At 58.1% G+C, this 110,104-nt stretch carries 94 protein-coding genes, 1 tRNA gene and 1 other RNA gene (1 of these 96 only partly in view); 47 read left to right on the top strand and 49 right to left on the bottom strand.

The window, feature by feature from the left end:
* Positions 1-166: 166 nt before the first annotated feature.
* The 3 genes from EPD60_RS01390 to EPD60_RS01380 form a co-directional block, all read right to left on the bottom strand.
* Positions 167-1,855: an OstA-like protein gene (locus tag EPD60_RS01390; RefSeq protein WP_131446088.1), complete on the bottom strand. Its 1,689-nt coding sequence runs from the start codon at positions 1,853-1,855 to the stop codon at positions 167-169.
* Positions 1,852-2,865, bottom strand: a complete 1,014-nt coding sequence (locus EPD60_RS01385; RefSeq protein WP_131446086.1) for an MlaD family protein — start codon at positions 2,863-2,865, stop codon at positions 1,852-1,854. Before EPD60_RS01385 ends, EPD60_RS01390 begins: the two co-directional genes overlap by 4 nt.
* 214 nt (positions 2,866-3,079) lie before the next feature.
* Positions 3,080-4,081 (bottom strand): N-acetylmuramoyl-L-alanine amidase family protein, encoded by a 1,002-nt coding sequence (locus EPD60_RS01380; protein ID WP_131446084.1) that lies wholly within the window; start codon positions 4,079-4,081, stop codon positions 3,080-3,082.
* Positions 4,082-4,346: 265 nt separating this feature from the next.
* Between EPD60_RS01380 and EPD60_RS01375 the strand changes: the two genes are divergently transcribed.
* Complete coding sequence (locus EPD60_RS01375; protein ID WP_131446082.1) at positions 4,347-6,929, top strand: putative LPS assembly protein LptD; 2,583 nt, start codon at positions 4,347-4,349, stop codon at positions 6,927-6,929.
* Positions 6,930-7,031: 102 nt separating this feature from the next.
* Here EPD60_RS01375 and EPD60_RS01370 read toward each other — a convergent pair whose 3' ends face one another.
* From EPD60_RS01370 to EPD60_RS16770, 3 genes are all read right to left on the bottom strand, one after another.
* Positions 7,032-7,772: a lysophospholipid acyltransferase family protein gene (locus EPD60_RS01370; protein WP_131446080.1), complete on the bottom strand. Its 741-nt coding sequence runs from the start codon at positions 7,770-7,772 to the stop codon at positions 7,032-7,034.
* A 34-nt stretch (positions 7,773-7,806) separates the two neighbouring features.
* Positions 7,807-8,478 (bottom strand): uracil-DNA glycosylase, encoded by a 672-nt coding sequence (gene ung, locus EPD60_RS01365; RefSeq protein ID WP_131446078.1) that lies wholly within the window; start codon positions 8,476-8,478, stop codon positions 7,807-7,809.
* Between the two features lie 172 nt (positions 8,479-8,650).
* The gene (locus tag EPD60_RS16770; protein ID WP_165871362.1) at positions 8,651-12,592 is read right to left on the bottom strand and encodes a reprolysin-like metallopeptidase; all 3,942 of its coding nucleotides are present in this window, start codon (positions 12,590-12,592) and stop codon (positions 8,651-8,653) included.
* A gap of 383 nt (positions 12,593-12,975) precedes the next feature.
* Here EPD60_RS16770 and EPD60_RS01355 point away from each other — a divergent pair, with 383 nt between their 5' ends.
* Entirely contained in the window at positions 12,976-14,229 is a 1,254-nt protein-coding gene (locus EPD60_RS01355) for a glycosyltransferase family 87 protein (RefSeq protein WP_165871361.1), read from the top strand.
* An 83-nt stretch (positions 14,230-14,312) separates the two neighbouring features.
* A complete protein-coding gene (locus EPD60_RS01350) occupies positions 14,313-14,546 on the top strand; it encodes a hypothetical protein (protein WP_131446074.1) in 234 nt (77 codons plus the stop codon).
* 25 nt (positions 14,547-14,571) lie between these two features.
* Here the strand turns inward: EPD60_RS01350 and EPD60_RS01345 are convergent, their stop codons facing one another.
* The 8 genes from EPD60_RS01345 to EPD60_RS01315 all read right to left on the bottom strand — a co-directional run bounded on the left by EPD60_RS01345 (position 14,572) and on the right by EPD60_RS01315 (position 23,479).
* Positions 14,572-15,228, bottom strand: coding sequence for a hypothetical protein (locus tag EPD60_RS01345; RefSeq protein ID WP_131446072.1), 657 nt, complete (start codon positions 15,226-15,228; stop codon positions 14,572-14,574).
* Between the two features lie 84 nt (positions 15,229-15,312).
* Positions 15,313-17,877, bottom strand: a complete 2,565-nt coding sequence (locus EPD60_RS01340) for a cation-translocating P-type ATPase (protein ID WP_131446070.1) — start codon at positions 17,875-17,877, stop codon at positions 15,313-15,315.
* Positions 17,878-17,955: 78 nt separating this feature from the next.
* Complete coding sequence (locus EPD60_RS01335) at positions 17,956-18,789, bottom strand: universal stress protein (RefSeq protein ID WP_131446068.1); 834 nt, start codon at positions 18,787-18,789, stop codon at positions 17,956-17,958.
* Positions 18,790-18,834: 45 nt separating this feature from the next.
* Positions 18,835-18,990 (bottom strand): hypothetical protein, encoded by a 156-nt coding sequence (locus EPD60_RS17105; protein ID WP_207896514.1) that lies wholly within the window; start codon positions 18,988-18,990, stop codon positions 18,835-18,837.
* 103 nt (positions 18,991-19,093) lie between these two features.
* A complete protein-coding gene (locus tag EPD60_RS01330; protein WP_131446066.1) occupies positions 19,094-19,504 on the bottom strand; it encodes a hypothetical protein in 411 nt (136 codons plus the stop codon).
* Between the two features lie 14 nt (positions 19,505-19,518).
* Positions 19,519-19,992 carry a pyridoxamine 5'-phosphate oxidase family protein gene (locus EPD60_RS01325; RefSeq protein WP_131446064.1) on the bottom strand — a complete coding sequence of 158 codons (474 nt, stop codon included), beginning with the start codon at positions 19,990-19,992 and terminating at the stop codon, positions 19,519-19,521.
* Between the two features lie 136 nt (positions 19,993-20,128).
* Positions 20,129-22,624, bottom strand: a complete 2,496-nt coding sequence (gene glgP / locus EPD60_RS01320) for an alpha-glucan family phosphorylase (RefSeq protein WP_131446062.1) — start codon at positions 22,622-22,624, stop codon at positions 20,129-20,131.
* Positions 22,625-22,663: 39 nt separating this feature from the next.
* Positions 22,664-23,479 carry a universal stress protein gene (locus EPD60_RS01315; protein ID WP_165871360.1) on the bottom strand — a complete coding sequence of 272 codons (816 nt, stop codon included), beginning with the start codon at positions 23,477-23,479 and terminating at the stop codon, positions 22,664-22,666.
* A 190-nt stretch (positions 23,480-23,669) separates the two neighbouring features.
* Here EPD60_RS01315 and EPD60_RS01310 point away from each other — a divergent pair, with 190 nt between their 5' ends.
* Positions 23,670-24,788 (top strand): DUF998 domain-containing protein, encoded by a 1,119-nt coding sequence (locus EPD60_RS01310; RefSeq protein ID WP_131446058.1) that lies wholly within the window; start codon positions 23,670-23,672, stop codon positions 24,786-24,788.
* On the opposite strand, the gene EPD60_RS01305 is transcribed toward EPD60_RS01310, so the two are convergent.
* On the bottom strand, positions 24,772-25,599 hold the full coding sequence (locus EPD60_RS01305; protein ID WP_131446056.1) for a universal stress protein: 828 nt from the start codon (positions 25,597-25,599) through the stop codon (positions 24,772-24,774). The genes EPD60_RS01310 and EPD60_RS01305 overlap by 17 nt on opposite strands.
* A 217-nt stretch (positions 25,600-25,816) precedes the next feature.
* Here EPD60_RS01305 and EPD60_RS01300 point away from each other — a divergent pair, with 217 nt between their 5' ends.
* Positions 25,817-26,191: a hypothetical protein gene (locus EPD60_RS01300; protein WP_131446054.1), complete on the top strand. Its 375-nt coding sequence runs from the start codon at positions 25,817-25,819 to the stop codon at positions 26,189-26,191.
* 25 nt (positions 26,192-26,216) lie between these two features.
* On the opposite strand, the gene EPD60_RS01295 is transcribed toward EPD60_RS01300, so the two are convergent.
* The 9 genes from EPD60_RS01295 to EPD60_RS01255 all read right to left on the bottom strand — a co-directional run bounded on the left by EPD60_RS01295 (position 26,217) and on the right by EPD60_RS01255 (position 35,853).
* Positions 26,217-26,894, bottom strand: coding sequence for a BON domain-containing protein (locus EPD60_RS01295; protein WP_131446052.1), 678 nt, complete (start codon positions 26,892-26,894; stop codon positions 26,217-26,219).
* A 161-nt stretch (positions 26,895-27,055) separates the two neighbouring features.
* On the bottom strand, positions 27,056-27,616 hold the full coding sequence (locus EPD60_RS01290) for a DUF1003 domain-containing protein (protein WP_207896513.1): 561 nt from the start codon (positions 27,614-27,616) through the stop codon (positions 27,056-27,058).
* A 16-nt stretch (positions 27,617-27,632) separates the two neighbouring features.
* Positions 27,633-28,460 (bottom strand): universal stress protein, encoded by an 828-nt coding sequence (locus tag EPD60_RS01285; protein ID WP_131446048.1) that lies wholly within the window; start codon positions 28,458-28,460, stop codon positions 27,633-27,635.
* Positions 28,461-28,558: 98 nt separating this feature from the next.
* Positions 28,559-29,614, bottom strand: a complete 1,056-nt coding sequence (locus tag EPD60_RS01280) for a response regulator (protein WP_131446046.1) — start codon at positions 29,612-29,614, stop codon at positions 28,559-28,561.
* Positions 29,615-29,814: 200 nt separating this feature from the next.
* Positions 29,815-30,186, bottom strand: a complete 372-nt coding sequence (locus tag EPD60_RS01275) for a response regulator (protein WP_131446044.1) — start codon at positions 30,184-30,186, stop codon at positions 29,815-29,817.
* Between the two features lie 73 nt (positions 30,187-30,259).
* Positions 30,260-31,837 (bottom strand): sensor histidine kinase, encoded by a 1,578-nt coding sequence (locus tag EPD60_RS01270; protein WP_131446042.1) that lies wholly within the window; start codon positions 31,835-31,837, stop codon positions 30,260-30,262.
* Between the two features lie 106 nt (positions 31,838-31,943).
* Entirely contained in the window at positions 31,944-34,385 is a 2,442-nt protein-coding gene (gene ppsA, locus EPD60_RS01265) for a phosphoenolpyruvate synthase (RefSeq protein WP_131446040.1), read from the bottom strand.
* A gap of 19 nt (positions 34,386-34,404) precedes the next feature.
* Positions 34,405-35,247, bottom strand: a complete 843-nt coding sequence (locus EPD60_RS01260) for a universal stress protein (protein WP_131446038.1) — start codon at positions 35,245-35,247, stop codon at positions 34,405-34,407.
* A 165-nt stretch (positions 35,248-35,412) separates the two neighbouring features.
* Positions 35,413-35,853 (bottom strand): Hsp20/alpha crystallin family protein, encoded by a 441-nt coding sequence (locus EPD60_RS01255; RefSeq protein WP_131446036.1) that lies wholly within the window; start codon positions 35,851-35,853, stop codon positions 35,413-35,415.
* A 332-nt stretch (positions 35,854-36,185) separates the two neighbouring features.
* Between EPD60_RS01255 and EPD60_RS01250 the strand changes: the two genes are divergently transcribed.
* Positions 36,186-38,774, top strand: a complete 2,589-nt coding sequence (locus tag EPD60_RS01250; RefSeq protein ID WP_131446034.1) for a cation-translocating P-type ATPase — start codon at positions 36,186-36,188, stop codon at positions 38,772-38,774.
* Positions 38,775-38,834: 60 nt separating this feature from the next.
* Here EPD60_RS01250 and EPD60_RS01245 read toward each other — a convergent pair.
* Both EPD60_RS01245 and EPD60_RS01240 read right to left on the bottom strand, forming a co-directional pair.
* A tRNA-Arg gene (locus EPD60_RS01245) sits at positions 38,835-38,906 on the bottom strand.
* Positions 38,907-38,967: 61 nt separating this feature from the next.
* Positions 38,968-39,492, bottom strand: coding sequence for a hypothetical protein (locus tag EPD60_RS01240; RefSeq protein ID WP_131446032.1), 525 nt, complete (start codon positions 39,490-39,492; stop codon positions 38,968-38,970).
* Between the two features lie 63 nt (positions 39,493-39,555).
* Here EPD60_RS01240 and hutH point away from each other — a divergent pair, with 63 nt between their 5' ends.
* The 4 genes from hutH to EPD60_RS01220 all read left to right on the top strand — a co-directional run bounded on the left by hutH (position 39,556) and on the right by EPD60_RS01220 (position 45,723).
* The gene (gene hutH / locus EPD60_RS01235; RefSeq protein WP_131446030.1) at positions 39,556-41,121 is read left to right on the top strand and encodes a histidine ammonia-lyase; all 1,566 of its coding nucleotides are present in this window, start codon (positions 39,556-39,558) and stop codon (positions 41,119-41,121) included.
* Between the two features lie 132 nt (positions 41,122-41,253).
* A complete protein-coding gene (hutU, locus tag EPD60_RS01230) occupies positions 41,254-42,939 on the top strand; it encodes a urocanate hydratase (RefSeq protein ID WP_131446028.1) in 1,686 nt (561 codons plus the stop codon).
* Positions 42,936-43,415: a DUF1648 domain-containing protein gene (locus EPD60_RS01225; protein WP_131446026.1), complete on the top strand. Its 480-nt coding sequence runs from the start codon at positions 42,936-42,938 to the stop codon at positions 43,413-43,415. The genes hutU and EPD60_RS01225 overlap by 4 nt, the downstream gene beginning before the upstream one ends.
* Positions 43,416-43,506: 91 nt before the next feature.
* Positions 43,507-45,723, top strand: coding sequence for a bifunctional alpha,alpha-trehalose-phosphate synthase (UDP-forming)/trehalose-phosphatase (locus EPD60_RS01220; protein WP_131446024.1), 2,217 nt, complete (start codon positions 43,507-43,509; stop codon positions 45,721-45,723).
* 232 nt (positions 45,724-45,955) lie between these two features.
* Here the strand turns inward: EPD60_RS01220 and treS are convergent, their stop codons facing one another.
* On the bottom strand, positions 45,956-49,279 hold the full coding sequence (gene treS, locus EPD60_RS01215) for a maltose alpha-D-glucosyltransferase (RefSeq protein WP_131446022.1): 3,324 nt from the start codon (positions 49,277-49,279) through the stop codon (positions 45,956-45,958).
* An 813-nt stretch (positions 49,280-50,092) separates the two neighbouring features.
* Between treS and hutI the strand changes: the two genes are divergently transcribed.
* Genes hutI through EPD60_RS01200 form a run of 3 tightly spaced genes read left to right on the top strand, consistent with a single transcriptional unit; the run spans position 50,093 to position 52,678 of the window.
* The gene (gene hutI / locus EPD60_RS01210; RefSeq protein WP_131446020.1) at positions 50,093-51,331 is read left to right on the top strand and encodes an imidazolonepropionase; all 1,239 of its coding nucleotides are present in this window, start codon (positions 50,093-50,095) and stop codon (positions 51,329-51,331) included.
* 17 nt (positions 51,332-51,348) lie between these two features.
* Entirely contained in the window at positions 51,349-52,440 is a 1,092-nt protein-coding gene (locus EPD60_RS01205) for a formimidoylglutamase (RefSeq protein WP_243647736.1), read from the top strand.
* A 10-nt stretch (positions 52,441-52,450) separates the two neighbouring features.
* Positions 52,451-52,678: a hypothetical protein gene (locus EPD60_RS01200; protein WP_131446018.1), complete on the top strand. Its 228-nt coding sequence runs from the start codon at positions 52,451-52,453 to the stop codon at positions 52,676-52,678.
* A 42-nt stretch (positions 52,679-52,720) separates the two neighbouring features.
* On the opposite strand, the gene EPD60_RS01195 is transcribed toward EPD60_RS01200, so the two are convergent.
* The 3 genes from EPD60_RS01195 to EPD60_RS01185 all read right to left on the bottom strand — a co-directional run bounded on the left by EPD60_RS01195 (position 52,721) and on the right by EPD60_RS01185 (position 55,637).
* Positions 52,721-53,143, bottom strand: a complete 423-nt coding sequence (locus EPD60_RS01195) for an SH3 domain-containing protein (RefSeq protein ID WP_131446016.1) — start codon at positions 53,141-53,143, stop codon at positions 52,721-52,723.
* A gap of 7 nt (positions 53,144-53,150) precedes the next feature.
* On the bottom strand, positions 53,151-53,480 hold the full coding sequence (locus EPD60_RS01190) for a hypothetical protein (protein ID WP_131446014.1): 330 nt from the start codon (positions 53,478-53,480) through the stop codon (positions 53,151-53,153).
* Between the two features lie 168 nt (positions 53,481-53,648).
* Positions 53,649-55,637 (bottom strand): ABC-F family ATP-binding cassette domain-containing protein, encoded by a 1,989-nt coding sequence (locus tag EPD60_RS01185; protein ID WP_131446012.1) that lies wholly within the window; start codon positions 55,635-55,637, stop codon positions 53,649-53,651.
* A 185-nt stretch (positions 55,638-55,822) separates the two neighbouring features.
* Here EPD60_RS01185 and EPD60_RS01180 point away from each other — a divergent pair, with 185 nt between their 5' ends.
* The 3 genes from EPD60_RS01180 (at position 55,823) to EPD60_RS01170 (ending at position 59,391) form a co-directional block, all read left to right on the top strand.
* Positions 55,823-56,278 carry a hypothetical protein gene (locus tag EPD60_RS01180; RefSeq protein WP_131446010.1) on the top strand — a complete coding sequence of 152 codons (456 nt, stop codon included), beginning with the start codon at positions 55,823-55,825 and terminating at the stop codon, positions 56,276-56,278.
* 134 nt (positions 56,279-56,412) lie between these two features.
* On the top strand, positions 56,413-57,036 hold the full coding sequence (locus EPD60_RS01175; protein WP_131446008.1) for a DUF3347 domain-containing protein: 624 nt from the start codon (positions 56,413-56,415) through the stop codon (positions 57,034-57,036).
* A 3-nt stretch (positions 57,037-57,039) separates the two neighbouring features.
* Entirely contained in the window at positions 57,040-59,391 is a 2,352-nt protein-coding gene (locus tag EPD60_RS01170) for a TonB-dependent receptor (protein ID WP_131446006.1), read from the top strand.
* A gap of 129 nt (positions 59,392-59,520) precedes the next feature.
* On the opposite strand, the gene EPD60_RS01165 is transcribed toward EPD60_RS01170, so the two are convergent.
* Together EPD60_RS01165 and EPD60_RS01160 are read right to left on the bottom strand one after the other, a co-directional pair.
* On the bottom strand, positions 59,521-60,324 hold the full coding sequence (locus tag EPD60_RS01165) for a hypothetical protein (RefSeq protein WP_131446004.1): 804 nt from the start codon (positions 60,322-60,324) through the stop codon (positions 59,521-59,523).
* Positions 60,325-60,376: 52 nt separating this feature from the next.
* Complete coding sequence (locus EPD60_RS01160) at positions 60,377-61,621, bottom strand: hypothetical protein (protein ID WP_131446002.1); 1,245 nt, start codon at positions 61,619-61,621, stop codon at positions 60,377-60,379.
* Positions 61,622-61,698: 77 nt separating this feature from the next.
* On the opposite strand from EPD60_RS01160, the gene thrS reads away from it, so the two are divergent.
* The 8 genes from thrS to EPD60_RS01120 all read left to right on the top strand — a co-directional run bounded on the left by thrS (position 61,699) and on the right by EPD60_RS01120 (position 67,996).
* The gene (gene thrS, locus EPD60_RS01155; RefSeq protein ID WP_131446000.1) at positions 61,699-63,642 is read left to right on the top strand and encodes a threonine--tRNA ligase; all 1,944 of its coding nucleotides are present in this window, start codon (positions 61,699-61,701) and stop codon (positions 63,640-63,642) included.
* A gap of 92 nt (positions 63,643-63,734) precedes the next feature.
* Positions 63,735-64,439, top strand: coding sequence for a translation initiation factor IF-3 (gene infC / locus EPD60_RS01150; RefSeq protein ID WP_131445998.1), 705 nt, complete (start codon positions 63,735-63,737; stop codon positions 64,437-64,439).
* A 117-nt stretch (positions 64,440-64,556) separates the two neighbouring features.
* Positions 64,557-64,904, top strand: a complete 348-nt coding sequence (locus EPD60_RS01145) for an MmcQ/YjbR family DNA-binding protein (protein ID WP_131445996.1) — start codon at positions 64,557-64,559, stop codon at positions 64,902-64,904.
* Positions 64,901-65,374: a VanZ family protein gene (locus EPD60_RS01140; protein WP_131445994.1), complete on the top strand. Its 474-nt coding sequence runs from the start codon at positions 64,901-64,903 to the stop codon at positions 65,372-65,374. The genes EPD60_RS01145 and EPD60_RS01140 overlap by 4 nt, the downstream gene beginning before the upstream one ends.
* 170 nt (positions 65,375-65,544) lie before the next feature.
* Positions 65,545-65,742: a 50S ribosomal protein L35 gene (rpmI, locus tag EPD60_RS01135; protein ID WP_131445992.1), complete on the top strand. Its 198-nt coding sequence runs from the start codon at positions 65,545-65,547 to the stop codon at positions 65,740-65,742.
* Between the two features lie 52 nt (positions 65,743-65,794).
* Positions 65,795-66,139 (top strand): 50S ribosomal protein L20, encoded by a 345-nt coding sequence (rplT, locus tag EPD60_RS01130; RefSeq protein WP_131445988.1) that lies wholly within the window; start codon positions 65,795-65,797, stop codon positions 66,137-66,139.
* A gap of 126 nt (positions 66,140-66,265) precedes the next feature.
* Positions 66,266-66,460 (top strand): hypothetical protein, encoded by a 195-nt coding sequence (locus EPD60_RS01125; RefSeq protein ID WP_131445986.1) that lies wholly within the window; start codon positions 66,266-66,268, stop codon positions 66,458-66,460.
* Positions 66,461-66,598: 138 nt separating this feature from the next.
* On the top strand, positions 66,599-67,996 hold the full coding sequence (locus EPD60_RS01120) for a type III PLP-dependent enzyme domain-containing protein (protein ID WP_131445984.1): 1,398 nt from the start codon (positions 66,599-66,601) through the stop codon (positions 67,994-67,996).
* A 170-nt stretch (positions 67,997-68,166) separates the two neighbouring features.
* Here EPD60_RS01120 and EPD60_RS01115 read toward each other — a convergent pair whose 3' ends face one another.
* Positions 68,167-68,607 (bottom strand): hypothetical protein, encoded by a 441-nt coding sequence (locus EPD60_RS01115; RefSeq protein WP_131445982.1) that lies wholly within the window; start codon positions 68,605-68,607, stop codon positions 68,167-68,169.
* 61 nt (positions 68,608-68,668) lie between these two features.
* On the opposite strand from EPD60_RS01115, the gene EPD60_RS01110 reads away from it, so the two are divergent.
* Positions 68,669-69,115, top strand: coding sequence for a nuclear transport factor 2 family protein (locus tag EPD60_RS01110; protein WP_131445980.1), 447 nt, complete (start codon positions 68,669-68,671; stop codon positions 69,113-69,115).
* A 137-nt stretch (positions 69,116-69,252) separates the two neighbouring features.
* Here the strand turns inward: EPD60_RS01110 and EPD60_RS01105 are convergent, their stop codons facing one another.
* Positions 69,253-70,503: a hypothetical protein gene (locus EPD60_RS01105; RefSeq protein ID WP_131445978.1), complete on the bottom strand. Its 1,251-nt coding sequence runs from the start codon at positions 70,501-70,503 to the stop codon at positions 69,253-69,255.
* A gap of 140 nt (positions 70,504-70,643) precedes the next feature.
* On the opposite strand from EPD60_RS01105, the gene EPD60_RS01100 reads away from it, so the two are divergent.
* A complete protein-coding gene (locus EPD60_RS01100) occupies positions 70,644-71,474 on the top strand; it encodes an alpha/beta hydrolase (RefSeq protein WP_131446655.1) in 831 nt (276 codons plus the stop codon).
* Positions 71,475-71,557: 83 nt separating this feature from the next.
* On the opposite strand, the gene EPD60_RS01095 is transcribed toward EPD60_RS01100, so the two are convergent.
* Positions 71,558-72,001 (bottom strand): Hsp20/alpha crystallin family protein, encoded by a 444-nt coding sequence (locus EPD60_RS01095; protein WP_131445976.1) that lies wholly within the window; start codon positions 71,999-72,001, stop codon positions 71,558-71,560.
* A 182-nt stretch (positions 72,002-72,183) separates the two neighbouring features.
* Here EPD60_RS01095 and EPD60_RS01090 point away from each other — a divergent pair, with 182 nt between their 5' ends.
* The 7 genes from EPD60_RS01090 to EPD60_RS01060 all read left to right on the top strand — a co-directional run bounded on the left by EPD60_RS01090 (position 72,184) and on the right by EPD60_RS01060 (position 78,484).
* Entirely contained in the window at positions 72,184-72,600 is a 417-nt protein-coding gene (locus EPD60_RS01090) for a BrxA/BrxB family bacilliredoxin (protein ID WP_131445974.1), read from the top strand.
* 138 nt (positions 72,601-72,738) lie between these two features.
* The gene (locus tag EPD60_RS01085; protein WP_131445972.1) at positions 72,739-74,028 is read left to right on the top strand and encodes a prolipoprotein diacylglyceryl transferase; all 1,290 of its coding nucleotides are present in this window, start codon (positions 72,739-72,741) and stop codon (positions 74,026-74,028) included.
* A 242-nt stretch (positions 74,029-74,270) separates the two neighbouring features.
* On the top strand, positions 74,271-75,128 hold the full coding sequence (locus EPD60_RS01080; RefSeq protein ID WP_131445970.1) for a sigma-70 family RNA polymerase sigma factor: 858 nt from the start codon (positions 74,271-74,273) through the stop codon (positions 75,126-75,128).
* 178 nt (positions 75,129-75,306) lie between these two features.
* Positions 75,307-76,188 (top strand): DUF4249 domain-containing protein, encoded by an 882-nt coding sequence (locus tag EPD60_RS01075; protein ID WP_131445967.1) that lies wholly within the window; start codon positions 75,307-75,309, stop codon positions 76,186-76,188.
* Between the two features lie 98 nt (positions 76,189-76,286).
* Positions 76,287-77,234, top strand: coding sequence for a thioredoxin-disulfide reductase (gene trxB, locus EPD60_RS01070; RefSeq protein ID WP_131445965.1), 948 nt, complete (start codon positions 76,287-76,289; stop codon positions 77,232-77,234).
* 126 nt (positions 77,235-77,360) lie between these two features.
* Complete coding sequence (gene folB / locus EPD60_RS01065; protein WP_131445963.1) at positions 77,361-77,726, top strand: dihydroneopterin aldolase; 366 nt, start codon at positions 77,361-77,363, stop codon at positions 77,724-77,726.
* The gene (locus tag EPD60_RS01060; RefSeq protein WP_131445961.1) at positions 77,723-78,484 is read left to right on the top strand and encodes a tetratricopeptide repeat protein; all 762 of its coding nucleotides are present in this window, start codon (positions 77,723-77,725) and stop codon (positions 78,482-78,484) included. The genes folB and EPD60_RS01060 overlap by 4 nt, the downstream gene beginning before the upstream one ends.
* Before the next feature lie 160 nt (positions 78,485-78,644).
* Here the strand turns inward: EPD60_RS01060 and EPD60_RS01055 are convergent, their stop codons facing one another.
* On the bottom strand, positions 78,645-79,988 hold the full coding sequence (locus tag EPD60_RS01055; RefSeq protein ID WP_131445959.1) for an MATE family efflux transporter: 1,344 nt from the start codon (positions 79,986-79,988) through the stop codon (positions 78,645-78,647).
* Between the two features lie 65 nt (positions 79,989-80,053).
* Between EPD60_RS01055 and EPD60_RS01050 the strand changes: the two genes are divergently transcribed.
* The 6 genes from EPD60_RS01050 to EPD60_RS01025 all read left to right on the top strand — a co-directional run bounded on the left by EPD60_RS01050 (position 80,054) and on the right by EPD60_RS01025 (position 86,221).
* On the top strand, positions 80,054-80,848 hold the full coding sequence (locus EPD60_RS01050) for a DUF3822 family protein (protein WP_131445957.1): 795 nt from the start codon (positions 80,054-80,056) through the stop codon (positions 80,846-80,848).
* Positions 80,836-81,384, top strand: a complete 549-nt coding sequence (locus EPD60_RS01045) for an RsmD family RNA methyltransferase (RefSeq protein WP_131445955.1) — start codon at positions 80,836-80,838, stop codon at positions 81,382-81,384. Before EPD60_RS01050 ends, EPD60_RS01045 begins: the two co-directional genes overlap by 13 nt.
* The gene (locus tag EPD60_RS01040) at positions 81,381-81,950 is read left to right on the top strand and encodes a 5-formyltetrahydrofolate cyclo-ligase (protein ID WP_165871359.1); all 570 of its coding nucleotides are present in this window, start codon (positions 81,381-81,383) and stop codon (positions 81,948-81,950) included. Before EPD60_RS01045 ends, EPD60_RS01040 begins: the two co-directional genes overlap by 4 nt.
* Entirely contained in the window at positions 81,940-83,004 is a 1,065-nt protein-coding gene (gene lpxK, locus EPD60_RS01035; RefSeq protein WP_131445951.1) for a tetraacyldisaccharide 4'-kinase, read from the top strand. The genes EPD60_RS01040 and lpxK overlap by 11 nt, the downstream gene beginning before the upstream one ends.
* Before the next feature lie 8 nt (positions 83,005-83,012).
* Complete coding sequence (gene rnr / locus EPD60_RS01030; protein WP_131445948.1) at positions 83,013-85,106, top strand: ribonuclease R; 2,094 nt, start codon at positions 83,013-83,015, stop codon at positions 85,104-85,106.
* A 149-nt stretch (positions 85,107-85,255) separates the two neighbouring features.
* The gene (locus EPD60_RS01025; RefSeq protein WP_131445945.1) at positions 85,256-86,221 is read left to right on the top strand and encodes a polyprenyl synthetase family protein; all 966 of its coding nucleotides are present in this window, start codon (positions 85,256-85,258) and stop codon (positions 86,219-86,221) included.
* A 221-nt stretch (positions 86,222-86,442) separates the two neighbouring features.
* Here the strand turns inward: EPD60_RS01025 and EPD60_RS01020 are convergent, their stop codons facing one another.
* Positions 86,443-86,808, bottom strand: a complete 366-nt coding sequence (locus EPD60_RS01020; protein WP_131445941.1) for a hypothetical protein — start codon at positions 86,806-86,808, stop codon at positions 86,443-86,445.
* A 238-nt stretch (positions 86,809-87,046) separates the two neighbouring features.
* Here EPD60_RS01020 and EPD60_RS01015 point away from each other — a divergent pair, with 238 nt between their 5' ends.
* The 4 genes from EPD60_RS01015 (at position 87,047) to EPD60_RS01000 (ending at position 91,277) form a co-directional block, all read left to right on the top strand.
* Complete coding sequence (locus tag EPD60_RS01015) at positions 87,047-88,726, top strand: amino acid permease (RefSeq protein WP_243647735.1); 1,680 nt, start codon at positions 87,047-87,049, stop codon at positions 88,724-88,726.
* Positions 88,727-88,899: 173 nt separating this feature from the next.
* Positions 88,900-89,922, top strand: coding sequence for a Smr/MutS family protein (locus tag EPD60_RS01010; protein WP_131445935.1), 1,023 nt, complete (start codon positions 88,900-88,902; stop codon positions 89,920-89,922).
* Between the two features lie 154 nt (positions 89,923-90,076).
* Positions 90,077-90,508: RNase P RNA component class A (gene rnpB / locus EPD60_RS01005), an RNA gene on the top strand.
* A gap of 79 nt (positions 90,509-90,587) precedes the next feature.
* Positions 90,588-91,277: an SIR2 family NAD-dependent protein deacylase gene (locus EPD60_RS01000; RefSeq protein ID WP_131445932.1), complete on the top strand. Its 690-nt coding sequence runs from the start codon at positions 90,588-90,590 to the stop codon at positions 91,275-91,277.
* 203 nt (positions 91,278-91,480) lie between these two features.
* Here the strand turns inward: EPD60_RS01000 and EPD60_RS00995 are convergent, their stop codons facing one another.
* The 3 genes from EPD60_RS00995 to EPD60_RS00985 all read right to left on the bottom strand — a co-directional run bounded on the left by EPD60_RS00995 (position 91,481) and on the right by EPD60_RS00985 (position 94,279).
* A complete protein-coding gene (locus EPD60_RS00995; protein WP_131445929.1) occupies positions 91,481-91,807 on the bottom strand; it encodes a cupin domain-containing protein in 327 nt (108 codons plus the stop codon).
* On the bottom strand, positions 91,804-93,318 hold the full coding sequence (locus EPD60_RS00990; protein ID WP_131445926.1) for a saccharopine dehydrogenase C-terminal domain-containing protein: 1,515 nt from the start codon (positions 93,316-93,318) through the stop codon (positions 91,804-91,806). Before EPD60_RS00990 ends, EPD60_RS00995 begins: the two co-directional genes overlap by 4 nt.
* 109 nt (positions 93,319-93,427) lie before the next feature.
* Positions 93,428-94,279, bottom strand: coding sequence for a DUF4339 domain-containing protein (locus EPD60_RS00985; protein ID WP_131445923.1), 852 nt, complete (start codon positions 94,277-94,279; stop codon positions 93,428-93,430).
* A 216-nt stretch (positions 94,280-94,495) separates the two neighbouring features.
* Between EPD60_RS00985 and gyrA the strand changes: the two genes are divergently transcribed.
* Both gyrA and EPD60_RS00975 read left to right on the top strand, forming a co-directional pair.
* Entirely contained in the window at positions 94,496-97,120 is a 2,625-nt protein-coding gene (gene gyrA / locus EPD60_RS00980) for a DNA gyrase subunit A (protein ID WP_131445920.1), read from the top strand.
* Between the two features lie 36 nt (positions 97,121-97,156).
* Positions 97,157-98,395 (top strand): hypothetical protein, encoded by a 1,239-nt coding sequence (locus tag EPD60_RS00975; RefSeq protein WP_131445917.1) that lies wholly within the window; start codon positions 97,157-97,159, stop codon positions 98,393-98,395.
* Between the two features lie 129 nt (positions 98,396-98,524).
* Here EPD60_RS00975 and EPD60_RS00970 read toward each other — a convergent pair whose 3' ends face one another.
* The 6 genes from EPD60_RS00970 to serA form a co-directional block, all read right to left on the bottom strand.
* Entirely contained in the window at positions 98,525-98,821 is a 297-nt protein-coding gene (locus tag EPD60_RS00970) for a hypothetical protein (protein WP_131445915.1), read from the bottom strand.
* Positions 98,822-99,078: 257 nt separating this feature from the next.
* On the bottom strand, positions 99,079-100,002 hold the full coding sequence (locus tag EPD60_RS00965) for a TIGR01777 family oxidoreductase (protein ID WP_131445913.1): 924 nt from the start codon (positions 100,000-100,002) through the stop codon (positions 99,079-99,081).
* A 13-nt stretch (positions 100,003-100,015) separates the two neighbouring features.
* A complete protein-coding gene (locus tag EPD60_RS00960) occupies positions 100,016-100,831 on the bottom strand; it encodes a DCC1-like thiol-disulfide oxidoreductase family protein (RefSeq protein WP_131445911.1) in 816 nt (271 codons plus the stop codon).
* A gap of 40 nt (positions 100,832-100,871) precedes the next feature.
* Complete coding sequence (locus EPD60_RS00955; protein WP_131445908.1) at positions 100,872-101,378, bottom strand: GbsR/MarR family transcriptional regulator; 507 nt, start codon at positions 101,376-101,378, stop codon at positions 100,872-100,874.
* Positions 101,379-101,447: 69 nt separating this feature from the next.
* Entirely contained in the window at positions 101,448-102,812 is a 1,365-nt protein-coding gene (locus tag EPD60_RS00950) for an NAD(P)/FAD-dependent oxidoreductase (protein ID WP_131445906.1), read from the bottom strand.
* 30 nt (positions 102,813-102,842) lie between these two features.
* The gene (gene serA / locus EPD60_RS00945; protein ID WP_131445903.1) at positions 102,843-104,069 is read right to left on the bottom strand and encodes a phosphoglycerate dehydrogenase; all 1,227 of its coding nucleotides are present in this window, start codon (positions 104,067-104,069) and stop codon (positions 102,843-102,845) included.
* A 175-nt stretch (positions 104,070-104,244) separates the two neighbouring features.
* Here serA and EPD60_RS00940 point away from each other — a divergent pair, with 175 nt between their 5' ends.
* Entirely contained in the window at positions 104,245-105,420 is a 1,176-nt protein-coding gene (locus EPD60_RS00940; protein WP_131445900.1) for a serine hydrolase domain-containing protein, read from the top strand.
* Positions 105,421-105,561: 141 nt separating this feature from the next.
* Positions 105,562-107,067: an NAD(P)H-hydrate dehydratase gene (locus EPD60_RS00935; protein ID WP_131445897.1), complete on the top strand. Its 1,506-nt coding sequence runs from the start codon at positions 105,562-105,564 to the stop codon at positions 107,065-107,067.
* A gap of 20 nt (positions 107,068-107,087) precedes the next feature.
* On the opposite strand, the gene EPD60_RS00930 is transcribed toward EPD60_RS00935, so the two are convergent.
* The 3 genes in view from EPD60_RS00930 to EPD60_RS00920 are tightly spaced (at most 9 nt apart) and all read right to left on the bottom strand, a layout consistent with a single transcriptional unit that may run on beyond the window.
* Positions 107,088-107,585, bottom strand: coding sequence for a Gmad2 immunoglobulin-like domain-containing protein (locus tag EPD60_RS00930; RefSeq protein ID WP_131445895.1), 498 nt, complete (start codon positions 107,583-107,585; stop codon positions 107,088-107,090).
* Positions 107,585-110,002 (bottom strand): hypothetical protein, encoded by a 2,418-nt coding sequence (locus tag EPD60_RS00925; RefSeq protein WP_131445892.1) that lies wholly within the window; start codon positions 110,000-110,002, stop codon positions 107,585-107,587. The genes EPD60_RS00930 and EPD60_RS00925 overlap by 1 nt, the downstream gene beginning before the upstream one ends.
* A 9-nt stretch (positions 110,003-110,011) precedes the next feature.
* Positions 110,012-110,104, bottom strand: partial view of a hypothetical protein gene (locus EPD60_RS00920; RefSeq protein ID WP_131445890.1) — the end only. 852 nt of this gene lie beyond the right edge of the window; the window shows 93 of its 945 coding nt (coding positions 853-945); its start codon lies beyond the right edge, outside the window; it ends in the stop codon at positions 110,012-110,014.

Genomic DNA, 110,104 nt, shown 5'->3' with positions numbered 1-110,104 from the left:
GAGCGGATGCCTGCGGCATCCGCTCTTTCGTATCAGGATTAAACAGAAGACTGTTCGAAACAGCAGTAAACTACCTGAGAGTCACCCCTTCCCTTTGGACAACCGAGCGAAGGCGAAGGTTGCGCGCGTAGCGCTGGCAGGGGGATGGGTCTGAGCGGGGAGAGGTCTATTGAAACAGATCGTACTTGCTCTTCGGTCGCCGTTTATCGTACCAGCCAAAGCCTTTCAGCAGCAGCTCGCTGGGGCTTTTCTGGCGGATGGGCCATACGGTGCCTTCCACGTTGCTGCGGTACACCACACGCTGGAGGTCGCCCTTCACGAAAAAGACGTCCATAAGGTCGGCGCTCGTCTGGTTGATGCCGGTGAAGGCGCTGTCGTTATCCTGGAGAAAATAAACCGTTTCGGCAAATCCCTTGCAGCGGAGCGAATCGATAGTGCCATCGCGGAAATAGCCATCAAGACGCGTCGATTTCATCTGGTTATAAATGCCCGGCTGCACTTCGCTGGCTACGAAACTGTTGTTGAATACCCGGATGCGGTCGGCTTTCTTGTTTTTTGTAAAGAGGTAGATCGTGTCGCCGGTCACCTGGTTTTTCTTGTTCCAGACTACGGGATCCTGGAAAAGCCGGAACACCGAGTCGCGGAACGAATAGAACATACTGTCACCAACTGCCTGCAGCGAATCCGAATAAATACGGACATTCCGGTAAGCCTCGAAGTAGCGGTTGGCGGAGTCGCGCGCCGGGTCGGGCGCTTTCGGTGCTACCGGCGGCTTTGTCTTTGATCCGTTTTTGGCTTTTAACGGTGGCGGCACTGGAGTTTTTGCAATAACAACCGTATCCTTCTTCGTACTGTCCAAGGGCAGGGCGGAAGCAACCAATGAATCCTGGCGGCGGATCTCGGCCGAGCGCACCAGGTCGGTGAGCCGCGCCGAAAAAAGCGTGTCGGCAGCCACGAAGATGGAATCCTTGTCCTGCCGGATGATCATCAGCGGCTTTTTGGTAGCCAGGTAAGCGCCCGTCTTTTTGTTTGCGAAAATCCGGTCGGCGAGGATGTTGACGCCCTGGCAGGAATCGATCAGCACCGCTCGGCCTTCGATCTGCACGATGCCGGTGGCATCGTCGGAGGCAATCTGGTCGCCCACCACGCGCAGGCACTTGTCTTCGATCGAAGTTCGTTGCGTAAAGGTCGCGCTGCGTGTAGCTACGCTGTACGAGCCTTCCCTGGTGCGGATCACGCGGCCGCTGCTGTCGCGGATATAGGTGTCGGTGATCATCCGCGCCAGTTTCGTTTCCGTATTATAAAAAATAGAATCTGTTTTGAGATAGGTGGAGGGGTCCTTCATCTCCACGTTCCGCTTGAAGAAAATGTCTTTGGTATCGGAATAATAAGTGCCTTCCTCGCTCGTGATCACCGACTTCCCGGCCTGCACACGGCCACCGGTCTTATAAGTGGCGATCTTGGTGGCCACATCGTATTCAAGCTCGTTGGTCGTTACGCGGTTGCGCCCGTCCGTAAGACGCACATTGCGCTGCAGCACCGCGAAGCGGGTGTCGGTGTGGTAACGCAGGTACTCGGCGTTGATCCGGGTGGTGTCGTCGATGATCCGGATATTGCCAAACGCCTCCATGATCTTCGTTTGCGAATTGACCACGAGCGAGTCGCAATAAAAAAGGGTACGGTCCTGCCGCACGCCCACGGTGCCAGCAAGGATCTGCAGCTGGGTGCCATCGGGGAGGGTCTCCACGCGCTGGCGCTGGGTGCCTTCAAGAATGTGCACAACCTTGGTGGTATCCTGCGCGCCGGCGCAGAAACCAATCAGTAAGAGGAAGACGAAAAAGAGGTGCCGCTTCATTTGAGCTTAACCGCAACGGTATCCTTTGCTATGGGCGAAGTTAGCGGCTCGGTTTTGCCCTTGCCGCCGAACACGGAAAGATTAACGTAGCGTTTGGGGTGAACGCGTACGTCGTCGAGCAGGATCTCGAGGCCGAGCATGGCACGGTTCAGCTGTTCGTAGAGCTTGCGGTCGGTCATGAGCGCGCCCAGCGTACCGTTAGGATCCTGGAGCTTGTCGATGGAGCCACGCAGTCCGGCCGCCGAGCCTCTGAGCTCCCCGATAGTGCCTTCCAGCGCCGCCACCACTTCCTTAATATGGGCATTGGCGAGGTTGCCGGTCATCGTCTCCACGTTGCGGATAGAATGGGTGATGGCCTCGTTGTTGCGCGCCAGGTTGCCGCTGACGGCATTCATATTGTTGAGCGTGCCGGCAAGGGCGCCGGTCTGGTCGTTCAGCAGGCGCTGCAGCGATGCGGAGCCCACGGTGAGGTTGCCCACAAGCGACTGGATATTGTTCTTCGTGCGCGGGTCGAACACCGAATTCATATTGCCGATCACAAGGCGTAGCGAGTCGAGCGTCATGTTCACCTTTTCGAGGGTGGGAGCGACCTGGGTTTTCAGGTCGGCCAGGAAACCGCCGCTCTGGTTGGTGCGGATCGTGTCGCCGATCTTCAGAAAATGGTTGGAGTTGCCCTTAGCAATGGTGATAAAGGCGGAGCCCAGCGGCGAACCGTCGATGAAGGCGGTGGAATTGGCAGGAATGTTTACATCTTCACTCATGTGAATTTCCACCACGATGGAGCTGACCTCCTTATCGGTCGGGCGGAAAGTGTACACTTTACCCACGGTGTAACCACCGATCTTGACTTCATTTGATTTTTGCAGCGCGCCCAGGTTGGTGAAAACGGCATAAAGAACAGGGTCTTTGCCTACCAGTTTCTTGCCTTTCAGAAAGTTGAATCCAATCACTAATACCAAGATGGCTACGATTGCGAGCAGGCCGACCTTGGCTTCGTTTTTAATCTTCATGCCTTGTTGTTTACGGGGCGCACAGCGCCCGAATCGCCGCCAAAATAACGACAAAAACAGCTAGCCCTTCAAAATGGCTGTGCTGCCGGCGGGATGGGGTAAAAAACTGTGCCACAGGAAGAATCATACGATATCCGATGTCTGATGTCTGATTTTAATGAACAGCGCCGGGATAGTTCCCGGCGCTGTGAATGATTAATGGATGTGCTTTCGGTTATCGCGTAGACTTGATCCGAACCTGCTCGTGTTGCTCAATGGCTTGCAGGAAGGCCGCGGAGCCGGAGCCCGCCGGGACATTGGTGGTGCCCGCCGGCACGCGGTTCTTCTCCAGCCAGTCCAGGTAATTGCCCAGGGCCCGCGAAATACACTCGGCCGTTTCCTGCTGCCCCTTTTCACTGTTGAGGTAATCTTCCTCCTCCTTGTTGGTGATAAAGCCCGTCTCGATCAGCACACTCGGCATCGCGGTAGCCTGGAGCACCCAGATGCCTTTCTGGCGCTGGTAGGAACCCTGGCTCACTCGGCCCGACTTGGCAAACTCGGCTTCCACGAAATCCGCCATGCGCGAGGAACGCTTCCAGTATTGCTTCGTCTTCACCGCCGAAAGGGCAATAAATTCGGGCGAGTTCGGGTCGATGTCGTTGTATTTCTCGCGGTAGTTTTCTTCGGAGAACATCTGCGCGTTTTCCCGGATCGCAATTTCCTTATCCTCGGTTTTGTGCGCTCCCCAGATATAGGTCTGGGTGCCCTTTGTGTTGGGGTACACGTTGTAATACCGGTACCTGGGCACCTGCCGGGTATGTTTTTTCTTCTTTTTGCCTTTACCCGTATAATAAACCTGGGTTTCCGTACCGACCTGCTCGCGGGCCTGCCGGGGTGGCATGGCATTTACGTGGATGGAGATAAACAGGTCGCCGTTGTTGGCATTGGCGATATCGGCGCGCTCATGGAGCCCGACGATATCACGGCCGGGGCGGGTTTCTACAATGCGGATATTGGGATGATCCTTGGCAATCTGGGCAACGGCTTTTTTGGCGATGGCCAGGCAGATCTCGTCTTCGTAAGAATAGGAACCATGCGCGCCGTTGTAACCGCCGCCTTTCATCACACCGTGTCCGGCATCGATGATCACCGTCTTGATCGGCTGGGGTTTTTTGAGGGCCAGCAGTCCGGCCACAGAAAGGACGCCGAATAAAGCAGCAAGTGTTTTCTTTAGCATAGTGGATCTTTACGTTCTGTTAGGGGAATCTTCACAAATCGTTTAATTCCCAAAACTCTATTTTTGTTCGTCTTATATGATCGCTCCGCACAAATTTAGTTTAAAAATGCGCTTCCGGGCAACGGCGATCTTAGCATTGTTTTGTGCGATAACGTGGGGCGTAAGGGCGGGCGGTATTCACACCTTCAATATTGACAGGGCTTTAACAGCCGACACCACCAGGCCGAAGCCGCCCGCCGGGCGCGCGCCGGGACAGAAGCCACCCGTGTCGGACGCCTTTAAAAACACTTCGGACACAGGCCGACGCCCCGCCGCCGATACCATTCCCCGACGCGATACCGTACCGGTGCGCGACAGCAACCGGGTGCCGCGCACCGACACGTTTACGCTGCGGATGTCCAAAGACTCGCTCGACGGACCGGTGAACTATAAGGCCGAAGACAGTGCGGTGGTGCTGGTGCCGCAGAAAAAAATCATCCTCTACGGAAAGACGCATACCACCTATAAAGACGCGGTGCTCGACGCACCAAAGGTGGAGATCGACAACCAGACAAATACCGTGGTGGCTACCGGCGAAAAAGACAGCCTTGGTGAAACGATCACCCGGGCGCGGATGCAGGAGACCGACAACAAGTTCGAGAGCGATACGATCCGGTATAACTTCAAGTCGCAGCGAGGCCTGCTTACAAACACCTTCACCACCCAGAACGACATGTTCATCAACGGGCGTACCATCAAAAAGGTGGACGCCAACACGGTGTTCATCAAGGGCGGCCGCTTTACCACCTGCGACCTCGACGAGCCGCACTTCGCCTTCCGGGCCAACAAGCTGAAGATCATCAACAATAAGGTGGCCGTTTCCGGCCCGATGCACCCCGAGTTCGAGGGCGTGCCCGTACCGGTTTACCTGCCTTTCGGCTATTACCCGCTCAGCAAGGGGCGCCACTCGGGGCTGCTGCCACCGCAGTTCGTGTCCACGCAGGAGCAGGGCATCGGTCTCGAGGGGCTTGGCTACTACCGCGTGCTCAATGAATACCTGGATGCTACCTTCCGCGCCAACATTTATTCGTACGGCGGCTGGCGCGGCGACCTGAGCTCGAGCTACCGCAGGCGCTACCGCTACAATGGCGGCATCAACCTGAGCTTGCAGAATTCGAAATTCAACTTCAAGGGCGACCCGGACTACACCGCGGCCAAGACCTTCAACATCATGTGGAGCCACTCCGTGGACCAGCGCGCGCGGCCCGGCGTCAACTTCAGCGCCTCGGTGAACGCAGGCTCCACCAAGTACAACCGCTTTGTTACGTCAAGTCTTCAGCGTAACGTGCAGAACCAGCTCACATCGTCGATCTCCTACGCGAAAAACTGGATCGGCAAGCCCTTCGCGCTGACGCTTTCGGCCAACCACAGCCAGAACAGCGAAACGCGGGTCATCAACATGACGCTTCCGGACGCGACCTTCTCGGTAAATACCATTTACCCGCTGCAGCGCGCCGAGCAGGTAGGCGCACCTAAATGGTATGAAAAGCTCGGTGTGGGTTACAACGGTTCTTTCCGCAATAACTTCGCGTTTTACGACTCGGCTTTCAGCTTTCAGCGGCTCCTGGACACCCTCAGCTGGGGAGCCGTGCATTCCCTCCCGGTGAGCCTCACCCTGCCACCGCTGGGACCGGTGCTCGTGTCGCCGGGCATTTCTTACCAGCAGCAGTGGATCCAGCGCCGCACCCTTTTCAGCTGGAACGAGCAGGCCGGGAAGGTGGATACGATTCGCGAGAACGGGCTGTTTACCGCGCACAGCCTGGCCGCCTCGCTGGGCATCAGCACCAGCGTGTTCGGAACCTTCCAGTTCCACGGCTCGCGCCTGAAAGCCATCCGGCATACCATGCGCCCCAGCGTGAGCGTCAACTACACACCCAACCTGGCGCGGAATTACTACCGCGAATTCCAGTCGGACCGCAACGGAACCAAGACGCAATACAATGTCTTTTCTACCGGTGTTGGTACGCCCAACCTGTTTACCGGTTATTCTAATATCGAAAACGGCGGCCTTGGCTTCTCGCTCGACAACAGCCTTGAGATGAAACTGCGCTCCAAAGACAGCGGCGCCAGAGAGGACCGTAAAGTGCGCCTCATCGACGGTTTTGGCTTCTCGGGCGGTTATAACTTCCTGCTGGAAAAATACAAGCTGACCCCGATCGCCTTGTACCTGCGCAGCTCGCTTTTTGATAAGCTGAACCTGAACTTCACCGGATCGTTAAACCCTTACGCAGTAGATACGGCAGGCCACCAGGTTGAAGACTATGCCTGGAAAAAAGGCTTTGGCGCTGGGCGCCTCACTTCCGGGTCGATCTCGCTGTCGACATCCTTCCGGAGCAAGCCGCGCGACGCAGCACGAAAAGGGCAGCAGGCATCGGCCAGCAACAACATCAACGACCCGACCCTGATGGCCGACCAGACACGTCTTGCCGAATACATGCGCCTCAACCCGAACCAGTTCGTCGACTTCAATATCCCCTACGACCTGAGCCTCGACCTCGCATTCAATTTTACCCGGACGCCGCTTGCGAATTTCAGGACGCGTACCGACATCAACTCAAGCCTGAACTTCCGGAGCTCGTTCAGCCTGACTCCGAAGTGGAACTTCAGCTCCTACGGCTACTTCGATCTTAAAACGATGAAGCCCACCGGCCTCTCGCTTTCCATCAACCGCGATATGCACTGCTGGCAGATGTCTATCGGCCTCACACCGGTGGGCCCGCAGCGCTATTTCAGCATCAGCATCGCACCGAAGTCGAGCATCCTGCAAAACCTCAAGGTGAACCGCACGCGGGTATTTACGGATTTCTAACCGGGAATCGTGAATCGTCAAAAGGGTTGGCCGGTACTGACTGCTTTTTCAGCAGTGTCCTACCTCAATCCTGTATTTCCGGAATCTAGAATCTCAAATCGCTCAGGGTTTTGCCGTTTCCAGGTGTTGTTTCATGATGGCGAAGACCTCGTCGCGGAGCTGGTCGACGGTTTTCCCTACGGGGGAAACGGGCGGCAGGAAATGCATGGCCACGGGATGGGGCCAGAAATAAAATGATTTATGGGTAGGCAGCACCTGGCCGCTCCCGAAAAGGGTGGCGGGAATGACCGGCTTGCCGGTTTCGACGGCAAGTTTGAAGGCGCCGTCGTGAAAGCGCGTGAGGGTTTCGCCCGTGCGGTTGCGCGTGCCTTCGGGGTAGATGCACATATGCAGCCGGAGGCGCACCAGTACATCGCGCATCTTGCCGTAGGATGCCTTGCGGCTCTCTTCGCTTTTGCGGTTGACCAGCACGGAGCCCCGGCGGTAGATGATGCCGAAGAGCGGGATCTTCTCCATTTCGGCCTTGGCGATCGTCTTGTTGGCACCCGGTATGCCCGGACTCGACAGCGGCGGGTCCATATAGGAGGCATGGTTGCACACGATGATGTAGTTCTGGCCTTTTTGGAAATGCTCGCGCCCGCGGAAGCGCCGGCGCACGCCGGTGAGAAAGAAGAATACGCTCATCCAGCCCTGGATGATGGGCTGAAAGATATGCGAGCGCTTCGGCTCGGGGTAAAGCCCGATCACCCAGATCGGGATCAGGACGATGAGTAGCGTCAGGCAAAACACAAGCGCCGCCCAGACGGCGAAAACGCGTCCGAGGATATTTTTCAGGGATGACATCGGGACGAAATTAGCCGCTAAGCGGCATTCCACCTCACACCGCCCAGTCTATCGGGTCGAGGCCATGCTTCATCAGCCATTTATTGGTCTGCGAAAAAGGCTTGCTTCCGAAAAAACCATTGTTGGCGGAAAGCGGGGAGGGGTGCGCCGACTTGATCACCAGGTGCTTCTTCGTGTCGATCAGCGCTTCCTTGCTTTGGGCGAACTTGCCCCAGAGGATGAACACCACATGGGGGCGCTCATCGCTTACTTTTTTGATCACCGCATCCGTGAAATGATGCCAGCCGATTTTGGCATGGCTCATCGGCTCGCCGGCGCGCACTGTAAGTGAAGCGTTCAGCAGCAGAACACCCTGGCGGGCCCAGTGCTCGAGGAAGCCGTGTCGCGGGATGGGTGTGCCCACATCATCGTGCAGCTCCTTGAAGATATTGACCAGCGATGGCGGGGGCGGCACACCCTTCTGCACACTGAAGGAGAGGCCATGCGCCTGGCCGGGACCATGGTAGGGATCCTGGCCGAGGATCACCACCTTTACTTCGCCGAGCGGCGTGGCCGTAAATGCATGAAAGATATTCGGGCCGGCAGGATAGATGGTTTTGCCCTGCGCCTTTTCGGTTTTGAGATGCTCGGTGATCGTTTTGAAATACGACTGGCGAAACTCGCCCGACAAGGCTTCTTTCCAGCTGGCTTCGATTTGAACATTCATATGCGGCGCACGTTATTTGGCGCCAAGTTAGCCAAAACACAAATCGGCGGCTCATCGTTACCGCTGATCGCCGGCATGCGCCGGCGCCGCGCTACCTGAAGCGATGCGACCGCATGCGCAAAAAAAGCCCCCCGCTGCAGCGGGGGGCTTTACAAAGTATTCCGTAAATCGATCAACGCACCGAAACCTTGCCGGTAGCGAGGCGGCGGCCGCTTTCATCCAGCAGTGCTACCACGTACATGCCGCGGCTGACGCCGTTGAGGGTGACGTCCATGCGGTCGTACATGCCGGTTACCGTATAAGTACGGGCACTCACGAGGGCACCCTTCGCATCATATACGGCGAGCATACGGGCTTTGGCCTGTCCGGGCGTATTGAAATACCGAACCTGGAAGACGCCGTTGTTCGGGTTGGGATAGATGAACAGCTGCGCCATCGCCGAGTCGGAAATCGTGACCGTGTTCGAAAGGCTCGTACAACCGATGGCGTCGGTTGCGCGCACATTGTAGGAGCCAACCGCATCGATGCTCACCGGCACCGTGTTGCCGGTTGCTGCCAGGGCAACTCCGTTGCGGGACCACTGGTAGGTAACCGACGAGGGCGTTGAAGTAGCGCTCAGCGTCGTGCTGATGCCGGGGTACAGGCTCTGGAAAGGCGCAGCCTGGAGGCTGACCACCGGGACCGGGTTGACCGTGAGCGTCACCACCGAAGACTGGAGGCTGCCACATGGAGCGGCGCCGGTGATGATGCAGCGGTAGGTGTTGGCATTCATCGACGCAGCCACGTTATTGAGTGGGAGGCTGGCATTATTAGCCCCTGCTACGTTTGTAAAGCCGCCACCACCGGTGCTGACCTGCCATTGATAGGCGGGAGCGGTGCCGGTAGCCACGACGGCAAACGAGGCACCCTGTCCGGCGCAGATGGCTGCCGAAACGGGCTGGGTGCTCAGCGCAACCGGTGTATTTACGGTAAGGCGTTTCCCTGCCGAGGTAAGGCCGGGGCTGCAGGTGCCGGCAACCACGCAACGGTAAAGCGATCCGTTTTGCGAGGCCTGTGTCGTTCCGAGCTGGAGAGCAGCCGCTGTGGTACCGCTGTACACGCCGCCATTGGCGATGTTGGTGTAGGTGCTGCCGCTGTCGGTGCTCACCTGCCACTGGTAAGTAAGAGCAGTGCCACTGACGTTGAGTCCAAAGCCGGCAGGCTGACCCGCGCAAACGATCGTGCTGGAAGCATCCGTTACGAGGGCCGGTGCGGTATTCACCGTCAGCAGGGCTACACCCGAAGTAATGGAGGGGCAATTGCTGCCGACAACGCAGCGGTAGCGGTAGTTGTTGAGGCCGCTGGCCACACCGGTGAGCGACAATTGGTTGGAGGCGGCACCGTTATAGACGCCGCTGTTGGATACGTTGGCATAGCTGGCACCGCCATCGGTGCTTACCTGCCACTGGTAGCTGAGGCTGTTTCCCGTGACAGCCACCGTAAAGCCACTATTGCCGCCGGCGCAAAGCATGGCATCCTGCGGTTGGGTGGAAACGGTAGTGGCGGCATTCACAGTGAGCTGCGCGGCAGCGGTAATTACCGGGGCGAAACAGGTGCTGCTGACAACGCAGCGGAACAGGTTGCCGTTTTGAGCCGCGGCAGCATTGAAATTATAGGTAGCCGCGGTAGCGCCGGTGATATCGGTAAAGGTGGTGCCGCCATTGCTGCTCATTTGCCATTGATAGCCAAGGCTGCCACCATTGGCGCTGGCAGTGAAGCTGCCGGGTGCGCCTGAACAGACCGTCAGGTTGGCCGGGCCGGCGCTGACGGTAGTCGCCGATGTTACCTGGAGGGTGGCCGCGCCGGAGGTAGCCGCCGAGCCGCAGCCGCCGGTTACCACGCAACGGTAGCGATAGCCATTCTGGCCGGCTGCAGCCGCAAACGAATATACATCACCGGTAGCGCCGCTGATATTGTTGAAGGTAGTGCCGCCGTCGGTGCTTACCTGCCACTGGTATACGAGCGAGGAGCCGCTGGCAGCAACCGTGAAGCTGGCGTTGCCACCGGGACAAACGGAGGCTGCCAGGGGCTGCGTGGTTACAGCCGCCGCGCAGCTGGCGTTGGTAATCGTAAAGTCGGCGTTCGAAATGTCGAAGAAGATATTACCGATCGATTCAACCTTAATGCGGGCGGTGGTGGTGCTTACCGCGGGCAGCGTTACAGTTTCGCTGCCGTCGTTGGCCGTTGAGGCCACCAGCACGGTGGGGAAGGTGATGCCGCCGTCGGTGCTGAGCAGGATGCGTACGTTGGCACAGTTTACCGGGGGGGCCGTGGAGTTGGCTACATTCCAGGTGACGGTCTGGGTGGAGGCGCCCGCCCAGGAAAGCGCGGAATTCGGCACGGTAACCGCGAAAGGCCCGGAGGTTGTTGTAACGGTAACGTACATGTCGGTGAGGCTGGTCTGACCCACTTTCACCGGTGCGGTGGAGCTATAGGGAGCATTGTCGCGAACCGTAAGACGGAAGCTCAGTGTGCGGGCAACGGAGCTGAGTGCCTCCGAATTGGTTCCTGCATCGCCACCGGCGAGTGGCCCGGAAACAAGGCCGCCATTGAGGATCGTTGCGAGCTTCGGAAACAGGCGGGTGCCCGATGCGGTGGGAGAGAAGGATATCCAGTTGGGACCGGTTAGCTTGGTGGCGCTGGCAATGCTGCTTGACCCCGACTGACCGTTGAGGGCTTCGTCGTTTTGCTCCCAGCAATAGGTGAGCGGGTCGCCATCGGCATCGGTGGCCGTACCGGTGAGTGCGAAAGGCGTGCTCATCGGGATGGTATAATCGTTAACCGAAGCCACAACGGGCGTCGCGTTGGCGATTGCCACCGTCACCGGGCAGGTACGCACGTTCAGGTTTGCCTGGATCTGCTCGATCGACGTGGCATGATAAATATCGATGGAGTGCGGCGCTACGTCGCGCGAGGTGATGCCCGCATAGCCCATGATGGTAATACCCGAACCAACCTCTTTGTTCTGGCCCGAACCTTCGAGGCTGTGTGAGAAGGTGTGGTTGGCTCCCAGCTGGTGGCCTACTTCGTGTACCACGTAGTCGATATCGAAGTCGTCGCCCTGCGGGATGTTGTTGGCCGGCGAGGTAAAGCCGCGGCCCTTGGTGCCCGCAGTGCAGATACAGCCGATACAACCTGCGTTGCCACCGCCACCGGAAGCACCGAACAGGTGACCGATGTCGTAATTGGCATCGCCGATATTGGCAGTCAGCGTGGTCTGCAGCTGACCGTTCCAGGTGCCGCCGGCACCGGTGGCGGCGTTGGCGTAGGGGTCGGTGGCAGCGTCGTAATAAAATACGTTCGTGGTACTGTTGATCAGGTTGAGGTGCAGGGCGAGGTCTTTTTCATACACCCCGTTGCAGCGCGTGAGGGTAGCATTTACCGCGGCCAGCACGAGGCCTACCTGAGCGGCACTGGTGGCGCCGAAAAAATTGGAGTATTCGGCGGTCACCGATTGCGCGAGGCGCAGCGTTTTGAGATTGCCGCCCGAGCGTGCCGTGGGCAGGGCGCGGAACACCTGGCGGTTAAGGCCATCGGTGATCTCCTGCTCCGTCGTGGAGCAATTCCACTGGCTGCCGCTGCGGTCGTGGCGGGCACGGAATACGGCATAAACCGTATGATCCTGCGAATAGGCTTCCAGGAATTCATTGTCGCTGCCCGTGCGGAATACCATACCCTGCACCCCCTGGGGCGAGTAGCTCAGTTTGAGCGTGGCACCGGGGTCGCTGAGGCTGCGGCCCGAGAAAGCGCGGATCTCGGGGAAGCGGGCCTGGAGGGCCGGCTCGAAGTTGGAGCCTTCCACCACCTCGAAGGTTTCGAAAGCTCCGTCGGCATTAGGCAGCACAATTTGGGTACTGTGCGACACCGCGTTGCCTACGACCTTGAAAAGCTCGCTGCGCAGCGCAGCCTGGTCGAGGGCAAAGAGCTCAAAGACTTTCGGAAAAGAAGGACGGGTCGCGCCCTTATCGGGCACGATGGGCTCGGAGCCCGTGTGAGCGCGCCAGGGATTTTTATCCTGCGCCTGGCCGGTAATGGCGAGAACGACGAATAAACCGGCGAACAACAACTTTCTCATAAACAGTAATGCGTTAGTAATGTAGGATTGCAGTTAATAGCCGCCTAAATCTACGGTAATACCGCCCGAGGGTCGGATATTTTCGGTGGGTGCCGAAAAATCAACGGGCACAAACCGCCGGAGCTCAGCATTGTATTCTGCCGGTGCTTGCCGCAGTGCGGCAACCGGAGTAGCCGCTCCGGCAACCGAAAAACGCAGCGCCGTCCGCCAGCGTTGCGCTTTCGCCGAAAAAAGAAGCCAATTCAAACCGATCCGGCTATTTTCGATGCAGTCCCGGTGCTTGCCCGGGCAGCATCAACAACTAAAACTAAGGGCGCGCGCACTCCCTGGCAGCGCGACCGAACTGACACACTATGTACCTGTACTCGCGAACTGCCCGGCCGTTGAAGGAATCCGACGGAAGCGGGCCGAAGGCTTTCTACCTGAATCGAAAGGTGCTGCTGGCGGTTTGGGTGCTCCTGCTCCCGCTGCTGCACCTCGCTACCGATTTTGCCAATGGCCGGATCAACAACTACAAGATTTTCCGACAGGTATATTTTCACCTGATACAGCAACAACCGCTTTATACGCCTTACCCTGCCCAGTACGACGACATCAACCATTACGGTCCGCTCTTCGCATTCGTGATGGCCCCCTTTGCGATGCTTCCCGATGTTGCCGGCGTGCTGCTCTGGAACATCGGGAACGCGGCCTTCCTGTTTTACGTGCTTACGCGCACCGCTATGCGCAAGCACCAGCAAAACCTCGTCATCGCGCTTACGAGCGTGGAGATGGCCAATGCGATGTGGTCGACGCAGTTCAACAGCGCCGTGGTGGGCATGATGGTGCTCACGCTGGTGCTGGTGGAAGAAGGAAAAGATTTCAAAGCGACCCTGCTCATCATGCTGAGCGCCTTCGTAAAAATTTACGGCGTGCTCGGACTGATGTTCTTCCTGTTTTCGAAAAAGAAAAAAGAATTCGTGCTTGGCTGCGCTTTCTGGTTTGCGGTGTGCCTGGTGCTGCCGATGCTTTTTACTTCACCCGGGTATATCCTGCAGACCTACCGCGAATGGTTTGCCGAACTGTCGGTGAAGAACGCGCTCAATATCAGCCTGAGTTCCTCACAGGACGCTTCAATCCCGGGCATGCTGCGCCGCATCCTGCACCAGCCTTTCCGGTCGGGACTGCCGTTCCTGGTGCCGGGAGCCCTGCTGCTTCTCGCGCCGCTCGTGCGTGTTCGCCAATATGCGTCGGCCCAGTTTCGTTATTACATGGTTGCCTCTATGCTCCTGTTCATCAGCCTTTTCAGCTCCGGCTCGGAACACCCGACATTCATTGTCGGGATGACCGGCGGCGCCATCTGGCTCAGTTACCACATCGCGGAAAAAAGAACGGCGGGCTTCAGGTGGCTGATCCCCTTTGTGCTGGTCTTTGCCGGCCTCGGACCGACGGACCTGTTCACCAAGGAGTTTCGCGTCTTTATGATCAACTACAGTCTCAAGGCGCTGCCGTTTGCGATACTCTGGGGGGGCCTGCTGAAAGACCTGCTGTTGCAGGATTTCGTATCGCCGGAAAAGAGCATGCTGCGGTATGTAGCAAGACAGAAAAAGGCCTCCGGCGGGCTGTTGCGGGCGGGTGAGCCGGGGGCGAACGCCTGAAACATTTCCGGCGGATGAAAAAAGACGATCGGGAAAAAGAGGCTTCTTTTTATCCGCCGAATTTTCTATTTTGGTGGCCCGCTATGCCCGAAACCGACCATCACGAAAACGAACTGCTTCGCCGGCTGGAACTGGAATATACCGAGAAGGTAGCCGCCGGTGCTTCGCACGACGAGCTGCGTCCGCTCCGTAGCCTGGTCACGCGCATCCGCACGCGCCTCGAAATGCATACCGTTATGGTTCCCGTGGATCTTCAAACCCACCCGGCGCTGCAGCGCCTCCGAAAAAAGTTCAGGAAGGAGACCGGGCGGGTCTGACGCTACCGGTGATGCACATCCGCATTCATTCCGTTTTCCCTTTTGCGCCGGTTTTCGCCAGCACCCCACTTTTCACAAGGCTGCCCACAACGGCCAACCCGTATTCATGCGCCTGCCGGTTTGTATTGGGCGGATCGAAGCTTTCGGTTTGTACGGAATACAACAGGCGGTTAGCCGCGAGATCGTAGAAATTACTTTCCCAGTAGTAACGGGTGGATTCGGCATAATATCCCGGCGTTTGAATTCGGTCGTACAGCGCCCCGTAATACATCCACATGCGGTTCTGGTAGCGCCCGTTCGGCGGATTCTGAATCTGTGCCGGCTCGTAATGTCGTTCTTTCCGCTTATCGAGCAGCACAATGGTCATCACCGCGTCTACGCCATCGGCCTGCAGCAGGCTGGCAGCCTCGGTTTCATTCATGCCCCGGAAGCGCCCCGCGCCATAGCGCTCCAGGCCCGAAAACGCTGTATAGCCCCTCGATCGCAGGTCGCCCACGAGATGGTTCTCCATGGCCGCCCGCAAACCGGTGTCCGCGTCCCGGACGATCCCGAAGACCATGATGTTGCGGTAGCTTGCCGGTTCCAGGCCAGGCGTTTTCCAGGCGGAGGTAACGTGTGTATTTGCGCAACCCTGCGCCATCGCGATCAGGATAAACAGGAATAGCGATCGAATCGGGATCATTTGTGCAGTATTTGATGAACTATAAAGCTATCCAGGCAGGTAACGGCATTGAATGACGGCAATCATTCCGTCCCGTTATCATAGTCAGCCTGTGGCACTGCTTTCCGTGGAAGTTTGCGACGTAACCAGGCTTTGCGGAATGCGTGCTCCCTTTGGTTGAAAAGCACCCGGAGACGGCCGCTTCCTGATCGCTTTCAACGGCTCCTGCCAAAGCACCGAAACAACAGCCGTACCACAGGCCAGCATAATCGTTGACGCCGGTAGCAGTGTGAGTTCGAATAGCTTCCGGAGACCGGGCAGCAGGACGATGACCAGGCAAAACGAGATGGAGAGCGCGGGCACCAGGTAGCGAAACCGGTTGGGCCGGCGCCAGGAGCGCCAGATCGGCTCGGAAAAAGAACGGTTGACGAAGGTGAGCAACAGGTTGGCGAAGAGCAGTCCCAGGAACACGGCCGTCCGGGTGGCGGTGCTGCTCTGCTGCGGCATCAGGTAATGATAGAGCCACAACAGTCCGCCGCCGATGGCAACGCCCTGCACCACCGCGCGCCACGCGTCCCGCCGCCCGAGAATGCCCTTTCTCAGGTCTTTCGGCGGGCGAAACATCGTATCGGCAGCGGCCGCATCGCCCTCGTAGAAAAGCGAACAGGTGGGTCCCATGATCAGCTCGAGAAAGATTACGTGGGTGGGTGAGAAGATGTTCTGGTAACGCCACTGCAGCAGCAGCGGCACCACGGCTAGCATGAAAATCGGGATGTGCAGGGCAAGAATATAGCTGGTAACCTTGCGGAGGTTCTGCAGGATTTTGCGCCCCTCTTCGAGCGCCCGGACAATGTTGGTGAGCTTGTCGTCGGTCAGTACCAGGTCGGCGGCCTGCCTCGAAAACTCCGTGCCACGGTGCCCCATGGCGATCCCGACATGCGCGAGCCGGATCGCGGGCGCGTCGTTGACACCGTCACCGGTCATGGCCACGAAAGCGCCCTGCCGCTTCAGCGATACGATAACGCGTCCTTTCGCCTCCGGGGTCATGCGTGCAAAAAGATTGGTCTCCCGGGTCATCGCGTCGAGCCGGGCGTCATCCGCATCCAGTACATCTGCGCTGCTACGCACCGTACCGGTGACCGTAATGCCTACGGCCGACGCTATATGTCGCGCGGTCTCCGGGTAGTCGCCGGTGAGCAGCATCGGCCGGATTCCGGCCGCCCGCATCTGTTCGATAAAAGGCGGTGCTTCCTTTTTTGGAGGGTCGTATAAGGCCAGGAGGCCTTCAAAGCGAAAGGGATAGTCTTCCTGCGCCGGTAGCCACTTTTTTACATCCGGTGCGCTGGCGACCCCGAGCACGCGGAAACCCTGGGTTGCCAGGTGCTCCACCTGTTTTAAAACGGCTGCGGTCTCCGCTGTGCCAAGGCGGCACACCGACAGGATCTTTTCCGGGGCTCCTTTGGCGGCGGCCAGGTAGGCGTCGCCATCTGTATACAGGTGGGTCATCATGGGCGGCGTGCCCGCGAGCGGGTGTTCGTGCACGATCTCGCGGGAGCGGGCTGCGGGTCCCGCAAGGCGTTGGTAGGATTCCAGGATCGCCTTCTCCATTTCATCAAACGGTGCCGTTTCGCTCGCCAGCGCACCCATGCGAACCGGCCTTTCGGGAATGACGGAAGCATTGTTCAAATCATACAGTTCCCGGCTGGCCGCATCGTACACGAACCGGAGCTGCATCCGGTTTTCGGTGAGGGTGCCGGTCTTATCAAGACAGATAACGGTTACCGCGCCAAGGTTTTCGATGGTCTGCGGGTTCCGGGTCAGGACGCCCCGCCGGGACAGCCGCGCGGCTCCAAGCGCCATGAAGGTGGTGAAGGCTACCGGGATCTCTTCGGGAATGGCCGCCATGGCCAGCGTGAGGCCGTAAAGCAAACTGGCAAGAAAGTCGTAAGAGCGGAAAAAATTGAGCAGGAAAATGAGGGTGAAAGACCCAATGCCCAGGCCGCTCAGGAGGCGCACCAGTGGTGTGGTAGCAGCTTTAAGCGCGCTGCGCGGCTGCGGCGTGGCATCAACAAGGGCACCGAGCTGCCCGAGGCGGGTTTTCATGCCGGTATGGACCACCCGCGCAAGACAGGCACCACTGTTGATCAGCGTGCCCTGGAACAGATCGGCGTTCTCCGGGGTTTTTGTTACCGAAAAAGATTCGCCGGTGAGCAGGCTTTCATTTGCCGAGAGATCATTGGCAGTCAGCACCTGGGCATCAGCGGGAACCTTATCGCCTTCCGAAAGGCGGATGAGATCGCCGGGAACGAGCATCGCCGAAAGGACTTCACGTTCCTGCCCGTCGCGTACCACGCGCACCCGCGGCTCCACGAGCTCCCTTAGGGCGCGCAGCGCCCGGCTGCTACGTCGCTCCTGGAAATAGGAAACGGAAGAGACCAGCGCAATAGCAGTCAGCATCAGCGAGCCTTCCGCGGCGCGGCCCAGTGCAAAATAGAGGAGCGCGGCCACCACCAGCAGTACCAGCAAGGGATCGGCGAGAAAAGGCTTCATCCGCTGCCACAGCGTTTTCGGGCGGGAGGTAAGCTTGTTGAGCCCATAACGTCGCCGGAGCGCCTCTGCCTCGGCGCTGCTCAGGCCCGTGTATTGTCCGGTATCAAGAAACTCTTTCATGGACTTGCTGCTGGATGAGAAAATGCCGGCTGAACCGTCTCTTGCCGGCGCATTATAATCAAACGATCCCGGTCCCACTTAGTGGTGGGCAATAAAAATCGGTATCCGGTGCTGCCGCACAAGGTCGGCGCAAAAGCTGCCGTGAAACAGTTCGGAGATCCAGCCGCGCGAGAAAGCCCCCGCCACCAGCAGGGCATCGCGGTGCCCCTCCACCCAGGCTTTGAAATCAGGCCCGTCGGTGCGGCTGAGCGCCCGGAATTCGGCTTTCTTATAATGCGCGCCCACCAGTTCCCCGATCAGTTTACTCTGCGGAAAATCTCTATCCGCATTCCTGGCTGAATGGACCACGGTTGTTTCCAGCCGTGTCCATTCTGGAAAGAGGTAAGCAAACTGCTTGAGCGCGTATACCGACTCGCGGCTGCCGTCATAGGCGATGAGTATGTCTGCCGGGAAGGTCGGTCTTTCAGGGAGCACCAGCACCGGGCACTCGGTATCATGCAAGGCGTCGCGCAGGTACTGCGCCGGGCTTGCGTAGAGCATTTCGTTGTAAAAGGCGTCGCCACTAAGAATCAGCAGGTCGGCAAAGCGGCTTTCCTCGTGCACTGCATACAGGGCGAGGTCATAGGAGGTCTGGTGCACGCGGTGCGGTACCCGGCTGGCCTGGCACATCTGCTCAAAGCGCCGGATATTGGCGCTGAGCTCCGTTTCCTCCTCCGATTCGAGCAAAGCAGGAACCGGCATGCCCCCCTCCCCGGTGCCGGCATAGGACCATAGATTGGCAAGCGATACAACCGGTGCAAATACCCCGGTGGCCAGCACCGGCGAAAGCACATGCATCCGCTGCACGAACGAGATCATGTTTTCATAGAAGTTAAGTCCGTCAAACAGGAGCAGTACTTTCTTCATTGCCATGGCATTGAGGTTTCAAACGGTGTTGCGCGCGGTCTCCCGGCTATCCTAAGCACGCCTCGGGAAAAAGGCTTCATAGAGCAGCCGCAGGAGGGAGGCGACGGCATTACCCAAAATCCTGTGACCGACCAGCAACAGGAAGGCCGTTACCGCCCAGGCGGCGGCCTCAACGGCCGGTGTGCGTATCCATTGCGCTTGTAGCATAAGATTTTGTTTTGGAAAAGTTCCGCCGCAGGGGCCGGGTACACAATGATGCCGGGCAGCCGGAAGCGATGACCGGAATCATAGCATCAGCAGTTGTCTGCATTCAATCTCCGCCGATGTTATTTTGAATGGCGATAGCATCCGCCAGGAAGTCGTCGCAGCGGTATTTTTTACCAAGGTAATCGCGCTCGGCATGGTACAGGATGCGGCGCAACACTTTCATCCGGCTGACGAGCGAAGGTTGAACCAGGTCGTCCGCGGCCGGGCTGCGCCCCTGGTACAGGTCAGGCTCCAGCCCTTCGATCCGTTCCTGCTGCTGCCGGAAGTGCAGGCGTGCCGCCTCCAGGTTGGCAAGATGGCGCTCCGTTTTTTCCGCCAGGCGCCGAACCGTGTTGAGGCCAAGCACCTTCCGGAGCAAAGGTTCTGTGGCCTTGATCTCCTCGAGGTAGAAATCGATAAGACAGCGCCAGTCGGCGATCTCACGGATGAAATATTCGGAAATAATTGTGCGCATAGATCTGGTAAAAATTATCCAACAATCAGCGGCGACTGGCTGTCCGATTCGAAGCGCCCGGAACGTTCCCCGAGGCAGATGCGGAAGAATACACCCTCGATCTCCGATTCGTCATCCGGCTCAAAGGGCCACAGCCGCCCCAGGTGCATCGTTTCGCTGGAAATGACGGGCAGGTAGCGGCCCGTCAGCACCCGCACGCAATGGTGAATCGGCGCTCTTTCATGCAGCTCTTCAAACACGCCCTGGGCAACCACGCTTTTCCAGTTGGCCATGTCTCTCAGGTCGTCTACCTCGAAGCAGACCTTTGGATTCTTCCGCATCATGTCGAGCTTCCGGCCCTGCGCCGAATGACAATACACCCAGCCATCCTCGTATGCATAGCTGATCGGCACGATATAAACCAACCCGTCCGCGCTGCACCCGATCCGGCCCACGAACTGCGTACGGAGCAGCTCTTCGATTTCGTCAGGATTTAATTTTCCAAGCACTGCTTTTTAATTTGTTGTAAACCTATCTCAATCGGGGGCGGGTTCCGATGACCGGAGCCACCCCTGCCTATGACGTCGGTCAGGATCGGTAAAAGCCTCCGGGAAGGATCGGCCGCACGACTGATCGGGCGCTCCTTCAATGGTGCCACAAAATGAGCGGGGATTCGAGCGACGTAACCTGACGGGAGTAAACGGGACGGAGCCGCGGGGTAAAATTCGCCGCCGGCCGATCTTCGGCTACAGTACACCGGTAGCAGTAGTAGCCGTCCGCGCAGGGCGCTTCCGGATCCGGCAGCATCGGCTGCTGCAAGGCTTCGCAGGCCGCGCCCCGGTCGGCATACAATTCCACATGGAGTTCCCTTGGCGGAATCCCGTTCAAAAACACTTCGACGATAAACGTCAGGGCGCCGGATGCGGCTATGACGCGCAGCTCGCCGAACCGCAGACCCGGCCACCGCCTTTGCATACCTGCCATTTCCCGGGCTATTTCATCTGCCACCCGGGCAGCCTCCGCCGAGCGATGCCGGAAACGCTCCGCAGCTGGCTGGTAGTAGCCGCGAACATATTCCTGCAGCGCCCGCACCGACGAATAGGTCGGCGTAAGCAGGGCCATGCTGTTGCGCATTTTACCGATCCACCCGGTGGGCAGGTTTTGGGCGTCGCGCTGATAAAAGAGCGGGATGATCTCGTTTTCGAGCAGGTCGTACAGCCGCTGTGCGTCGTGGCGATCGTGCTCCTCGTCACTCGCGAAATCGAGGCGATCACCAAAGGTCCACCCGCAATCTTCGCGGTAGGCTTCGTCCCACCAGCCGTCCAGCTCCGACAGGTGTAGCCCGCCGTTGACCAGTACTTTCATGCCGCTGGTGCCGCAGGCTTCCCAGGGGCGGCGCGGCGTATTGATCCACAGGTCCACGCCCTGCACCAGCATCCCGGTGATCCGCATATCATAGTCGCCCAGGAATACGGCCCGATGCTGCACACCCTGGCCGTTGATGAAGGAGATCCAGGCCCGGATGACCTCCTGCGCCGCCGCGTCGCTGGGATGGGATTTACCGGCCAAAACAAGCTGCACGGGCCGCCCGGGGTGAAGCAGGAGCCGCCGGAGCCGGCCGGGGTCGGTCAGCAGCAGCCCGGGACGCTTATAGCCCGCAAACCGCCGCGCGAACCCGAGTGTCGGCAACGCAGGATCGAAAGGAGGAGGGCCCTGCGCCTCCGCGCCGCGGATCGCCAGCTGACGTCCGTAACTGTCATTCAGCTCCTGGCAAAAACGCCGGCTTTTTTCATTGCGGAAAGACCAGAGCCGTTCATCCGGCAGCTGCTGGATATCCTTACTGACCTTCTCCAGGCCGTACTTCCAGCGGTCTTTACCGCAGGCTTCCGTCCAGAGGCGATCAGCTTCGGGAGAATCCCATGTCGGCATATGCACTCCGTTGGTGACATGGCCGATCGGTATCTCGTCCAGCGGCCACCTCGGAAAGAGCGGCGCAAAGAGCGACCGGCTTACGGCTGCATGCAGGCGGCTCACCCCGTTGACCTGCGCGCTTCCCCGCAGGGCGAGCCAGGCGGTGCTGAAAGTGTCGCCGGTACTGCCATCACTGGCCTGCCCCAGCGCCAATAGCTCTGTGAATGAAATCCCGGGTCGCTCAGCGCAATAGCCGCTAAAATACTTTTCGAGCAGCGCACGCGGGAAGCGGTCAAAGCCGGCGCCGGTTGCGGTATGCGTGGTGAATACATTGCCACCGCGGGTGGCCGTCCAGGCCGCTGCGAATGAGCAGCCATGCCGTTGCATAAAATCGGCGGCCCGCTCCAGCACAACGAAGGCGGAATGTCCTTCGTTGAGATGACAAACCTGCGGTGTTTTTCCCAGCGCCTGCAGCAGGCGCCAGCCGCCGATACCCAGGATCATCTGCTGCGCAAGGCGGCGCCCGGGATCGTCGTCGTAAAGCCTCGACGAAAGCCCACGGTACACCGGCAGGTTGGCCGGATCGTTGCTGTCGAGCAGCAGGAGCTCGGTTCTTCCGACCTGGACCCGCCAGGTACGCAGCCACAACGAAGCCCCGGGCAGTGCCAGTTCTACCCGTAGCCACTCGCCATCGCCGGTGCGCAGGGGCGTCACCGGGAGCTGTCCCGGATCGTTGAAAGGAGCGAGGTAGTGCTGGGTGCCGTCGGCCTCCAGCACCTGCCGCGAGTAACCCTGCTGGTATAACAGCCCCACGCCGACGAGGGGAACACCCAGGTCACTGGCGGTCTTGAGAAGATCACCGGAAACATTTCCGAGCCCTCCCGAATAGATCGGCAAGGCCTCGCTGAGCATGTACTCCATACTGAAATAAGCAACCGAGAGCGGCTCGGTGCCCGCATATTCATGCTGGAACCAGGCCGGCGCCAATGCCTGCTGGCGCTGGGTTTCGGAGAGCTCGCGAATGAGCGCCACCGCGATCGGGTCTTCAAGCAGACCTTCGATGCGTTGGGACGAGACAGTTTGTAATACGACCAGCGGGTTATGCGTGGCCTCCCAGAGTTCCGGGTCGAGTTGGTGCCAGAGCTTATCGGTGGCATGGTTCCAGGACCAATGGAGGTCCATGGCAAGCGACCGGAGCAGGCGGATCAGTTCCTCGCTGTTTTCATTCATGGTTCAGACAAATACGGGATTAGCAACCCTTCGTGCAGGTCACGCGGTCTTCAGCACCAACAGCGGGAAGCCGGCCAGCTTGCTTACGGATTGCGTGTGGGTGGAGCCGAAAAGCCGCGACGCGAGCCCGTGCTCATGGGCGATCATCACCAGCAGGTCGGTCGGATGGCTATCTACGTAATCGAGGATGCCGGCATCGACATCATTGTATTCAAGGCGGTCGTAGATATAGTCGAAGTCGGCCAGGGCCCGCGCCAGTTGTATCCTTCCCGGTGTTTCTTCGGAATTCGTGTCCGCGCCTTTCGCATCGACATGGATCACGCGCAACGACGCGTTGAAGGTATTAATCCAGGACCGGAGCGGCTGCAGGTCGGCATGAGCGATCATCTCGCGGTAATCAACCGAGAGCACAATATGCTTCACCGGAACATAGGTTGTATTCTCCGGAACGATCAACACCGGTGTGTGCGACTTCCGGATCATTTGCGTTACCGTGCTGCCGAAGACGGTTTGCCGCTCCGCCTTCCTGCCCATCACCACGAGTTCGGCCTGCACAGAGCCTGCCTCGCGAACCAGCCCGCCGGCCTTCGATCCGCTGGTGGCCACGCCATCCACGGCGGCAACACCCGAAGAGCGCAGCCAGTTCACTTCCTGGAGCAGGCGCTGTTCGGGACTGATCTCCAAACCGCCGTCTGGCGTTTCGCGGTGTCCCGCATCCACGAACGCGGAAATCGGTGTCCGGTGCACGTACACGAGGTGTATGCGCGACCCGGTAGCTTTCGCCAACTGCACGGCATACCGGGTTGCATTGGCCGAGGCCGGGGTCAGGTCGGTGGCCACCAGGATCGTCTTCATAATGTTTCGTTTTATGCCTGAATTTGCAGCATTTCGCCCCGGGCAACCATGACGGCCGTCCGGCGCCGGGCTGACCCGCATCACAGGTCGTAGTCTACAGCGGAGACGGAACAGGGGTCAGGCGGGCCGCTGACCGCCGTCATCGGGCGGCGCCCGCATTTCGAAGAACTTCCTGTTTCAAAAATCCGGTATGCAACTACTCTTTACCCAGCCGGCCCAACCGGCCTCCGCTTCGGCGGAAACCCACCAGCCCGGATGGAAACGCGCCCTTTTGCTTGGTGTGCTGGCCTATGAAGGGGCCGGCGCCCTGCTGGGCGGTGCGCTGTTGGTAGCCTCGCCCGACGGCAGCCGGCTCCGGATGCCGGTTAGCATGCTTCGGGGCGCATTCGAAGACTTTTTGATACCGGGCATCGTGCTGCTCCTGATGGGTGTACTCAACAGCGTAGCATTCATAGCCGTCCTGAAAAGATGGCGCCGCAGCTGGATTGCCGCGGTAGCGGCCCTCGTTGGGCTGCTGATCTGGTTCTGGATCGAGATCGCCGTGCTGCTCCGCCTGCATTGGCTGCACGCGATGTGGGGCTTGCCGGTTGTGCTGGGCCTATATGCTGCCGTTCCCCTGATACCCCGCGATTTCCTGAGAAAAGGGCAGCTTTGGTGCGGGATCATTTCCTCACTGCTTTACGCGGTGATCAACGTTATCGTTCCTTACTATTGGGAGGGATATCATTGGCCTTCGCAGGTCATCAGCGAGCTGTCGGCGGTGAATGCCCCGACCCGCGCCCTTTGGTCGGTGCTGGCGGCGCCGTACACATTCCTCGTGCTGGCCTTTGCCTGGGGCGTCGTGCGCAGTGCCGGCGAAAATCGCCGCCTGCGCACCGCAGGCTGGCTGCTGGTGGCCTATTGTGCCCTGGGCTTTCTGTGGCCCTTCGCGCCCATGCACCTGCGCACCGTGCTGGCAGCGGGAGGCGGTAACTTTTCCGACACCCTGCACCTGGCCCTCGGCGCAGCAACGGAGTTGCTTTACCTGCTGGCCCTGGGATTTGTTGCGGCGGCATTGGGATGGCGCTTCCGGGTTTATTCCGTCCTGACCTTTTTGCTGCTCCTGGTATTCGGCTTTCTCACGTTCCGGGAATCGCCACAGCTGGCGCGCAACGGGGCAACGCCGATGATCGGCGTATGGGAACGAATCAACATCTTCCTCTTCCTTACCTGGATGAGCGTGCTGGCGGTAATAATGCTGCGCGGTGTTCGCGAAACGGTGCAGCCACACCTCCAAGCCGGCAGATTACCGGTCAGTGGTGCGCGATAAAAACCGGCAGGCGGTGGTTCCGCACCACGCCGGCACAAAAGCTCGCATGGAAAAACTCCGACAGGCCACTTCGCGCAAAAGCCCCGGCGACGAGCAGGGTATCGGGTTGGCCTTCGATCCATTCGCGGAAGTCCTGCTGATCGCCCAGGTCCAGCTGCCGAAACGTCACGTTTTTGAAATGAACGTTGGCAAGCTCCTCAACCAGGAGCGCTTCGGGCATCTTCCCGCCCGTGCCTTTGCTGGCATGGGCCACGGTGGTAGGCTGCTGCGCCAGACCGGGCAATGTGTAGGCAAACTGTTTCAATGCGTAAACCGACTCCCGGCCGCCGTCGTAAGCCACCAGGTTTTGGGCAGGAAAGGAAGACGTTTCGGGGAAGATCAGCACCGGGCATTCCGCGTCGTGCAGGGCCTCGCGGAGAAAGCGAAAGGGATCGGAAAACAGCATGCCGTTGTAAAAGGTTTCGCTGCTCAGGATGAGCAGGTCGGCAAAACGGCTCTCGCGCCGCAGCGCCGGGAGGGCAAGATCGTTCGTCACCTTGTGAACCCGGTAGGGCAGCCCCTTTTCCTGGCAGAGGTGCTCAAACTGGCGAATATGTGCATGCACCTGCCGGTCTTCGTCCTCTTCGAGAAAAGAACGCACCGGCGCGCCGGTTTCGCCGGCGAGGGCATAGCCCCACATATTGGCCAGGGACACCAGGGGCGCAAAAACCGCCGTCACCAGCACCGGCGACAAACGGTGAAGCTGCTGCGCAAAAGAGATTGCATGGGGCGAGAAGTTCGCGCCGTCGAAGAGGAGCAGGACCTTTTTCATTCGGAGTTCTTTGCTGTAAAATGAACGCTTTCGGCTTCGGGCCGCTATGACGGGCGCATGCCTTTTTGCTGATCGCGGTCAGCCCGGGGGCGATGGCGCGTGCGGGCACAATCATCCTTCCAGGCTGACCACGGTCAGGCGCCGGCACCGCTGTGTTGGTTAGGTTTGTGAATGCTTCAAGGGGCCACTTCTTACTAAGCCAACCAACTACCAGAAAATGAAACTTCAGATCGACTCCCGGATGCGACTTTCCGACCTCCGCCAGGTGTTCCGTAAACACTACCCCTACCTGCAACCCGAACTTTTGCCGGAGCCTGCCGCCCGCGAAGCGGGTGGTCGTAACGAACCCGATCTCCCGTTGGGGCGCCTGGCCGGGCGAGAGTTCACCGGCGAGGTTCTGATCGACCGCAAGTCGACGATCGCCTCCGTGGAGGAAAGCCTACAGCGCTTATCCGGCATCGGCATCCAGATCCTGCGCCGGGGGCCTTTTTACTGGGAAAACATCCTGCACAAAGAGTGTCATTGCCTCGAGCAGCAGAACCACATGGGCAAAGTCGTGACCCGTGGTATGTATGAGCCCGACCTGCTTTGAGGATGATTTTTCCGCGCCGGTGGATTCAGAACTCAAAGATTCCCTGCGACTCCATCGATATCTTCAGCTGGTTGCTTACCCGCGTGATGCCGGGTGCGGTCCAGGCAGCCTTGCCGGCGTCTTCCTTCTCTGCAAAGGAGCGGACGGTACCATGGAGTGTGGCCGTATTGCCGTCAACGATCACCGTGATCTTGTTGGCATCGATATTCGCCGACCGCTGAAAGGCTTCGTTGATCTTCTGCCGCACATCGCCGGTGGTAGCCCGCGGCTTCAGCGTGATGCCGTTATGCACCCAGCGGACGCCGACGATCTGCTCAACGGCGTTGCGGGCCGCCGCACGCTGGTATTCCCAGTCCACTTCGCCTTCGAGGTATACATCGCCGTCTTCCACGCGGACCTTGATCTTATCATCCGGCACCGAACTGTTCCATTGCAGTGCATGCACTACGGCGCCGGCAATATCGGCGTCGGATTTCCTGCTGGCGGGCAACACGCCGATCTGCATATCTTCCGCAATGGCCCGCACACCCGCAACCTGCAGCGTTTGCCGCTCCGCAGCCACCTTCCGCGCGAAAGAATCGACCTCACCCGAAAGCGTCACCACTCCATCCTTTACAGCAACGCCAATGGTGGCCGACGAAAGGAAAGGATCCCATTTCAATTGATCCATCACGTCTTTCTGAATCTGTGCGTCCGTTTTCATAATGGAAATTTTGAGTAAGAAAATGGCGGCATTGCACATCAAGGTAAGCGAGCCACAGGCCGCTGCATATGATGGCAGTCACGAAGGGTGATAATGGCTGTCAGGACCCGCCCGGGTAACTAGTCGCAGCACGTGGGAGCATTGCCATACAGGAAACAGAATCAAGATCCTTTGCTGCTCTGATTCCCGCGCCGGAGCACGTGGGCCCTGATTTCCTCCATGATCTCCACCTGAACTTTCTGGATGTCGAAAAGCGTTTTCATCTGCTCCGAAATGAGCAGGTCGAGTTTCTGGTGAAGGTTGCGCACTTCGATCTCGGCCTTCAGGTTTACCATGTAGTCATTGGCGGCACGCTGGCGGTCCTTTTCTTCCTTCCGGTTCTGGCTCATCATGATGATCGGGGCCTGCAGCGCCGCCACCGTAGAGAGGCCCAGGTTGAGCAGGATGTACGGGTAAGGGTCGAAGGCGTGTCGCAGCACGAAGGTGTTCAGCGCCATCCACGAAAACATCAGCAGCAGGCACAGGAAGATAAAGGTCCAGCTGCCGCCAAAGGAAGACACGTTGTCCTCGAGCCGCTCGCGGAACGTGGGCCGGCGCCCGTCAAAGGGCGACAGCTTGTGGGAAAGAATTCGTTCTTCCTCGATGGCCTCCACCACGATCTCATTGAGCTTTTTGAGATGTTGGTTTTCACTATCCAGGAGGTCGGTGAGCTGGCTGTTCAAAATTTCAGTTTAGAGGTCAGGAATGGGCTATAAAAACAGGAAACTGTTGTTCGGTGAGCACCGGTTGAACGAAGCTCTCGCGGAAAAGACGCGAGAGGCCGCCGCGCCCCATGGCGCCGCTCACCAGGATCGGGTGTGCCTGTTGCCGCATCCAGGAAGCGATGGCTTCTTTGGGCTTCCCGGTAAGATGCGTAAAGGTCAGGTCGTGAAAATGCTGCAGCGCCAGTTCCTCCAGGTACAACCGGTCGGGGATCGCATCCTTTTTGTCTTTGCTTGCGTAGGCCACCACCGTCGGAAGGGCGCTGAGCTCCGGGAGGAAGGAATAAAACTGCTTCACCGCGTGGGCGGCATCACGGCTCCCGTCAAAGGCGATGATGACTTTTTCCGGGAACCGGAAATTTTCCGGAACGATGATCGCGGGGCACTCCAGCGCGTGAAGCATCCGTGTAAGGTTGTCCCATTCCGCCTGCGCGAACAGCTTGTCGAAAATGCCGCCGGTTCCGAGCAGGAGCAGGTCCGCATACCGCGATTCTTTCCGGAGCTCCGTCAGGTCGGTATCGGCCACGCCTTCGTGGGTGCGGTAGGGAATGTCGTTGGCGATGCAGCGGCGTTCGAAGCCGCCCTTGACGGCGGCAAAAACCTCCGGGTCGGTTTGCAGCAGCGGTGGCGCGAGGGGAATGGCTTCCGGCGGCGATCCATAGATCGTCCAGGTGCCGTTGATGACGGGCTGCGGGATAAAGGCGGCGGTGAGCTGCACCGGGCCGAGTCGGTTGAGCCCGAGGGCAAAGTCAAATGCTTCCTCGGAGAAGCGCTCCTCGGATAGTGCAAGGAGGATCTTTTTCATACGGTTCCTGCTTTGATCCGCTACAAGTGTCGCACAATGCGGCAACCGGAGCCATGACCCGTATTAGCCCTGCCCGATGACCCTGGTCAGGAGCCGCATCAGTTGATCAGCTGCACCAGCTTTTCGTGCTGGCGGATGCTGATCCGGCCATCCTGGATATCGATGAGCCCTTCATTCTTGAAATCGGTGAGCGTGCGGATAAGCGACTCGGTGGCCGTTCCGGCCATTGCCGCGAGGTTTTCGCGCGTCAGCTGGATGGGCAGTCGCTCTTCGCCCCGCCGGAAGCGCTCCTGCGCCGCCAGCAGGGCATCGGCCACCTTGCGCCGGAGCGAGTTGTACGCAATCCGCAGCAGCTGTTCTTCCTTGAAGCGGATATCGCGCGCCAGCAGGCTTACGAACCGGCGGGTGACCTGGGGATTGGCGTTCATCAGCTCTTCGAATTCACCCCGTGGTATCGCCGCGATCTCGCAATCCTCCAGCGCCTCGGCGCTGACGCGGTAGGGCGTATTTTCCAACAGGGCCACGTAGCCGAAAAATTCGCCTTCGGAAACGATCTTCAGGATCAGCTCTTTCCCGTCGTCGTTGATCTTGTACACTTTCACCTTCCCTTTCTGCACATAGTAAAGGCGGATCGGGTGGTTGCCCTCGGTGAAGATGCGCTCCTTTTTCTTATAGTGATCGAGGTGGCGTCCTTCCACGAAAGCCTGCAGCACGGCATCACCGCCGGCGGCGGAGATCAGCTCGTTTACGCCCTCGAGGCCGGGTGAATGGACCTTGCGGAGCAGCTCCGACTTACGCAGCCGGCTCTCCACGGTGCGGAGCAGGTCGGTGGTATCAAAGGGCTTCGTGATATAGTCGTCGGCCCCCAGCGACATACCGTGGCGCACCTCGCTTTGCTCGGTCCGGGCTGTAAGGAAGATAAAGGGTGTCTGCTGCAACTCCGGATTGCGTTGCACCAGGTGCAGCACACCATAGCCGTCGAGCTCCGGCATCATGATATCGCAGATGATGAGGTCCGGCTTCACCTGCAGGGCCTCGGTAATTCCCTCTTTCCCGTTGCTGGCGGTCACAACGCGGTAGTGGCAGAGTTCAAGCAATTCGGCGGTATTTTCCCGCACCTCCGGATTGTCTTCAATGAGGAGGATCTTTTTCATACATTGGTTTTTTGTAGCACATGAAAAAGCATTCATAGGATCCTCAGCTACTCATCTATCCGACTTTGCCTGGCGTCCTGCTGAGCCTGGATGCGACGGCGGTACCGCCGGGCGACACTGACACCGCAACCGGTTATATCTGCCACAATAAACGAACCATTACCTTTTGGGAACTGAGTTTTATCCGGCCGGGCTTTTGCCTAAACCGCGCCGGGGAGGGTGCGGAAAACGATGTCGAGCAGCGCCTGCTCGGAAAAGGGCTTTTTCAGGAAGCCCTGCGCCTTGCCGATGAGGCGCTGTTGCAGGTCAGGGCCGGCCGTACCGGCCGAGAAAAACACGACCGGTATGGCGGAGGTCCGCCGGTCGGCGCGTGCGAGCTCGAGAAAGCGCCGGCCGTCGGTGCCGGGCATCATGATGTCGCACAGGATCATATCGGGATGCGCTTCCCGCGCAATCAGGTAGCCCTCGCGGCCATTGCGCGCCGTCATCACCTCAAACTGGTGCACCTCCAGCAGTTCCGCCGTATTCTCCCGGATCTCCAGGTTATCCTCTATGATCAGGATCTTCTTCATCGCGGTAAACTTCGCTTTTTGAAACAGCCTTTTTTATGAGCGTCGTCAGTGTCCTGCCTGTTCGTGAAAAGGTTCACCGGTCAGCGCTGGCTTCGGCCGGCAGCCGCACGGTAAATTCGGTGCCTTTCTGTTCCGCGCTCTCGAAGCGGATATCGCCGTCCAGCAATTCCACGTAACGCTTCACAATATTGAGACCAAGGCCCGTACCCTGTATATGCGCCGCATTTTCCGCGCGGTAAAACATCCCGAAGATGGCCTGATGCGCATGTTCGGGTATGCCCATGCCCTCGTCTCTGACTTTTAATATTATCCACCGGGAGGCAACCTCCGCGCTCAGCCAGATCTCTTTCCCCGGGGGTGAATATTTCAGGGCGTTGGACAACAGGTTCAGCAGGATATTGCGCAGGATCTTGCGGTCCACGCAAACCGACCCGGGTCCTTTAAAGGAAAGGTTTACCCGCTGGTTTTTTTTATGCGCGAGCAGGCTCATTTCCTCAAGCAGCTCTTTCAGAAACTCCGGGAGACTGAATGCAATCGGATGGATCGATACCTTGTCGTGTTCCAGCTTATCGAGCGATAGAAAGTCGTCGAGGATGCTGGTCAGGTCGAACACCGCCGCCTTGATCCGCTCCACATGCTTTTCTCGTTTCTCGCGATACTCCATATCCTGGTAATGCTCGATAAGACCGATGCTGGAAAGGATGGTGCTCAGTGGCGTGCGGAACTCGTGCGAGGCCATCGATACGAATTGCGACTTCATGCTGTTCAGGGCTTTTTCCCGCTCCAGCGAACCGGTAAGTTCGAGTGTCCGGTCCTGCACAAGTTGCTCCAGCCGCTCGTTGATTTCCTGCAGCCGGGCCTCCGCTTTTTTTCGTTGCGTGATGTCGTAGCGGATCGACACATATTGGTAAGGCTTTCCGTTGCCATCGAGAAAAGGAATGATCGTTGTATCCACCCAGTAATAGGTTCCGTTGCGGGCGCGGTTCTTTATTTCGCCGTGCCACACCTGCCCGCGCGCAATGGTGTGCCATAGTTCGCGTATGAACTCCTTCGGATGGTGCCCCGAGTTGATGATGCGGTGATCGCGGCCCAGCAACTCCCCGCGGCTGTACCCGGAGATACTGCAGAAATTATCGTTGACAAAACGGATGACGCCCTTCTGATCGGTGATCGCCACAATCGAAGAAGCATCAAGGGCAATCTTGTAGTCCTGGATCTCCGACTGGCTGTGCTGCAGGCGTGCCTCCAGTTCCTGGTTCAGCCGCCGGGTCTCGGCCTCCGCTTCGGCCTGGTCGGTCACGTCTTGCAGGTAGATGCCGTAACAGGCATGCCTGTCCGCGGGCTCATTCAGCGCCACCACCGATACCCGGGCCCGGAAACGCGTATCGTCGGCGCGGCGGCACCAGCCAAAAACCTTGTGAGCCCCGGCCTGCGTGTCCTTCGCGAGGTCGGGCAAGCCGGTATCAGGCGGAAACAAAAACGAATAGTGGCATCCCAGCACCTCGTCCTGCCGGTACCCCGTGAGTGCCCGGGCACCATCATTCCAGTCGCTCACGTTTCCGTCACCATCCAGCAGGAACAGCGCCCCTTCGGGCAGCCGCACGATCAACCGGCGGTATGCTTCGTCTGCCTGTTTGCTAGGTCGGTTCATGCTCGTATTACTTGAATGCTGCGATCCCTGTCGCCCACTATGTAAGGTACACCGGTTCACCCTAAATCACCGGCGGCGAAACGCCGACGACCGCCAGGCAGGTATGTCAGAAAGGACCACCTCCGGATGCCTTTTGCGCCACCGGCGCCGCATCGCGCCGCGACTGCTGGTCGGGCGCCGCCGTTGCCTTCCGCTCTTTTTCGGCAAGGCGCACCACGGCCATGCCGGTGAGCAACGCGCCCGGGATGAAGGAAATACTGTCGATGCCTTCGTTCACCAGGAAGCGTACGAATGCCGGGTCATCGCCGGGCGCCAGTCCGCAAAGCCCGATCTTTTTACCGTTGCGGTGCGCGGCGCCGATCATATCGGCAATCAGCCGGCGCGTTGCTTCATTTTGCTCGCTGAACAGCGGCGCCACCAGTGCCGAGTCGCGGTCGATGCCAAGCGTCAGCTGTGCCAGGTCGTTGGAGCCGATGGAGAAGCCATCGAAATGCGTGGCAAACGCATCGGCAAGCAACACGTTGGCGGGAATTTCGGCCATCATATACAGCTCCAGGCCCGGGTCACTACTTCGGTTGAGCCCGTTGGCAGCCATCACCGACACTACTGTTTCGGCCTCCGCCACGGTGCGGCAAAAGGGGATCATGACCTTCACATTCTCTAGCCCCATCCGCGTCCGCACCCGCGCGATGGCGGCACATTCCAGCGCGAAAGCCTCCCGGTAAAGCGGGTGGTAATACCGCGACGCGCCGCGGAATCCCACCATCGGGTTTTCTTCCTTCGGTTCGAATTCAGCGGCTCCGGTCAATCCGGCATATTCGTTGGTTTTGAAGTCGCTGGTACGCACGATCACTTCTTTCGGGTAAAAGGCGGCTGCGATCATCGCGATGGACTGGGCCACCTTGTCCACGAAGTATTCCTTTTTGTCCTGATAAGAATGGGTAAGCGCCCCGATCCGCCGGCGCGTCTCGTCATCCTTAAGCTCCGCGAAGCGCACCAGTGCCATCGGGTGCACCTGCACCTGGTTGCTGATGATGATCTCGAGGCGCACCAGCCCGACGCCGTTGTTGGGAAAGAGCGAAAGACGAAATGCTTTGTCCGGATCGTTCAGGATGAATTTCACCCCGGTGCGTTCCGGCAACTGCGTGTTGGAAAAATCATGCTCCACCACCGTGTAGGGAATCGCGCCGCTGTATATGTTCCGCGTCTTGCCTTCGGCACAGGATACGGTAATAAGCGCGCCGTCGCTTATGGCACCGGTGGCATTGCCGCAGCCGACCACGGCCGGCACGCCCAGCTCCCGCGCCACGATGGAGGCATGGCTGGTGCGGCCGCCTATATCGGTAACAATGGCTGCTGCCCGCTTGAGCACGGGGTCCCAGTCGGGCTGCGTCTGCCCGGTAACGAGGATCTCGCCCGGACGGAGTTGCGCGCGGTCGGCAGCGGTACGGATGATCCGTGCCTTTCCGCTCACCACCTTCATGCCCACCGCCTGCCCGGAGGCGAGCAGCGTTCCTTTTTTACCAAGGCGGTAGTCGGCAAAAATGCGCGGGTTGCGGTTTGCCTGCACCGTTTCCGGACGCGCCTGCAGGATATAAAGAAGTCCATCGTTGCCATCCACGGCCCACTCGATATCCATCGGCTTGCCGTAGTGATCCTCGATGTGGCAGCACCAGCGGGCGAGCTCAAGCAAATGATTATCGTCAAGCACAAATTGGTTCCGGCGTTCTTCCGGTGTCACGTAGTTGTAGGTCAGGCTGTCATTGGCCCAGACCAGCGTGTGTTCTTTCGACCCGAGCTTTCGCTGCAACACCGCATCATATCCCTGCTGCAAAGTTGGCTTGAACACCCAGAACTCATCGGGTGTAATGGCGCCCTGCACCAGGTTTTCGCCGAGCCCCCAGGTGCCGCTGATATGGATAACGTCGCGGAAGCCGGTTTCGGGGTCGAGGGTAAAGGCCACGCCGGAGCTCCCGTTGTCCACCGATACCATTTGCTGCACAGCAACCGAGAGCGCCACCTGCCCGTGATCGAAGCCGTTGTCTTCGCGGTACTTAATGGCCCTGTCGGTGTAAAGCGAAGCAAAGCAGTTGCGGACAGCAGTGAGCACTTCACTGCTTTCCATGATATTGAGAAAGGAATCATGCTGCCCGGCGAAGCTGGCTGTAGGCAGGTCTTCGACCGTAGCGCTGCTGCGTACCGCCACCACGCCGGCGCCCAGCTTGCGGTAGGCCACGGAAATGGCGTGTTTCAGGTCGTCGGGCAGCTCCGCGTTTACCAGGAGGCTGCGGGCCGCGCCGCCGATCTCGGAGAGGTTCTGGTAGGTTTTCCGGTCAAGCTTGCCGAGCAGCACCCGCAGACGGTCCCGCAACCCGTTGACCTCAAGAAAATGCCGGAATGCGGCGGCAGTAACCGAAAAGCCGCCGGGCACGCGCAGGCCCAGGGGAACGAGTTTGCAGACCAGCTCACCCAGCGAAGCCCCTTTACCGCCGACTTCGGCCAGGTCCTTCAGCCCGATCTCCGAAAAGTTTTTGATAAAAGAATCCATGGTGTTTGTTTTAGGAGTGTCACCCGTGGTTGGCAACGAAAAGAGGCATTTTCAAATGATGCAAAAGCTCGTAGGTCATACTGGGATGGAAAAGCCGGGAAAGCGCGCTGCGGCGATGTGCACCCAGAACCAGGAGCACTTCTTTTTTTTGCAGGCGCAGGTACCGTATGATGCCCTCATCGGCATAGCCATTCAGCACCGTGATTTCCGCGTGGGGAAAATGACGCTTTGCAAACTCCCTGATCAGCCTGCCATCGGGTATGTGCATGTTGGCGGTGCCGCCTTTCACCGTGATGACCTCGGTCTCCTCCTGCCGCAGGTTTTCAAAAAGATGGCTGAAGGAGCGGAGGGCGCATACCGATGCGGGAGAACCGTCGTAAAGGAGTTTTACCCCCATGATCGCATGGTAATACTCCGGCACAAGCACAACCGGGCATTGCACATCCTGGAGGAGCTCCCGCACAAAGCTGCTGGGTGCTTCGGGCGGCCTCGTGGCAAAGTCTTCGGTAGCCCTTACGATGAGCAGGTCGGCGTAGATCGATTCATGCAACAGCTCCCGGATTGGGGCGTTGCGGTCGCGGTGCACGCTATAGGCAATACCGGCGGCCTCGCAGGTGCTGCGGAAAGAGTGGACCGAAGCCTGCCGCTTGTCGTCGTCTTTCTTGTTCAGGGTGCGCAGATGCCCTTCAAAGGATTCGTCTTTGTAGTGCTGTATTTCCGCAAGACCATAGCTGTGCAGGTGCGGATCTTCCAGGAACACGCCGACAAGGTGCGCATTCGCGTTTTTCGCAAGCTCTATGGCATAACTCAGCGCACTTGCCGAAAAGCGGAGACCATCGAAGGCAGCTATGAATTTTTTCATGGACGTGCTTATTTATTAAAATTATCCGGTAAGGCGCGCGCGCAGAATGACGACCGGCAGGGTATGGTGATGATGGCAGTTATCTCCGGCCAACAAGCAACGAACCCGGCACAAGGCCGGGTTACATTGGTTTCAAGGCGGCGAACCGCCTGCCGGTGGCGTGTATTATTGTATTGAGATCTTCTTTGCGCCATTGCCCGGGCCGGCCAGCGCCTTGCGCGGAAGCTCAACGCGCAGGATGCCGTCCTTGTAAACGGCGCTGATCTTGTCGGCCTGCACATCTTCGGGAAAGCTGAAGCTGCGCGAGAAAGAAGAAAAACTGTATTCCTTCCGGGTATACCTTTCTTTTTCCTCCGCATGACGCTCTTCTTTTTCCGAGCGGATGGTGAGGAGCTTGCCCTCCACGTTTACCTGGAAATCTTCCTTGCTCAGGCCCGGGGCCGCCAGCGACAGCCGGTATTCCTTATCGGTTTCCGAAACGTTTACCGCCGGCATATCGCTCCGCGTATTATGCCCACCATCACCAAACCACTCGCTCCACGGACGGAAGAAGTCATTGAAAAGGGCGGGGGTGCTAAAGCCCGCGTTGGATACATTGGTTGCCATAAAAAGAGTTTTGGGTAAAGAAAATATTCGAACCGAAGATGCTTGCGCCTCCGGCGGCAAATAAGGATCGGGATCAGTATCGCCTGCTGTTCGTGGTCATACCGCCCGTTGCGGTTTTCCGGGCTGCGCCGGCGCGAGCTCAGCACAGGTTTTTTGGAACATGCGGCAGACCCGGGCCGGACGCGGTGCCGCCGCGTAAATATCATCGGGAGCATTACACGCAACCTTGGTCAGGAAGCGCATTGACAGCGGTCAGTATGCGGCCGCACCTTTGGCGGCACCTTTGGCCGGAATTGCTTTTTGTGTATTCGATCATTTGAAGCACCCCTTATATGGAATGGCATCAGAAAGGTGTATCGGAGGTATTAACCGCTTTGAACGCGTCAGCGTTTGGGCTTTCCGGCAGCGAGGCCGCGCAGCGCCGCGACCGCTGGGGGCCGAATGTGCTGCCGGAGAAAAAAAGGCGTTCCCCCTGGCAGTTGTTCCTGTCGCAGTTCCGCGATGTAATGATCGGGGTGCTGGTGGTGGCGGCCCTGATTTCGGGACTGGTGGGAGAGGTGGCCGACACGGTGATCATCCTGCTGATCGTTCTGCTGAACGCCGTACTCGGCTTTTTCCAGCAATACCGCGCGGAGCAGACGCTGAGCACCCTGAAGAACATGGCGGCGCTTCGGTGCGTGGTGCTGCGCGACGGCCATCCCGCCGATATCGATGCCACCCAGCTTGTGCCCGGCGACGTGTTGTTGCTCGAGGCCGGCAACTCCGTTCCCGCCGATGCCCGGCTCCTCGAAGCCCATTCGCTACAGGTGCTGGAAGCCTCGCTCACCGGCGAGTCGGTTCCCGCCCAAAAGGCCGCGCACGACCTGTCCGATCCGCACCTGCCGCTCGCCGAGCGCGTCAACATGCTCTACAAGGGTACGCAGGTAGCCAATGGAAGGGCGCGGGCGCTGGTGGTGGCAACGGGCATGCAAACGGAGCTCGGGCACATCGCGCAACTGCTGCAGATGGAAGACGGGCCGACGCCGCTGCAGCGGCGTATGTCGGACTTCGGGAAAAAGCTTTCCTGGCTCATCCTGCTTATTTGCATGTTGTTATTCGGCGTCGGGCTGTTACAGGGTCAGGCTCCATTGCCGATGCTGCTGCTGGCTTTGTCGCTGGCCGTGGCGGCCATCCCCGAGGCCCTGCCGGCATTGATTGCCATATCGCTGGCGCGCGGCGCCGGCCGGCTGGCAAAAAACAAGGCACTCGTGCGGCGCCTCGAAGCAGTGGAAACGCTCGGCTCGGTAACGTATATCTGCACCGACAAAACGGGCACCCTCACCCAGAACGAAATGACCGTAGTGGAACAGGTGCCGGCAGGCGGGGAGCGCGGCCCGGAGGAATCCTTGTCCTACCTCGAGCTGGCCATGGCGCTGAACCATACGGTCCGCAACGACGGCGGCCGGCTGGCCGGCGATCCAACGGAAATAGCCTTGGTGAAGTCGCTCGCAGCAACGCACGGTCCGGCGATCAGTGACACGCTGGCGAAACGCTATCCCAGGGTGGCTGAACTGCCTTTCGACCCGGTGCGCAAGCGCATGACCACCATTCACCGCTTCGGCGACCGCTACCTTGCGTTGACAAAAGGCGCTGTGGAGGCGATCTGGGGCATCCGCCAAAAGGATCAACGTGATGAGCCCTTGCCCGAAGCGGCCGCGGCCATGGCGCGGCGCGGCATCCGCGTGCTGGCCTTCGGGTACCGGCTGCTTGACCGGCTTCCGGAATCGGTGACGGCGCCGGAGATCGAGCATGATTTTCAATTTGTGGGGATGGTGGGGATGATCGACCCGCCGCGTGCCGGCGTTGCCGACGCGGTGCGGCAATGCCGTGAGGCCGGCATTCACCCCGTAATGATCACCGGCGATCAACGCGAAACGGCCATCGCGCTGGCGCGCTCCATCGGACTGATGGAAGCGGAAGGCGCGCTCACGGGCCCGGAGCTGGACGGACTTGCCGATGAAGATTTTGCAGCGATTGTGAATGATATCCGCGTCTATGCGCGGGTTTCGCCGGAGCAGAAATTCCGCATCGTCAACATGCTGCAGCAAAAGGGACAGTTTGTTGCCATGACCGGTGACGGGGTGAATGATGCGCCCTCCCTGAAGAAGGCCGACATCGGCGTGGCGATGGGCATCACCGGTACCGACACCAGCAAAGAGGCCGCATCGATGATCCTGCTTGATGACAACTTCAATACGATCGTTGGCGCGGTGAAAGAGGGGCGAAGGATCTACGACAATATCCGCAAGTTCATCAAGTATATCATGACCTGCAACGGTGCCGAAATCTGGACGATCTTTCTTGCGCCGCTGTTAGGGTTACCCGTGCCGCTGCTGCCGGTGCACCTGCTCTGGATCAACCTGGCCACCGACGGGCTCCCGGCGCTGGCGCTCTCCGCCGGCGAAGCCGAGCAGGACGTAATGCGCCGTCCGCCAAGACGACCCGACGAAAGCATTTTCCAGGGCATGGGTTTCCATATTATCTGGGTCGGCCTCCTGATGGCCGTTGTGACGCTGATGACCCAGGCGATCTCGATCAGGCTCATGGAAGCGCACTGGCAAACGATGGTCTTCACCGTACTGTCCCTGTCGCAACTCGGGCATGCCATGGCCATACACTCCGAGCAGTCTTTATTCAGCAAAAAGGGAAGGGGGCTCAACCCGACCTTGCTGTTCACCATCGGGATCACGTTTTGCCTGCAGATGCTGGTGATCTACCTGCCGCTGGCCCAGCGCTACTTTCATACGCAAGCGCTTTCCGTGCGGGAGCTCGGGTGCTGCCTGGCCTTGTCTTCGATCGTTTTCTTTGTGGTGGAAATTGAAAAGGCAGTAAAAAGCTGGCGCAGACGGGCCTTTGGTGCTGCGTACGGGAAGGCCGCATAGCAGCTTGGAAGCGGACATAAAAAACCTCCTGAAGGCTCAGGAGGTTGAATATTTTTGGAGTAGCCCCACTAGGAATCGAACCTAGATCACCAGCTTAGAAGGCAGGCGCTTTATCCATTAAGCTATGGAGCCGGATGGGACGCGCAGGGCGCCGTCATCTGCGGAGCGGGCAAAGATAAGCACCTGCGCTATATCAGGCGAATTTACGGGCCGGGGCGAAACGGAACGAATTCAGGAAAGCATCCTGGCGACGGAAGTCGGTGATGGAGATGTCGCGCACATACATGACACTGAGCAGGGTGCCGTCGGTCCAGCCTGCCACTTTCCAGTCCTTGCCTTGTTCGTCCTGCCAGTATTCCGTCATACCTATTGCGTCGGCATCGCCGGGGAAGGGAATGCCATGATCAAGGCCGGCGGTGCACGTGATACCGAAATGCTCGTGCAGGCTTTCCATGAAAAGAAAAAGACGTTGCTCGGCAAGCATGAGGTCGCTCAGCGGCTTCATAAGGCGGCAGGTAACAAAGCCATAGGTCACCGGACCTTCTACCGATTGCCCGGTAAAAAATTCATCGCCTTCCCGGTTGTACGATTGGTGTACAAAAGGCGCTTTATGAAAACGCAGGGTGCTGCCCAGGGCGCAGCAACGATAGGTGAGGGGCGTGGCGGTGGCAGCGCGGCCGAAAAGTAGCGTGGCAATAGCCGAAAAAAGATTCTCCATAGGGTGGATTTGGGGTAAAAGCTTGTCGCTCTAAGTTAAACGTTATTTTCGCTACCCACTGTTATGAGAATTCCATTTTTCTACGGAACGCAGAAATTGACCGTTCAAAGCGCCCTTTCGCTGGCTGCAAGCCGCCTGGAGGGCCGTCTCGATGAAGCCGCTACCCGCCGCGTATTGGAGAGCCAGGAGGCTGTTCAGGCCATTGTCGACGAAGGCCGCACCGTTTATGGGGTCAACACGGGCTTCGGAATCCTGGCCGATACCGCCATCAACGAAGCCGACACCCGCCTGCTGCAGCACAAGATCCTGCAGAGCCACAGCGTGGGTGTGGGCGAGCCTATTCCGGAAGAGATTGCCAAGCTCATGCTCATCACCAAGGTACAGGCCCTGGTGCAGGGCTTTTCGGGTGTGCAGCTGAGCACGCTCAAGCGCATCATCTGGCATATTGAAAACGATGTTATCCCCGTCGTGCCCGAGAAAGGCTCGGTGGGCGCTTCCGGCGACCTGGCCCCGCTTGCGCACCTCTTTCTGCCGCTGATCGGGCTCGGTGAAGTATTTCATAAAGGCGTGCGCATGGCGTCGCGTTCCGTGCTGCAGCAATATGGGCTGGGGCCGATCGCTCTCGGTCCGAAGGAAGGCCTGGCACTCATCAATGGCACCCAGTTCATCCTTGCCTTCGCCATCAAGGCGGTGCAGCGGATGCACAACTGCCTCGAAGCAGCCGATATCATCGGCGCCATGAGCCTCGAGGCCCTCACCGGCACCAAGGCGCCTTTCGACGAGCGGCTCCATGCGCTGCGTCCCTTCGCCGGCAACCAGCTGGTGGCCCAGCGCCTGCGGCGCCTGCTCGAGGGCTCCGATATCATGCAAAGCCATGTCGACTGCGGCCGCGTGCAGGATCCCTATTCGCTCCGCTGCATGCCGCAGGTACATGGTGCTTCGCGTACGGCATGGCAGCACCTTAAAGAACTCACGACCATCGAGGCCAACGCTGTTACCGACAACCCGATCGTGCTTGGAAAAGACGATACGATCTCGGGCGGAAATTTTCACGGCCAGCCGATGGCGCTTCCGCTCGATTATGCCTGCTTCGCCGCTGCGGAAGCCGGTAATATCTCCGACCGCCGCTGCTACCTCCTGCTCGAAGGCAAGTGGGGACTGCCGCTGCTGCTGATGAACAATGTGGGCCTCAACAGCGGCTTCATGATCCCGCAGTATACCACGGCGGCCCTCGTGACGGAAAACAAAACGCTTTGCTTCCCCGCCTCGGCTGACTCCATCCCGACCTCGCTTGGCCAGGAAGACCATGTGAGCATGGGTTCCATCAGCGGGCGCAAGCTCCATAAGGTGATCGACAACCTCGAATATATCCTGGCTATCGAACTCGTAAGCGCCGCACAGGCGATCGAGTTCCGTCGCCCGCTGAAAAGCAGCGCCCTGCTGGAATGCGCGCACAGCTTTATCCGCAGCCACGTCAGCTTTGCCGAGGAAGACCGCATCTTTGCCGATGATATCAATGCCGCTAAGAAAGTCATTGCCGACTTCAGCTTTGTTGACGAAGTGAATCGATGCGCCGGCGCTAACGGAATTGATCTCAACGAAGGATTTTCGACCTTTAACCCCGATTAAAGGTTCTATGGTTCTGAGGTTTTAAGGTTCCGGGTTGGTTCATAACCGACGCCCCAAAAACCTCCTGAACCCCCTGAAGCACTCGAACCCCTTGAACCTTTTGAACACCTTGAACCACTTATTATTTGCTATATGTCAGTAACAACCACTTCGAAATACGACCCGGTTAAATACAAAACCCCCACCGGCACCACACTGAACTGCAAGGGCTGGATCCAGGAAGCCGCGCTGCGGATGCTGCTCAACAACCTCGACCCGGCAGTGGCCGAGCGTCCCGACGACCTTATTGTATACGGCGGCCGGGGAAAGGCGGCGCGCAATTTCGAAGCGCTCGATAAGATCATCGCCGCGCTGAAGGTGCTGGAGAACGATGAGAGCCTGCTGATCCAAAGCGGCAAGCCCGTAGGTATCCTCAAAACGCATAAAGATGCACCGCGCGTGCTGCTGTCCAACTCGCAGCTGGTTCCCAACTGGGCCAACTGGAAGCACTTCGAGGAGCTCGAACGCAAAGGGTTGATGATGTATGGCCAGATGACCGCGGGTTCCTGGATCTATATCGGCTCACAAGGCATTGTGCAGGGTACTTATGAAACCTACGCAGCAGCGGGCGACAAGCACTTCGGCGGTACGCTCAAAGGCACCCTCAACGTCACCGCCGGCCTCGGCGGCATGGGCGGCGCCCAGCCCCTGGCCATCACCATGAACGAAGGCGTGGCGCTTGTAGCCGAAGTAGAAAAGTGGCGCATCGAAAAGCGCCTCGAAACCCGCTACCTCGACCTCATGATCGAAAGCGTGGACGCCGCCATCGACCGCGCACTCGAGGCAAAGCAAAAAGGCGAGGCGCTCTCCATCGGCGTACACTGCAATGCCGTAGAACTACTGGAACGCCTCATTGCCCGCAATATTATTCCGGACACGCTCACCGACCAGACTTCGGCCCACGATCCGCTGATCGGCTACTGGCCGCACCAGCTGAGCGAAGAGCAGGCGCGTGTGCTGCGCACCGAAAACCCGGAGCAGTATATCGACTTCGCCTACGATTCGATGTACCATCACGTGGAGCTGATGCTCGAACTGCAAAAGCGCGGTGCCATCACCTTCGACTACGGAAACAATATCCGGGCGCGCGCAAAAGAGCGCGGGCTGCAGAATGCCTTCGATTTTCCCGGCTTCGTTCCGGCCTATATCCGCCCGCTTTTCTGCGAAGGCAAAGGCCCCTTCCGCTGGGCAGCCCTAAGCGGCGATCCGGCCGATATTGCGGTCACCGATGAAGTGATCGCCAACCTGTTTCCGGAGAACACCTCCCTGCAACGCTGGCTCAAGCTGGCAAAGGAGCGGATCGCCTTCCAGGGACTGCCGGCACGCATTTGCTGGCTTGGACAGGGCGAGCGCGAAAAGGCGGGACTGGCCTTCAACGAGCTGGTACGCAGCGGCAAGGTAAAAGCACCAATTGTCATTGGTCGCGACCACCTCGATACCGGCTCGGTGGCATCGCCCAACCGCGAAACAGAAGCCATGAAGGACGGCTCCGACGCGGTGGCCGACTGGCCGATCCTCAATGCGCTGGTGAACACCGCCGGCGGCGCTTCCTGGGTAAGCCTGCACCATGGCGGTGGCGTGGGCATGGGCTACAGCATCCACTCTGGGATGGTGATCGTTGCCGACGGCTCCGATGATGCCGAAGCGCGCCTCAGGCGCGTGCTGCGCAACGACCCGGGCATGGGCGTCATCCGTCATGCCGACGCCGGCTATGAAATCGCGCAGCAAACCGCCGCCGCGCACGATCTTGATCTGGACAAAATCATTCAATCCCGATGAGCCGCTCCGCACGCCTGCTGGGCTGGCTTTCCGGCGGCCTCCTGCTGTTTATCTGGCTGATGGTGATCCGCAGCTACGGCGCCCTGCCGGCCACGATACCCATCCAGTTTGATGCAAAAGGCCAGGCCACCAACTGGGGACCGAAGGCCAGCATCTGGGTGCTCCCGGTGCTTGCCAGCGCACTCTACGGTCTGTTCAGCCTGCTGTACCACTATGCCGATAAGCTGCCGCAAAAGCCCGGCCACGGCGACCCGCAACAGAATCTCGCCCTGCTGCGTTCGCTCTTTCTCCAGGTCCGGCTTTCCGTTTGCCTCGTCATGGCCGCCGGAATTTATTACTCAATAGGAGCTGCATTTCGCCGCGACAACTATGAGCCCGGCGCGATGGTGCCTTTTATCATGGTGGTGATCCTGGCACCGGTGGTCTTGTTTCTCTTCCGGCTTTTCGCGAGCCGGAAAAGAGACGTATCCCGGTAGGCAGCGCTGCTTGCGCCCGCGGGCGGAAGGCGGCTTAAAAGGTCCGTTGAAAAGCTTTTGTGCTGGCTTAATTTTTGGATGAGCTACAGGTATGGCCCGACTCATCGTAGTATCAAACCGCCTTCCGTATTCGCTCGAGCGGCAGCACGATGGCCTGCGCGTGCGGCAAAGCTCCGGCGGTCTCGTATCCGCAATAAAAAGTTACTTTGAAAAGAGCCCATCCGGTGATTACACCGAGCGCGTCTGGGTAGGCAGTATGGACGCGGCGCCCGAAGACTGGCAGGAAGCGGTAGAAAAAAACGTGATGCCGGGCGATTTCGGCATCGAGCCACTTTTCCCGCCTGCCACCCAATACGACCGCTATTACAACGGCTTCTCCAATGCCACGCTGTGGCCCTTGTTTCACTATTTTCCCCAGACCACCCAATACCGACAGGAAGACTTCGATGCCTACCTGCAGGTGAATTCCCTTTTCGCGGATCGCCTGGTGGAGCTGTACCAGCCGGGAGACATCCTGTGGGTGCACGATTACCAGCTGATGCTGGTGCCGCAGCTCGTGCGCCGGCGCCTGCCCGAAGCCACCATCGGCTTCTTCCTGCATATCCCGTTTCCTTCTTACGAGCTGTTCCGCCTGCTGCCCACCGAATGGAAAACACTGCTGTTGCAAGGTATGCTCGGCGCCGACCTGCTGGGCTTTCATACCTACGACTACGTGCAGCACTTTATCCAGTCGGCGAAGATGGTGCTGAAGGTCGAAAACCAGTTCAACACGCTGTATTACGACAGCCGCACGGTGCGCGTGGATATGTTCCCGATCGGTATCGATTACCAGAAATTCCGCGACGCACTTTTCAACGACCTGGCGGCGCGGATCAGCACCTCGCTCGAAGAAAAGTTCATGGGGCAGAAAATTATTTTCTCTGTTGATCGACTTGATTACACAAAGGGACTCAGCTACCGCCTCACAGGCTACGACCAGTTCCTGGAGCGCTTTCCCGAGTGGCGCGAAAAGGTAGTGTTCATCTTCAACATCATTCCGTCACGCGCCAACATCGCATCGTATGCAGCCATGCGCCGGCAGATCGAGCAGCAGGTGAGCACCATCAACGGAAAATACTCCTCGCTCAACTGGCAGCCGATCCTGTACCGCTACAACCACCTCAGCTTCGAGGAGCTCTGTGCGCTGTACCAGTCGGCCGACGCGGCGCTCATCACGCCGTTGCGCGACGGCATGAACCTCGTGGCCAAAGAATACGTGGCTTCCTGTCTCGATAAAGGGGTGCTGATCCTGAGCGAGCTCACCGGCGCCGCGGCAGAACTCAGCGAGGCCATCCTCGTGAACCCGACGGACTCGTCCGAAGTGGCCGCCGCCATCAACGCAGCGCTCATCATGCCGCTCACCGAGCAGCGCAACCGCCTTTCCTTCATGCAACGCCGGCTCGCATCCTACGACGTGCAGCACTGGATCCAGGACAACCTCGATACACTCGTAGAGGTAAAGCGGGAGCAGGAACGCGAGCAGTCCAACTTTATCGACGGCCCCACCACGCAGGAACTGATGGAACAGTATACCGGTGCCGGCCGGCGCTGTATCCTGCTCGACTACGACGGCACCCTGGCGCCCTATGCCAAGCTGCCCTCGCTTGCCGTGCCTACCAAAGAAGCCTTGCAGGTGCTGCAGGAGCTGGGCAACGACCCGGCCAACGAGGTAGTGGTGATCAGCGGCCGCGACCCGGAAACGCTCGCGCAATGGCTCGGCGACCTGCCCCTGAGCATGGTGGCCGAACACGGAGCCTATATCCGCTACCGCGGCGAAGACTGGCAAAGCCAGGTTACCATCGCACCCGAATGGAAGGAGCAGATCCGGCCCTTGATGGAGTCGTTTGTGGGCCGCTGTGTGGGCTCCTTTATCGAAGAAAAAAACAATACACTTGCCTGGCACTACCGCAACACGCACCCCGACCTCGGCTTCACACGCTCGCGCGAATTGCGCAACAGCCTGTTGCAGCTCACGGCCAATACGGCGCTCCAGGTGATCGATGGAAACAAAGTGCTCGAGGTGCGCCTCATCGGCATCGACAAGGGCACGGCAGCGCAAAAGCTGCTCGACCGCTTCACACCGGACTTCATGCTTTGCATCGGCGACGACACCACCGACGAAGACATGTTCCGCGTGCTCCGCGACAAGGCCGTGACCATCCGCGTCGGTAAAACGAAAACGGCGGCCCGCTTCAGCCTCTGGGCACAGAGCCAGGTGCTGCCGCTGCTGCGGCGCTTCGCGCAGGCCACCGCGCACCAGGGGTCGTGAATCGTGGGTAAGGGTTTGCGTCGCTTTGCGCGACGGGCGAATGCCCGTCATTGCGAGCAGAGCGAAGCAAACTCCAGATTTACGCAGGATGCTCCTCAGCTAAAAGGATTTTCGAACTAGGGCTCTCGCGGGCGAGGACCAGTCTTTAGGTCAGGGAGTTTGCTACGCTCGCAATGACGTCAAAGGCGCCGCTTTGCGGCGCCTTTGACGATTCACGATTGACGATTCACGCTCACGCTTCTCCCACCGGCACATCCGCCTGCTCAAACACCGACCGGATAATGGCCAGCGGCGCATCCACGCGACCGGTTGCTCCGGCGAGGTGCTGGCCCAGGTGACGCAGCGAGCGCTCCACCAGGAAGGTTTGCAGCACCATGGCTGCGTCGTTCTCATCCTTCGGCACGAAGCCATCGCCGTTGACGCAATCGAAATAGGCGTGCAGGAAAAAGCCACTCAGCAGGTAAGCCCAGCGCTCGGCGTAGGGGAGAAACTGTTCCCGCTCGCCGGGGAAGTGACTGTTGGCCGAAAAGGCCGCGAAGGTGGCTTCATAAATTCCGGCCACCATCTGCGCCACATCGCGCAGGGGCGAGCGCTTGATGCGCCGCTCGCTGTAGCTTTTCTGGATGTTGCCACCGAAATCATACAGCACAAGGTCTTTACCGGTGAGCAGCACCTTCTGCAGGTCGAAGGCGCCGTGTGTGCGGATCTTCAGGATATCGAGCTTGTGGTCGTAGATGCGTTTGAGAAGGCTCAGCAGCTCACCGCGGCGCGCCCCGAGTTCCCGTATTTGTACGGCCGCCGGCTCGTCGAGACCTTCGGCGCGGTTCATCTTGTGATAAGTATCGCGCACCAGCGACACCATCGACGCAAACAGGGAGCGCTGGTAGTGCAGGGAAAACTCCTCGGGGGCAAAGTCGCGTGACAACGTGTTGCGGGCAAAAGCCTTGTGCATCTGCGCCGTGCGGTCACCCAGCTGGCGCATCAGCTCGGCGGCGCGGCTCCCCACCAGGTCCCGCAGCGCCTCCGGCAGCTCCTCGTAGGCCCGCGGCGAGGCCCAGGTAGCCGGCTCGTAGCGCAGCAACTCTTCGGAGTTGTTGCGGGCGATGATGCGCTCGATAAAGTTGTGCACCCGCTCCTGGAGAAAATCATAGGCATTGCCATGGTTGTCAACCAGCTCCTGCGCAATGGCCAGCACCATGCGCCCGCGCGCGCCCTGCCACTCCACCGAGCCCAGGAAGCGCGGGGTATGCGGGAAGCCCGCCTCGAGCGAGAGGTAGCGGTTCAGCTCCACATCGGGATTGACGAAAAACTCCACCTTGCGGTACCACTTTACAAACAGGCGGTTGTCGTATACCACCGACGTATTGAACTTGTTCTGCGCAAACACCCGCGGCGTCGCGTTTTCATAATCGTAGTTACTCAGCTCCTCCACAGCATCGAAATAGACATTGCCGGTGGGAAGCTCCTTATGTTCGCCCGTAACAAGGCGACGCAGCAGCGCGCGCTGCAGCTCCTTCAGGTAGAAGGCATCGCACAGCATGGCCGGGCCTTCGGGTGTATTCACATGAGCGATGATCGATTCGGGGTAAGTTGCGGCCAGCTCCTGCGCGCGCTCTTCGGGCACCACCGCCACTGCCAGCTGGTACCATTCGGGCAACCCACTCTCGTAGTTCACTTCCAGCAGCATCCACCACGAAGGATAGCCGTTGCCCATGCGTTGCTGCTCGGCGATGTTCAGGCTGTAGACGGTGCGGTCCTTGCCGGCAAACCACGGGCGGCTGAAGACATAGGTGGGCAGCACGTCCTGCTCCAGCTGCGTCCGCACAAAGGCACTCAGCGGCTCGCTGTCCTGCAGCAGCTCCAGCATCGGTATCGAGCGGTCTTCCTCCACGCGCGAGCGCACCTTTTCGAGTTGAAACCACTGGAAGGAGTGGGGGCCCATCGTAAAAAAGTAGGGCGCGTCTTCGCGTACGGCGGGAAACTTATTGCGGCTGAACAGCTCCACCGGCTGGTACCCGCGGAAGGTCCGCAGGTCTACCTCGGCGGGCTGCGCGTATTTCGACAGGTTGACGATCACCAGCACCGTTTGGTCTTCGAAGGTGCGCGTAAAGGCCAGCACCTTGGGATTCTCGACATTGAGGAACTGCATATCGCCGCGGCTGAAAGCCTTGAAGTTGCGCCGCAGCGCGATGAGCCGCTTCATAAACCAGAACAGCGACGACGTGTTGCGCCGCTGCAGCTCCACGTTCACGGCCTCGTAATGGTATTCCGGGTCGAGGATAACGGGGAGGTACAGCTGGTGCGGGTTGCAATCCGAAAAGCCCGCGTTGCGGTCCGAGGACCATTGCATCGGGGTGCGCACGCCGTCGCGGTCGCCGAGGTAGAAGTTGTCGCCCATCCCGATCTCGTCGCCGTAATACAACACCGGCGTGCCGGGCAGCGAGAAGAGCAGCGAATTCATCAGCTCGATCTTGCGGCGGTTATTGTCCATCAGCGGCGCCAGCCGGTGGCGGATGCCGAGGTTGATCCGCGCTTTCGGATCCTTCGCGTAGGCTTTGTACATGAAGTCGCGTTCCTCGTCGGTTACCATCTCCAGCGTCAGCTCGTCGTGGTTGCGCAGGAACATCGCCCACTGGCAGTTTTCGGGGATCGGCGGCGTCTGCTCAAAAATATCGGTGATGGGGTAGCGGTCTTCCTGCTGCACGGCCATGAACATCCGCGGCATCACAGGAAAATGGTAGTTCATATGGCATTCATCGCCGTTGCCGAAATAGGCGGCCGCTTCTTCGGGCCACATATTGGCCTCGGCCAGGAACAGGGTTCCCGGGAACTTCTCATCCACGTGCTTGCGGAGCCGTTTCAGGAACTCGTGCGTCTCCGGCAGGTTTTCGCCGTTGGTGCCTTCGCGCTCAAACAGGTAGGGGATGGCGTCGAGGCGGAAGCCGTCCACGCCCATGGCGCACCAGTAATCCATCACGTTGAAGATCTCTTGCTGCACCTGCGGGTTGTCGAAGTTGAGGTCGGGCTGGTGGTGAAAAAAGCGGTGCCAGTAATATTGCTGTGCCACGGGGTCCCAGGTCCAGTTGGAGGCCTCGAAATCCTGGAAGATGATCCGCACATCCTTATACTGGGTCGGGTCGTCGGACCATACGTAGTAGTCGCGCTCCGGCGAGCCCTTGGGTGCGCGCCGCGCCCGCTGAAACCAGGGGTGCTGGTCCGAGGTATGGTTCACCACCAGCTCGGTGATGACGCGCAGCCCGCGGCGGTGGGCCTCATCGAGAAAGGCCTTGAACTGCTCCAGGTCGCCGTAGCGCGGGTTGATGCTGTAATAATCGGCGATGTCGTAGCCGTCGTCGCGCAGGGGCGAGGGGTAAAAGGGGAGCACCCACACCGCCGTGGCGCCGAGCTCCTGGAGGTAGTCGAGCTTCTCGATCAAACCCTTGAAGTCGCCGATCCCGTCGCCGTCCGCGTCGCGGAAGGCCTTGATATGCAATTCATAGATGACTGCGTCCTTGTACCAGAGCAGGTCTTCGCTTTTGTTCGTGAGAGTTGCCATACGATCTTGTTCAGTTCCTAACCGACCAACCCTGAAAATATCGTACCCGACAGGCTTCGGTAAGCTCAGCCTGACACCATGCTTGTCATTCTGAGTGAAGCCGAAGAATGCCCCCGGCGTGGCGGCCCTCCAACCCGGGGCATCCGGGTCGGGGACCCTGAACCGCCTTTGGCGGGTGCCGGACTGCCTGACCCCACAAAATGCTGATAATCAAGAATTGTGGATAACAAAAACCGTAGCATGGCCGTATGAAAACGCAAACCGGCACCCTACGCACCGTAGGATGGCATTTTGAAAACGCAAACAGGCACCCTACACACCGTAGGAGGGTCGTATGAAAACGCAAACAGGCACCCTACACACCGTAGGATAGTAGTATGAAAATCCATAATACCTTCCTACGCACCGTAGGATGGCAGTATGAAAAGTCAGGCTATGATCCTACGCCCCGGGAGACGCTGATACGTTACCGGATACCCCTCCGCCATTCCCGGCATGCCGGAGGCATGCGCGTTTTTGGCCCCCGTCGGGCAGCCCCGGCGCCCCATGGTCCGGGTCGGGGACCCTGAACCCCTTCGGGGGCTTTCGGATGAATCAACCATCCCGGCAGTGCATGCCGGGCTACGAAGCGCGCATGCCTTTCCCGGCTAAGGGAACGCTACCCCCCTCCCTTCGGAGAGGGCAGGGGGTGGGGTCTGGGCGCGGCGCCGCGCAAACCCCGCAGGGTTCAGGGTCCCCGACCCGCAAGGCCAACCGCTCGATGAGTGCCACCCGGGGGCCACAAGAAGAGGGAACACCGTACTTTAGCCGCCCATGAATCTCCTGCTCACTAATATCGGCCGGCTTGCCGGCATCCGGGATGCCCGGGCACCGCTGCGGGGCGCCGCCCTGGCGGAGTTGCCGGCCCTCGAAGACGCCTACCTCATCATCGAAGACGACCGCATCGCCGCCTTCGGGCCCATGAGCAGTTTGGCACAGCAACCCGGAGCTTTCCGCGCGCATATCGACTGCTGCGGCGGCACCGTGCTGCCTGCCTGGGTAGACAGCCACACGCACCTCGTATTCGCCGGCTCGCGCGAGGCCGAATTCGTGGATAAGATCCGCGGCGTCTCTTATGCCGAGATCGCGGCGCGGGGCGGCGGCATCCTCAACTCGGCACGCCTGCTCAACGAAACCTCGGAAGACGAGCTCTTCCGCCAGGGCTGGACCCGCCTGCAGGAGCTGCGCCGCCTTGGCACCGGCACCATCGAGATAAAAAGCGGCTACGGCCTCACGGTGGAAGGCGAGCTCAGGATGCTCCGCGTGGCGCGCCGCCTGCGCGAAAAAAGCGGCATGCCCGTCCGCAGCACCTTCCTGGGCGCCCACAGCTTTCCCGCCGAATACCGCGACGACCGCGAGGGCTATATCCGCCTCATCATCGAAGAGATGCTGCCCCGCATCGCGGCCGAAGGGCTGGCCGACTATATCGATGTGTTCTGTGAAGAGAATTTCTTCACCCCGGAGCAGACGATCCGTATTTGTACGGCCGGCAGGGCGCATGGGCTGAAGCCCCGCCTGCATGCCAACCAGCTCGCCGTTTCGGGCGGCGTACAGGCGGGCATCGGCGTCGGCGCGGTATCGGTAGACCACCTGGAGAGTATGGATGATGCGGCCATCACCGCCCTCGCCGGATCGGACACCATGGGCACCCTGCTGCCCACTGCCGCCTTCTTCCTGCGCATGCCCTTCCAGCCGGCGCGGGCACTTGCCGACGCCGGTTGCGCGCTGGCACTGGCATCCGACTTCAACCCCGGCTCTTCGCCGAGCGGCAACATGAACCTCGTGGTGTCCATGGCCTGCATCGGCATGAAGCTGCTGCCCGAGGAAGCCATCAACGCCGCTACCTTCAACGGTGCCTGCGCGCTCGAATGGCAGGAGCAGTGCGGCTCCATTGCGGTGGGCAAAAGAGCCGACCTCATTTTGACACGGCCGATACCGTCTTTGGCGTATCTTCCTTATGCGTTCGGTAGCAACCTCATCGAAAAAGTGCTGCTGGGCGGTGAACCATTATGAGCAATACTTCCGCAACTTTGAACCCCGCAAAGACGCAGACCAATATGCAGGTACCCCATTTCAAGTTTTATAAGAAAGACGATATTCTCTCGCTTACCAGGATCCGCCGCTTTGAAACGAAGCTCGGCGAGCAGGTGCACGTACTTCACGATGACTACACGGCCGAGGCCTTCCAGCGCCTCGACGCGCGCTACGTAGTGGTGGGCATTCCCGAAGACATCGGCGTGCAGGCCAACGGCGGGGTGGGAGGAGCCTCCACCGGCTGGATTTCCTTCCTGCAGTCCTTCCTCAACGTGCAGAGCAACGACTTCCTCACCGGCGACGACGTGTGCGTGGCGGGTCATTTCGACTTCGGCGATATCCAGTACCTCATCGAGCGCAACGCGCAGAACGAAGACGAGCGGATCGAGGCCTTCCGCCACGCGGTCAATACGATCGATGAAGAGGTGGAGAAACTGGTCAAGGCCATCGTGAGCGCGGGCAAGATCCCGGTGGTCATCGGCGGCGGCCATAACAATGCTTATCCCATCATCAAGGGTGCCGCCAAGGGCCTGCACCAGGACCTGCAGATAGCGCTGCCGCAGATCAATGCCATCAACCTCGACGCGCATACCGACTACCGGCCCGCCGAAGGGCGCCACAGCGGCAACGGCTTCCGCTATGCCGAAGACGACGGCTTCCTGCAGAAATACGTGGTGGTTGGCCTCCAGGAAAACTACCTGCAGCAGAATGTTTGGGTCGACATCGTCAACAATCCCTTCTTCGACGTTATTAGCTACGAAGACATTTTCATCCACGGCAAGCGCAGCTTCCACCAGGCGGTAGCGCATGCCATTTCGTTTACCGACGATACCTACACCGGCATCGAGCTCGACCTGGACGTGGTACAAGACGCACTGTGCAGCGCGGCGACCCCTTCGGGACTGCTGCCGCTCCATGCCCGCCAGTATGTGAACCTCTGCGCCGCCAACGCCAAATGCGCCTACCTGCACCTTTGTGAGGGCGCCGTCCGTCTCGCCAACGGCCGCACCGATGAGTCTACCGGCAAGTTGATGTCCTTCCTGGTAACCGATTTCATTAAAATGCACGCCGGCCGCGACGCCAACTAAGAACGAACCGATGAAAAGCAGATACTATCAAAAGCGCGGTTACCACCTGTTCATGATGTTGGTGGCCTTAGTGGCGGTGATCGTCATGCTCGCCTCTATGCTCTCCGACTGGCAAACAATGCCGCAGTTCCGACGATTTGTGCGTCTCATCAGCATTATCGTTTTCAGCAGTATTTTCTATACCCATTTCACGCGCTACCGCAGCTGGCGGTCGCCGGACGAAGAAGACCCGATTTAATGGAAAAAGCCCCTCGCGGGGCTTTTTTTATCGACAAGAAGTTTATTCTGCGGATAGGTACTGCGCGTATGCATAGCCTTCCTTGCCATCGCTGGTGCGCACGAGCCACCACTGGTCGGAAGCCTTGCTGATCAGCGTTACATAGTCGTTATGCGCGGCTTTTCCCACGATCGGCTGGTCGGTGCCGGGGCCCTTGCGGATGTTGAGGTTCGACTCCTGCGTGGTGACCTTTGCCCGGCCGCCCGCAGCCGATGCGCTTACATCCACGTTAAGCACCAGGTCGCCGGCGCGGAAGTCGGGGTCGATCTGGTTATAGATATTCCAGAGCTGGTCTTTCACCGCGCCGCTGGGCGCCTGGCCATCAATATACAAGACGTTTTCCTGCTCGCGCACCTGGAGGTTTTGCACGCCGGCCTGCTGCGCGGCCTGCACGAGCTGCGCATATTTGTTTTGCAATGCTGCCATGACCTGTTTATTTAAGGGTTAATTGGTTGTTGACTTTTTTAGGATGAAGCGCATCCAGCGCCGGACGAAGTTTCATCCAGCGTTCCCGTGCCAGGGTGCCCGTCACTGTGATTTCACCATTTGCCACCGTTGCGGTAGCGCCGGGAAAATCCTTCATGACTTCCGGCAACTTTTGCTGCAACTCCTGGTCGGCGGAGATCTCCACCGGAGCCGCCGGCGGGGGCGCCGTCTGGGTTGTGGTGGTTTCGGTATTCTCGGTCTTTTTCTTGTCCTTGCAGGCAGGTAGCGTCAGCGCCATCGCCGCCGCCAGCGGAAGGCAGAGCAGGTACTTCTTCATAAATGATCGGTTGATTTTGAAGAAGGGATTGATGCAATCGCCATACCAAGCCACCGGAGATGGCTGATGTCAGATGTTAGATGCTAGAAAAAGAAAAAGAATCGCAAAGCGATTCTTTTTCTGAGTGCGCCCGCGACATCAGACATCAGCCATCAGACATCAAACACCTCACAGTTGTGCTTCCAGCTGGAGGATCTTCTCGAACAGCTCTTCATATTGGCTGTTGAGGCTGCCGATTTCCTGCTGCACCCTTTGGTAATCCATTTCGGTTTTTTTGAAGAGCTCGGGGTTGGCGTAAGTATCCGGGGTGGCGAGTGCGGCTTCAAGGTTCGTCTTCTTCTCGTTGCACTCGGCCAGCTTGTGCTCTACCAGGCCAAACTGCCGCTGGAACTTCTGGAGTTCTTTCTGCAACTCTTTATTGATCGGCTTTTTGTTGTTGACGGGCTGCGGCTCGGGTGCCTTGGGCACTTCCTTTTTTGGCTCCTCGCGCTTCCCGGTCTTGGGTGACACCTCCGATGCCTGCTCTTTTTCCGCCCGCTGCTGTTCGCGCTCTTCGGCCGCGCGCCGCTCCTTCCATTCCACCCACTCATCGTAGGTGCCTTTGAATTCGCGGATCTTGTGGTCCACGATCTCCCAGATCTTGTTGGCGGTCTTCGAGATAAAATAGCGGTCGTGGCTCACCAGTACAAAGGTGCCGCCATAGCGGTTGAGGGCTTCGATCAGCAGCTCGTTGGAATGGATATCGAGGTGGTTGGTCGGTTCGTCGAGGAGCAGGAAGTTGGCCTTTGAAATGATGGTCTTGGCCAGGGCCACGCGGGCTTTCTCGCCACCGCTCAGCACACGGATCTTTTTATCAGCGTCGTCGCCGCCGAACAGGAAGCAGCCGAGCAGGTTGCGGAGCTCCTGCTCCGTCTTCTGCGAGCCGGCATCCTTGAGCTCGTCGAGCAGCGTGTTGTTGATGTTGAGGGCCTCGAGCTGGTGCTGCGCATAGAAGGCTTCATCCACGTTGTGGCCCCATTTGCGCTCGCCTTCGATCGGCTCGGTGCCGGCAATGATGCGCAGCAGGGTCGACTTGCCCTTGCCGTTGGCACCGATCAGGGCGATCTTGTCGCCGCGCTCGATCTCGGCGGAAGCGCCATCGACGATCGTCAGCTGCGGGAATTTCTTCGTGACATTTTTCAGCTCCACGAGCACTTTACCCGGAACCTTGTCGATGGCAAAGTTGATACGCAGGTCGGGGCGCTCGATACCGACGTCTTCGATGCGCTCCAGCTTATCGAGCTTCTTGATGATGCTCTGGGCCATGGCCGCCTTCGAAGCCTTGGCGCGGAAGCGCTCCACGAGGCGCTCGTTCTGGCGGATATAATCCTGCTGGTTTTCGTAAGCCCGCTGCTGCAGCTCAATACGCTGCACCTTCTCGGTTTCGTAATATTCGTAGTTGCCGGTGTAGAAGTGCAGCTCGCGCTGGTACAGCTCCACGATCTTCTTCACCATCTTGTTGAGAAAATGACGGTCGTGGCTCACCATCACCACCGCTCCTTTGTAATGCTGAAGGTACTTTTCCAGCCATTCGATAGAGGGAAGGTCAAGGTGGTTGGTCGGTTCGTCGAGCAGCAGCAGGTCGGGCTGCTGCAGGATCATACGGGCGAGGAGCACCCGCATCCGCCAGCCACCGGAGAATTCATGGTAAGGCCGCTGCAGGTCGGCGTTGGAAAAGCCGAGGCCCTGGAGCACTTCGCCGGTTTTGTATTCCATTTCATAGCCGCCGGCCTCCTCGAACTCGTGGAGCTTTTCGCTGTATTCGTGCAGAAGCGCTTCCGACTCGTCGGTCTCCAGTTTTTTGGTGATGTCCTCCAGCTGCTTGCCGATGGCCACCGCCCGGTCGAAGGCATGCATGGCAACCTGCAGAATGGATTCGGTCGTTTCAAAAGAAAGCAGGTCCTGGTGGAGGTAACCGATCGAAGTATTACGCCCGCGTTCCACCGTACCATTGGAGGGCGTGTATTCGCCCACCAGCACTTTCAGCAGCGTCGATTTGCCCGTGCCGTTGTAGCCGACGAGGCCGATGCGTTCCTGCGGGTGGATATGCCAGGTGGCATCTTTTACGATGGTCCGGGCGCCGAATTCAAATGTTACGTTCTGGAAACCTGCGAGCATAGAAAAAAATAAGGACGCAAAGATAACAAAGCCGTGGGAGGGTTCCGAGGTTTTAGCGGTTTTACAGGTTTTAGCGGTTTCAGGCCCTGGCCTAAGCTTTCAGGTGACGTCAAACTATAAAAGCTCTTAAAACCTTCTGAACCCCTCAAAACCTTTCCTTAACTTGGGCCCTCCAAAAACCGCATATGAAACAACTCCTGGTTCTTGCGCTGCTTTTCCCGGCAGCTTCCTTTGCACAGTGCGACAAGCTGCTCGGCGGCGATCCGGCCGCCGCGGCCTCCTATATCGCGGATGCCGAAAAAGCCCTCGATTTAAAGCTTACCGTCGACAACCAACCCGCCTTTATGCAGGCCAGGGACGCCGATGGCTATGCCCAGGTGCGGGTGCAGTACGACATGAAAAACGAGCTCAAGAACGGTCAGCCGGTGCAGGTCAACAAGGGCATCAAGCGGATCTATATCGGCGGCCCCTGGGAGAAGATCGAGAAAATGTACAACGAGTACTTCCTGCCCCGCATCAAAGGCTGCAAAACGACCACCGACGAAAGCACCGACACCTGGGAAGGCCACAAGCTGCGCCACGTCAAACAGGGACAGCAAAGAAGCATGTCACTTGGCTTTATTGAAATTACCCGGGCTTAGTGTGCTAATGGGTTGGTGTGCTAGTGTGCGCGTTCAAAGCATCCACAAAAGCGCTATCACTACCAAACTAGCACACCAGCATACTGCCAAACTAGCACACTACCGCATTATCTTTGCGGCACAATCCTCAGCACATGCGTAGAAAGCTTTGGCTCCTGGCCCTTTTCATTGCCGCCATCGGGGTGTATTTCGCTGTCTTTTACAAGAAGGAAGAGCCTGCGGCACCCGAGCCGGAGAAGCAAAAGCCCATAGTTCAAAGCAAGTACAGCGCGGCGTTCAACGAGCAGGTGCACCACGCCCTCACCGATTATGACGGACTGAAGGAACGCTATGTGAACTGGGACAGCGCCGGCCTGAAGCCAGAGGTGGATAAGCTGCAGGCGAGCCTTGGCGCCCTTTCGTTCGAGGAGCTCAAAAAGGATCCGGCGATTTATGAGACCGTGGTGAGCATGAAGGACAACTTTAAAAACGACCTCGACGGCATCCGCAATGCGCCCAACCTCACCGAGAGCCGCCACTCCTTCAATTCGTTGTCACAGAACCTGTACGACCTGCTGCGCACCATCCGCTACGACGGTTCGTCCATTTACCTGCAGGAGTGCCCGATGGCCTTCAACGACGAGGAAGCCGCGGTTTGGCTCAGCACCTCCAGCGCCGTACGCAATCCCTACCTGGGCCTCCACCATCCCAAATATCACAGCGGCATGCTCGAATGCGGCGGTCCGAAAGACAGCCTCCGGTTCGCCGCCAACAAGTAACCTATGCGCTTACTGGCGATGCTGTTGGCATTGGGCCTTGCCCTGGGTGCCGCGGCCCAAACGAAATACACCATCAGCGGTTACGTGCGCGACAGCGCTTCGGGTGAAACCATCATCGGTGCAACCGTGTCGGTGCCCGCTACCGGCCGCAGCGTTACCAGCAACCAGTACGGGTACTACTCCATCTCGCTTGAAGAAGGCAATTATACACTCGCCGTGTCGCATGTGGCTTATTTCACCGGCGCCTATACCGTTCACCTGAGGGCCAGCCGGCAGCAAAACTTCAACCTGCAGGCAAAGTCGGCGGCCATGAGCGAAGTCGTTGTTTACAGCCGCCGCCGCGACGCCAATGTGCGCAACACGCAGATGGGCAAGATCGACCTTTCGATTGCGCAGATGAAAAGCATCCCCGCCTTTCTTGGTGAAGTGGACATCCTCAAAACCATCCAGCTGCTGCCCGGCGTGCGCAACGCAGGGGAGGGCAATGCCGGCTTTTACGTGCGTGGCGGCGGCCCCGACCAGAACCTGATCCTGCTCGACGACGCCGTGGTATACAACACGGGCCACCTGTTCGGCTTCTTTTCGATCTTCAACTCCGACGCCATCAAGAACGCGTCACTCACCAAAGGCGGCATGCCCGCCCAATACGGCGGCCGTCTTTCCTCGGTGCTCGACGTCGCCATGAAGGACGGCAACAACCAGAAGTTCACCGGCGAAGGCGGTGTCGGGCTGATCGCTTCCCGCCTTTCACTGCAGGGCCCGATCGTAAAGAACAAGGCTTCCTTCATGGTTTCGGGCCGGCGCACCTATATCGATGTGCTGCTGAAGCCCTTTATTTCGAAGGATGCCAACGGCGCCGGATCGGGCTACTATTTCTACGACCTGAATGCAAAGGTCAACTACCGTTTTTCGGAAAAAGACCGCCTCTACCTGAGTGGCTATTTCGGGCGCGACAACTTCAACTTCGTTAACAAAAAACGCTCGTTTAACGCCCACATTCCCTGGGGCAATGCCACCGCCACGCTCCGCTGGAACCACGTGTTCGGACCACGCCTGTTTGCCAACACGACATTGGTGTATAACGATTACCAGTTCGAGTTCAAGGCCAACCAGAACGACTTCGAGATCGGGCTTGCATCGGGCATCCGCGACGGCAACCTGAAGGTCGACTTTGACTACTTCCCGGTGCCGCGGCACCGCCTCAAATTCGGCGCGCAGAGCACCTATCACAAGTTCATCCCCAACCAGATTTCCGGGCGCCAGGATTCAACGGTTTTCTCACCTGCCAACGCAGAGGTCAAATACGCGATCGAAAACGCGCTCTATGTGCAGGACGACTGGGAGCTGAGCGACCGGCTCAAGGTCAACTACGGTATCCGCTGGGGCCAGTTCGGCCAGCTCGGTCCCTACAAGAAATTTATCCGAGACGCCGACCAGAACAAGCTGGATAGTACGTTTTACGGCCGCAACCGCCTTGTTCAGAGTTATAGCGGTTTCGAGCCACGCGCTACCCTGCGCTACCAGCTCGATTCGGTTTCGTCGATCAAGGCCTCCGTTACGCGCAACCTGCAATACATTCACCTGGTAAGCAATGCCGGCACGACGCTGCCGACCGATCAATGGGTGCCGAGTACCTTCAAGGTGAAGCCACAAATCAGCTGGCAGTATGCTGCGGGTTATTTCCGCAATTTCAAAGACAACCAGTACGAAACCTCGGTGGAAGTGTATTACAAGGACATGCGCAACCAGATCGAGTTTGAAGAGGGCTACCAGCCCAACGTCGGCGACCAGGAAGATCATTTTGTGTTTGGCCGCGGCTGGAGCTACGGGGCCGAGTTTTTCGTCAACAAGGTGCGGGGCCGGTTTACCGGCTGGGTGGGCTATACGCTTTCGTGGACCTGGCGGCAGTTTCCGGAGATCAACGGCGGCGAGAAATACCCGGCTAAATACGACCGCCGGCACGACCTGTCGATTGTAGGCACCTATGAGCTGAACCGCAAGTGGAAGCTGGGCGGGGTGTTCGTTTACGGCACCGGCAATGCCACCACGCTCCCGGAGCGTTTTTACGTGGTGAGCGGCGTGCTGACGCAGGAATACAGCAAGGTGAACCAGCATCGCCTGAAGCCCTATCACCGCATGGACCTTTCGGCAACCTATACCCCGATACCAAAGCGTCCCCACCGTTTCAGCTCCAGCTGGGTATTCAGCGTTTATAATGTTTACAGCCGTCTCAATCCTTATTTCCTCTATTTCGACCAGGAGGGAAGTCCGTACAACGGCACGCTGAAAGTGCAGGCGAAGCAGGTGTCGCTGTTCCCGATCATCCCGGCAGTAACGTGGAATTTCAAGTTCTGATGGTGAATGGTCAGCGGTCAATGGTGAATCGCAAAGCGCAGTAATAAAGAACGTCCCGCTTTTGGCGGGACGTTCTTTATTATGATCAGGCCTAAGCCTTTGACCATTCACCATTGACCTTTGACCACCTCACTGCGCCCGCTTCCCGATATCCGGGTCATAAATGAACCGCACCTTGGCGCTTTTCTGCTCGGTGGACGTCAGGAATAATTTAAACCGCTGTTTGCCCTGGGTAACGATCAGGAGCGCCGTGTTGGGCGGAATACGCCCCAGGTTCTCGGCTACCATTTCGATTTCCTGGAAGTTTTCCTTCAAATCGATGTGCACGTAAGTCGTGATGGGCGTGGTGTTCAGTTTCTTGTTCGAAAGGATGGTCTTCCCGTTCACGCGCACCGTGATGCTGTCGCCATCTACTTCGGCATTGTCGTAAAAGTCGAGGCGCACCATGCCCGTGTCTACTTCGAGTTCGGGAATCTCCTTGAAGGCCGACTCGCTCACACGGGTCAGCTTGAGCTCACCCGGCTGGCAGTTGGCATCGGTATTCATAACCTTGCCGGCCCATTCGCCCTGGAGGATCTCCAGGTTACCGGTGCGGTAGTAGGAGAGGGTGTAATTCTTGATGCAGGGTATGCAATCGGGCGGGATGCGGAAGGTTTGGACGGCTCCTTCGCGGAGGTACAGCTTCTGGGTGCTCGCATACCAGGTGCCGAGGAATTTCTTCTTGACGTAGTTGGTGATATCGGAGTAATGATAGGAGGCACCCAGAAGGGTATCGCCGTGGCCGGTGTTAATCTGCAGTTCGATATAATATTTCGGGAAACAGCCGCCGGTGTTTTGCGTCAGCGTTCCTTTCCAGACGCCGTTCAGGTTCGGCCCCTGTGCTCCGCACACAAGCCGGGCCACACAAAACAGGATCAGGAGGAGTCTTTTCACAATGGGAAATTAACGGACGGATGAAAGCAGCGCCGGCTTTTTCGATGAGCGGTTATTGCGTGGCCGCGGTTTCACTGCCCTTTTGCAGGCGGAAACGCACCATCGCATTCTTCTGTTCGGTAGATGTGATCTGCACCTCGTGGCGCGTTTCGCCGTCCCACACGATCATCAGCGAGGTATTCGGCGGGATGCGGCCCATGTTCTCGGCCACCATCACCAGCGTATGCTCCGGGTGATCCTCGTCGAGCTTCACCCGCAGCTCGATCGGCGAGGCGCTCAGCCGCTTCGAGGCAAGTATCAGCTTATTATCGAGGTACACCGAAATCGTGTCGTCGTCAATTTCGCCGTTGTCGTACAGCTTCACGAGTATCTCCTCGTGGTGCACGTCGAGGATGCGTGCCGTATTGTTCTGGCGGTTGCGGGTCTGTACCGGGATCACCATGGGCTTCAGGTCGGCCTTGTGTACCACGTCGGCGGCAGGGTCACGCTGTACCGTATTATTACGGGTAACGCCTGTGGCCGGCGGGTCGGTCTTCGGGCTGGCTTTCGCCACGGGCGGGGTCGTAGCCGGCTTGCGCGGAGGTGTTGCCGGCGTTGTGCGCTTTACAACAGGCGGCGCCTGCTTTACCGGGGGCTTCACCCGTGCCACCGTGTCGGCACGCGGCACCGGCTTCTTTTTCAGGAAAGCCTCCACCGGGAACTCGGTGGTTTCCACGCGGCGCAGGTACACCCGGCCGGAGCCACAGTCGCCCCAGGTACCATTGTTCTTCGGATTGGCGCGGTCTTCCCGCTTGCCGAGATAGGTGCCTTCCAGGAAAAGCTCCTTGCCCGACTGCGAAAAAGTAAGGTTGTAATTCATCAGGCAGGTGCCGCCGCCACCGAGGTTGCGTACTTCAACGGTGCGCAGTTCCTCGATCCGGAACTTGTTATCGGCGGCGAAGAAGGTGCCGCTCATGCTCGACTTGCCATAAAAGCGGGTGTCGAGAAAAGAGTAGGAAACTCCCTGGGTCATCTTGCCGTTCTGGGCTACCTGGAACTCAAGCTTGTACTGCTCACCGGCTTCGGTGACGAAGTAGCCGCGCCAGATACCGGTGACGGTTTTCGAGGGGCCGCCGGCGTTGGCTGCGATCGCGCCTTGTGTATTTTTGCCGGAGACGCCTTGCTTTGCCGGAAGGCTACGACCCGCCGCCGGCGCTGTTTTACGCGGCTGAAGGCTGGTTTTGGCACCCTGGGCCGATACGCCCGAGGCTGTCGACACCACACAGAACAAACAAGCAATAACGCCAAACGGTTTCATTAAAGCGAATTTATACCCATTTGTTCTGCCGCCGGCCGCGCGAAGGAAGCAAGAGTTTGTTAATTTTGCCCACCTTTATGAACGATCAGATCAACATTACGCTCCCGGACGGATCCGTCCGGCAATACCCGAAAGGCACTACGGGCATGGATATCGCCAAGTCGATTTCGGAAGGGCTCGCGCGCAAGGTGCTGGCCGCCGAAGTGAACGGCGAGGTATGGGACCTCAGCCGCCCGATCGACGGTGACGCATCCTTCAAGCTGCTCACCTTCGACGACGCAGGTGGCAAGAATACCTTCTGGCACTCTTCTGCCCACCTCATGGCCGAGGCAATCGAGGCGCAGTTCCCGGGCGTCAAGTTCTGGGTAGGCCCCCCGGTCGACAACGGCTTTTATTACGACATCGACCTCGGCGACCGCAAGATGACGGAGGAAGACCTGGCGGCAATCGAAAAGAAAATGGGCGAGCTGGCGAAGCAGTCCAATCCCTACGTGCGCAAGCCGATCGCGAAGGCCGAAGCCATTCAATATTTTACCGACAAGGGCGACGAATACAAGCTCGACCTGCTGGAAAACCTGCCCGACGGTGAGATCACCTTTTATACCCAGGGCGGCTTTACCGACCTGTGCCGTGGTCCTCATATTCCGAATACCGGTTTTATCAAAGCGATCAAGCTTACGAATATCGCCGGGGCCTATTGGAAAGGTTCCGAGAAAAATAAGATGCTGACGCGCGTCTACGGCGTCACCTTCCCCAAGAAGGAGCAGCTCGACGAATACCTGGCCCTGCTGGAGGAAGCCAAAAAGCGCGACCACCGCAAGCTGGGCAAAGAGCTTTCGATCTACACCATGGACGATGACGTCGGTCCGGGCCTCATCATGTGGCTGCCCAACGGCACCGTGATCATCGAGGAACTCGAAAAGCTGGCCAAGGAAACCGAGGAGGATGGCGGCTACAAGCGCGTTGTCACCCCGCACATCGCCAAGGAAAACATGTACCTCACCTCGGGGCACCTGCCGTACTATGCCGACAGTATGTACCCGCCGATGGAGATGGAAGGGGAGAAGTACTACCTGCGGTCGATGAACTGCCCGCACCACCACAAGATCTTCGATGCGCTGCCCAAAAGCTACCGCGACCTTCCGTACCGAATAGCCGAATACGGCACTGTATACCGCTACGAGCAGAGCGGCGAGCTCTTCGGGTTGATGCGCGTGCGCTGCCTCCACATGAACGACGCCCACATCTATTGCACCAAGGAGCAGTTTGCCGACGAGTTCCGCGCCGTGAACGAGATCTACCTGAAATACTTCAAGATCTTCGGCGTGGACAAGTACCAGATGCGCCTGTCGCTCCACTCGCCCGAAAAGCTCGGCATCAAGTATGTGAACGAGCCCGAGCTGTGGAAGGAAACGGAAACCATGGTGCGCGAGGTGCTGATCGAGTCCGGCATTCCCTTCGTGGAAGTCCAGGATGAGGCCGCCTTCTACGGACCCAAGATCGACGTGCAGATCTGGAGCGTGATCGGCCGTGAGTTTACACTTGCCACCAACCAGCTCGACTTCTCGCAGGGGCGTTCCTTCAAGCTCCATTATACCACTGAGGAGAATACGGTAGAAACGCCGCTGATCATCCACCGCGCCCCCCTGGGCACCCACGAGCGCTTTATCGGCTTCCTGCTCGAACACTACGCCGGCAAGCTGCCGACCTGGCTGGCACCGGTGCAGGTGAAGATCCTGCCCATTTCCGACAAGTTCCTCGATTATGCCAAAGAAGTGCGCGCGCAACTGAAAAAAGCGGATATTCGTGTAGAGATCGACGACCGCAACGAGAAGATCGGCAAGAAGATCCGCGATACCGAGCTGCTGAAGGTTCCGTATATGCTGGTTGTGGGCGAAAAGGAAATGAACGAAGGCAAGGTATCGATCCGCCGCCAGGGCAAGGGTGACCTCGGGTCGCAGGCCATTGCGGAATTCCTCGGGGCGATTGTTCCCGAAATCAAGGAGCGCCGCGGCGAATAAGTAGTATAACCAGGTTCGACAGCGTAAAACAAAATAAAAACAAACATCCCCGACGGCACCGGCTGTCGACGGCAAAAGGCGGGGGAAGCATTATGGCATTACCAAGTAAGAGCGGCGGCGGATTCCGCCCGGGTGGCGGCTTCAGAGGCCGTTTCATTCCGCGCAAGGAAGCAGAACACAGAATCAACCACCACATCCGCGTACCGCAGGTGCGCCTCGTGGGCGACAACGTGACCATCGGTGTTTACACCACCCAGGAAGCCCTCAAGATGGCGCAGGACCAGGCGCTCGACCTGGTGGAGATCTCCCCGCAGGCCGATCCCCCGGTGTGCCGCATCATCGACTACAATAAGTTCCTCTACGACAAGAAGAAGAAGGAAAAGGAAATGAAGGCCAAGGCGAAAACCACGGAGATGAAAGAGATCCGGTTTACGCCCAACACCGACGACCACGACTTCGACTTCAAAAGCAAGCACGCCGAAAGCTTCCTCAAGGAAGGCAACAAGGTGAAAGCTTACGTTCAGTTCAAGGGCCGCGCTATCCAGTTTAAGGATCGCGGGGAGCTCCTCCTGCTCAAGTTTGCCGAGCGCCTTGCCGAAGTAGGCCAGCTCGAAAGCATGCCGAAGCTGGAAGGCAAGCGCATGCTGGCGATCATTTCGCCCAAGACAAGCAAAAAGCCGAAAGGGGAGGGCAAAGGACCTAAGGAGCCGCGTGAGCCGCGCGAGCCTCGCCCGCCGAAGCCGGAAGGTGGCCAGGCGGAAGGCAGTCAGCCCGAAGCACCCGCAGAACAGCAATAATCCAGGGATAACAGATCCATGATAGAAAGGGAAGTCAACTGGCTTCCCTTTTTCTATTCGTACTGACTTCATTCTTCTAAATTGCTAGTTCGCCGGTTGTCCTAATTTTATCGCGATATGGAACTCGAAGTATTGAGAAATGCCTGTCTTGTGCTTAAAGGCGCACAGGAAGAAATCAAGTGGGAGCACGACCTTGCCTATACAATCGGCGGCAAAATGTTTTGCGTAACGTCCATCGAAGGCCCGCACAGCTTTTCCTGCAAGGTACCCGACGAGCGCTTCGAGGAACTGACCCAGGTGCCGGGGATTGAGCCGGCGCCTTACCTGGCCCGCGCCAAATGGGTGCTGGTGACGCCGGAATGCAACTGGAAAACCTCGCAAAAGCTCGACCTCGCGCGGGAAAGCTACCGCCTCGTGGGCGCTAAGCTGACCAAAAAGCAAAAGACGGAGCTCGGTCTTCTATGACACCCCGGCCGGCGGTCTTCCGGGTGGCGCTGGTGGTTTACCTGCTGGCACTCCTTTGGGTCTTTCTCTGGAAAGACCTGTCGCTGCTCGAGCTGCAGCGGCCCCGGCTTTCCTGGGAGGCGCTCGGCGCTGGCGGTGGCAAGGTGAACCTCCTGCCGGGAAGCACCCTGCTGTATTACCTCTCCTTTCGTGAAAATTACCTCACCGGCGCCTGGAATATCGGCGGCAACCTGGTGGGCTTTATGCCCCTGGGTATTTTGCTGCCGCTTTGCTGGGCGCGCTACCGGCGGCTATCCGCAGTGGTGGGGGCGGCGCTGCTCCTCAGCGGTGCCATAGAAGCCTTCCAGTTGTTCAGCACCGCCGGCGACTGCGATGTGGACGACCTGCTGCTGAATACCGCGGGGGCGGCGATGGGCTTCCTGCTGCTGCGATATGTGCTGCAAAGAACCGCTTCGGGAAATAGGGCGTAAGGCTGAGCACACCGGAGCTTTTTCAACTCCTTAGCACATTACCCTTCAGCACATGAGCACATTACCCCATTTTCCCTTACCTTTGCGCTCCAAATTGCTTAAAGAGGCTCCATAAGTGCCCCGCCCGTGCGGAGCCGCCTCAAGGGCAGAATCTCAAATCGCATTGTAAAATGCCTAAAGTAAAGACGAACTCCAGTGCCAAGAAGCGTTTCAAGGTAACGGGCACCGGAAAGATCACGCACCAGAAGTCCTTCAAGCGTCACATCCTGACCAAAAAATCCACCAAGCGGAAGCGCCACCTGCGGAAAGACGGTGTTGTTGCCAAATCCCACATGGATTTCGTAATGCGCCTCCTGCGCCTGAAGTAATGCTCAGCGCAGCAGTAAGAAACTCATTCAAAAACATTCAAACTGATTTCCCATGCCTCGTTCCGTAAATGCCGTTGCCTCCCGCGCACGCCGTAAAAGAATCCTCAAGCAAGCCAAAGGCTTCTATGGTAAGCGTAAAAACGTTTACACCGTAGCCAAGAACGTTGTTGAAAAAGGTATGACCTACGCCTACGTAGGCCGTAAACTCAAGAAGCGCGAATACCGTCGCCTCTGGATCGCCCGTATCAACGCCGCCGTTCGCGAAGAAGGCCTGACCTACTCGCAATTCATCAACCTGCTGTCGACCAAGGGCATCACCCTCGACCGTAAGGTGCTGGCCGACCTCGCCATGAACAACCCCGAGAGCTTCAAGGCGATCGTGGCCCAGGTGAAGTAAGCCGATACTGCCTTTTTTAAAAAGCCGCCCTCCCCGGGCGGCTTTTTATTTTCCACAGAGGCGGCACCCCAATCCAGTGCAGCCGGGGTTGGTACGAAAGTGGATAGGATACTGTTAAAACAATTTATGAAAACGACACTGACCATCCTGTTGACCGGTGCCGCAGTAGCCGGCCTCATCTATTATTTCCGCGATAAGGAGCCCGTAGCTTCCGCCCTGAAGCGTTCCGGCGATGCGCTCGCCAACGCTTCCGACAGGGCTAAGGAGCAGTGGCAGAAAGTAACCAAGCAAGGCAGCCAGGCCGCGTCTGAGCTCGCCTGAGGCCACGCAGAAAGTACCGCCAAAGCCGCCCCATTACTTCCGGTCGCAACGCGACGGGAGCGGGGCGGCTTTGTTTTTGTGTAAACCCTACCTTTACGAAAATTTTTCTGTTACAAGACAACCCCCTCTACCCGGTAAATGACGAACTCATACCTCGGTCTCGTTGAACAGACATTCAATTTTCCCCAGGAAGGACTCGAAGTAAAAGACGGCTATCTCCACTTCAACGGGCTCGACATCAAGGCCCTGATCGCGAAGTACGGGACCCCGCTCAAAGTGTCTTACCTCCCCAAGATCGGCTCGCAGATCAACAAGGCGAAAGACATGTTTGAGAAAGCGATGAAGAAACACAAGTACGAGGGCAAGTATAATTACTGCTATTGTACCAAGAGTTCGCACTTCTCCTTCGTGGTGGAAGAGGCGCTGAAGCACGGCATCCACCTCGAAACCTCCTACGCCTACGATATCGAGATCATCAAGAAGCTGGCGGAGAAGAAGAAGATCACCAAGGACATGTACATCATCTGCAACGGGTACAAGCAAAAGGCTTATACCCGGCGCATTGTGCAGCTGCTCAACAGCGGCTTCCGCAATACAATACCGGTGCTTGACAACAAAGAGGAGCTCAACGCCTACAAAGCCGTAAAGGGGCAATTCACCATCGGCATCCGCGTGGCTGCCGAAGAAGAGCCTACCTTCCCGTTCTATACCTCGCGTCTCGGCATCCGCGCCAAGGATATCCTGGAATTCTACGTGGACAATATCGAGGGCTACGAAGACAAGTTCCAGCTCAAGATGCTCCACATCTTCCTCAACAAAGGCATTAAGGACGATATCTACTACTGGTCGGAGCTCAACAAGATCATCAACCTGTATTGCCAGTTGAAAAAGATCTGCCCCGAGCTGGATTCGATCAATATCGGCGGCGGCTTCCCCATCAAGCACTCGCTTGGATTCGAATACGATTACCAGTTCATGATCACCGAGATTGTGGGCAACATCAAGGCCGCCTGCAAACGCAACAAGGTGCCCATGCCCAATATCTTTACCGAGTTCGGCTCGTTCACGGTAGGCGAGAGCATGGCCCACATCTACAGCGTCATCGGCGAGAAAGCCCAGAACGACCGTGAGACCTGGTACATGATCGATTCGTCGTTCATCACCACACTTCCCGATACCTGGGGCATCGGTGAAAAGTTCCTGATGCTGCCGATCAACAAGTGGGACAACGAGCCACAGCGCGTGGTGCTGGGCGGTATCACCTGCGACAGCCACGACTACTACGATTCGGAAGAACACATCAACGAAGTGTTCCTCCCCAAGACGAACGGAGAGGAGCCGCTTTACGTGGGATTCTTCCACACCGGCGCCTACCAGGACCAGATCTCGGGCTACGGGGGCATCAAGCACTGTCTTATCCCTTCGCCCAAACACGTCATCATCGAGCGCGATAAAAACGGCAAGCTCGTTGACTGGCTCTATGCAAAGGAACAAAGCGCGCAGAGCATGCTGAAGATCCTGGGTTACATCAAGTAAAACATTCAATAATCAATTTCAAATACTCAAGCCTCAATGTCTTTGAGCAGCTAACCTGAACATTGAACATTGAATATTGAATATTGAATATCAGATACAAAAATGCCACTCTATCCGGAGTGGCATTTTAATTCTTACTTCCTTGTTCCTTATTCCCTGTTCTATTGTTCTTACTGCTTCCGTCCGAGTATCTCGTTGGCTGCATCGCGCCGGCGCTGCTCGCCTTCGCGTGCCTGCTCCCGCTGCTGTTGGGTAGGTGCCGGTTGGGCGGGACGATAGCTGCCACCGCGGCGCGAACCGCGCGGGCGGCCATAGGAGCCCCCGCTACCATAATAAGGATCATAGGAGCCGTAGGGCGAGCCGTACACGCGGCCGTAATTGCTATAAGGAGAAGCTACCGGGAAGTAACGTCCGGAATACGGGTCGCGTTCCATCAGGATAGAGCTGCCCGGGCGGTAAGGGTCGTCGACCCAAATGCGCGTTGGTGCGCTGCTTACAGACGGCGCCGGGTCGTAGTAGTCGCCGGAGCCCTGTTGCAAGGGCGCACAGCCCACCACACCCACCGCCAGCAAGGCTGCGGCAACCGTTGATCGAAAAAAGGTGTTTTTCATAGCGGCAAACTTTACATTGAAGACGCAATTATTGCTCCGCTTATTATTAAGATTTTCCTTTATGCGTAAACTACTGCTGATCTTAACACTTTGTACCGGAACGGCACAGGCCCAGACCGCTTCTGACAACGTAAAACTGACCATCACCCGCCTTTTTGACGGCATGCGCAAGGGCGACTCCGCCGCCGTGCGCGCCGCCTTTGCGCCCGGTGCGCTCCTGCAATCCGTGCTGACCACCAAAGCCGGCGCCACCCGCATCACCAGCGAGCCCGTTGACTCTTTCGTTGCCGCAGTGGGCCGGCCGCACAAAGAAGTGTGGGACGAGCGGATCACTTTTGACGGAATCAGGATCGACGGCCCGATGGCCTCGGCATGGACACCCTACCAGTTTTACGTGGATGACAAATTCTCACACTGTGGCGTGGATGTCTACAACCTGGCCCGCGTCAATGGTGAGTGGAAGATCATCTACCTGGCAGATACGCGCCGCCGCAGTGACTGCAAATGATGTCTGATGTCCGATATCCGATCTGCCTGCGTTAAGCATTACCCAAGTAATTGCCACGCGATTCCAGTCCACTTTTGAAAGATGGATGTCGCTCGATGCATTCCTGTATTCAAATCCAACATCAGACATCTTGCGTTCTATTTCCTCCGCAGCCGGTATTTCTTGTTCACTTTCGGGCTGTTGAAATACGCATCGAGCTCGGCGGCGCCCATATTATTCGTCACCTCTATCGGCACATCGATCAGCTGCAGCTGGCTTTGCTTCAGCTCTTCGCGCAGCTTGTTGATTTTCGGCGCAATGCCCGGGTCCTTATCGCCAAGAAGGCTGTTGTCCTGCAGCACGTACTCCAGTCGCTTGATGGAGGCACGTACCAGCGTTGCCTGGCTCTGCTCCGTTGTGCGGGCGGGCGCCGTAGCCTCCTTTATCGGCGTCAGCACGAGGCCCACACCAGGCATGATGGCTCCGGTACGTTTTGTTTCCTCGTCTTTTGAGGTGGAAAGCACCGTGCCTGTAAGCGCGGTGGAAGCTGCGGTCAGGTCGAAGCCGGTACGGGCATGCTTTGTCTTGCGGATGCTTTTATCGAGCACCAGGAATGTAAACTTTAGCCGCAGGATATAGAATTTCAGATCGGATACGAGCTGCGTGTACTGCTCGCGGGCCAGCGGGTAATTGAGTGAATGCCGCACCACGATGCGCACCTGCGCGGTGTCGCGCTGCTGGGTGCGGGTAGCGCCGATAAAGTAGGCTTGTACGACACGCACCTGCGCCGAATCGTTGTCGCCCACAAATGAATAGGGTGGCGCCCAGCGGAAAAAATCCCCGCAGCGCGTCACCGGCGAAAACTCCCCGAGCGGCTGGCTCGTTTGGGTGAGCACCGACTCGATCGGAAAGGAGCCCGTTTCACAGAAAACCGGGAAGCGCAGGGTGTCGCCTTCGTTGACATAAACATTTCCATAAACACCGGGACGCAGTCGTGACGGTACGATCTCGGTATTATAAAAAAGGATCGTGAAGGATGTATCGACACGGTCGGAGGGGCGGCTGAGGCTTTGCAGGCCGAGCTGTACTTTGTAGTTCTGATCGTAGCGCAGGCGCCCGGAAAGAAAATAGGAGCGGTCGGCGCGAAACGAAAGCTGGCCGGTGCTGCGGTTGATCCGCACGCCAACCGGCGCATTGCGGAGAAACCAATAGTAGCCTGCTGAGTCGCGGTTGCTTTCGAAACGATAGTCGAGCACCGAATCAACATGCACCGTGAAATTAGGAGCGAGGTTGACGATCCGGAGCGCTGTATCGGCTGCAGGCGCCGGCGCAGTGCTGTCTTGCTGCCCCAGGGCCGGGCGGGCACTCCATAAAAAAAGGAAAACGAGTATAGGTAAACGGAATGGCATGGCGGCACGAAATTACGGATACGCAGGCCACCAGATGTGTATCGCTTGCGCAAAGCAGGCATTGCGCCAGTATCTTCGACGGCATCATGAAACCGTTAAGAAGTTTTCCGCCGCAGAAATTATGGATTGCCGTCCTGGCAATGGCAACGCTGACTGTAAACGCTCAGCAACCCAAGAGCGGCGAACGACCTTTTGTGCTGGGTGTGACAAGAACTATCCGCTCCACAGTGCTTTCCGAAAACCGCACACTCAATATCTATCTCCCGGAAGGCTATAACGCAAGTGACACGATCACCTACCCGGTGGTTTACCTGCTCGACGGCTCTGCTGATGAAGACTTTATCCATGTTGCCGGATTGTATCAATACTATAGTTTTCCCTGGATCCAACGGGTACCGAAGTCCATTGTAGTCGGCATCGCGACGGTAGACCGCCGCCGCGATTTCACGTACCCGACGAGCATCGAAAAAGACCGGGAACGCTATCCAACTTCGGGGCAATCGGCCCGCTTTATTGCTTTTATAGAAAAAGAGCTGCAGCCCTACATTGCAAGTCAGTACCGCATTTCCGCTTCGCGGACGCTGATCGGGCAATCGCTCGGCGGACTCCTGGCTACGGAAATTCTTTTTTCAAAACCGGGTCTTTTCGATCGCTATATCATCGTTAGTCCGAGCCTGTGGTGGGACAACGGCTCGCTGCTACAACGACAGCCCGCCTTGCTGCAGCCTGGCTTCCGCCAACCGCTCTCGGTCTATATCGGGGTAGGAAAGGAGGGACTTACGCCGGGCGATCAGCCCCGCGTGATGGAAGTAGACGTCAACCTGCTTGCGGAAAAAATCGCGAAAACAAAAAGCCCCGCCGTGCAGGTATTTTTCGATTACCTGCCAGCAGAAGACCATGCAACGATCTTGCACCCGGCACTGATCAATGCACTACGATTACTTAACTCACCACAGGAACGGCACCCCTGAGCAAGAAAAAGCCCGGTGTAGACACACCGGGCTTTAAACCAAAACCAACTGCTTATGAGAAAAATATAACGTAGCGCGAACGCTTACTGAATTTCGATTTGTTTTACGGAAGGTTTGACTTCAGCCTTCTTCGGAAGGTTTAAGGTCAGAACACCATTAACATATTGTGCTGAAACGGCGCTTCCATCAATGCTTTCATCCAAAGTAAAAGAACGTTTGAAAGAGGCAAATTTGTATTCGCTGCGAAGGAACTTTTCTGTTTTCACTTCTCCTTCACTTTTCTTGTCCACCGAAACCGTCAGCGTACTCTGATCGAGGTTGATGGAAAAATCTTCTTTCGCAAAACCAGGTGCAACAACATCCAGGAGGTAAGCGTTTTCCGTTTCCCGCACATTCACCGGGATGGTGCTGCGTGTTGCGGTGGCGTTGTTACTCAATATAGACGCATGGGGGGCGAAAAAGTTGTCGAACAGAGTGTTAAAAGCGCTGTTGGAAACAGGACGATAATGATTGCGTACAAGTGTCATAGCTATTCGTTTTTTTTGATTTTCAGAGATTGATTGTGTCCGCTGTAAGTCAAACTGTATTCCACCCGCTTTTTTCCGGACAACATGTCATTGTTGCAACATTAAATATGACAGAATGTCCCGCCGGCGCAGGTTCTGCTGCATTCTTGTCTGTTCCCTACCTTTGCAAAAATTACCGAACAATGTATCCTGTAGAGATAGTACAACCGATGAAGGAAGAGCTCACTGAAAATGGTTTCGCCGAGCTCCTCAACCGCGACGACGTAGAGAACCAGATAAAAAAAGAAGGCACCACGCTCGTCATGATCAACTCTGTATGCGGCTGCTCCGCCGGCACCGCCCGCCCGGGTGTGCTGATGGCCGTACACAATGCCAGCAAGAAGCCCGACTTCCTGACGACTTCTTTCGCCGGCTTCGATACCGAGGCAGTACAGGCCGTGCGCCAGCACCTGCTTCCGTACCCCCCGTCTTCGCCGGCGATCGCGCTGTTCAAGAACGGTGAGCTCGTACACTATATCGAGCGCCACCAGATCGAAGGCCGCTCCGCGCAGATGATCGCGAGCAACCTCATCTCCGCCTTCGAGCAGTACTGCAATTAATAACGCGGAAAGACGCACCCATAGCATTCCAAAAAGGCATCGCATCGCGGTGCCTTTTGCTTTGAAGCAGGGCGAAGGATGTGCCCCTTTACCAATTAACCAATAGCGCAATTAACCAATCAACTATTTTCGCAGCCTATGTATCCCAACCTCTACTACGCCTTCCGCGATCTGTTCGGCATCGAGCTGCGGGGGCTGATGGTCGTGAACTCATTCGGCTTTTTCGTCGCCATCTCCTTTCTTATCGGGGCTGCCCTGCTGAGCCGCGAGTTGCGTCGTAAGGGCGCCGATGGCCTGCTGCAGCCGACAGAGCAAACGATGCTGGTAGGGGAGCCGGCAAAACCGCTGGAGCTGATCACCAACTTTATTCTCGGGTTCCTGATCGGCTTTAAGCTGGGCGGGCTCTTCACCATCGGCAATGCGCTGGACAACCCGCAGGCCTACATCTTTTCGGGCGCCGGCAACCTGTTGATCGGTTTACTGCTCGGCGCCGGGATGGCCTATATGAAGTGGCACGAAAAAAACAAGCAGAAGTTGCCGACGCCGGAACGCCGTACGGTCCGAATCTGGCCCCACGACCGGGTAGGGGAGTTCACGGTGCTGGCGCTCGTGTTTGGCCTGCTGGGTGCAAAGCTCTTCGACATTTTTGAAAACTGGGGCGACTTCCTGAAAAACCCGGCTGCGTATTTTACCCCGGCGGGACTCACATTTTATGGCGGTCTGATCTGTGCCGGCGCGGCCATCATCTGGTATGCAAAGAAGCACCGGATCCCGGTGCGGCACCTTGCCGATGCCATCGCACCCGCACTCATGATCGCCTACGCGGTAGGACGGATCGGCTGCCAGGTGTCGGGCGACGGCGACTGGGGCATTTACAACTCGGCTTATACCATCGATGCCAACAACAAGGTTGTGGCAGCGCAACCCGGCGACTACGAGCGTGCCCTCGGAACCTATGCGCCCTATATGCGCTCGCGCTGGCGCGAGTACGATGGTGTGCCCCAGCATGCTTCCTTCCGCGGGCCCGGCTTCCTGCCCGACTGGTTCTTCGCGTACAACTACCCGCACAACGTTAATGAAGATGGCGTGCCGCTTGCCGGCTGCACCGACAAGCAGTATTGCAACGGGCTGCCGATACCGGTGTTCCCGACGCCGCTGTACGAGCTCCTGGCGGGCACCGGCCTCTTTTTCCTCCTGTGGAGCCTGCGCAAGCGGGTGCGACCCGCGGGTGGCCTTTTTTGCCTTTACCTGATTGTAAACGGGATCGAACGCTTCCTGGTGGAGACGATCCGCGTCAACAACCGGATCGATTTCCTGGGTATGCGTCCTTCACAGGCCGAGCTCATCGCCGTGGGACTGGTGCTCACGGGCGCCATTGGCTGGATTTTGCTGGCGCGTAAAAAGGATGCCAGCCCCGTAAAAATGTGAATAACCGCCGACCGGCGTGTATAAATTCCCGGATCCGGGCTTAACACAAGCTTAGAAAGGCTTTCCGGAGCGTAGTACAGTTTTTGCTGCGCATAATATAAGGAAAAAGGTTATGCAAATTCATTTTTCCGGCTTACTTTTGCAGACAGTGCCAAAAAAGTTTTAACCCGGCTTTTACGCAGCTCTTTGCAACAGGCACAGCTCTTCATCGTTCAATATCTAAACGCAAGGAATAATACACTATGAGGCAACTTAAGATTGCTACCCAGATTACCAACAGGGATTCGCAAGCCGTTGAAAAATACCTCCAGGAGATCTCCAAGATCCCGATGATCACGCCGGAAGAGGAAACCACCCTCGCCCAGCGGATCAAAATGGGCGACCAGCGGGCGCTCGACAAGCTGGTGCAGGCCAACCTGCGCTTCGTGGTGTCGGTGGCCAAACAGTACCAGCACCAGGGCCTGTCGCTTTCCGACCTCATCAACGAGGGCAACCTCGGCCTCATTAAGGCGGCCCAGCGCTTCGACGAAACGAAGGGCTTTAAATTCATCTCCTATGCCGTTTGGTGGATCCGCCAGTCGATCCTCCAGGCCCTGGCCGAGCAAGGTCGCCTGGTGCGCCTGCCCCAGAACAAGATCGGCACCTACAACAAGGCCAACAAGGCTTACATGGCGTTCGAGCAGGAGCATGAGCGGGAGCCGAGCACCGAAGAGCTTGCAGACATTCTCGAGATGAGCGAGACCGAGATCAACAACATCTTCCAAAGCAATACCCGCCACACTTCCCTTGATGCCCCGGTGCACGAGGCGGAAGACGTGGCCATGGGCGACCTGCTGGAAGGCTCCGACGATACCGACGACGATGTGATGAAAGACTCGCTCCGCGCGGAGATCCGCCGGGTGCTCAAGTCGCTGTCGCCCCGTGAAGCCGAGATCGTAAATGCCTACTTCGGCCTCGACGGCGAGAACGGCGTTACCATCGAGCAGATCGGGCAGAAATACGACCTTACCAAGGAGCGTATCCGCCAGATCAAGGAGCGCGCCATCAAGCGCCTCCAGAAGGCCCGCTACAGCAATGCGCTGAAGGCGTATCTCGGATAAGACATCAATCGTGAATCGAGAATTCTCGATGTGCAAAACAAAGAACGTCCCGCCAAAAGCGGGACGTTCTTTGTATCTGGCGCAAGCGGCCGCTCACAGTTCACGGTTCACGAGCTGCGTCCGCATTCCGATTGACGATTCACGATTCACGAAATCCGATTGACGTAACTTTACTGCAATGAAACACCTCTTCTTCCTGCTGCTCGGCGCCACCCTTCTCGCCGGCTGCGAAAAGAATGTCGACTTTCCCCTGCAGGACGCAGCGCCGAAACTGGTGGTGGAAGCCACCATCGAAAACGGCCAGCCACCGCTGGTTTTCCTCACGCGCTCGCTTCATTATTTTTCCACCTTCAGCCCCGAGCTATTGGCCAATTCTTTTGTGCATGGCGCCACCGTGGAGATCTCCAATGGTACCGGCACCTACCGCCTGCGGGAGTATACCGTGCGGGCGGATACCACAAACTATTTCGTTTCCTTTTACACCGTCGACTCCTCCAGCCTGGGTAATATCTTGCTGGGGCAACTGCAAACGGACTACTCCCTACGCATTATCGCCGACGGTGAGGAATACACGGCACAGACGCGCATTCCCGCGATCACCAAGCGGATCGACTCGCTCTGGTGGCGGCCGCACCCGCGCGACAGCTCCGATGGCAAAGTACAGATCATGGGAAAGGTGACCGATCCGCCGGGCTATGGCGATTACGGCCGCTACTGGACCCGCCGCAACAGCGAACCCTACTGGCCGGGCCGCAACTCGGTGTTCGACGACCTGGTGGTAGACGGCACTACTTATACGCTCCCCATCGATCCCGGCATTGACCGCAACAGCTCCGACGGCTTCGAGGAGCGTGCCTTCCGGATCGGCGACACGATGACCGTAAAGCTGGCCAATATCGATCGCGCCACCTACGACTTCTGGCGCACCATGGAATACACCTACCAATCGGTGGGCAACCCCTTCTCGTCGCCTACCCGCGTGCTCAGTAATATCTCCAACGGCGCCCTCGGCTACTTCGGCGGCTATGCCGCGCAATACCGCACGATTATCATCCGGTAAGAAAGGCCCAGGAGGTTCAAGGCTTTTCCACCCCTGTTTATTTCTTTTACGTCAGCAGGCTGTCAGCCCATTAAATTTGCCCCCCGAACGATCATCTCATGGACAAGAACACCGTCGAAAAAGTACAGCTGCTCATTATCGGATCCGGCCCGGCCGGCTATACCGCCGCTATTTATGCGTCCCGGGCGGGACTGAAGCCGGTGCTATACCAGGGCATCCAGCCCGGTGGCCAGCTGACCATCACCACCGAGGTAGAAAACTTTCCCGGCTTCCCCGAAGGCGTGCAAGGCCCTGAGCTGATGATTCATTTCGAAAAGCAGGCGCAGCGCATGGGCGCCGACCTGCGTTACGGTCTTGCCACCGCGGTGGACCTTTCAACGCGTCCGTTCAAAGTGACGATCGACGAGGAAAAGCAGATGGAGGCCGATGCCATCGTCATCGCCACCGGCGCCTCGGCCAAGTGGCTCGGGCTCGAAAGCGAGATGCGCCTCAATGGCTACGGCGTGAGTGCCTGCGCCGTTTGCGACGGCTTCTTCTTCCGCGGCAAAGAAGTGGCGATCGTCGGGGCCGGCGACACGGCAGCCGAGGAAGCGCTGTATCTTTCCAAGCTTTGCTCGACCGTGCACATGATCGTGCGCCGCGACGAAATGCGTGCTTCCAAAATCATGCAGGAGCGCGTGAAGGCCACACCCAATATCAAGATCTACTGGAATTCCGTGACCGATGAGATCCTCGGTGAAAAGACCGTTGATTCGGTGCGCCTGCTCAATACCTCTACCAACGAAAAAACCGAGATCCCGGTCCGGGGGTTCTTCGTGGCCATCGGTCACGAGCCCAACTCGGGCATTTTCGCGGGACAGCTGGATATGGACGAGGCGGGATACATCAAAACAATCCCCGGCTCCGCCAAAACGAATGTGGAAGGCGTCTTCGCCGCCGGCGACGTGCAGGACAAGATCTACCGCCAGGCCGTAACGGCTGCCGGCTCGGGCTGCATGGCCGCCCTTGATGCCGAGCGCTACCTCTCCGAGAAAGGACTCCACTGAGAACTGCTGATGTTGGATGTCTGATTTAGGGTTTGATCATCGTAGCCAAAGGTTGGGGTCTTCTTAAAAAATCAGACATCCGAGATCGGAGATCGAACATTCCCTCTTATTGGGTAAATTGCTGTAATGAGATCCCATTTCCGTATCAGCCTCGAAGGGCTGCTTTTTCATGCACCCCATGGGGTTTATGAAGGCGAGGCGCTGACCGGCAACGGTTTTGAAGTGGATGTGTTCCTGGATATGGATGCGGGCGTACCGGTTTCCGGCCTTGAAGACACGGTCAACTACGTGCAGGCTTACGAACTGATCAGAAGCATTATGGATGGCCGCCAGGCCCTGCTGGAAACGCTTTGCCAGCAGATCGCCACGGCGCTGGAAGGTTCTTTTTCCGGCCTGCAGCGCCTCGAAATTCGCATCCGCAAACGAACACCGGCCATTCCTTCTTTCTCGGGCTCGGTAGGGGTCGCACTCGTTAAATCCTATGATGCATGAAGCGCCTGTTCACCTTTTTAATCTATTACCTGCTGCTGGCAGCCGGCGCCCGCGCGCAGGGCAACGACCGCGAGCTGGTGGCGCTCGCCGAGCGCCAGGAAGCACAGCTCAACGAGGCTGGCGCATTTGAGACCCTGAAGGTCGCCCTACGGACAAATCCCGGCAACTACCAGGCGCTCTGGAAGGCCAGCGAGCTGTGCAGCCGCATCGGCAAGCGCCAGGGTGCGAAATTGCACCAGCAGGAATTTTACCGCCTCGGCAGGTCCTATGCCCAGCGGGCGGTGCAGGTGAACCCGGGCGGCGCCGACGGCTACTATGCCCTCGCCGTGGCCACCGGCCGCATGGCCATGAGTCAGTCCGGCCGCGATAAGGTCAACTCGGTAAAAGAGATCCGTACCCTCATAGAAAAAGCGCTTGCGCTCAATCCGAACCACGCACGCGCCTGGCACGTACTCGGTAAATGGAACTACGAAGTAGACAATCTGGGCCTTTTTGAAAAGGCAGCCCTGAAGATCGTCTACGGCGGGCTGCCCTCGGCTTCGGTCAGCGAAAGCATCCGTTGCTACGAACGCGCCCGCGCCCTGGAGCCGGACTTTGTCCTCAATTACCTGGAGCTTGCAAAAGCCTATCACAAGAACGACCAGGACAACCTCGCCCTCGACTGCCTGCGGCGCCTGGCCGCCCTCCCCAACCGCACCGGCGACGACGCCCATATTAAATCGGAAGGGGCAAGGCTGTTAAAGGAGTGGAGTGAATAGTGTGCTGATGGGTTAGTGTGCTGGTGTGCTAAAACGCGCTTGTTACCAACGAGAAAAACCGCTTCAAAGTAGCGGGTTTTTTAATGTAGTTTATTAAGCACTATTTCATTACCACATTACCACATTACCACATTACCGCATTACCGCATTAGTACATTGCTCAGAGGTGTATCTTCTCCCACTTCCCGCTCCGGATATAGGTATAGGATAGGGTGAGGATAATCGTCCAGTAAAGAAATTCGGAGCCCCAGGCCCAGACGAGCGACAGTTTCCAATGCTCGAGCACGAGGAATACATAGGTTACGTAGCCAATGATGGCAGCGAGCTCGATCAGGAAGGTGACGCGGCTGTTGCCAGTGCCGGTGACGGCCTGCAGCCACACCGTAGCCATCGACATCAGCATCAGCGCGGAAGCCACAACGCGGACCACCGGTGCGCCCGCGTCCACAAAAGCGGCACCGCGGCCATAGATTGACAGGTAGGCATGGGGGAAGAAAAACAGGAACAGGAAAGCCACCAGCGCGATCCCCGTGCTCACCCGCATGATCATGCCGATGCAACGGACCACGTCTTCGCGTTTTCCCTGGCCGATGATATTACTCACCATCGCATTTGACGTAGCGGCAAAGGCCCATACCGTAACGCCGAAGGCGCCGAAGATGGTCCGCATGGTGTTGGATACGGCGAGGCCGGTCTGGGTGCTGTTGCGCTCGATAAGGATGTAAAAGAACAGCCAGGAAATGATCGAGATAGCATGCTGGAAAACGAGCGGCCCCGAGAGCTGCAGGATGTTGCGGATGTTTTCCGGGTCCCAGGCCACTTTGCGGAACAGTGAAAATTTGCGGTCCAGGCCGCGCATCCGGATGACCAGGAAAATGGCGAACATCCCCATGAACTCGGCAATGATTGACGCGTAAGCGGCACCGTTAAATCCAAGCCGGGGCATCCCAAGGCGCCCGAAGATGAGGCCGTAGTCGAACAGCACATTGGCACCGGCCTCGATGAGGGTGCCCGCGATCAGCAGCTTGCTGTTATTGGTGCCCACCAGCAGCGCATTGCGCATCTGGTATACATACAGGAAAGGGAGGCCCCAGATGCGGATATGGAGGTAGGAGAGGGCCGCTTCTGCATCTTCGGGCTTGTGCACCGACGCGCGCAGCACCAGCGGTGCCACCGTGTAGGTGAGCACCACGGCCAGCAAGGCGATGCCCATGGCCACCAGGATACCCTGGTGAAAGATCTTGCCAATCTCGCCCGGGCGGTTTTCGCCCGCGCGCCGCGCGATGAGCGCCTGCAGGCCGTTGTTGAGACCATAACCGATCGATGAAAAGATCAGGTAGTAGACACCCGTAATGGAGGCCACGGCGAGGGCCGCTTCGCTCAGGTGCCCCAGGAAAACATTGTTGATAATGAAGTTGAGGTTCGGTACCAGCATCGCCAGCGAGATCGGCCCGGCGATCCTGAGGATCTGGCGGTAGGAAACGGTAACCTGTAGGGAAGACATCGGCACGAAGATACATCCCGTGTTTCCCCCAAACGGACAGGGAGCGAGGGCCTATATTTGCCGTAATGAACGTCTTGTTTGACATACAGGGCAGTGGCAGCGCCCAGGGCGCGTTGCTGCTGTGCGAATGGGGGGCCGGATATTGCAGCGTGGCCCTGCTCGACGCCGAAAGCCGGCTGCCGCACCGCATCCGGTTCTGGTCGCTCACCGACCCGCTGCCCGCCTCCGAACAGGAAGCAGTGCTTGAAATGGTGCGCAGCCTTTCCACCCACGCCGCGCGCGTGGTGTTCTGCTCTGCCTTTCCCGAAGCCGTGGCCGTACCGGCGCGCCTGCCCGGCGAAGGCCTCCTCGCGGCGCTGCACCCGACGGGCGGCACCGAGCACGAAGACCGCGTGGGTGAATGGCAGCTCAACCTGCGCTATACCTTTCCCGCCCCGCTCGACGCGGAGCTCCGCCGCCAGTTTCCCGAAGCCGAATATTACCATGTGTTCAGCCCGGCCCTCCGTGCCCCCCTGGGGGTAGGCGCCGGGCAGGTGCTGCAGGTGCACTTCGCGCCCGGGCAGTTCCGCGTGCTGGCCCGCAACAACGGTCGCCTGCAGCTGCTGCAGCAATACCGCTACGAAGCGCCGCTCGATGTGGTGTATTACCTGCTCCGCATCACATCCGAATGCGGGCTCCCGGGGGCCGATACTACCCTGGTGCTCAGCGGGCTCATCGACGAAGAGTCGGCCCTCTACCGCGAGCTGCACCAGTTCTTCGGCAGCATCCGATTCGCTGTTCCCGAGGGTGTGACCACCGAGGAAGGACGCCCCGCCCATTTCTTCACCTCCCTTTACAACCTGGCCCAATGCGTATCATAAGCGGCAGCCTCGGCGGACGCCGCATCCAGCCGCCGGCAAATATGCCCCATACCCGGCCCACGACCGACATCGCCAAGGAGGGGCTCTTCAACATCCTCCAGAACAATCTCGATTTCGAGGATCTGAAGACCCTTGACCTGTTTGGCGGCACCGGCGCGATCTCGTATGAGCTGGCTTCCCGTGGCGTGCCCGACGGCACCATTGTAGAGAAAGACCCGAAGATGTTCGAGTTCATCAAAAAGAATATCGAGGCGTTGAAGATCGAGGGCTTCAAAGTGGTGCGCTCGGACGTGTTCCGCTACATCGACGAATGCAGCCAGCAATACGATTTTATCTTCGCCGGCCCGCCTTATGCGCTCAACACCATCGACGAGCTGCCACGGAAGATCTTCGAGAAAGGTCTGCTGAAGCCAGGTGGTTGGTTTGTGCTGGAACATACGCCCCGCAACGATTACAAGAAGTTTCCGCACTACAAATGGGAGCGCAACTACGGCACCACCATCTTCACCCTTTTCGAAAACGAAGCTCCCGAATGACCAAGAAAGAAATCCGCAAGCGATACATTAAAAAACGCGACGAGCTGGATCCCTCCTGGCAGCTGAAGGCCGACGACCTGATCCTGATCCAGTTTCAGACCGTTGACTTTCCCTTCCTGGAGCGGGTCATGAGCTTTTACTCGATCCCGGAAAAGAAGGAGGTGAACTCCTTCATCCTGACCGATTACCTGCACTTCCGCAACCCCGCCCTCACGATCGCCTACCCGCGGATGAATGCTGCCGACAACACGATGGAAGCCATCGGCGTGGCCGCCGATACGGCATTTACCGATAACGAGTACGGCATCACCGAGCCCGTGGACGGGCACCTCATCGACCCGGGTGACCTCGACATGGTGATCGTGCCGCTGCTCGCCATCGACAAGCAGGGCCACCGCGTGGGCTATGGCAAAGGCTATTACGACCGCTTCCTGGCGCGCTGCTCCGACGACTGCATCAAGGTAGGCCTTTCTTATTTCGAGCCGGAAAAGGTCATTGAAGACACCCATCAATATGACTTACCTTTAGATCTCTGTATCACCCCCGAACAGGTCTATGTTTTCTAATGTCTTCCTGAAATCCTTCCGCATCCTGCTGTTCCCGCTGGCGCTCCTATACGGAGCCGTTGTGCTGCTGCGCAACTGGCTGTACAACCGCGGCTGGATGCACGCCACCACCTTCAACCTTCCGCTGATCTGCGTCGGCAACCTGTCGGTTGGCGGCACCGGTAAGAGCCCGATGGTGGAATACCTGCTGACGCGCCTCCGCGGCAACTTCCGCGTGGCCACGCTGAGCCGCGGCTACAAGCGCAAGACCAAGGGCTATGCGCTGGCCAATGAAAAGACGACGGCGCTCGAGATCGGCGATGAGCCAATGCTCTTTCACATCAAGTTTCCCGACGTGCCCGTAGCCGTGGGAGAGGAGCGGATCGTAGCCATCCCCCAGCTGCTGCACGACCGGCCCGACACGCAGGCCATTATCCTCGATGATGCCTTCCAGCACCGGCCCATCAAGGCGGGGCTCAACATCCTGCTCACCGATCACGGCAACCTGTACACGCGCGACTTCTTCCTGCCCACGGGCGACCTGCGCGATGCCCGCTCCTCCGCCGGCCGGGCCGAGGTGATCGTGGTGACGAAGTGCCCGCCCAACCTCAGCGGCTCCGAGAAGGAAGCGCTTACCCGCGAGCTGCGGCCGCGGCCGGGGCAGCAACTCTTCTTTACGACCATTGCCTACGGTGCGCCCTACCATATTACTTCCCGTGCTTTCGGGCAGCTTACCGATGACACGGAAGTGCTCCTGGTGACCGGCATCGCCAACCCGCGCCCGCTCAAAGCCTGGCTCGAAGAACGCATCCACAGCTACTCGATGATGCACTTTGGCGACCACCACATCTTCAGCATCGATGATTGGGCCGACATCCGGAAACGATTTGCAGAGCTTCCCGGCGAACGCAAGCTCATCCTGACAACGGAGAAAGACGCCATGCGCCTGCTCAAATTCGAGAGCGAGCTGGAAGCACTTCCCTTCTTTGTCATCCCCATCGAACACCAGTTCTTATTTGGGGAGGGAACACAATTTGATAGTATCGTTCATAATTTTATTCAAGAGTTTAAATAAGCGGACTGATGGGCAGAAAAAACGAAAAGAAGAGCCGGGATAAGCGAGGACAGGGAAGAGGTGAGAAACGACAGCACAGCAACGATACATACCAGGGAAAACTCGAGGTAACCCGGTCAGGCATGGGCTTCGTGGTGGTGGAAGGTCTTGACGTGGACATCCTCGTTCGCCCCAACGATTTCAATACCGCCTTGCATGGCGACCAGGTAAAGGTGGCTGCCTCGCCCGGCCGCGAAGGAAAGCGGATGCAGGGTGCGGTGGTGCAGGTGCTCGAACGCAAGCAGAATGAATTCATCGGCACCCTGCAGGTAAACCAGGCTAATAAAGGCTTCGGCTTCGTGGTGATCGACGGCGAGCGAAAAACGCCGGATATTTTCGTAAAAGAGGAGTCCATGAACGGCGCCGCTGATGGCGACCGCGTAGTGGCCCGCATCACCAACTGGGAAACGGGCGAAGGCCGGCGCCCCATAGGCGAAGTGGTAACGGTGCTTTCGCCCGAAGACCGCAACGACATTGCCATGAAAGAGATCCTGCTCGAGAACGGCTTCGGGATCGAGTTCTCCGACGAGGTGCTGGAAGAAACAGCCCGCATCCCCGACGTCATCGGCCAGGAAGAGATCGAACGACGCCGCGACTTCCGCAAGATCCTCACCTTTACCATCGACCCCGTGGATGCAAAGGACTTCGACGACGCGCTTTCGATCCGCGTGCTGAAGAACGGCAACTACGAGATCGGGGTGCACATCGCCGATGTAAGCCATTACGTGCTGCCCGACACCGCGCTCGACGACGAGGCGTACCGCAAAGCCACCTCCGTGTACCTGCCCGACCGCGTAAGTCCCATGCTGCCGGAGCATATCTCCAACGTGCTTTGCTCGCTGCGCCCGCATGAAGACAAGCTTACGTTTTCCGCTGTTTTTGAAATGACTCCCAAAGGCCAGGTAAAAAGCTACTGGCTGGGCAAGACGATCATTCACTCCGACCACCGCTTTACTTACGAAGAGGTGCAGGAAACCATCGAAAAACAGGAAGGCCTTTACCTCGACGAGGTGCTCCTTCTGAACAATATCGCCCAACGCCTGCGCAAGAAGCGCATCGACAACGGCGCCATCAATTTCTCCTCGCAGGAGGTGCGCTTCAAGCTCGATGAAAAGGGCAAGCCGATCGGGGTGGTGGTCAAAGAAAGCAAGGAAGCCCACCAGCTGATCGAAGAATTCATGCTGCTGGCCAACCGCTACGTGGCGGAGCACGTGTCGAAGATCGAGGTGAACAAAAAGCCGGTGCCTTTTGCCTACCGCGTGCACGACCTGCCCAGCGAGGAAAAGATGCTGCCCTTTATGGCATTCGCCCGGAAGTTCGGGCACAAGTTCGACATGAGCTCGCCGGACAAGATCGCCGAAAGCTTCAACGTCATGCTGGCCGACGCCCATGGCAAGCCCGAGCAGCACGTGCTCGAAACGCTTGGCATCCGCACGATGGCCAAAGCAATCTATACCACCGAAAATATCGGCCACTACGGCCTTGGCTTCGAAGATTACTGCCACTTCACGTCGCCGATCCGTCGCTACCCCGACGTCCTGGTGCACCGCGTGCTGCACAGCATCCTGGAGCAGCGCCCCGAGATCGATAAGAAGATGGACGAGAAGTGCAAGCACTGCTCGGAACGCGAGCGCGCGGCAATGGAGTCGGAGCGTGCGGCGAACAAATACAAGCAGGTGGAATACATGCTCGACTTCATCGGCGAAGAGTTTGACGGTGTCATTTCGGGCGTGTCGGCTTTTGGCTTCTGGGTGGAAACGGTGGACACGAAATGCGAGGGCATGGTCAGTGTTACCTCCCTGGTGGACTACGACGAATTCCGCCTTGTGCAGGAAGACTACAGCCTCGTTGGCAACCGGTCGGGTAAGAAATTCCGGATGGGCGACAAGGTGCGGATCCAGGTGGTTGCCGGATCGCTGGAAAAGCGTACGCTCGACTACGACTGGGTGATGACACCCGCTGAACTGGACGCGCAGGAAGAAGAAAAAGCCAACCGGAAAGGCGGCAGCACCAAAAGCGCCCGCCGCCGGAAGAAAAAGGGCGATGAGGACATCGACTTTTAAGTAACCAGAGGAGAGAAAGAACGCAGATCTTTTATGATTTGTCAGGATGAACGCAGATGTAGGTACCAACATCCGCGAAAATCATAACCAATCTGCGTATCCCGCTTGCGGGATCAGCGTTCTTTCTCTTTCCCGAACACCAAAACAACATGCAAACCTTTGAATCACTCGCGCAGCAATTCGCGGCGCACTTCAATAAAGATCATTTTCCGAAGGAGCCCGCTTCGCTTTACGAGCCCAACCGCTACTTCCTGCAGCTGGGCGGCAAGCGGGTGCGCCCGGTGGGCGTGCTGATGGGCAACGAGCTCTTTGACGAGATCGTGCCCGACGCCTGGAACGTGGCTACGGCGATCGAGCTGTTTCACAACTTCACCCTCATTCACGACGATATTATGGATGCCGCACCACTGCGGCGGGGGATGGCCACCGTGCACGAAAAGTGGGGTGCCAGCACAGCGCTGCTGGCCGGCGACGTGATGCTGGTGGCTGCCTACGAGTACCTCAATAAGGTTTCGGGCAAATATGTGTTTACGCTAAACAGCCTCTTCAACCGCACCGCCCGTGAGGTGTGTGAAGGGCAGCAGCTGGACATGGATTTCGAAAAGCGCAGCGATGTGTCGCAGGAGGAATACCTGCACATGATCAACCTCAAAACCTCGGTGCTGCTGGCCGCCTCGCTGAAGATGGGCGCCATCCTCGGCGGCGCCGGTGAGCGCAACCAGAACCTGCTGTACGAGTTCGGCCGAAAACTCGGACTCGCTTTCCAGGTGCAGGACGACTACCTCGATGCCTTTGGCGATCCCGGCAAGTTCGGAAAGCAGGTGGGCGGCGACATCAAGTCGAACAAAAAGACGTTCCTGCTCATTCATGCACTTGAAACCGCAAGCGCCGGCCAGAAACAGGAGCTCGAGGCGCTCCTGAAGGCCGATGAAAGCGATAAAGTAGAACGCGTGCTCTCGATCTTCCGCGCCACCGGCGTCGATGCCTGGGCACTGGAGCTGAAAGACCGCTACCTGCAGGAAGCCCTGGCGCACCTCGACGATGTGGCCGTTCTCTCCAAAAGAAAGGAGCCGCTGCGCGAACTGGCGCTGTACCTGATTCACCGCGATTCCTGACCTCACCCCGGCCGCTTGCCGGAAGGAGCGGGTGCCTCCGTTTCACATTCATACCGGTTTGATAATTTCTGCTGGCTAAACTACGAAAGCAAAGAGCGGGTGCCATAGGCATCCGCTCTTTGCTATTAGGATCAAACAAAGGAGTGTTGGCAAAGAATAGGGAACTACCCGGGAGTCACCCCCGGGGAGAGGGGCTGGTGGGAGGGCCAGCTTGATTGCGTTTACCCAAAGATCACCACCAGGCAGCTGGCGATAATGGCCAGGTCGACTAAAAGGCTCGTGAAGAAAACCGGGATGGTAACTTTCATCGGCTGCGCGGCCAGGTTGGCCACCAGCGCGGCGCCCATGGCCACGATAGCGGCCACCCAGAGGAAAATATTGTTGCCGCCGAGCACGATGGCGATCAGCGTGATGGGGGTCATCACGCAGCCGTGCGCCGCCAGGATGCCGGCAACCCAGCCGAAACGGTATTTTTCCTGGTCATCGGCCCAGTTGACGAAACGGGCAAGAAAGCTTTTTTCCGCCGGAACTTTCAGCGCTACCGAAGTGCGGATAAAGTTGCTATTTGTGTTGGTGATCGTTGCCATGATTGTTTTGTTTTGTTGACACAAAGTTGCCCCGGACAATACGGGTTCGGGCTGACACGGGGAACGAGGCCGGGTGACTTTCGTCAGTGCGCGCTCTGACTTTGACTCCGGCCCTGTTATCATCTTTGGCTTCCGCCTTTCAATATCCAGTCACCTCATCGGCACATTGTTGTATTTTCCCACCCTCAAATCCAAAAACGTAATGCCCAACCAGCTTTTTCGAAAGAAGCAAATACACGTGATACTGAGAGAGGCGCAGGAAGGCCTCAGTGATTCAGAAGGACATACCAGCGGATTACGCAAAGTGCTGGGCGTGCGCGACCTCACCGCAATGGGAATCGCGGCGGTGATTGGAGCCGGCATCTTTAGTTCGATCGGTAAGGCGTGCTACGACGGTGGCCCGGGCGTAATTTTCCTTTACATTTTCACCGCCATCGCCTGTGGCTTTGCGGCACTGTGCTATGCTGAATTCGCATCAACGGTTCCCGTCTCCGGTTCGGCCTATACCTATTCTTATGTTGCTTTTGGCGAGATCTTCGCCTGGATCATCGGCTGGGACCTACTGATGGAATACGCTATCGGCAATATTGCCGTAGCGATCTCGTGGAGCGACTATTTCACCGGACTGCTGGATAAGGCCGGCCTTGCGATACCGCGCTGGCTGACGATGGACTATACCACTGCGCACCATGGCTTCCTGGAGGCCGCGAAGGCCGCGGCCGGCGCAGCCATTGACCCGGCAGTTGCCGAACGGGCACAGGCCTGGACAACGGCACCCACACTCGGAAGCCTTCATATCATTTTCGACCTGCCGGCGCTGCTGATCGTTTCGCTGATCACGGCCGTGGTATTTATCGGCATCAAAGAATCACGCTCGGCCTCCAATATCATGGTGGGCATCAAGCTCGCCGTGATCTTCCTGGTGATCGTTCTGGGCGCTTATTACGCCCACCCGGAGAACTGGTCTCCCTTCACTCCGAATGGCATCTCGGGTGTTCTGAAGGGCGTGTCGGCGGTATTCTTTGCCTATATCGGGTTTGATGCCATCTCCACCACCGCGGAAGAATGCAAGGACCCCCAGCGCGACCTGCCGCGCGGTATGATCTACTCGCTGATCATCTGCACGGTCCTTTACGTGCTGCTGGCACTGGTACTTACCGGAATGGTGAATTATAAAATGCTGAATGTCGGCGACCCGCTGGCACTCATCTTCCAGGCACGCGGCATGCCCTGGATCTCGGGAATCGTAGCGGTATCGGCCATTATTGCAACCGCCTCGGTGCTGCTGGTATTCCAGCTGGGACAGCCGCGCATCTGGATGGCCATGAGCCGCGATGGCCTGCTGCCCAAAGTCTTCTCGCGACTGCACCCCAAGTACAAGACGCCTTCCTTCTCCACAATCGTAACGGGCCTGGCTGTGGCCATCCCGGCTATGTTTCTTAATCTCGACGTGGTGCTGGCGCTTACCAGCATCGGTACGCTTTTCGCCTTCGTGCTGGTGTGCGCAGGAGTACTGGTGCTGCGCAACCAGCCAAACAAGCCGCAATCGAAGTTCAAGGTGCCCTATATCAACAGCAAATACATCATACCGGTTGTATACCTCTTTGCCATCGGCATAACGGTCCGTTACGCCCCCGGGCATTTTGCCGGCACCCTGAGCGCCGAAGGATTCCCGATGGCTCTTTTCTGGATCGTGGCCACCATCGTGGCGGTACTTTCCTTCCTCCGTTCCTTCTCGTTGATCCCGGTACTCGGCCTTATCAGTTGCTTTTACCTGATGGCCCAGGAACACCACAGCAACTGGCTGCGTTTCCTGATCTGGCTGGCGATCGGACTGGTGGTATATTTTACCTATGGATACCGCAACAGCCGCCTCAACCAGCAAACCATCGCCGGGGCCGGGATGCCGCAGGGCTAACGGTTCAAGCAAATGTTCAGGTGGACAGCGACGAAACGAAGAAAAGTAGTTGCACTTCCTATTTAATCACAGGTTCCGGCTACCCGGAACCTGTGGCTTTTCCGGTCCTTAGCGAAACCCTTAGCCCCTTCTTTTCTTCGCGGTGAAAAACCCTTCTTTAACTTTGCTTCCTTATGAAATTCGAGATCGGTGACAAGATCGTGGTGAAGGCCACCAATGAGGAAGGCGAGGTGATCGACATCATGAACGAAAAGATGGTGATGATCCAGGTGCGGGGCGTGAAGTTCCCTGCCTACATCGACCAGCTGGACTTTCCCTATTTCAAGCGCTTTACCGAGAAAAAGCTGTTTGAGCCCAAGAAGGAGAAGACCTATATCGAGAACGTGCGCAAGGAAAAACCGGCCAAGGAACCGCGTCTACCGGATGGCATGTGGCTGGCCTTCCTGCCCAAGTTCGATGTGGATGAGTTCGGCGACGACGTGGTGGTTTCGCTCAAGATCTATGTGAACAACCACACAAACGACGACTTTCTCTTTACCTACCAGCAGCAGTTTTTCGGCCGTACCGATTTCGAGCTCAGCGGCGTGCTGCACGCGTTTGAAGATTTTTACCTCCACGATATCCCGTTCTCCGACCTCAGCGACTCGCCGGTTTTCAACTTCGAGTTTTCACTGAAGACTCCGCGCAAGGGGAAGGCGGAATATTACGAATACAACCTGCGCCTGAAGCCAAAACAGCTCTTCGACCGGATCGAAAAGCTGAAGGAGGAGGGGGGCGCTACCTTTACGTACAAGATCTTCGACGATTACCCGGATAAGCAGGAGGAAGCGCCGGTCGATTTCGGCTACCGCAGCTCACCGGGAGCGCCTATCTACGATGCGGCGGATGCGCGCCGCCACCTGCCGCCGGCCCGCACCGTGGTGGACCTGCACATCGAAAAGCTGATCGACGACCACAAAGGCATGAGCAATACCGCCATCCTCGGCATCCAGCTCAAAGAGTTCGAGAAATGGTACGATCTGGCGCTCGCGCACCGCCTGCCCAAGCTCACTGTTATCCACGGCATCGGCAAGGGCCGCCTCCGCGACGATATCCACGACATCCTCCGCCGCAAAAAAGAAGTGAAGTCCTTCGTCAATCAATACACGCCGGAGTTCGGCTTCGGCGCAACGGAGATCTTCTTCAACCACAAGTGATGGATGGGGAGAAAGAACGCTGATTCCGCGAGCCGAATACGCAGATTGGTTATGATTTACGCGGATGTTGGTACCGATATCTACGTTCCTCATAACAGATCATAAAAAATCTGCGTTCTTTCGCTCCGCGCCGCAGGCGCCGTATCTTTGCCCCACTGCAAGCCGCGCTATCGATCCCATACTTCCACGTTGGGGTAGGAAAGTCCGGACAGCACCGGGCGACGCATCCCGCTAACGGCGGGACATTCAGCCTCGCTCAGGCGAGGCGGGAGCGAGACAGTGCCACAGAAAATAGGAGCCTGCATCCTGGCGGAAACGCTAGGATTTGTTCCCGCAAGGGAAGGGTAATCGTGAAAACGTGGGGTAAGAGCCCACGGAGGGTCATCGGAAGGTGGCCTTCGGGTAAACCTTGCGTGCTGAAATGCCATGTATAGGAGCAATCTGAGGCGGCCCGTCTCATTCCGGCAACGGAGGTGCTCCAGGGTAGGCAGCTAGAGGCGTTCAGCAATGAGCGTCCCAGATAAATGATAGCGGTCCCGACGTTACAGTCGGGATACAGAATCCGGCTTACAGGCTTGCAGTAACCGCATTGGAAAGTCAAAATTCAAAACTCAGAAGCGCCACTTCGATTTTTTGAATTTTGACTTTTTACTTTTGGTGTAGCCATGCAAAAGAAAAAACTCATTGTACTCACGGGCGCCGGCATTTCTGCCGAGAGCGGTCTTAAGACCTTTCGTGATTCCGACGGGCTCTGGGAGGGATATGACCTGGAGGAAGTAGCCACGCCCCGTGCCTGGAAGAAGAATCCCGCCCTCGTACTGGAGTTCTACAATATGCGCCGCCGCAATGTGCTGGAGGCCGAACCCAACCGCGCACACTTCATCCTTGCGGAACTGGAGGAACACTTCGACGTACACATCATCACGCAAAACATCGACGACCTCCACGAACGCGCCGGGTCGTCGAACGTATTGCACCTCCATGGCGAGATCCTGAAGATGCGGAGCGAGTCCGACGAAGGACTCATATACGCGATCAGTAATGATATAGAATTGGGCGATACCGCCGAAGACGGCGCCCAGCTGCGGCCGCATATCGTGTGGTTTGAAGAGCCGGTGCCGATGATCCTCGAGGCAGCCAAAATCGTACGGACTGCCGATATCTTCCTGATCGTCGGTACCTCGCTGGTGGTATACCCTGCCGCCGGCCTCGTTGATTACGCACCCTGGAACAAGCCCAAATTCATCGTTGACCGGAAAGTGCCGCACAACAACCTCCCCGGACTTACCGCTATCGAAAAACCCGCGACCGAGGGAATGGAAGAACTACGCTCACTGCTGCTGGGGCAACAGTGAGCGAATATCGAATATCGAGCAAGGAATAACGAATAGCGAAAGGAATATTCCATATCCGATGTTCGAGACTTTAGGCCGGAGAGCACTTACTTGAATATTGAAAATTGACAATTGAATATTGATTATTCGACAAACAAAGGCCGCTGCGGCGCAGCGGCCTTTGCTATCCAAAATTTCGAAATTTCCTGATCGATATTCGATATTCACTTTTCGCCGCCATCCGGCCCGTAAAAGATCACCCAGGTGGCGAAGTCGTGCGAAAAATCAACGAAGCGGTGCTTCATTCCCGCGGGAACGAAAATGACATCGCCCTTCTGGAAGATGAGCGGCTCGCCGTCGCGCAGGAAGGTGCCGTGCCCTGAAGCAACAATATACAGTTCGTCCTGCTTGTGCGGCCCCTGCTGGTCTTCGTGCTGCGGGGCATACCATTCCACGGTCAGTGATCCATGCCGCATCAGTTCGGCGAAGGGTACGGACGAATTGTTGCGGAGCGCCTTTTTAGCTTCCTCGAGGGTGGCAAAATATTTCATGACAGCGACCGTATTTCTTCGGTAAAACGGATGCCCAGCGCATCGAGCTCGGCCAGCACCGGCTTGTAGAATGCCGGCGTAATGGGAATATGCAGCCCGCGCTCCTGCAGGCTGCCGTTGAGCACGAGGCGGGCGGCGATGCCAAGGGGCAGGCCTACCGTCTTGGCCATGGCCGTATGGTGATCGTTTTCACCTTCCAGCGAAAACGAGCTTTTTGCCAGGTAGCGGCGCCCGTCCATCTCGTAGCCGATCTCGTGGAGCATTACCACCAGGTCGCGGTCGCCGGGCTTCAGCGCGAGCTTCAGCTCCAGCGCCAGCTGCAGCACGTCGGCCGCGCTGCAGCGACCTTTGTTGATAAGGGTCGTTTTATCGTCAAGCCCCAGGTAGAACAGCTGGCTCAGGGTAAGCTTGGCATCGTGCATCTTCAGGGCCACCGTTTCGGCCGCCCGCGTTTTGAGGTCTTCGATGTCGACGTCCTGCAGCGAGCCCGACTCGTTGACCATCATGAAACCTTCCACTTTTTCATCGGCGGTCTCCGACACTTCTTCCTGCAGTTCCACCAGGTTCATCAGGTCTTCGAGGATCTTCTTGCTGGTTTCAAACTGGTCGCTCATCCGCTGCTGCAGCCAGCCGCTGAAGCCATGGCGCTCCAGGTGCTGGTGGTAGAAGTCGGAAAGCGTTTTTCCATCCGAATCAAAATCGGCGGTTTCGTCGGTGAGCTTCAGGTCGACGATATTTTTCCAACCATAAATGAAATCAGGATAACGTAGTGTGGTGCGAATAAATGTAGGGCAATCGTCAAGTCGATACAGCGGGATATAGGAAAGCGAGTCGCGGTTGGGATACCAGCAAAGCGGGTCGTAGCCCGGCACTTCCACGAAGCGCTTTTCCGCAAACAGCACCGGGTATTCCATGCGTCGGTCTTCGCCATCGAGGCGAAACACGGCCCCGGCCTTGCCGGCGAGCACTACGTTGCGCGGGTTCCAGGAGATCTTATAGCGCCAGGGATTGTTATCGCTTTCGGGGGCAACGAGGCCACCGCAGTGCGAATGAAAAGAGGTCACCTTTCCGCCGCCTTGGCGGATCTCGTCGAGCAGGCGCATCGCGCTCATATGGTCGATGCCGGGGTCGAGACCCATCTCGCAGAGGAACAGCAGGCCTTTTTCGCGCGCTGCCTCGGCCAGGCTGCGCATGTTATCATCTACGTAAGAAGCGGTGAGCAGGTGCTTGCCGAGGCGCAGACAATCCTGCGCCACCAGGAAATGCAGGGAAGGGGGGAGAAGGGAAATGACCAGGTCGCTGTCACTGATATGCTGCTCCCGCAGTGCCGGGTCGGAAACGTCGAAGGAAAGCGCCAGGCCGCCGAGGGCGTCGCCGATCTTTTCGCGCGCGAGTGCGGCGTTCGCATCCACCACGGTCAGCGTCCAGTTTTCGCTGAGCGCATGGCCAAGCAGGTAATCGATCAGCACGGTGGACGACTTCCCGGCGCCGAAGAGGAGGATCTTCTTCATGCACCAAAGAAAAGAAATCTCAGATGTCAGATTTCAGATCTGCGATCTTTTCTTCGCAGCCTTCATCTTTCACCTGAGATCAGCGATCCGGCATCTGAGATCTGAAACCTTAAACAGTAGTTTGCGCGGGCGCTGCCTCTTCCACGCCGAGCAGCTTGTAACGTACCTTCTGGCCGCGGCGCGAAGGCGGTACAACGAGGATCTTGCGGGTATGCGGCTTGAGGTCGTATACGCTGTAGTGCTCCTGCCGCAACGGGGTGCCATTGGTATTGAAGTATTCCACCTGGAGGTTGACCTTGCCGAGCAGGGCTTCGGAGCCGTTGGCCACAGTTACCTGCAGGTCATCGGTATCGCCGAAAATCCCCACGCGCACCTTGTTGGTAAAAATGGTGATTTGCTTCCGCAGGGAGCGGAGGCTAAGCTGCGACACGCGCTTATCGGTAGAGTCGGTAGTAACTGTTTCTTTCTGGATCGCGTTCTGGTAGTCGAGGCCGGCGGGCCGCTCATTGCTTTGCTCTTCGGGCAGGGGCTGGGCCGCCATGGTGGCGGGGGCCACCAGCTGCGGTTCGGGCTGCTCCATGATCTTTTCCACCACGGTAGCGCCGGAAATGAGACAGGCGAAAAGCCCGAGGATCCAGGCGGGGCTGCCCTTGCGCGGTACGGGGCGGAAGTGAAAGCGGCGCGGGCGCCGGATCTTTTCCCCGAAATGAGGCCCTTCGGGCAGTGCCTCTTCGGCTACGGGCGCGGGACGGCGAACGGGCAGCTCGGGCACCACGAAGGCGCGGGGCGCGGGCGTCGCCACGAAGGAGTTGAGCTCGGCAAGCTCACCCACCGGTTGCCAACGCTGGCTTTCGCCCTCGATCCAAACGAGGTCCGTAGGGCGCAGGGTGAGCCGCTCAAGCTCCCTTAGTACATAGGGGCCGGATTGCGCATTATCGCGGAGTAACAGGTATTGTTTCATGGTTAGCGTTGTTCGATCCAAGGGGTATAATGCGAACCGGATGCCAATATTTTCGAGGTCCGGAAGGGCCGCAACAGGGGCCTTTCGCGCTCCCTGGGGAACATTAACAAGGCCTTGTGGATAAACCGCCTTAAGCCGGTGATAAAGAAGGGTTTTTTTGAAGGTTTTCCGGCCCCGAATCGGTAAATTTGCGAACCTCATTTATAAGCTGAACGAATGGAAGAAACGTTATTGCCACAAGAAACGAACGACTATAACCGGATCATTCCCGTCAACATCGAAGAGCAGATGAAAACGGCCTACATCGACTATTCCATGTCGGTGATCGTGGGCCGCGCCCTGCCCGATGTGCGCGACGGCCTCAAGCCGGTACATCGCCGCATTCTCTTTGCCATGAACGAGCTCGGTATGGGCTACAACCGCCCCTACAAGAAGTCCGCCCGTATCGTGGGCGAGGTGCTGGGTAAATACCACCCGCACGGCGACTCCTCGGTGTACGACGCCATGGTGCGGATGGCTCAGGAGTGGAGCATGCGCTACCAGATTATCGACGGACAGGGTAACTACGGATCGCAGGACGGTGACGGACCGGCGGCCATGCGTTATACCGAAGCCCGTATGCACCGCATCGCGGAAAGCATGATGGCGGATATCGACAAGGAAACCGTCGACTTCCAGCTCAACTTCGACGATACCCTCCAGGAGCCCACGGTGCTGCCGACGCGTATCCCCAACCTGCTCCTCAACGGCTCCAGCGGTATCGCCGTTGGCATGGCCACCAATATGCTGCCCCACAACCTCACAGAGGTGGTGGACGGCTGCGTGGCGTATATCGACAACCGTGAGATCACAGTCGACGAGCTGATGGCCCACGTAAAGGCGCCCGACTTCCCGACCGGCGGCCAGATCTATGGCATGGAAGGCATCAAGCAGGCCTACCTCACCGGCCGCGGCCGCTGCGTGCTGCGCGGCAAGCTGCGCGTGGAAACGAAGAACTCGGGCCGCGAGCAGATCATCATCACCGAGGTGCCCTACCAGGTAAACCGCGACGCCCTTTGCGACCGCATCGGCCAGCTGGTTACCGACAAGACCATCGAGGGCATCGCCCATATCAACAACGAATCGAACCAGAAGGAAGGCACCCGCATCGTGGTGGACCTGAAGCGCGACGCGGTGGCCAACATCGTGATCAACCAGCTTTATAAGTTCACCGAGCTGCAAACGAGCTACGGCATCAACAACGTAGCCATCGTTAAAGGCCGTCCGAAGGTGCTCAACCTGAAAGACCTCATTGCCGAATTCATCGAGTTCCGCCACGAGGTGGTGGTACGCCGCACGCAGTACGAGCTGCGCGAGGCCCGCAAGAAAGCCCACATCCTCCAGGGATACCTCATCGCGCTCGACCACCTCGACGAGGTGATCGCCCTTATCCGCGCCTCGGCAACACCCGACTCGGCGAAGGAAGCGCTGGTGAACGCCGGCTGGGGTCTCGACGAGATCCAGGCCAAGGCCATCCTCGAGCTGCGCCTCCAGCGCCTCACCGGCATGGAGCGCGACAAGATCAAGCAGGAATACGACGACCTGATGGCGCTCATTTCGCGCCTCGAAGCCATCCTGGCCGACGAGGGCCTTCGCTTCCAGGTGATCAAGGATGAACTGCAGGAAGTAAAGGACAAGTTCGGCGACGGACGAAAGAGCGAGATCTCCTTCCTGGAGAACGAGATGAACATCAAGGACTTCATCAAGGAAGAAGACGTGGTGATCACCATCTCGCACCTGGGTTATATCAAGCGCACCAGCGCCAGCGAGTACCGCTCGCAGAAGCGCGGCGGCCGGGGGTCGATGGGCGGACGCACCCGTGAAGAAGATTTTATCGAGCACATCTTTGTAGCCTCTACGCACCATACGCTCTTGTTCTTCACTGAAAAAGGGCGCTGCTACTGGCTCAACGTATACCAGCTGCCGGAAGGGGAGAAGAACACGAAAGGGCGCGCCATCCAGAACCTGCTCCAGTTGGCGCAGGATGACAAGATCCGCGCTGTCATCGACGTGAAAGACCTCCGCGACCTGGACTTTGTTTCGAACCATTACATCATGCTGTGCACCAAGCAGGGCGTTATCAAGAAAACGGCGCTGGAAGATTTCAGCCGCCCGCGCTCTACCGGCGTCAACGCCATTACGATCGTGGAAGGCGACCAGCTGCTGGAAGCCCGTATGACCGATGGTCAGTGCGATATCATGATGGCCGTGAAGAGCGGCCGCGCCATCCGCTTCCCCGAAAGCAAGGTGCGCCCCACGGGCCGCGGCGCCATCGGTGTTACCGGCATCGAAGTAGACGATGCGAAAGACGAAGTGGTGGGCATGGTTTGCGTCAACCCGAAAACACCCGAGCGCACCGTGCTGGTGGTGAGCGAAAAAGGTTTCGGCAAGCGTACCTCTGTAGAAGAATACCGCATCACCAACCGCGGCGGCAAAGGCGTGAAGACCATCAGCGTAACCGATAAAACGGGCGCCCTGGTCGGCATCCTCGACGTGGCCGAAAGCGAAGACCTCATCATCACCTGCAAGAGCGGTATCACCATCCGTATGAAGGTGGCCGATATCCGCGAGCTGGGCCGCGCCACGCAAGGGGTGAAGCTCATTCGTATCGACGAAGGCGACGAGATCGCGGCCATCACCCGCATCGATGTGCAGGATGAGGCCGGCGTGGTCGGAGAAGGAGAGGAAGGCACGGCTGCTGAAGGCGAAATCGTTGCCACCGACGCCACCGCTGAAACAGCGACCGGCGAAAACGGCGCCGCCGATACAACGGATGAAGGCGAAACTGCATCTGAAGCTTAGGAACGACACAATAAAACAAAAATTAAACTCGAGAACATGCGCAAACTGATCGCGACCGTATTCCTGGCAGCTGTTGCCACAGCGGGTTACGCCCAGGATTACAAGGAGGTAACAGAAAAGCTGGCAGCGAAGAATTATACCGAAGCGAAGACGGCTATCGACAAGCTCGCCAGCAACCAGAAGGCTACCGCCACGTCGGACTACTGGTTTTACCGCAGCCAGGTGTACAGCGGCCTCGGCGCTACCGATACCGCCGCCATCCGCGAGGCCATCAACTCGATGGACCGCTATTACAGCATCGAAAGTAAAAGCAAGGAAAAAGCCAACATCCGCGCAGTGATGGAAAATCACAAGACCGCCATCGACCTGTATTCGGATAACTTCAACGCCGGGGTGAAGAACTTCCAGGCCCAGAACTGGGCAGCTGCCGAGGCGCGCTTTACCACAGCGCTGTCGGCTTTCGACATGCTGAGCCGCAATGCGATCATCAGCCAGAAGTTCGATACCACTACGACGCTCTATGCCGGCTACTCGGCCCAGAACGCAAAAGACATGGCAACCGCGGCCTACTATTATAACCGCATCGTTGAGCAGAACATCGCCGACACCACGATGGTGGGTGCCTATGAATTCCTCATCAACTATGCGCAGCAGAATAAAGACGAGGCCAATTTCAAAAAGTACCTCGACATCGCCAAGCAGCGTTTTCCGCAGTACAACGCCAACTGGACCCGCCTGGAGCTTTCCACGCTCGAGAACGATCCGGCGAAGAAGCTGAAACGCCTCGGGGAGCTTTCGAAAGCCGATCCGAAAGACCTCGGGCTGGCAACGGATTACACCGCCGAGCTGTTCAACTACACCTATAGCCAGAACAAGCCTTCCGACTATGCAGCACGCCAGGCGGAACTGGAGGAAGCCCTGAAATCGCTGGCGGTGAATTTCCCGGACAACGTTTACGGCAACTACGTGCTCACGCAGCATTACAGCAACCAGATCTATGACCTGCAGCAGGCCCGCAACGCCATCAAAGGCGCCAAGCCCGAAGACATCAAAAAGAAGCAGGATATCGACAAGCAGATCATGGCGAAATTCGATGCGCTGCAGCCGTACGGCCTCAAGGCAATCAGCCTGTTCGAGGCGATGGGTGCCGGCATCAAAACCACCGACAAGTACAACTACAAGAATGTACTGAATACCATGTCGGGCTATTACGATGCCAAGAAGCAGCCTGCCAAGGCAAAAGAACTTGAAGACAAGGCGAAGGCGATCAAGTAAACGTCAGCTACTTAAAACAGGAGAGCCGGTCCGGATGGACCGGCTCTTTTATTAACCAAGCAAAACGAAAAGCGGGCAGAAACGGAATATCGTGGGTTAAGCTAAATTATTTACTTAACATAAATACCATTAGTATTGGTGCGGTTTAAAGACATCACTAACATCAAGGATTGGCTGTTTGGGTGATGGCTTTATCTCGATAGCTACGAATACCACTTGAATGGATGTGCCGGAAGGATAGACTTCCGGTTTTGCCGTTTGGCTAAGTTTGAAATTTGGGCCAAGTTCGGTGAGTGCCGCATTGATGGTTTCTTCGATTTCTTTTCTTGTAATCGGCGGGGTAATTATACCGTCCTTAACCTTTTGGGTTTTTAGCTTTCTTGTGATGATTCGAAAGTCGCCATTTGGGAGAGAAGATAGTTGCATAAGTACGCAGTTAGGTTTTAGTTCTGCCCCAAAATACAAAAAGTATCTAAGTGCTGGTCCCCGTAGGAACTACGCAGGATCACCCGTACTATAACGTGGGGTTCAAAAGAAGCGTGGGCAAATACAGAACGCAAAGCTGCTGCAGCGCTGAGCCCGTGCGCCCATTTAACATAATATAAATTATAAGCTACTTTGAATAATCCGTCGGTGGGTGACTTCGGACCGTTATCAACTTCATTATCAACTAATTAAGCCCATCAAAGGCGTGTACCGGCAATGTCGTTGATGGCCGGCTCCAGGTTTTCGTAATAAAAACGGAAGCCTTCCGCCTCGAGGCGCGCCGGCAGCACCCAGCGGCTTTTCAGGATCAGCTCGGGTTCGGTGCCGATGATCCGCGCGCCAATTCCGAGCAGCCAGGCCGGCGACGAAATGCCGAACGGGATATTATAGGCTTTCCGGATCGTCCGCATCAGCTCGCGGTTGTTTACCGGCTTCGGCGTTGAAATATTATACGCCCCGTCGGCTCCCGGTTGCTCCAGCAGCCATTCCACGATCCGGGCGAAATCCTGCTCGTGGATCCAGCTTACCTTTTGACGCCCGTTCCCCTGGTGGCCGCCAAGCCCGGCGAGCACCAGGCCCCGCAGCTTTGCAAAGGCGCCGCCGCTGCGCCCGAGCACGAAACTGGTCCGCAGCGCCACCTTCCGGGTGGCCGGCGTTTCCGCCTCAAAAAAGGCCGCTTCCCAGGCGCGGCACACATCCACCGAAAAGCCGCTGCCATACTCGCCATCCGACTCGGTCTGCGGCCGGTCTTCGGCATGGCGGTAGATGGTGGCCGAAGCCAGGTTGATCCAGAGTTTGGGCGCTGTGCTGCAGGCCCGGATGGCGCTGCCAATCGCCCGTGTCGGCTCGAGCCGCGAACGGAGAATCCCGGCCTGCGCCACCGGTGTATAGCGGCAGTCGACTTCCTTACCGCAAAGGTTCACCACGGCATCTGCGCCTTCCAGTTCGGTGCACCAGTCGCCCGCAGTACGGCCGTCCCATTCCACGTAGCGCACGTTGTCATGACCTGCGAGCCGCCGGCGCGTCAGGATCACGATCTCCCGGCAATTGAAGCGGAAATGCCGGGCCAGCACCGTTCCGAGATAGCCGGTTCCACCGGCGAGTATGAGCTTTTGATACATACGATCTTTTTTATCAATTCAGGATAAAAGCAAGCAGCAGCAAACGGTAAAGAATCCAGCTGGCCGACATAGCCAAAGAGAGCCCGAGGAGCCCGCAACGCCGCACGTGTTCCAACAGCATGGCCCCGGCAACGAGCAGGAAGGCAAGCGTCGCCACGCGCGGATCGTGCATTCCGGCAACATCAAACAGGCCCGCAAAAATCGCCAGGAGCAGTCCGCCGGCAAAGGAAACCGTCATCATGTTGCCCAGGTAATCCCAGCTTCGTTCCGGATGCAGGATCCGGATCAGCGCACCCTGCCAAAGGATCTGTCCGCCGCAGACCGCAAACTCGCGGTACATATTGCTTGGGGGCACGATCCCGATCATACGGTGGCTGTAGCGATACAGGATCAATGCGGTAAGCAGCCAGGCAAAGCCGATCCAGGCGGCCCGCCAGCCGCGGTGAAAGGCCGGTGGTGTATCGGTGACGTCAGCGCGGGCGGGCATGATCACCCGGCGGTTATAGCTGATGAAAGAATAAGCTTTCGCGGCCAGCCAGGCAAAGGGCCCGAAGCGAAAAAGCGGCCCGAGCCAGGGCCAGGCATTTCCCAATATCCGGAACAGGCTGGCCACACCATACGTCACCTCGCCGGTGCGCTGGTTCACGAGCGCGATCTCGTTCACCGCCCGCGCCCGGTCAAGGCCCGGGCAGCTCCCCTCCTGCAGGCCCTGGTAAGGTGCCCGCCCCCTGGCGTCGAGCATGCCAGTGCGGACAAAAGCACCGGTGTAAAGCCGGCACATCGGGCAGGTAGCATCATAAAGGATCGTGTGTTCTTTTAATGTTTTCATAGTTTCAATATTTTATGAAACATAGAGACAAATAAAAAAGCTACTTGGCCAGCAGCTTCAGCACCGTACCGAAAAACCAGTTTTCGTCGGCTTTGATCATGGTTTCCACGCTCCGGTCCATCTTGGCGGCGAAATCCCGGATGTCCTTGACGGTTTTGATAAAAGGCTGCGCGTCCGGGTCTTCGCTGTCTTCGATCTGCCGCAGGCCGTCGAGCTCCCGCAGCAAGGGCTCAATCTCCCGGCGCTTGCGCTCGCTGGCAATCCGCTTCGCTACTTCCCAGATGTCCTTTTCTGCCCGGAAAAACTCCTTCCGTTCACCCGGTACGAGCTCCTTATAGATAAGATTCCAGCTTACGAGCTCGCGGAGGTTCATGTTCACATTACCCCGTGAAATGCTGAGCTCCTGCATCACGTCCTCGGTGCTCAGGGCCTTATCGCTCGCCAGCAGCAGCGCATGCACCTGCGCCATCGTACGGTTGATGCCCCACTCCGTGCCCAGGCGTGCCCAGGTCTGGATGAATGCCGATTTCGCTTCTGTAAGCTTCATAACCCAAAACTACAACAAGTACTTAAACTTTCAATATTTCCTGAAAATTTATTTCCTGCCCGGGCAAGTTCAGGACTGCGGCCGGGTCGGCGCAGTTTCGCTGCCGTCGGGAGGGTCAGGCAGGGCCGGGGTAGCCACGCCGGCTATCTGCGCCTGCTTCGTAGCATCGGTCGGCTGTTTGGGCCGGTAAAACTCCTTGAAGATGAGCCGCAGGCTCTGGTCGTAGGTGATATAGCTGTACACCCAGTTGAGGAAAACAAAAAGCCGGTTTTTTACGCCCAGGATGAGGAACAGGTGCAGGCCCATCCAGATGAGCCAGGCAATGAGCCCGCGAAAGTGAAGCCGCGGCTTGGGTACATCCACCACGGCCAGGTTGCGGCCCACCGTAGCCATCGAGCCCTTGTCTTTGTACTCGTACTCGATCAACCCCTCCCCTTTGATCATCCGCCGCAGGTTCTTTGAAAGCGTTTCGGCCTGCTGGATCGCCGCGGAGGCCACCTGCGGGTGCCCGTTCGGATAGCGCGGCGTACTCATAGCGGCAAGATCGCCGATCACATATACGCCCTCAAGACCCGGCACCCGGTTTTGGCGATCAACCGTAATGCGGTTGCCTCGTACCACCAGCGCCTTGTCAATGCCCTCGGGCACGTTGCCGCGGATACCTGCCGCCCAGACCACCATTTCGGTAGCAATGGTGCCGCCGCTGGCCAGCGAAACGTTCCTACCGTCATAATCCTTTACGATGGTGTTGAGGTGCACTTCCACACCCAGTTTTTCGAGGTAACGCTGCGCATCGGCCGATGATTTCGGGTCCATAGCACCGAGAAGTCGCTCGCCGCCGTCGAGCAGCATGATCTTCATCTGCTTGAAATCGAGTTCGGGATAGTCGCAGGGAAGCGTGTAGTGCCGCATCTCGGCCAGCGCACCGGCCAGTTCCACACCCGTAGGACCGCCGCCGGCAATCACCACGGTCATGAGGCGCTGCCGGTCTTCGGGGTTGGAGGCACGCACGGCGTCCTCGAAATTCTGGATAAACCGGTGCCGCAGCTGGATCGCTTCCACCGTCGACTTCATCGGGAAGGCGTTGGTGGTGACGTTCTGGTTGTTGAAAAAATTGGTATCGGCGCCGAGGGCCAGCACCAGCACATCATAGGTGATGACCTCGCTTTCGGTGATGATCTTTTTTTCCGCAGGAACCACCTGCTTCAGTTCCTCAACCCGGATGCGCACGTTGCGGCTTTTATGAAAAGCCTTGCGCAGCGGGAAGGAAATATTGCTCGCATCCAGTGCTGCCGTAGCCACCTGGTAAAACAGGGGCTGGAACTGGTGGTAATTGAACTTGTCGATCAGCAGTACGTCAATTCCTTCCTTGTTGTTCAGCTTCCGGGCAAGGCGCAGTCCGCCAAAGCCCGCTCCTACAATAACTACTTTCATATTCGGTTCCGTTGTTCAACGATAACCGCATCAATACAATAATCGCACCTTGACGGTGCCCGGTACTTCCTTGAGCAGTCCGGCCGCGCGGGCCGAAAGCTGCTTGTCCACGTCAACAACTACGTAGCCGATCCGCTCGTTGGTCTTGAGATACTGCCCCACGATGTTGATCCGCGCCTTGGAAAGCTCACTGTTGATGGCACCGAGCACGCCGGGCTGGTTGCGGTGGATGTGGAGGATGCGATGGGCGCCTTCCTGCGGCGGGAGGGCCAGGGCCGGCACGGTGTGGGAGCCCAGTGAAATGCCTTTTTCGAGATACTGCAGGAGCTTGTTGCTTACGTCTTCGCCGATGTTCACCTGGGCTTCCTCCGTAGAGCCGCCGATATGCGGCGTGAGCAGCACGTTGGGCAGGCCCTGCAGCGGGGTTTGGAAGCGGTCGCCGTTTTTCTCCGGCTCCACCGGGAACACATCCACCGCCGCGCCCCCGATGGCGCCGCTTTCGAGCGCCTTCCGCAGTGCCGGCAGGTCAATTACCTCACCGCGGGCGTAGTTGATCAGGATGGCTCCCTCGCGGAACCACTTCAGGTTGGTCTTGTTGATCAGGTTCCGGGTCTGGTCGGTTTCCGGCACGTGAACCGTCACCACGTCGGCGGCACCCAGCAAGGCTTTCAGGCTGCGGGCGTCGGTGGCATTGCCGAGCGGGAGCTTCGTTTCAATGTCGTAAAAAAGCACCTTCATGCCGAGTGCCTCGGCCAGCACGCTCACCTGGGAGCCGATATTTCCATAGCCGATGATGCCAAGTGTTTTACCACGCAATTCGAAGGCGCCGGCAGCTTCTTTCAGCCAGATCCCTTCATGCGCCGCGCGGTTTTTATCGGGCACCCGGCGGATGAGCATAATGGCCGCACCAATGACGAGTTCGGCCACGGAGCGTGTGTTGCTGTACGGCGCATTGAATACCGCTATGCCGCGGTCGGTGGCAGCCCGAAGGTCTACCTGGTTGACGCCGATGCAGAAGGCGCCCACCGCGTGCAGGTGCCGCGCCGCATCGAGGGCGCGCTCCGTGAGCTGCGTTTTGGAGCGGATACCCAGCAGGTGGCACTGCCGGAGCTCCTGTACCAATTCCTCTTCCGGCAGGGCGCGCGTGAGCTTGCGCACATTGGTATAGCCGGCGCGCCGGAAATTGGCTACCGCCACGTCGCTTACATTTTCCAGCAACAGGATGTTGATCTTTTCTTTGGGGTAGCTGGTATTCATATTGCAAATAAAAGGTTCTTCGGGTTCTGATGGTTCGTCGGGCTCCGGGGTTGACGGTTCCATCCTTAGTTTGTTTCCCGGAGCGCCCCCTAACCCTAAAACCTTAAGATCGCGAAGAACCTCGGGAACCTTTTTGGATACCGCTTATTTTTACGCCCTTTTCCTGTTGCCACTGATGAATCGATATAAAAGCCTCGCTTTCGTTGCACTCTCAACCGCCATTCTTTGCGCCTGCGGCGGCTCTTCCGAAAAGGTAAAGATCACCGCCGTGGATACGGTAGAAAAACAGGGCCTGCGCCCCGTGGGTGACCTGCCGGCCGCGGAAAAGCAGCGCTACCACGATGCAATCGCGGCGTTCATGCAGCGCTCGGGCTTCCTGCGCAACTTCAGCGGGGGCATCCTCATCGCCAAGAACGGCGTTCCCGTTTACGAGTATTACCAGGGCTTTCGCGACTACAAAACACGCGATACGCTCACATCGGAGACGCCCCTGCAGATCGCCTCTACCTCCAAGCCGTTCACGGCGGCTGCTGTTTTGCAGCTGGTGGAAAAAGGCAAGATCGGCCTTGATGATCTGGTGTCGAAATACTTCCCGGGCTTTCCCTACCCCGAGGTAACGGTGCGCTCCCTGCTCACCCATCGCAGCGGCCTGCCCAACTATATCAACTACATGGACCGCGACACGCGCTGGGAGCGCCGCCGCCCCGCCACCAATGCCGATGTGATCAACTCCCTGCTCACCTGGAACGTACCGCGCGCCTACCGGCCCAACGCAGCATTCAACTACTGCAACACCAACTTCGTGCTGCTCGCCTCCATCGTGGAAAAAGTGACCGGCACGCCCTTTCCGCAATACATGAAAGAGAACTTCTTCGACCGGTTCGGTATGAAGAATACCTATATCAAAACCGTGAGCGACTCGAGCTTCAATCAATCCTTCGATCGCTACTGGCGGCCCTGGGACCTCGATTTCAGCGATGGTCCGTATGGCGACAAGAATATCTACAGCACCCCGCGCGACCTCCTGCAATGGGACCAGGCCTGGTACCAGGGCCTCGTCATCAGCAAGGCCATGGCCGACTCCGCATTCACCGGCGCCAGCAACGAGCGCGCGGGCACGCACAACTACGGCCTTGGCTGGCGCCTCCTTGCAGCACCCGGCAACAAAAAGGTGATCTACCACAACGGGCACTGGCACGGCTTCAACTCGGCCTTCGCCCGCCTCGTGCACGAGCAGGGTACCATTATCATCCTGTCGAATAAATTCAACCCGGCGGTTTATCCCTTCGCCCGCGCTCTTTACAATGCCTTCGGCAACTATGACGGACGACAACCGGAAGGCGAAGAGTGACGAGAACGTGGGAACGCGAGAAAAAGAGAAGCTGAGAACAAGAAAGGAGATGGCTTGTGCTGAATCAATTTCTTGTTTTCTTTTCCTCTCGGTCTCTTTCCTCTCGCTCTCTTTTTCTCTTGTTCTCCCTAGCTTTAGCTGATGAAGATTTTCTCGGCCGAACAGATGCGTGCCTGGGATGCGTACACCATCCGCCATGAGCCCGTATTGTCGATCGACCTCATGGAGCGGGCCGCCGGGCGCTGCGCCGATTGGCTGCTCGCTCATTTCGGGCAGGAAACCGGTTTCATGGTTTTTTGCGGCATGGGTAACAATGGCGGAGACGGGCTGGCCATCGCGCGGATGCTGCTGGCCGCCGGCCGGCGTGCCGGGGTGGTCATTCTCGAAAGCCGGCGTCAGGGCTCACCCGATTTTCTGGAAAACCTGAAGCGCCTGCAGGCCGCCTCCGGCGCGATCTTTTTGCTGGCGGCGGGCGATGCGATCCCGGATGTGCCAGCGGGAGCCGTCGTGGTGGACGCGCTATTCGGTACGGGGCTGAATACACCACTCAGCGGCCATGCCGCAAGGCTGGTGGAACACCTTAACGGCCTTCCGAACACACGCGTTGCAATCGATCTTCCCAGCGGGCTGTTTGCCGATCGTAGCGCCGTCGGTAACCCGGTGCTACTGGCCACACACACGCTGACCTTCGCCGCGCCCAAACTGGGATTGCTGCTCCAGGAGAACGCGCCCTTTACCGGAGAAGTCCATATTCTGGACATAGGCCTTTCCCCTGCTTTCGAATCCGCCACCGAAACACGCTTCCAGCTGGCAACCGCCACCCTGGTAAAATCCCGCTTCCGCCCCCGAAACCGCTTTGCCCACAAGGGCAACTTCGGTCATGCGTACCTGGCGGCTGGCTCCCTCGGGAAAATGGGTGCCGCGCTCATGGCGGCCACTGCCTGCCTCCGCGGGGGCGCGGGACTCCTCTCCTGCCACGTGCCGCGCTGCGGCGTCGGCATCCTGCAAACTGCACTTCCGGAGGCCATGGCACTGCCCGACCCGGACGAGACCCGACTGACCACCCTTCCCGGGGAAACCAGCCGTTACAATTGCGCCGGCATCGGCCCCGGCATCGGTACCAGCACGCAAACGGCAGCAATGCTGCGCTCCTGCCTGGCAAAATTTCAGGTGCCGTTTGTGCTCGACGCGGATGCCTTGAACCTGCTGGCGAAGGACGAATCACTTATGTCGCTGCTGCCCGCTGGCTCCATCCTCACGCCGCACCCGAAAGAATTTGACCGGCTGTTCGGCGCGCATGACTCCGATTTTGACAGGATAGAAACGGCGCTCGCGGCAGCGGAGCGCCTGCAATCGGTAGTGCTTCTTAAAGGACACCACACCTTTATCGCTTCACCTACTGGCTCCGGCTATTTCAATACCACCGGCAATGCCGGCATGGCAAAAGGCGGCTCCGGCGACGTACTCACCGGCCTGCTCACGGCCCTGCTCGCGCAGGGTTATGGTGCCGAAGACGCGGCCCTTGTTGGCGTGTGGCTGCACGGCAAGGCCGGTGACCTTGCCGTAGAGCGCCAGTCTTATGAGTCACTGCTCCCGGGCGACCTGGTGGCCCGGCTCGGTGCGGCATTCCGGCAGCTCTACCCGTAAACCGGCGGGGATGCTTCCGGTTATTTTTCTTTTTCTACAAGCAGCACCGGCACCGAATAGCTCCGGTCGCGCTCAGGGTCGCCGGAGGCATTTGCTTTCTCATATACCAGCCTGCCCGGCCCATTGTAATTTTTCCATTGAAGCCGGCCACTGAATGGCACCCAGCTGGTGGTCATCCAGTCGCCTTCGGCCGTTGCCGGTGCCATGGCCAGCTGCCGGCCGCTGCTGTCGAAAAGCCGCAGCAGGAATTGCGCCTCGAAGTAAAATAGGCCGCGCGCCTTTCCGCGTATGATCTGCCCGGAATGCAGCACGGTGCCGTTCCTTTGCTCCACCGTCAACGTGTCCGGGATGCCGGTGTGTGCGGCCCCTGCAACTGTTTTGACGCTGTCAGACCTGCCTTTGTTTTCGAAGGGTGCATCGACGCCCACCGGCGCGGCGGACACGTCGGGCTTTTCCTTATTCGCATCATGACCGCAGGCGGCAAACAAAAAGAGCAGGACTAATACGTGGTGTTTCATTACTTCAAGTTTAGCAAGGGCAGGTCAACGCAGAGCGCGGCACTGTACCGCACATAGCGGCCATTTGCCAAATCATTCCCTGCCGCTTTAACGGTGCGCAGGTTCGGTCCCGTTTGAATGCCCAGGTTCACCGACAGCGGGCTGCGTGGCAAACCGACCGACCAGAATATGCCCGGCGAAAAAATATCGCGAAGCCGGATCGTCGGTACCTGCTCGGTAGTGTTGTCGCCGAAGCGGAAGGCCGCGACAGCACCCAGGTCGAGCACGGAAACAAACCAGGAGGCTGAAGCGCCCTTCCAGCGCAGCGCTTTGACGCGACTGAGCGGCCAGGGCAATACGGCATCCGCCTCGCTGTAGGCAACACCCACGGGAGCGGCTACTCCGAAGGCATTCCAGCGTGAAAAAGGCCGGTTGTCGTCGAGCCCGAGGATCACCTCGTTGCCCGAAAAAAGTCCGCAGTAAGCATTGAGCGAAATGCTGACGGGCATGGTCCGCTTTACGCGCGCACTGCCCGGCGGCAGCACGGCTGCTTCGATGACGGCCGCTACCTCCTCGCTGTTCCGCGCCTCCACGAGGCCCACCATCACGGAGCCATACCGTACAAATGCGTTCAGCGTGGACCGCGTTCCCGGCTCGGCCGCGTTGGCCATAAGCATCGGTGTCGTGCGCGCTGCTACCGTGTCAACAACCGGCGGCGATGAAAGCCGCAGCACATTCCCGTATAGTCCCACCAACGCATTCACGGCTTCGGCATAGCGTTTTCGTACAATCGCCGACGACAGGTCGGAGGCCTGGCGCGCCACACCGAGCCAGGAGGCGGCAAGCCCGTGCACTTCGCCGGCATCGGGCAGCCCGCGGAGCCCCGGGAGTTCAAGCGCGGTGAATCCCGTTTCCAGCAGGTCGGTGCAGGCATTGAAATATTTTACATAGACCTCCGCATGTGCCGAATCGCCGATAGCCGCATTTAAAGCGCCCGCCATCCCGTTAAGATCGCTTACCCGTCCGCCGAAACGAAGGAGGAAGTTGCGGAAAGCCTGCAGCGTAGTCAGGTCACGGTCGATTTTTTCATAGAGCAGCGGATCGTTCAGCAGTCCGTACAGGTTGGTGCCGCCGCCGAAAGCCACCGAACCGTAGCGCCCTTTGGCCACTTCGATCAGCAGCCCCAGGAAAAGCTGCAGCGACTGCTTGTCGCGGGTCAATCCACGAAAGTCATCCATCCCCACCCAGTAGCGGTGTCGTGCGGTATCCGTCTCCCGGCAGGAATAGCTAAGCAGCTGCAAGGCCTGCAGCCCGCCGCGCAAACCGGCAAGACGTCCCGAGATGCTGCTGTCGCCCGCTGCGAAATACTCCATCGGGAAAGATTCGAGCACATCGCCCGGGTGCATGTCCTTGCGCAGCGACGATGAGACATAACACCCGGAGCGCAGGGCAAGCCCCAGCGAAAAGTTGGTAACGTTAGCCCCGAAATAGGCCGGGTGATTCGTCACCACTGCGGGCAGGCGCTCGTCGATCCGCAGCAGGTCGGAACGGAAGCCGGCGCGCAGGTTGTTGATGTAACTATTGTAATCGTATACCTGCTGGTCGATGGCCATCAGCAGCTGGTGCGTTTCGGGGAAAACGCCTTTGAGGTCCGGCAGCGAATCGAGCCGCTCCCGGAAACGCTGGAAAAAGGCCATGCTCAGCTCCTGTTTCGTCCGCTTTACAATAAAGCGGGCAAGGCCGTCAGCGAAGCCGGTAACATCTACATTGCCCACGGAGGACAGCACGTTATTTATGAGTCCGCCACCGCTTTGCGCGGCGCCCTTTTCCACCAGCAGCGGGCCAAGCACCCGGCTGATATAAACATTCTCCTGGCTATTGGATCCTTCGAGATCGTATGCGCGAAGAATATATTGAACAAAAGCCTGTACCGAGTCGCGGGATCCGCCAGCAAGTTGCAGCTCCCGCAGCTTGAGCGCATCGAGTACTACTGACCCGGGCTGGTAGCTGAAGCGATAGGCGCGCGCCGCCACTTCATCGCCGGGCACTGCCGCAGACCGGGTAAAGCGAACGGTCACCGGAAGCGCCTTCCCGTCAATGAAAATGCGAAAGCCCGTATCGGAAAAGGGCTGGCTGTTGCCAAGCAGCTGCGCGGTGCCTGGTGCCACTACCGGCACCCGGTATTCACCCGTTCCTTCGAAGGTCCCCAGGTCGGCGGAGCCAAACCGGGCGGCCACGACGGTGTCGTTGTTGCCCGCATTCACCAACGCGAGGCGCTTACCGGCAAAGTCGCGCGAGAAATGAAGCGCGAAGGGAAGGCGGTAAATTTTATTTACGATACGCGGCGCCCCGTTTTGCCAGGTCACCAGTGCCTTTTCCTGCGCCGCAGCGCACACGGAAAGCAGCAACATGGAAAGAAGCAGTCGTTGGATCTTCATTTGGATTGATTAGGCGAGTTCATAATTGAATCGTTGCAGCACTTCCCCGATCGGGAGCACCCAGGTAAAGCGGTTATTGCCACCCAGGATCAGCCCGACAAG

Origin of the sequence: Flaviaestuariibacter flavus, from assembly GCF_004337505.1 — a bacterium.
In the GTDB taxonomy this organism is placed as follows: Bacteria; Bacteroidota; Bacteroidia; order Chitinophagales; family Chitinophagaceae; genus Flavisolibacter; species Flavisolibacter flavus.
Note: the sequence above shows the minus strand (reverse complement) of the source record. Positions and strands in the feature narration are given on the sequence as shown.

Excerpts from the sequence above, each read along its gene's own strand:
- EPD60_RS01390 (WP_131446088.1), bottom strand. The coding sequence starts at position 1,855 with ATGAAGCGGCACCTCTTTTTCGTCTTCCTCTTACTGATTGGTTTCTGC.
- EPD60_RS01385 (WP_131446086.1), bottom strand. The coding sequence starts at position 2,865 with ATGAAGATTAAAAACGAAGCCAAGGTCGGCCTGCTCGCAATCGTAGCC.
- EPD60_RS01380 (WP_131446084.1), bottom strand. The coding sequence starts at position 4,081 with ATGCTAAAGAAAACACTTGCTGCTTTATTCGGCGTCCTTTCTGTGGCC.
- EPD60_RS01370 (WP_131446080.1), bottom strand. The coding sequence starts at position 7,772 with ATGTCATCCCTGAAAAATATCCTCGGACGCGTTTTCGCCGTCTGGGCG.
- ung (WP_131446078.1), bottom strand. The coding sequence starts at position 8,478 with ATGAATGTTCAAATCGAAGCCAGCTGGAAAGAAGCCTTGTCGGGCGAG.
- EPD60_RS16770 (WP_165871362.1), bottom strand. The coding sequence starts at position 12,592 with ATGAGAAAGTTGTTGTTCGCCGGTTTATTCGTCGTTCTCGCCATTACC.
- EPD60_RS01350 (WP_131446074.1), top strand. The coding sequence starts at position 14,313 with ATGCCCGAAACCGACCATCACGAAAACGAACTGCTTCGCCGGCTGGAA.
- EPD60_RS01345 (WP_131446072.1), bottom strand. The coding sequence starts at position 15,228 with ATGATCCCGATTCGATCGCTATTCCTGTTTATCCTGATCGCGATGGCG.
- EPD60_RS01340 (WP_131446070.1), bottom strand. The coding sequence starts at position 17,877 with ATGAAAGAGTTTCTTGATACCGGACAATACACGGGCCTGAGCAGCGCC.
- EPD60_RS01335 (WP_131446068.1), bottom strand. The coding sequence starts at position 18,789 with ATGGCAATGAAGAAAGTACTGCTCCTGTTTGACGGACTTAACTTCTAT.
- EPD60_RS17105 (WP_207896514.1), bottom strand. The coding sequence starts at position 18,990 with ATGCTACAAGCGCAATGGATACGCACACCGGCCGTTGAGGCCGCCGCC.
- EPD60_RS01330 (WP_131446066.1), bottom strand. The coding sequence starts at position 19,504 with ATGCGCACAATTATTTCCGAATATTTCATCCGTGAGATCGCCGACTGG.
- glgP (WP_131446062.1), bottom strand. The coding sequence starts at position 22,624 with ATGAATGAAAACAGCGAGGAACTGATCCGCCTGCTCCGGTCGCTTGCC.
- EPD60_RS01315 (WP_165871360.1), bottom strand. The coding sequence starts at position 23,479 with ATGAAGACGATCCTGGTGGCCACCGACCTGACCCCGGCCTCGGCCAAT.
- EPD60_RS01310 (WP_131446058.1), top strand. The coding sequence starts at position 23,670 with ATGCAACTACTCTTTACCCAGCCGGCCCAACCGGCCTCCGCTTCGGCG.
- EPD60_RS01305 (WP_131446056.1), bottom strand. The coding sequence starts at position 25,599 with ATGAAAAAGGTCCTGCTCCTCTTCGACGGCGCGAACTTCTCGCCCCAT.
- EPD60_RS01300 (WP_131446054.1), top strand. The coding sequence starts at position 25,817 with ATGAAACTTCAGATCGACTCCCGGATGCGACTTTCCGACCTCCGCCAG.
- EPD60_RS01295 (WP_131446052.1), bottom strand. The coding sequence starts at position 26,894 with ATGAAAACGGACGCACAGATTCAGAAAGACGTGATGGATCAATTGAAA.
- EPD60_RS01285 (WP_131446048.1), bottom strand. The coding sequence starts at position 28,460 with ATGAAAAAGATCCTCCTTGCACTATCCGAGGAGCGCTTCTCCGAGGAA.
- EPD60_RS01280 (WP_131446046.1), bottom strand. The coding sequence starts at position 29,614 with ATGAAAAAGATCCTCCTCATTGAAGACAATCCGGAGGTGCGGGAAAAT.
- EPD60_RS01275 (WP_131446044.1), bottom strand. The coding sequence starts at position 30,186 with ATGAAGAAGATCCTGATCATAGAGGATAACCTGGAGATCCGGGAGAAT.
- EPD60_RS01270 (WP_131446042.1), bottom strand. The coding sequence starts at position 31,837 with ATGAACCGACCTAGCAAACAGGCAGACGAAGCATACCGCCGGTTGATC.
- ppsA (WP_131446040.1), bottom strand. The coding sequence starts at position 34,385 with ATGGATTCTTTTATCAAAAACTTTTCGGAGATCGGGCTGAAGGACCTG.
- EPD60_RS01260 (WP_131446038.1), bottom strand. The coding sequence starts at position 35,247 with ATGAAAAAATTCATAGCTGCCTTCGATGGTCTCCGCTTTTCGGCAAGT.
- EPD60_RS01255 (WP_131446036.1), bottom strand. The coding sequence starts at position 35,853 with ATGGCAACCAATGTATCCAACGCGGGCTTTAGCACCCCCGCCCTTTTC.
- EPD60_RS01250 (WP_131446034.1), top strand. The coding sequence starts at position 36,186 with ATGGAATGGCATCAGAAAGGTGTATCGGAGGTATTAACCGCTTTGAAC.
- EPD60_RS01240 (WP_131446032.1), bottom strand. The coding sequence starts at position 39,492 with ATGGAGAATCTTTTTTCGGCTATTGCCACGCTACTTTTCGGCCGCGCT.
- hutH (WP_131446030.1), top strand. The coding sequence starts at position 39,556 with ATGAGAATTCCATTTTTCTACGGAACGCAGAAATTGACCGTTCAAAGC.
- hutU (WP_131446028.1), top strand. The coding sequence starts at position 41,254 with ATGTCAGTAACAACCACTTCGAAATACGACCCGGTTAAATACAAAACC.
- EPD60_RS01225 (WP_131446026.1), top strand. The coding sequence starts at position 42,936 with ATGAGCCGCTCCGCACGCCTGCTGGGCTGGCTTTCCGGCGGCCTCCTG.
- EPD60_RS01220 (WP_131446024.1), top strand. The coding sequence starts at position 43,507 with ATGGCCCGACTCATCGTAGTATCAAACCGCCTTCCGTATTCGCTCGAG.
- treS (WP_131446022.1), bottom strand. The coding sequence starts at position 49,279 with ATGGCAACTCTCACGAACAAAAGCGAAGACCTGCTCTGGTACAAGGAC.
- hutI (WP_131446020.1), top strand. The coding sequence starts at position 50,093 with ATGAATCTCCTGCTCACTAATATCGGCCGGCTTGCCGGCATCCGGGAT.
- EPD60_RS01200 (WP_131446018.1), top strand. The coding sequence starts at position 52,451 with ATGAAAAGCAGATACTATCAAAAGCGCGGTTACCACCTGTTCATGATG.
- EPD60_RS01195 (WP_131446016.1), bottom strand. The coding sequence starts at position 53,143 with ATGGCAGCATTGCAAAACAAATATGCGCAGCTCGTGCAGGCCGCGCAG.
- EPD60_RS01190 (WP_131446014.1), bottom strand. The coding sequence starts at position 53,480 with ATGAAGAAGTACCTGCTCTGCCTTCCGCTGGCGGCGGCGATGGCGCTG.
- EPD60_RS01185 (WP_131446012.1), bottom strand. The coding sequence starts at position 55,637 with ATGCTCGCAGGTTTCCAGAACGTAACATTTGAATTCGGCGCCCGGACC.
- EPD60_RS01180 (WP_131446010.1), top strand. The coding sequence starts at position 55,823 with ATGAAACAACTCCTGGTTCTTGCGCTGCTTTTCCCGGCAGCTTCCTTT.
- EPD60_RS01175 (WP_131446008.1), top strand. The coding sequence starts at position 56,413 with ATGCGTAGAAAGCTTTGGCTCCTGGCCCTTTTCATTGCCGCCATCGGG.
- EPD60_RS01170 (WP_131446006.1), top strand. The coding sequence starts at position 57,040 with ATGCGCTTACTGGCGATGCTGTTGGCATTGGGCCTTGCCCTGGGTGCC.
- EPD60_RS01160 (WP_131446002.1), bottom strand. The coding sequence starts at position 61,621 with ATGAAACCGTTTGGCGTTATTGCTTGTTTGTTCTGTGTGGTGTCGACA.
- thrS (WP_131446000.1), top strand. The coding sequence starts at position 61,699 with ATGAACGATCAGATCAACATTACGCTCCCGGACGGATCCGTCCGGCAA.
- infC (WP_131445998.1), top strand. The coding sequence starts at position 63,735 with ATGGCATTACCAAGTAAGAGCGGCGGCGGATTCCGCCCGGGTGGCGGC.
- EPD60_RS01145 (WP_131445996.1), top strand. The coding sequence starts at position 64,557 with ATGGAACTCGAAGTATTGAGAAATGCCTGTCTTGTGCTTAAAGGCGCA.
- EPD60_RS01140 (WP_131445994.1), top strand. The coding sequence starts at position 64,901 with ATGACACCCCGGCCGGCGGTCTTCCGGGTGGCGCTGGTGGTTTACCTG.
- rpmI (WP_131445992.1), top strand. The coding sequence starts at position 65,545 with ATGCCTAAAGTAAAGACGAACTCCAGTGCCAAGAAGCGTTTCAAGGTA.
- rplT (WP_131445988.1), top strand. The coding sequence starts at position 65,795 with ATGCCTCGTTCCGTAAATGCCGTTGCCTCCCGCGCACGCCGTAAAAGA.
- EPD60_RS01125 (WP_131445986.1), top strand. The coding sequence starts at position 66,266 with ATGAAAACGACACTGACCATCCTGTTGACCGGTGCCGCAGTAGCCGGC.
- EPD60_RS01120 (WP_131445984.1), top strand. The coding sequence starts at position 66,599 with ATGACGAACTCATACCTCGGTCTCGTTGAACAGACATTCAATTTTCCC.
- EPD60_RS01115 (WP_131445982.1), bottom strand. The coding sequence starts at position 68,607 with ATGAAAAACACCTTTTTTCGATCAACGGTTGCCGCAGCCTTGCTGGCG.
- EPD60_RS01110 (WP_131445980.1), top strand. The coding sequence starts at position 68,669 with ATGCGTAAACTACTGCTGATCTTAACACTTTGTACCGGAACGGCACAG.
- EPD60_RS01105 (WP_131445978.1), bottom strand. The coding sequence starts at position 70,503 with ATGCCATTCCGTTTACCTATACTCGTTTTCCTTTTTTTATGGAGTGCC.
- EPD60_RS01100 (WP_131446655.1), top strand. The coding sequence starts at position 70,644 with ATGGCAACGCTGACTGTAAACGCTCAGCAACCCAAGAGCGGCGAACGA.
- EPD60_RS01095 (WP_131445976.1), bottom strand. The coding sequence starts at position 72,001 with ATGACACTTGTACGCAATCATTATCGTCCTGTTTCCAACAGCGCTTTT.
- EPD60_RS01090 (WP_131445974.1), top strand. The coding sequence starts at position 72,184 with ATGTATCCTGTAGAGATAGTACAACCGATGAAGGAAGAGCTCACTGAA.
- EPD60_RS01085 (WP_131445972.1), top strand. The coding sequence starts at position 72,739 with ATGTATCCCAACCTCTACTACGCCTTCCGCGATCTGTTCGGCATCGAG.
- EPD60_RS01080 (WP_131445970.1), top strand. The coding sequence starts at position 74,271 with ATGAGGCAACTTAAGATTGCTACCCAGATTACCAACAGGGATTCGCAA.
- EPD60_RS01075 (WP_131445967.1), top strand. The coding sequence starts at position 75,307 with ATGAAACACCTCTTCTTCCTGCTGCTCGGCGCCACCCTTCTCGCCGGC.
- trxB (WP_131445965.1), top strand. The coding sequence starts at position 76,287 with ATGGACAAGAACACCGTCGAAAAAGTACAGCTGCTCATTATCGGATCC.
- folB (WP_131445963.1), top strand. The coding sequence starts at position 77,361 with ATGAGATCCCATTTCCGTATCAGCCTCGAAGGGCTGCTTTTTCATGCA.
- EPD60_RS01060 (WP_131445961.1), top strand. The coding sequence starts at position 77,723 with ATGAAGCGCCTGTTCACCTTTTTAATCTATTACCTGCTGCTGGCAGCC.
- EPD60_RS01055 (WP_131445959.1), bottom strand. The coding sequence starts at position 79,988 with ATGTCTTCCCTACAGGTTACCGTTTCCTACCGCCAGATCCTCAGGATC.
- EPD60_RS01050 (WP_131445957.1), top strand. The coding sequence starts at position 80,054 with ATGAACGTCTTGTTTGACATACAGGGCAGTGGCAGCGCCCAGGGCGCG.
- EPD60_RS01045 (WP_131445955.1), top strand. The coding sequence starts at position 80,836 with ATGCGTATCATAAGCGGCAGCCTCGGCGGACGCCGCATCCAGCCGCCG.
- EPD60_RS01040 (WP_165871359.1), top strand. The coding sequence starts at position 81,381 with ATGACCAAGAAAGAAATCCGCAAGCGATACATTAAAAAACGCGACGAG.
- lpxK (WP_131445951.1), top strand. The coding sequence starts at position 81,940 with ATGTTTTCTAATGTCTTCCTGAAATCCTTCCGCATCCTGCTGTTCCCG.
- rnr (WP_131445948.1), top strand. The coding sequence starts at position 83,013 with ATGGGCAGAAAAAACGAAAAGAAGAGCCGGGATAAGCGAGGACAGGGA.
- EPD60_RS01025 (WP_131445945.1), top strand. The coding sequence starts at position 85,256 with ATGCAAACCTTTGAATCACTCGCGCAGCAATTCGCGGCGCACTTCAAT.
- EPD60_RS01020 (WP_131445941.1), bottom strand. The coding sequence starts at position 86,808 with ATGGCAACGATCACCAACACAAATAGCAACTTTATCCGCACTTCGGTA.
- EPD60_RS01010 (WP_131445935.1), top strand. The coding sequence starts at position 88,900 with ATGAAATTCGAGATCGGTGACAAGATCGTGGTGAAGGCCACCAATGAG.
- EPD60_RS01000 (WP_131445932.1), top strand. The coding sequence starts at position 90,588 with ATGCAAAAGAAAAAACTCATTGTACTCACGGGCGCCGGCATTTCTGCC.
- EPD60_RS00995 (WP_131445929.1), bottom strand. The coding sequence starts at position 91,807 with ATGAAATATTTTGCCACCCTCGAGGAAGCTAAAAAGGCGCTCCGCAAC.
- EPD60_RS00990 (WP_131445926.1), bottom strand. The coding sequence starts at position 93,318 with ATGAAGAAGATCCTCCTCTTCGGCGCCGGGAAGTCGTCCACCGTGCTG.
- EPD60_RS00985 (WP_131445923.1), bottom strand. The coding sequence starts at position 94,279 with ATGAAACAATACCTGTTACTCCGCGATAATGCGCAATCCGGCCCCTAT.
- gyrA (WP_131445920.1), top strand. The coding sequence starts at position 94,496 with ATGGAAGAAACGTTATTGCCACAAGAAACGAACGACTATAACCGGATC.
- EPD60_RS00975 (WP_131445917.1), top strand. The coding sequence starts at position 97,157 with ATGCGCAAACTGATCGCGACCGTATTCCTGGCAGCTGTTGCCACAGCG.
- EPD60_RS00970 (WP_131445915.1), bottom strand. The coding sequence starts at position 98,821 with ATGCAACTATCTTCTCTCCCAAATGGCGACTTTCGAATCATCACAAGA.
- EPD60_RS00965 (WP_131445913.1), bottom strand. The coding sequence starts at position 100,002 with ATGTATCAAAAGCTCATACTCGCCGGTGGAACCGGCTATCTCGGAACG.
- EPD60_RS00960 (WP_131445911.1), bottom strand. The coding sequence starts at position 100,831 with ATGAAAACATTAAAAGAACACACGATCCTTTATGATGCTACCTGCCCG.
- EPD60_RS00955 (WP_131445908.1), bottom strand. The coding sequence starts at position 101,378 with ATGAAGCTTACAGAAGCGAAATCGGCATTCATCCAGACCTGGGCACGC.
- EPD60_RS00950 (WP_131445906.1), bottom strand. The coding sequence starts at position 102,812 with ATGAAAGTAGTTATTGTAGGAGCGGGCTTTGGCGGACTGCGCCTTGCC.
- serA (WP_131445903.1), bottom strand. The coding sequence starts at position 104,069 with ATGAATACCAGCTACCCCAAAGAAAAGATCAACATCCTGTTGCTGGAA.
- EPD60_RS00940 (WP_131445900.1), top strand. The coding sequence starts at position 104,245 with ATGAATCGATATAAAAGCCTCGCTTTCGTTGCACTCTCAACCGCCATT.
- EPD60_RS00935 (WP_131445897.1), top strand. The coding sequence starts at position 105,562 with ATGAAGATTTTCTCGGCCGAACAGATGCGTGCCTGGGATGCGTACACC.
- EPD60_RS00930 (WP_131445895.1), bottom strand. The coding sequence starts at position 107,585 with ATGAAACACCACGTATTAGTCCTGCTCTTTTTGTTTGCCGCCTGCGGT.
- EPD60_RS00925 (WP_131445892.1), bottom strand. The coding sequence starts at position 110,002 with ATGAAGATCCAACGACTGCTTCTTTCCATGTTGCTGCTTTCCGTGTGC.